The 115,343-nt window shown below is 67.7% G+C and carries 81 protein-coding genes, 1 tRNA gene and 2 pseudogenes (2 of these 84 cut by a window edge); 38 read left to right on the forward strand and 46 right to left on the reverse strand.

Translation table 11 applies throughout. The annotated features are described in order from the left end of the window. Positions 1-238, forward strand: partial view of an ABC transporter ATP-binding protein gene (locus AC1RR5_RS11150; protein WP_492921576.1) — the 3' end only. 1,346 nt of this gene lie to the left of the window's left edge; the window shows 238 of its 1,584 coding nt (coding positions 1,347-1,584); its start codon lies off the left edge, out of view; it ends in the stop codon at positions 236-238. Here the strand turns inward: AC1RR5_RS11150 and AC1RR5_RS11155 are convergent. Continuing rightward, positions 235-1,224 (reverse strand): P1 family peptidase, encoded by a 990-nt coding sequence (locus AC1RR5_RS11155; RefSeq protein ID WP_492921577.1) that lies wholly within the window; start codon positions 1,222-1,224, stop codon positions 235-237. The genes AC1RR5_RS11150 and AC1RR5_RS11155 overlap by 4 nt on opposite strands. 67 nt (positions 1,225-1,291) lie before the next feature. Here AC1RR5_RS11155 and AC1RR5_RS11160 point away from each other — a divergent pair, with 67 nt between their 5' ends. From AC1RR5_RS11160 to AC1RR5_RS11185, 6 genes are all read left to right on the forward strand, one after another. Beyond that, positions 1,292-2,695, forward strand: coding sequence for an amidase (locus AC1RR5_RS11160; protein ID WP_492921578.1), 1,404 nt, complete (start codon positions 1,292-1,294; stop codon positions 2,693-2,695). A gap of 33 nt (positions 2,696-2,728) precedes the next feature. Then, on the forward strand, positions 2,729-3,877 hold the full coding sequence (locus tag AC1RR5_RS11165) for a hypothetical protein (protein ID WP_492921579.1): 1,149 nt from the start codon (positions 2,729-2,731) through the stop codon (positions 3,875-3,877). A gap of 94 nt (positions 3,878-3,971) precedes the next feature. Then, the gene (locus AC1RR5_RS11170) at positions 3,972-4,574 is read left to right on the forward strand and encodes an RNA polymerase sigma factor (RefSeq protein WP_492921581.1); all 603 of its coding nucleotides are present in this window, start codon (positions 3,972-3,974) and stop codon (positions 4,572-4,574) included. Beyond that, positions 4,543-5,553, forward strand: coding sequence for a FecR family protein (locus AC1RR5_RS11175; RefSeq protein WP_492921582.1), 1,011 nt, complete (start codon positions 4,543-4,545; stop codon positions 5,551-5,553). The genes AC1RR5_RS11170 and AC1RR5_RS11175 overlap by 32 nt, the downstream gene beginning before the upstream one ends. 93 nt (positions 5,554-5,646) lie before the next feature. Next, entirely contained in the window at positions 5,647-8,874 is a 3,228-nt protein-coding gene (locus tag AC1RR5_RS11180) for a TonB-dependent receptor domain-containing protein (RefSeq protein WP_492921583.1), read from the forward strand. Between the two features lie 70 nt (positions 8,875-8,944). Then, on the forward strand, positions 8,945-10,570 hold the full coding sequence (locus AC1RR5_RS11185) for an alkaline phosphatase D family protein (RefSeq protein WP_492921584.1): 1,626 nt from the start codon (positions 8,945-8,947) through the stop codon (positions 10,568-10,570). On the opposite strand, the gene AC1RR5_RS11190 is transcribed toward AC1RR5_RS11185, so the two are convergent. Next, on the reverse strand, positions 10,560-13,736 hold the full coding sequence (locus AC1RR5_RS11190) for a glycosyl hydrolase (protein ID WP_492921585.1): 3,177 nt from the start codon (positions 13,734-13,736) through the stop codon (positions 10,560-10,562). The genes AC1RR5_RS11185 and AC1RR5_RS11190 overlap by 11 nt on opposite strands. 150 nt (positions 13,737-13,886) lie before the next feature. On the opposite strand from AC1RR5_RS11190, the gene AC1RR5_RS11195 reads away from it, so the two are divergent. From AC1RR5_RS11195 to AC1RR5_RS11205, 3 genes are all read left to right on the forward strand, one after another. After that, a complete protein-coding gene (locus AC1RR5_RS11195) occupies positions 13,887-15,263 on the forward strand; it encodes a DUF4861 family protein (RefSeq protein ID WP_492921587.1) in 1,377 nt (458 codons plus the stop codon). Positions 15,264-15,334: 71 nt separating this feature from the next. After that, on the forward strand, positions 15,335-16,195 hold the full coding sequence (locus AC1RR5_RS11200) for an AraC family transcriptional regulator (protein ID WP_492921589.1): 861 nt from the start codon (positions 15,335-15,337) through the stop codon (positions 16,193-16,195). Between the two features lie 103 nt (positions 16,196-16,298). Further along, complete coding sequence (locus AC1RR5_RS11205) at positions 16,299-17,390, forward strand: hypothetical protein (protein WP_492921591.1); 1,092 nt, start codon at positions 16,299-16,301, stop codon at positions 17,388-17,390. 28 nt (positions 17,391-17,418) lie between these two features. On the opposite strand, the gene AC1RR5_RS11210 is transcribed toward AC1RR5_RS11205, so the two are convergent. The 7 genes from AC1RR5_RS11210 to AC1RR5_RS11240 are packed head-to-tail and all read right to left on the reverse strand — an operon-like array spanning position 17,419 to position 24,319. Continuing rightward, on the reverse strand, positions 17,419-18,276 hold the full coding sequence (locus AC1RR5_RS11210; protein WP_492921593.1) for a GntR family transcriptional regulator: 858 nt from the start codon (positions 18,274-18,276) through the stop codon (positions 17,419-17,421). Between the two features lies 1 nt (position 18,277). Beyond that, the gene (locus tag AC1RR5_RS11215; protein ID WP_492921594.1) at positions 18,278-19,258 is read right to left on the reverse strand and encodes a sugar phosphate isomerase/epimerase family protein; all 981 of its coding nucleotides are present in this window, start codon (positions 19,256-19,258) and stop codon (positions 18,278-18,280) included. 18 nt (positions 19,259-19,276) lie between these two features. Next, positions 19,277-20,227 (reverse strand): D-ribose ABC transporter substrate-binding protein, encoded by a 951-nt coding sequence (locus AC1RR5_RS11220; RefSeq protein ID WP_492921595.1) that lies wholly within the window; start codon positions 20,225-20,227, stop codon positions 19,277-19,279. 8 nt (positions 20,228-20,235) lie between these two features. Continuing rightward, the gene (locus AC1RR5_RS11225; protein WP_492921597.1) at positions 20,236-21,093 is read right to left on the reverse strand and encodes a DeoR/GlpR family DNA-binding transcription regulator; all 858 of its coding nucleotides are present in this window, start codon (positions 21,091-21,093) and stop codon (positions 20,236-20,238) included. 41 nt (positions 21,094-21,134) lie between these two features. Beyond that, positions 21,135-22,175: an ABC transporter permease gene (locus AC1RR5_RS11230; RefSeq protein WP_492921598.1), complete on the reverse strand. Its 1,041-nt coding sequence runs from the start codon at positions 22,173-22,175 to the stop codon at positions 21,135-21,137. Further along, on the reverse strand, positions 22,175-23,686 hold the full coding sequence (locus AC1RR5_RS11235; protein ID WP_492921599.1) for a sugar ABC transporter ATP-binding protein: 1,512 nt from the start codon (positions 23,684-23,686) through the stop codon (positions 22,175-22,177). The genes AC1RR5_RS11230 and AC1RR5_RS11235 overlap by 1 nt, the downstream gene beginning before the upstream one ends. 3 nt (positions 23,687-23,689) lie before the next feature. Further along, positions 23,690-24,319: a DUF2291 family protein gene (locus tag AC1RR5_RS11240; protein ID WP_492921600.1), complete on the reverse strand. Its 630-nt coding sequence runs from the start codon at positions 24,317-24,319 to the stop codon at positions 23,690-23,692. A 435-nt stretch (positions 24,320-24,754) separates the two neighbouring features. Between AC1RR5_RS11240 and AC1RR5_RS11245 the strand changes: the two genes are divergently transcribed. From AC1RR5_RS11245 to AC1RR5_RS11255, 3 genes are read left to right on the forward strand one after another with little or no spacing between them, the layout of a single operon-like run. Next, a complete protein-coding gene (locus AC1RR5_RS11245; RefSeq protein WP_492921601.1) occupies positions 24,755-25,597 on the forward strand; it encodes a transketolase in 843 nt (280 codons plus the stop codon). Beyond that, a complete protein-coding gene (locus AC1RR5_RS11250; RefSeq protein WP_492921603.1) occupies positions 25,594-26,544 on the forward strand; it encodes a transketolase family protein in 951 nt (316 codons plus the stop codon). The genes AC1RR5_RS11245 and AC1RR5_RS11250 overlap by 4 nt, the downstream gene beginning before the upstream one ends. Next, positions 26,541-27,989, forward strand: coding sequence for an FGGY family carbohydrate kinase (locus tag AC1RR5_RS11255; RefSeq protein WP_492921604.1), 1,449 nt, complete (start codon positions 26,541-26,543; stop codon positions 27,987-27,989). Before AC1RR5_RS11250 ends, AC1RR5_RS11255 begins: the two co-directional genes overlap by 4 nt. Here AC1RR5_RS11255 and AC1RR5_RS11260 read toward each other — a convergent pair. Next, on the reverse strand, positions 27,986-30,343 hold the full coding sequence (locus AC1RR5_RS11260) for a glycoside hydrolase family 31 protein (protein WP_492922091.1): 2,358 nt from the start codon (positions 30,341-30,343) through the stop codon (positions 27,986-27,988). The two genes, AC1RR5_RS11255 and AC1RR5_RS11260, sit on opposite strands and share 4 nt — an antisense overlap. A 118-nt stretch (positions 30,344-30,461) precedes the next feature. Then, complete coding sequence (locus tag AC1RR5_RS11265) at positions 30,462-33,395, reverse strand: TonB-dependent receptor (RefSeq protein WP_492921606.1); 2,934 nt, start codon at positions 33,393-33,395, stop codon at positions 30,462-30,464. A 556-nt stretch (positions 33,396-33,951) separates the two neighbouring features. Here AC1RR5_RS11265 and AC1RR5_RS11270 point away from each other — a divergent pair. Further along, a complete protein-coding gene (locus tag AC1RR5_RS11270) occupies positions 33,952-35,430 on the forward strand; it encodes a nucleoside hydrolase-like domain-containing protein (protein WP_492921607.1) in 1,479 nt (492 codons plus the stop codon). Here the strand turns inward: AC1RR5_RS11270 and AC1RR5_RS11275 are convergent. The 4 genes from AC1RR5_RS11275 to AC1RR5_RS11290 all read right to left on the reverse strand — a co-directional run bounded on the left by AC1RR5_RS11275 (position 35,414) and on the right by AC1RR5_RS11290 (position 42,364). Beyond that, on the reverse strand, positions 35,414-36,772 hold the full coding sequence (locus tag AC1RR5_RS11275; RefSeq protein WP_492921608.1) for a pectinesterase family protein: 1,359 nt from the start codon (positions 36,770-36,772) through the stop codon (positions 35,414-35,416). The genes AC1RR5_RS11270 and AC1RR5_RS11275 overlap by 17 nt on opposite strands. After that, the gene (locus tag AC1RR5_RS11280; RefSeq protein ID WP_492921609.1) at positions 36,769-38,364 is read right to left on the reverse strand and encodes a pectate lyase; all 1,596 of its coding nucleotides are present in this window, start codon (positions 38,362-38,364) and stop codon (positions 36,769-36,771) included. Before AC1RR5_RS11280 ends, AC1RR5_RS11275 begins: the two co-directional genes overlap by 4 nt. Positions 38,365-38,468: 104 nt before the next feature. Further along, entirely contained in the window at positions 38,469-41,933 is a 3,465-nt protein-coding gene (locus AC1RR5_RS11285; RefSeq protein WP_492921610.1) for a TonB-dependent receptor domain-containing protein, read from the reverse strand. Positions 41,934-42,061: 128 nt separating this feature from the next. Then, positions 42,062-42,364, reverse strand: coding sequence for an HU family DNA-binding protein (locus AC1RR5_RS11290; RefSeq protein ID WP_492921611.1), 303 nt, complete (start codon positions 42,362-42,364; stop codon positions 42,062-42,064). A gap of 363 nt (positions 42,365-42,727) precedes the next feature. On the opposite strand from AC1RR5_RS11290, the gene AC1RR5_RS11295 reads away from it, so the two are divergent. Both AC1RR5_RS11295 and AC1RR5_RS11300 read left to right on the forward strand, forming a co-directional pair. Beyond that, on the forward strand, positions 42,728-43,321 hold the full coding sequence (locus tag AC1RR5_RS11295; protein ID WP_492921612.1) for an RNA polymerase sigma factor: 594 nt from the start codon (positions 42,728-42,730) through the stop codon (positions 43,319-43,321). Next, positions 43,299-44,246 carry a FecR family protein gene (locus tag AC1RR5_RS11300; protein WP_492921613.1) on the forward strand — a complete coding sequence of 316 codons (948 nt, stop codon included), beginning with the start codon at positions 43,299-43,301 and terminating at the stop codon, positions 44,244-44,246. Before AC1RR5_RS11295 ends, AC1RR5_RS11300 begins: the two co-directional genes overlap by 23 nt. 96 nt (positions 44,247-44,342) lie before the next feature. Here AC1RR5_RS11300 and AC1RR5_RS11305 read toward each other — a convergent pair whose 3' ends face one another. The 6 genes from AC1RR5_RS11305 to kduI all read right to left on the reverse strand — a co-directional run bounded on the left by AC1RR5_RS11305 (position 44,343) and on the right by kduI (position 53,118). Continuing rightward, the gene (locus AC1RR5_RS11305; RefSeq protein ID WP_492921615.1) at positions 44,343-47,192 is read right to left on the reverse strand and encodes a TonB-dependent receptor; all 2,850 of its coding nucleotides are present in this window, start codon (positions 47,190-47,192) and stop codon (positions 44,343-44,345) included. A 378-nt stretch (positions 47,193-47,570) separates the two neighbouring features. Continuing rightward, the gene (locus AC1RR5_RS11310) at positions 47,571-48,362 is read right to left on the reverse strand and encodes an IclR family transcriptional regulator (protein WP_492921616.1); all 792 of its coding nucleotides are present in this window, start codon (positions 48,360-48,362) and stop codon (positions 47,571-47,573) included. Positions 48,363-48,472: 110 nt separating this feature from the next. Continuing rightward, entirely contained in the window at positions 48,473-49,723 is a 1,251-nt protein-coding gene (locus AC1RR5_RS11315; RefSeq protein ID WP_492921617.1) for a DUF2264 domain-containing protein, read from the reverse strand. Between the two features lie 9 nt (positions 49,724-49,732). Next, the gene (locus AC1RR5_RS11320) at positions 49,733-50,956 is read right to left on the reverse strand and encodes a glycoside hydrolase family 88/105 protein (RefSeq protein WP_492921618.1); all 1,224 of its coding nucleotides are present in this window, start codon (positions 50,954-50,956) and stop codon (positions 49,733-49,735) included. After that, positions 50,953-52,257, reverse strand: a complete 1,305-nt coding sequence (locus AC1RR5_RS11325) for an MFS transporter (RefSeq protein WP_492921620.1) — start codon at positions 52,255-52,257, stop codon at positions 50,953-50,955. Before AC1RR5_RS11325 ends, AC1RR5_RS11320 begins: the two co-directional genes overlap by 4 nt. Before the next feature lie 12 nt (positions 52,258-52,269). Next, entirely contained in the window at positions 52,270-53,118 is an 849-nt protein-coding gene (gene kduI / locus AC1RR5_RS11330; RefSeq protein WP_492922092.1) for a 5-dehydro-4-deoxy-D-glucuronate isomerase, read from the reverse strand. Between the two features lie 327 nt (positions 53,119-53,445). Between kduI and AC1RR5_RS11335 the strand changes: the two genes are divergently transcribed. Beyond that, a complete protein-coding gene (locus tag AC1RR5_RS11335) occupies positions 53,446-54,417 on the forward strand; it encodes an alpha/beta fold hydrolase (RefSeq protein WP_492921621.1) in 972 nt (323 codons plus the stop codon). 33 nt (positions 54,418-54,450) lie between these two features. Continuing rightward, the gene (locus AC1RR5_RS11340) at positions 54,451-55,347 is read left to right on the forward strand and encodes a LysR family transcriptional regulator (RefSeq protein ID WP_492921622.1); all 897 of its coding nucleotides are present in this window, start codon (positions 54,451-54,453) and stop codon (positions 55,345-55,347) included. A 4-nt stretch (positions 55,348-55,351) separates the two neighbouring features. Here the strand turns inward: AC1RR5_RS11340 and AC1RR5_RS11345 are convergent, their stop codons facing one another. Further along, on the reverse strand, positions 55,352-55,639 hold the full coding sequence (locus AC1RR5_RS11345; RefSeq protein ID WP_492921623.1) for a hypothetical protein: 288 nt from the start codon (positions 55,637-55,639) through the stop codon (positions 55,352-55,354). Positions 55,640-55,883: 244 nt separating this feature from the next. Here AC1RR5_RS11345 and AC1RR5_RS11350 point away from each other — a divergent pair, with 244 nt between their 5' ends. Together AC1RR5_RS11350 and AC1RR5_RS11355 are read left to right on the forward strand one after the other, a co-directional pair. Next, a complete protein-coding gene (locus AC1RR5_RS11350; RefSeq protein WP_492921625.1) occupies positions 55,884-56,495 on the forward strand; it encodes a glutathione S-transferase family protein in 612 nt (203 codons plus the stop codon). Between the two features lie 27 nt (positions 56,496-56,522). Further along, positions 56,523-58,571 (forward strand): 2Fe-2S iron-sulfur cluster-binding protein, encoded by a 2,049-nt coding sequence (locus AC1RR5_RS11355; protein ID WP_492921627.1) that lies wholly within the window; start codon positions 56,523-56,525, stop codon positions 58,569-58,571. 16 nt (positions 58,572-58,587) lie between these two features. Here AC1RR5_RS11355 and AC1RR5_RS11360 read toward each other — a convergent pair whose 3' ends face one another. Beyond that, positions 58,588-59,169: a peptidoglycan recognition protein family protein gene (locus AC1RR5_RS11360; RefSeq protein ID WP_492921629.1), complete on the reverse strand. Its 582-nt coding sequence runs from the start codon at positions 59,167-59,169 to the stop codon at positions 58,588-58,590. A gap of 363 nt (positions 59,170-59,532) precedes the next feature. Between AC1RR5_RS11360 and AC1RR5_RS11365 the strand changes: the two are divergent. The 5 genes and pseudogenes from AC1RR5_RS11365 to AC1RR5_RS11385 form a co-directional block, all read left to right on the forward strand. Next, positions 59,533-59,628 (forward strand): annotated as a pseudogene (locus tag AC1RR5_RS11365) (SMR family transporter); the annotation flags it as partial. Between the two features lie 253 nt (positions 59,629-59,881). Next, a complete protein-coding gene (locus AC1RR5_RS11370) occupies positions 59,882-60,733 on the forward strand; it encodes an amidohydrolase family protein (RefSeq protein ID WP_492921631.1) in 852 nt (283 codons plus the stop codon). After that, the gene (locus AC1RR5_RS11375; protein WP_492922093.1) at positions 60,655-60,903 is read left to right on the forward strand and encodes an amidohydrolase family protein; all 249 of its coding nucleotides are present in this window, start codon (positions 60,655-60,657) and stop codon (positions 60,901-60,903) included. The genes AC1RR5_RS11370 and AC1RR5_RS11375 overlap by 79 nt, the downstream gene beginning before the upstream one ends. 325 nt (positions 60,904-61,228) lie before the next feature. After that, positions 61,229-62,896 carry a serine hydrolase domain-containing protein gene (locus tag AC1RR5_RS11380; protein WP_492921633.1) on the forward strand — a complete coding sequence of 556 codons (1,668 nt, stop codon included), beginning with the start codon at positions 61,229-61,231 and terminating at the stop codon, positions 62,894-62,896. A gap of 258 nt (positions 62,897-63,154) precedes the next feature. After that, positions 63,155-64,633 carry a glycosyl hydrolase family 28 protein gene (locus tag AC1RR5_RS11385; protein WP_492921635.1) on the forward strand — a complete coding sequence of 493 codons (1,479 nt, stop codon included), beginning with the start codon at positions 63,155-63,157 and terminating at the stop codon, positions 64,631-64,633. Positions 64,634-64,707: 74 nt separating this feature from the next. On the opposite strand, the gene AC1RR5_RS11390 is transcribed toward AC1RR5_RS11385, so the two are convergent. From AC1RR5_RS11390 to AC1RR5_RS11420, 7 genes are all read right to left on the reverse strand, one after another. After that, entirely contained in the window at positions 64,708-67,611 is a 2,904-nt protein-coding gene (locus AC1RR5_RS11390; RefSeq protein ID WP_492921636.1) for a TonB-dependent receptor, read from the reverse strand. Between the two features lie 220 nt (positions 67,612-67,831). Beyond that, entirely contained in the window at positions 67,832-70,132 is a 2,301-nt protein-coding gene (locus AC1RR5_RS11395) for a heparinase II/III domain-containing protein (protein ID WP_492921638.1), read from the reverse strand. 11 nt (positions 70,133-70,143) lie between these two features. Continuing rightward, the gene (locus tag AC1RR5_RS11400; RefSeq protein ID WP_492921640.1) at positions 70,144-72,099 is read right to left on the reverse strand and encodes a glycoside hydrolase family 97 protein; all 1,956 of its coding nucleotides are present in this window, start codon (positions 72,097-72,099) and stop codon (positions 70,144-70,146) included. 115 nt (positions 72,100-72,214) lie between these two features. After that, positions 72,215-72,877, reverse strand: a complete 663-nt coding sequence (locus AC1RR5_RS11405) for a putative 2OG-Fe(II) oxygenase (RefSeq protein ID WP_492921642.1) — start codon at positions 72,875-72,877, stop codon at positions 72,215-72,217. 62 nt (positions 72,878-72,939) lie between these two features. Then, the gene (locus AC1RR5_RS11410; RefSeq protein WP_492921644.1) at positions 72,940-75,774 is read right to left on the reverse strand and encodes a TonB-dependent receptor plug domain-containing protein; all 2,835 of its coding nucleotides are present in this window, start codon (positions 75,772-75,774) and stop codon (positions 72,940-72,942) included. A 191-nt stretch (positions 75,775-75,965) separates the two neighbouring features. Further along, entirely contained in the window at positions 75,966-76,295 is a 330-nt protein-coding gene (locus AC1RR5_RS11415; protein WP_492921645.1) for a GntR family transcriptional regulator, read from the reverse strand. Between the two features lie 6 nt (positions 76,296-76,301). After that, the gene (locus tag AC1RR5_RS11420; RefSeq protein ID WP_492921646.1) at positions 76,302-77,717 is read right to left on the reverse strand and encodes a glycosyl hydrolase family 28 protein; all 1,416 of its coding nucleotides are present in this window, start codon (positions 77,715-77,717) and stop codon (positions 76,302-76,304) included. A gap of 318 nt (positions 77,718-78,035) precedes the next feature. Here AC1RR5_RS11420 and AC1RR5_RS11425 point away from each other — a divergent pair, with 318 nt between their 5' ends. From AC1RR5_RS11425 to AC1RR5_RS11435, 3 genes are read left to right on the forward strand one after another with little or no spacing between them, the layout of a single operon-like run. After that, positions 78,036-79,298, forward strand: coding sequence for an oligosaccharide MFS transporter (locus AC1RR5_RS11425; RefSeq protein WP_492921647.1), 1,263 nt, complete (start codon positions 78,036-78,038; stop codon positions 79,296-79,298). A gap of 2 nt (positions 79,299-79,300) precedes the next feature. Next, positions 79,301-80,491 carry a glycoside hydrolase family 88 protein gene (locus AC1RR5_RS11430; protein WP_492921648.1) on the forward strand — a complete coding sequence of 397 codons (1,191 nt, stop codon included), beginning with the start codon at positions 79,301-79,303 and terminating at the stop codon, positions 80,489-80,491. Next, the gene (locus AC1RR5_RS11435; protein ID WP_492921649.1) at positions 80,488-81,420 is read left to right on the forward strand and encodes an ROK family protein; all 933 of its coding nucleotides are present in this window, start codon (positions 80,488-80,490) and stop codon (positions 81,418-81,420) included. Before AC1RR5_RS11430 ends, AC1RR5_RS11435 begins: the two co-directional genes overlap by 4 nt. On the opposite strand, the gene AC1RR5_RS11440 is transcribed toward AC1RR5_RS11435, so the two are convergent. Further along, entirely contained in the window at positions 81,417-82,508 is a 1,092-nt protein-coding gene (locus tag AC1RR5_RS11440) for a LacI family DNA-binding transcriptional regulator (protein ID WP_492921650.1), read from the reverse strand. The genes AC1RR5_RS11435 and AC1RR5_RS11440 overlap by 4 nt on opposite strands. Positions 82,509-82,648: 140 nt before the next feature. Here AC1RR5_RS11440 and AC1RR5_RS11445 point away from each other — a divergent pair, with 140 nt between their 5' ends. Both AC1RR5_RS11445 and AC1RR5_RS11450 read left to right on the forward strand, forming a co-directional pair. Beyond that, positions 82,649-83,689, forward strand: coding sequence for a LacI family DNA-binding transcriptional regulator (locus AC1RR5_RS11445; RefSeq protein ID WP_492921651.1), 1,041 nt, complete (start codon positions 82,649-82,651; stop codon positions 83,687-83,689). A 66-nt stretch (positions 83,690-83,755) separates the two neighbouring features. Further along, positions 83,756-85,489, forward strand: coding sequence for a glycoside hydrolase family 43 protein (locus AC1RR5_RS11450; protein ID WP_492921653.1), 1,734 nt, complete (start codon positions 83,756-83,758; stop codon positions 85,487-85,489). Between the two features lie 97 nt (positions 85,490-85,586). Here AC1RR5_RS11450 and AC1RR5_RS11455 read toward each other — a convergent pair whose 3' ends face one another. From AC1RR5_RS11455 to AC1RR5_RS11470, 4 genes are all read right to left on the reverse strand, one after another. Then, the gene (locus AC1RR5_RS11455; protein ID WP_492921654.1) at positions 85,587-87,065 is read right to left on the reverse strand and encodes a pectinesterase family protein; all 1,479 of its coding nucleotides are present in this window, start codon (positions 87,063-87,065) and stop codon (positions 85,587-85,589) included. A gap of 11 nt (positions 87,066-87,076) precedes the next feature. After that, on the reverse strand, positions 87,077-90,469 hold the full coding sequence (locus tag AC1RR5_RS11460) for a TonB-dependent receptor (protein ID WP_492921655.1): 3,393 nt from the start codon (positions 90,467-90,469) through the stop codon (positions 87,077-87,079). An 83-nt stretch (positions 90,470-90,552) separates the two neighbouring features. Then, positions 90,553-92,865 (reverse strand): pectate lyase, encoded by a 2,313-nt coding sequence (gene pelA / locus AC1RR5_RS11465; RefSeq protein WP_492921657.1) that lies wholly within the window; start codon positions 92,863-92,865, stop codon positions 90,553-90,555. 2 nt (positions 92,866-92,867) lie between these two features. Further along, a complete protein-coding gene (locus AC1RR5_RS11470) occupies positions 92,868-94,460 on the reverse strand; it encodes a carboxylesterase/lipase family protein (RefSeq protein ID WP_492921659.1) in 1,593 nt (530 codons plus the stop codon). 467 nt (positions 94,461-94,927) lie between these two features. Here AC1RR5_RS11470 and AC1RR5_RS11475 point away from each other — a divergent pair, with 467 nt between their 5' ends. After that, positions 94,928-95,542, forward strand: a complete 615-nt coding sequence (locus AC1RR5_RS11475; protein ID WP_492921661.1) for a TetR/AcrR family transcriptional regulator — start codon at positions 94,928-94,930, stop codon at positions 95,540-95,542. A 237-nt stretch (positions 95,543-95,779) separates the two neighbouring features. On the opposite strand, the pseudogene AC1RR5_RS11480 reads toward AC1RR5_RS11475, so the two are convergent. After that, positions 95,780-95,974, reverse strand: a pseudogene (locus tag AC1RR5_RS11480) (hypothetical protein); the annotation flags it as partial. A 112-nt stretch (positions 95,975-96,086) separates the two neighbouring features. On the opposite strand from AC1RR5_RS11480, the gene AC1RR5_RS11485 reads away from it, so the two are divergent. After that, entirely contained in the window at positions 96,087-97,265 is a 1,179-nt protein-coding gene (locus AC1RR5_RS11485; protein WP_492921662.1) for an amidohydrolase family protein, read from the forward strand. Positions 97,266-97,318: 53 nt separating this feature from the next. Further along, positions 97,319-98,188, forward strand: coding sequence for a TetR/AcrR family transcriptional regulator (locus AC1RR5_RS11490; RefSeq protein WP_492921664.1), 870 nt, complete (start codon positions 97,319-97,321; stop codon positions 98,186-98,188). On the opposite strand, the gene AC1RR5_RS11495 is transcribed toward AC1RR5_RS11490, so the two are convergent. Next, a complete protein-coding gene (locus AC1RR5_RS11495) occupies positions 98,185-98,841 on the reverse strand; it encodes a TetR/AcrR family transcriptional regulator (protein WP_492921665.1) in 657 nt (218 codons plus the stop codon). The genes AC1RR5_RS11490 and AC1RR5_RS11495 overlap by 4 nt on opposite strands. A 145-nt stretch (positions 98,842-98,986) precedes the next feature. On the opposite strand from AC1RR5_RS11495, the gene AC1RR5_RS11500 reads away from it, so the two are divergent. Next, entirely contained in the window at positions 98,987-101,599 is a 2,613-nt protein-coding gene (locus tag AC1RR5_RS11500) for a TonB-dependent receptor (protein WP_492921666.1), read from the forward strand. A gap of 69 nt (positions 101,600-101,668) precedes the next feature. Here AC1RR5_RS11500 and AC1RR5_RS11505 read toward each other — a convergent pair whose 3' ends face one another. From AC1RR5_RS11505 to AC1RR5_RS11515, 3 genes are all read right to left on the reverse strand, one after another. Further along, on the reverse strand, positions 101,669-102,049 hold the full coding sequence (locus tag AC1RR5_RS11505; protein ID WP_492921668.1) for a VOC family protein: 381 nt from the start codon (positions 102,047-102,049) through the stop codon (positions 101,669-101,671). Then, a complete protein-coding gene (locus AC1RR5_RS11510) occupies positions 102,046-103,500 on the reverse strand; it encodes an MFS transporter (protein WP_492921670.1) in 1,455 nt (484 codons plus the stop codon). Before AC1RR5_RS11510 ends, AC1RR5_RS11505 begins: the two co-directional genes overlap by 4 nt. A gap of 365 nt (positions 103,501-103,865) precedes the next feature. Continuing rightward, positions 103,866-103,942 (reverse strand) — tRNA-Arg (locus AC1RR5_RS11515). A gap of 100 nt (positions 103,943-104,042) precedes the next feature. Between AC1RR5_RS11515 and AC1RR5_RS11520 the strand changes: the two genes are divergently transcribed. From AC1RR5_RS11520 to AC1RR5_RS11530, 3 genes are all read left to right on the forward strand, one after another. After that, positions 104,043-105,311: a dicarboxylate/amino acid:cation symporter gene (locus tag AC1RR5_RS11520; RefSeq protein ID WP_492922094.1), complete on the forward strand. Its 1,269-nt coding sequence runs from the start codon at positions 104,043-104,045 to the stop codon at positions 105,309-105,311. Positions 105,312-105,586: 275 nt separating this feature from the next. Next, complete coding sequence (locus tag AC1RR5_RS11525; protein ID WP_492921672.1) at positions 105,587-106,681, forward strand: sensor histidine kinase; 1,095 nt, start codon at positions 105,587-105,589, stop codon at positions 106,679-106,681. Continuing rightward, positions 106,678-107,034, forward strand: a complete 357-nt coding sequence (locus tag AC1RR5_RS11530; RefSeq protein ID WP_492921674.1) for a response regulator — start codon at positions 106,678-106,680, stop codon at positions 107,032-107,034. Before AC1RR5_RS11525 ends, AC1RR5_RS11530 begins: the two co-directional genes overlap by 4 nt. Before the next feature lie 6 nt (positions 107,035-107,040). On the opposite strand, the gene AC1RR5_RS11535 is transcribed toward AC1RR5_RS11530, so the two are convergent. After that, positions 107,041-107,931 (reverse strand): LysR family transcriptional regulator, encoded by an 891-nt coding sequence (locus AC1RR5_RS11535; protein ID WP_492921676.1) that lies wholly within the window; start codon positions 107,929-107,931, stop codon positions 107,041-107,043. 121 nt (positions 107,932-108,052) lie between these two features. Between AC1RR5_RS11535 and AC1RR5_RS11540 the strand changes: the two genes are divergently transcribed. Further along, positions 108,053-108,898 carry an oxidoreductase gene (locus AC1RR5_RS11540; RefSeq protein WP_492921678.1) on the forward strand — a complete coding sequence of 282 codons (846 nt, stop codon included), beginning with the start codon at positions 108,053-108,055 and terminating at the stop codon, positions 108,896-108,898. On the opposite strand, the gene AC1RR5_RS11545 is transcribed toward AC1RR5_RS11540, so the two are convergent. The 5 genes in view from AC1RR5_RS11545 to AC1RR5_RS11565 are tightly spaced (at most 17 nt apart) and all read right to left on the reverse strand, a layout consistent with a single transcriptional unit that may run on beyond the window. Then, a complete protein-coding gene (locus AC1RR5_RS11545; RefSeq protein ID WP_492921680.1) occupies positions 108,895-109,974 on the reverse strand; it encodes an esterase-like activity of phytase family protein in 1,080 nt (359 codons plus the stop codon). The genes AC1RR5_RS11540 and AC1RR5_RS11545 overlap by 4 nt on opposite strands. After that, the gene (locus tag AC1RR5_RS11550; RefSeq protein ID WP_492921682.1) at positions 109,971-111,149 is read right to left on the reverse strand and encodes a glycosyltransferase family 61 protein; all 1,179 of its coding nucleotides are present in this window, start codon (positions 111,147-111,149) and stop codon (positions 109,971-109,973) included. The genes AC1RR5_RS11545 and AC1RR5_RS11550 overlap by 4 nt, the downstream gene beginning before the upstream one ends. 4 nt (positions 111,150-111,153) lie before the next feature. Next, positions 111,154-112,407 carry a glycosyltransferase family 61 protein gene (locus tag AC1RR5_RS11555; protein ID WP_492921684.1) on the reverse strand — a complete coding sequence of 418 codons (1,254 nt, stop codon included), beginning with the start codon at positions 112,405-112,407 and terminating at the stop codon, positions 111,154-111,156. Continuing rightward, entirely contained in the window at positions 112,404-114,854 is a 2,451-nt protein-coding gene (locus AC1RR5_RS11560) for a glycoside hydrolase family 99-like domain-containing protein (protein ID WP_492921686.1), read from the reverse strand. The genes AC1RR5_RS11555 and AC1RR5_RS11560 overlap by 4 nt, the downstream gene beginning before the upstream one ends. A gap of 17 nt (positions 114,855-114,871) precedes the next feature. Next, on the reverse strand, positions 114,872-115,343 hold the 3' portion of the coding sequence (locus AC1RR5_RS11565; protein ID WP_492921688.1) for a class I SAM-dependent methyltransferase. The gene runs 449 nt beyond the window's last position; the window shows 472 of its 921 coding nt (coding positions 450-921); its start codon lies off the right edge, out of view; its stop codon occupies positions 114,872-114,874.

A 115,343-nucleotide genomic window follows, 5' to 3' on the forward strand; every position in this document is an offset into this window, starting at 1 on the left:
CGAGGTGCTGGACCTTTTGGCCAAGCTCTCCGACGAGCTGGGCGTCGCCTACCTGTTCGTGACCCACGACATGAGCGTGGTGCGGGGCCTGACCGACCGTGTTCTGGTCATGCGGAAGGGCGAAATCGTCGAGGCCGGCCCGACCGCCGAGGTCTTCGCCAATCCAAAACATCCGTATACGGCTCAATTGATCGCCGCGACGCCGAACCTGGCCCGTGCGCTGGCCGCTCGGGCCTAGCTGCGAGCTTCGTAGACCCCGCGCGCGATCGCCCGCGCCAGGCAATCGCCGGCCGCCGAGCCCAGTCGCGCCAGGCGCTGTTGGCGGCCCTCGGTTCCTAGAGCCACTGCGCCCGAGGCGGCGGCGAACACCACGTCGCCGTCGAACGGGGTGTGGGCCGGGCGGATGGCGCGCGACAGGCCGTCCTGGGCCATGATCGCCAGCCGCAGGCACTCACCGGGGGTCAGGTCGGCATTGACCGCGACCACGGCCAGGGTGGTGTTGGCGCCGGGGGTCAGGCGGCCCAGGCCCGCGAGGCGGGAGTCGTCCGGCATCGGCTCGACCGCGCCCGCCGGTCCCGTGGGCGTGCGACCGCCGAACTCGCCATCGATCTCGAACGGCCAGGCCCAGAAGGTCTCGCCGTCGGGCATGAACACCGAGCCGACCGGATTGACGGCGGCCAGGGCCCCGACGACCAGGCCGTCGCCGAGGTCCAGCGAGGCCGAGCCCAGGCCGCCCTGGGTCACGCCGGCCTTGGCCCCGCGCCCGGCGCCGACCGCACCCAGGGCGAAGGTCTCGGCGGTCGCCTCGAAGGCTTCCCGGCCCAGGCGCTGATAGGGCGGATCCAGCCCCCAGGCCTTGTCCCCGCCATTGGCCAGGTCGTAGAGCACCGCTCCCGCCACGATCGGCACGCGCGGCGTCTCGGGCCGCACCAGGAAGCCCTCGCCAGCCTGCGACAGGGCCGAGGTTACCGCGTCAGCGGCGCCCAGGCCGAACACCGAGCCGCCGCTGAAGGTCAGGGCGTGCAGCTGGGCATAGCCGTTCTCGGGAGACAAGGCCGCGGTCTCGCGTACGCCCGGACCGCCGCCGCGCACGTCCACCGCCGCCGTCCAGCCGCCGGGGAAGCGCACCACGGTGACGCCGGTCTTGCCCGCCGCGTCCGTGGCGTTGCCGACCGTCAGGCCGGGCACGTCGGTGAGCAGATTGCGCGGACCAGGTCGAAGCAAGGCGATGTCCTTCTCGGATTCGCCCGCACTCTAGCGAAGCCGCTCTCAGGCGTCCTAGTCTCGATCCATGAGCCAGCTTCCCGACCTGACGGCGACCGAACTCTCCCAGCGTTATGCGGCGGAAAGCTTGTCGCCAGTCGAGGTCACCCAGGCCGTGCTGGCGAGGATCGAGGCCTGGGAGCCGGACCTGGCCGCCACCTGGGCCTTGGACGCGCAGGCGGCGCTGGACGCGGCCCGCGCCTCTGAAGCGCGCTGGCGAAACGGCGAGGCGCTGGGTCCGCTGGACGGCGTCCCGGTCACCATCAAGGAGTTAATTGCTACGCGGGGCGTGCCCAAGCCGATCGGCTCGGCCGCCTCGGCGCTGGTCCCCGAACCCGTCGACGCCCCGCCGGCCGCGCGGCTGCGCGAAGCCGGGGCGGTGATCCTGGCCAAGACCACCAATCCCGACTTCGGCATGCTGTCGTCGGGGCTGTCGAGCTTCCACGCTCTGTCGCGCAATCCGTGGGACCTGGCCAAGACGCCCGGCGGGTCCAGCGCCGGCGCAGGGTCGGCAGCAGCGGTCGGCTATGGCCCGCTGCACATCGGCACCGACATCGGCGGCTCGATCCGCCTGCCGGCTGGCTGGTGCGGGATCTATGGCCTCAAGCCCAGCAATGGCCGCATCCCGATCGACCCGCCCTATATCGGCCGCTGCGCCGGACCGATGACCCGCAACGTCGAGGACGCGGCCCTGGCCATGACCGTTCTCAGCGCCCCCGACTGGCGGGACTATATGAGCCTGCCACCCGAGCGCCTGGCCTGGGACGACCTCGACATCGACCTCAAGGACCTACGCATCGGCCTGATGCTGGACGCCGGCGTCGGCCTGCCCGTCGAGCCCGAAATCGCCGAGGCTGTCACCGCCGCCGCCCGGGCCTTCGAGGCCGCCGGCGCCATCGTCGAGCCGTTCTCCCCATTCCTGACCCGCGAGATGCTGGACGGCCTGGACCTCTTCTGGCGCACCCGATCCTTGAACGATCTCAACGCCCTGCCGTCCGGACAGGCCGAGCGCGCCCTGCCCTATATTCTCGAATGGGCGCGGGCGGCTGAAGGCGCGGACGGCCTGTCGGTCTATCGCGGTTTCAACCAGATCCAGCGCATCCGCGAGTTCGGGGCAAAGGCCTTCCAGCCGTTCGACTTCGTGCTGTCGCCCACCGCGCCGATGCCGGCCTTCGACGCCCATCTGCCGTCGCCGACCAACGATCCCGCCCGGCCGTTCGAGCACATCGGCTTCACCGTCGCCTTCAACATGACCGAGCAGCCGGCGGCCTCGATCAACGCCGGCTACACGGCCGCAGGATTGCCGATCGGTCTGCAGATCGTAGGCCGGCGGTTCGACGATCTGGGCGTGTTGCGCCTGTCCCGCGCCTGGGAGCGTCTGCGGCCCGAACAACACCCCTGGCCAACCGCGCCGTTCCAGGACAGTCGTTAAACCGTCACGCAACGGGGATAGTCGCCGCTTCCCATGAAGACGCGCCTATCGCTCCTCCTGGCCTGCGCCGTTCTGGCGATCGCGCCGCCCGCCGTCTCGGCGCCCCTGGCGGACCTGCCGCTGACGCAGAACGGCGGGGCCTGGGCGTCCGGCCACGTGCAAGGCGTCGCGGTCGATGTGCAGGGCGGCTACGTCTATTACTCGTTCACCAACCTGCTGGCGAAGTACGACCTGAACGGCAACCTGGTCGGGACGCTGGTCGGCTGGACCGGACACCTGGGCGACCTCGACTTCAACCCTGCCGACGGCAAGGTCTACGGCTCGCTGGAGTACAAGAAGGACAAGGCCTTCTACATCGCGGTGATCGACGTGGCCCGCCTGGACAAGGTGGGCGTCGAGGCCAGCGCCAGCGAAATCTTCCGCACCGTCTACCTGCCCGAGGTGACCAAGGACTACGCCGCCGACATGAACGGCGACGGCCAGTTCGACGGCGATGTCGGCAAGACCGCCGACCACCGCTACGGGTGCTCCGGCATCGACGGCGTCTCGTTCGGTCCGGCGTTCGGCCGCGCCGACGGCCCGCGCTACCTGACGGTGGCCTACGGGATCTATGGCAATACCGAGCGGACCGACAACGACCACCAGGTGCTGCTGCAGTACGACGTCGCCGACTGGGCGAAGTACGCCAGCCCGCTGACCGAGACCGCGCCGCACCACAACGGTCCCGCCGCGCCCAGCGCCAAGGTGTTCGTGCGCACCGGCAACACCAGCTACGGCGTCCAGAACCTGGCCTATGACGACGCCCAGAAGCGCTGGCTGATGGGCGTCTATCTGGGCAAGAAGACCAGCTTCCCCAACTACGGCCTGTTCGCGGTCGAGGCTCAGCAGAAGCCCGTGACCGCCGACCTCGTGGGCGTGGCCGGCCCCGGCGGCTGGGAGAAGGGTCAGTTGCTCGCCCTCGCCGACGACGGCCTCAAAGACCCCGCCACCGGCGTGCGCGGCTGGAACCAGAAGGCCGATGTCGGCCTGCAGCCGGTCGGCGTCGGCCTGGCCTATCTGGCGGTCAACACCAAGGTCGACGGCAAGCAGACCGCCGACCTGACGCTGATGCGCTGGACCGGCGACGCGGCGACGCCATACGTGCCGGCGACCGCCGAAGACCTCACCAAGGTTGCGCGCTGACCGCCGCTAAATCCTCCGCGTGCGTCCCGTTCAGGGTGTCACAAATGGCCGCTAGGCAGGCGGCCTTGCGCAATGTGCAGCCAGCGAGTCCGAGATGAGCGGCGCCGATCGGGAAAGAACACGGTGGTTCTTGCGGAACATCCTTCCGCACGAGTCCGCGCTGAAAGGCTGGCTGTCGCGCGCCGCGCCGACGGGCGTGGATCCCGACGACATCATCCAGGAGGCCTATACGATCCTGGCCGAGCTGGAGAGCGTCGACGAGATCCGCCATCCGCGCGCCTACCTGTTCCAAGTGGCCCGCTCGGTGATCACCCGCCACGTGCGTCGGGCGCGGATCGTGGCCATCCACGCGGTCGACGACCTGGAGCGCCTGGAGCATCCCGACGACGCGGCCTCGCCCGAGCGGCGGACCATCGATCGCGACGAGCTGAGGCAGCTGGCCAAGGCGATCGCGGCCATGCCGCTGAAGACCCGCGAGGCCTTTGTGTTGAGAAGGGTCAGGGGCCTGTCCCAGCGCGAAATCGCCGCCCGCATGCGGATCTCGGAAAATACGGTGGAGACTCACATCTCCCGAGGCATTCTCTTCCTCATTGATTGGTTCGGTCGTAGCGGAAACACCCCACCCCAAACCTCTAAGAATGCGGAAGCAGAGAACACCCCGATAAATGGCCGAACGAGACACCAGTCGCGACATTGACCAGGCGGCGTCCGAATGGACGGCGCGGCTGGATCGTGGGCCGCTGTCGCCGGAGCTGGACGCGGCCTACCAGGCCTGGCTGAACGGGGATCCGCGCGCCAAGGGCGCCCTGCTGCGCGCCCAGGCCCTGTCGATGATGAGCGAGTCGGCCCAGGCCCTGGGTCCCGAGTTCGATCCGGCGGTGTTCACCGAACCGCGCCGCCCGCGCGTCTCGCGCCGCCAGACCCTGGCCTGGACAGGCGCGGTGGCGGCGGCCGCCTCGCTGGCCGCTCTGGGCGTGACCTCGGCCGCGGCCGGGATTGTGATCGCCACCGAGCGCGGCGAGATCCGCCTGACCCCGCTGAAGGACGGCTCGACCGTCCTGCTCAATACCGACAGCCGTATTCGGGTCCGCTACGAGAAGGACCAGCGCGTCGTCGTGCTGCTCAAGGGCGAGGCCTATTTCTCGGTGGCGCGCGACGAGCAGCGGCCCTTCGTGGTCGAGGTGAACGGCCGGCGGCTGCGCACGACCCAGGCCGGCTTCCGCGTGCGCAAGCTGGACGAGGCGCCGGTCGACCTGCTGGTGAACCTGGGCCACGTCGAGGTCTCGGCCGCCCCTCTGATCGGCTCGGCCAAGATCATCGCCGTGACCTCCAACATGCGCCTGGCGTTGTCGGATCCCGCCCACATCTCGGCCGAGCGCCCGTCGCCAATCCCGCCGCAGATCGTCACCCGCGAGCTGGCCTGGCGCGAGGGCAAGCTGGCCTTCGAAGGCCAGACCCTGGGCGAGGCGGCGGCCGAGTTCGCCCGCTACAGCGACACCCGCATCCAGGTGCGTGACGCCGAACTGGCCCGCGAGCGGGTAACCGGCCTGTTCGCCGCCAACGACCCGGTGGGCTTCAGCCGAGCCATCGCCCGGGTGTTCGACGCCCGCCTGGAACAGGACACCGACAAGGTGATCCTGACGCGCGCGAACGCGGCCCAAGCCGCCGCGCAATAAGAAGTTTTTGCAACATATAGCGGAAGGCCCCTGGCCAACGGCTCTCAACCGGCAACGTCGCAAACGAAGCGACCATCGGGGGCCGTACAGCCAATGACTTCTCGCTATTCCCGCCTCGCCTACGGGGCGTCCGTCGTCGCCATGGCGATCGCCGCGCCGGCCTTCGCCCAGGAGCGCGTGTTCGACATCCCGGCCCAGCCGGCCGTCCGCGCCATCCCCGAACTGGCCCGCCAGGGTCAGGTGCAGATCGTGGCTCCGGCCCGTCAGCTGGACGGCATCAACACCCCGGCCGTGAAGGGCGCCATGGACGTGCGCACCGCCCTGCGCCGCCTGATCGCCGGCACGCCGCTGACGATCGACAGCGACGACGGCCAGGTCATCACCCTGCGCGCCGCCAGCGCGAGCGCGCCGCGCCCCCAGGCCGGCGTCGGTAGCGGGATCGTTCGGGGCCGCGTCCTCAACACCGCCACCGGCGAATATGTCCGCAACGCCGAGATCCGCGTCGAAGGCACCTCGATCGTCGCCTTCTCGGAAGACGACGGCGACTTCCGCCTGACCGGCGTGCCCAGCGGCGACGTCAGCGTCCTGGTCAAGTATGCGGGCCTGCAGGAGTCGCGCACGGTCATCACCGTCACCCCCGGCCAGCCCTCCATCATCGAGGTCGCGCTGAACCCCGGCAGCCACACCGCCGCCGCCGGCGAGGTCGAGGCCGTGACCATCACCGCCGCCCGCGAAGGCCAGGCCGCCGCCATCATGGAGCGCCGCGCCTCGACCAACGCCAAGAACGTCGTGGCCGCCGACAACTTCGGCGCCCTGACCATGGGCGACGTGGGCGAGTTCATGAAGAACATGCCCGGCATCTCGCTGGACTACACCGAGGTCGACGCCACGGCCGTTCGCATCGGCGGCCTGGACCCGAAGTACTCGACCTTCACCACCGACGGCGCGCGGATGGCCACCGCCACCTCGAACAACAACGCCGGCCGCCAGAACTCCTTCGAGCAGATGTCGATCACCGGCATCGACTCGATCGAGCTGAACAACACCCTGCAGGCAAACATGGACGCCGACAGCCCCGGCGGCGCCATCAACCTGCGCAGCAAATACGCCTTCCAGCGCACCAGCCGCCTGCTGCGCTTCCAGGTCGGCGGCGTCGGCACGTCCGACAGCACGCTGTCGCGCCAGTACCTGCCCGACGACAAGAAGCACTCGACGATCTTCCCGTCGGCCCAGGTCGGCTATGCGGATGTGTTCCTGGACGGACGTCTAGGCGTGGCGTTCAACGCCAACTTCGTCCAGCAGGACCGCATCCAGACCGACTGGTCCTACCTCGCCAATGGCCGGGTCATTCCCTATCAGCTGATGTATCGCCCGGGTCCGAAACTGACCCACCGCAAGGCCGCCAATCTCAGCCTCGACTACAAGATCACCGACCAGTTGGCCGTCAGCTTGCGCAGCAGCTACTCGTTCTATGACGTCGAGTACTTCAACCAGTACACTTACCTGATCTTCGGCACGACGACGGCGACCCAGGCCACCGCGGACTCGACCGGGACCCACATCGTGGTCAATCCGAACGGGACCAACACCCGCCTGCACACCCAGTACTCGCACCGCTACGCCGGCACCCCGGCCTGGGTGTTCGCGCCCAAGCTGGAATATCGCGGCGACACGTTCGAGGCCCTGCTACGGGCGAACTATTCCAGCTCGGAATTCAATTTCGAGGACAACGACCGCGGCTTCTTCGCCCGCACCGACAGCTACCTGACCCGCATCGGCTTCACGCTGGACCGCGCCTCGGAAGATTCCAACGCCTGGACCCTGAAGCAGACGTCCGGCCGCCCCTGGGGTGACCCGACCAGCTTCAACCGCGACGACGACATCGGCAACAACATCCGCACGTCGCAGTCCAACGCCAACAACCAGATGTACGGCGTCAATCTGGACCTGAAGAAGAAGCTGGCCTTCGGCGATGTGCAGATGAAGGTCCTGGGCGGCGCGGCCTTCCGCACCAACGCCTGGAAGACAGTCGAGGGCTCGTTCAAGCAGTTCCAGTACGTCGGCCCGACCAACGATCTGACCCAGAAGGCGCCGGAAGCGGTCATCCCCTGGACCCAGAACTACGACTTCAAGATCCACGGCTTCGACGCCGGCAACATCAACGACCAGAACTGGCGCGCCGACAGCAACTACGGCACGTACGACATCTACGCCCAGCACCCCGAGTACTTCGTGCCCGACACGGTCGGCAACCTGAAGCGCCAGCTGGATAACAACCGCAAGATCGGCGAGGAGGTCACCGCCGCCTATGCCGAGGTGCAGCCGCGCATCGGCAAGGCCTCGTTCGACCTGGGCCTGCGCTACGAGAAGACCAAGACCGAGGCGCGCGTCGCCGATATCCGTCCGGCCAAGGAAGTCACGGCCGCCGGCCTGTCGACCAGCACCGTCGCCGGCCTGATGTACCAGTACCGCAACGGCGCCTACACGACGCGCGAGGGCTCGTACGACGACTGGTTCTGGAGCGGCGGCGTCAAGTACGACTTCAACAAGAAGCTGGTCGGCCAGCTGGCCTTCAGCCAGTCGATCCTGCGTCCCGACTACGGCAACCTGGGCGGCGTGGTGGCCGTCGACGACAACAACCTGATCGTCACGGTGCCCAACCCGCTGCTCAAGCCCGAGCACTCGACCAAGTACTTCGCCAGCCTGCAGTACTATCTGGAGCCGTCGGGCGTGATCGGCATCTCGGCCTATCAGCTGGACGTCCAGGACATGCAGGTCACCGGCCTGACCGTGAACCCCGAGGACGTCGGCTACAACCCGGCCGACTACGCCGGCTACACCTTCCGCAGCGCCCAGAACCTGCCAGGCACCAGCCGCAACAAGGGCGTCACGCTGGAGTATGACCAGCAGCTGACCTTCCTGCCGGGCGCGCTGCGCGGCCTTGGCCTGCGCGGTTCGATCACCAAGGTCGATCCCGACGGCGAGCGCGTGAACCTGCCCAAGACCTCGGCCAACTGGGGTCTGCGCTACAACTACGGCAAGTTCGACGTCCAGCTGACCGGCAACTACCAGTCGTCGGCCCGCACCAGCGCGCTGGGCAACACCCCGACCACCGCCAACAACGGCATCCTGTACCGCGCCGCCCGCGAGCTGTGGAACGTCAGCGCCAGCTACAAGATCAACAAGCAGTTCGAGGTCATGCTGGCCGGGCGCAACATCTTCAACGAACCGGACGTCGTCTATTCGAACGTCCGCACCCGGGTGCAGCAGTACAGCATCTATGGCTCGATGTGGAACATCGGGATCAAAGGCACCTTCTAGTTTTCCCCTGAGCAACTTCACCTCCCGCGGCCCTCAAGCCGCGGGAGTTTTCTTTTTACGGAGACCTCGCATGGTTCTGAGGATCGATCGTCGCCGCCTGGTTCTGGGGGGCCTTGGCCTCTCCGGCCTGATGCTGCCCGCCGGCCAGGCCCTGGCCCGGCAGATGGCCACGGCCACCGGCTTCACCCACAATGTCGCCAGCGGCGAGCCCGGCCCGGACTCGATGCTGCTGTGGACGCGCTACGTGCCGATGAGCGACGGCGTCGTGCGGCTGGAGGCCGAGGTGGCCCTGGATCCGGACTTCGCCAAGGTGGTCTCCGGCGGCGTCGTGCGCACCGGCGCCTATCGCGACTGGACCGCCAAGATCACCGTCGATGGGCTGAAGCCCGGGACCGTCTACTGGTACCGCTTCATCGCTCCGAACGGCGAGCGCTCGCCCGTCGGCCGCACCAAGACCCTCCCGCAAGGGCCGGTGAACCGCTTCAACCTGGCGGTCTTCTCGTGCTCGAACCTGCCCCAGGGCCTGTTCAACGCTTACGCCCATGCCGCCGCGCGCAAGGACGTGGATCTGTGGCTGCACACCGGCGACTACATCTACGAATACGGCGTCGCCTCGACCCGCGAGGGCGATTGGGCGGAAGGCCGCAAGGCGCAGCTGCTGCCGGTCACCGAGATCCTGGCCATCGCCGACTATCGCCTGCGTTACGCCAGCTATCGCGCCGATCCGGACCTGCAACGCCTGCACCAGCTGGCCCCGATGGTGGCGCTGTGGGACGACCACGAGTCGTCCAACGACAGCTACGAGGCCGGCGCCCAGAACCACCAGCCCGACAAGGAAGGCGACTGGAACCTCCGCCGCGCGGCGGCCATGCAGGTCTATCGCGAGTGGATGCCGGTCTCGGACGAGCCGTGGAAGGCCTATCCGATCGGGACCCTGGCCACCCTGTACCGCACGGAGTCGCGCCTCTTGGCCCGCACCAAACCGGCCGACATCGGCGCGACCTTCAAGGCGGCCGATCCCGACGCGGCGATGAAGGCGTTCCGCGACGGCGCTTGGAAGGATCCGTCGGCGACCATGATGGGCTCCACGCAAGAGAGCTGGCTGGCCCACCAGATGAAGGCTACGAACGGCGGCTGGCAGCTGGTCGGCATGGGCACCATCCTGGGACGGACGGTCATGCCCAAGGAGGCCGTCGACTGGCTGCGCCCCGAGGTCAGCGAGAAGAAGGTCGCCGGCTATCGCAACAACATCCGCGCCGCGCAAGCGGGCCTGCCGATGTGGATGGACCGCTGGGACGGCTACCCCGCCGCCCGCTCGCGCCTCCTGAAATCCGCCCAGACCGCCGACGCCGACCTCGTCATGCTGTCGGGCGACAGCCACAACGCCTGGGCCTATGGCCTGGTCGAGGACGGCCGCCCCACCGGCGTCGAGTTCGCCGGCCAGGCGGTGACCTCCAACGGCATGGAAGGCGACATGGGCGCGGATCCCAAGCTGGTGGCGCGCGGCTTCATGGCCGCCAACCCCGAGCTGAAATGGGCCGACACCAGCCAGCGCGGCTACATGATGATCGAGGTCACGCCCCAGCGCGTCACCGGCGAGTGGCTGTTCCTGCAGACCATCAAGGCCCGCTCGACCGCCCTGTCCGGCTCGCACCGGATGTCGGTGGAGCGCGGACGCCGGGTGTTCACGGGCTGACCTTCAGCGTCACCGGCCCCAGCAGGCCCGACGGCGACAAGGCGTCGTCGGGCTTGAACGGCTGGATGGGGGCGAAGGTGTAGCGCTTGGCCCCCGGCTGCAGGTCGCCGATCATCCGGTTGGCCCAGAAATTCACGACCCGGATGCTCAGGGTGTTGCGGCCGGGCTTGAGAGCGTCGGTGACGTCGACGGCGTAGGGCGGCTTCCACTGGGTGGGCAGGGCCTTGCCGTTCAGGGTGACGGTGGCGAACTCGCGCACCTCGCCGAGATCCAGCTGGACGCGGCCTTTCAGCCAGGCGCGGGGGACCTCGAGCGTCTTCTCGTAGGTCGCCGCGCCGGAATAGTAGCGGACGCCCGGATCGGTGTCGTCGGTCCACGAGGCCAGTTTCGGCAGGGCCACGCTCTCAGGCGCGCCCCAGCCGGGCTCGAACTTCACGGTCCAGGGGCCGTCGACAGGCTTCGAGATCGGCGGGGGTCTTGTCAGCTCCGTGCGCGCCAGGTCGGTGGTCGGCGTGCGGAAGACCACGAACACCGCGTCGTATGGCGCCAGCTCCAGCGGGATTTCCGTACGACCATCGTGCTGGAAGAAGGGCGCAGGCTCGCCCTTCCCCGTATCGGCGCGCCAGAGTTCGGGAGCCTTGCCCGCGATGCGGAAGGACGGCGCGACCTTCAGCGGGCGGTCGCTGGTGTTGGCCAGGAAATAGACCTCGCCGTCGTCGAGCACGCGGCGGGTCCAGACGAGGTCCTGGCCTTGGCCGGTGATCGCCGGCGAGCCCAACGCGGCCTCGACCGCCCCCCTGCGAACCAGACCGCTCCACAGCTTGTCGACCAGCGCCTTCCACTCGACGTCCGCCGCCGCGCCGCCCGACAGGGTCGGCGAGCCCTTGGGGCGTTCGCCGATGACCACGCCACCGGCCGCGATCAGCGCCTCGAACTTGCGCAGCGCCGACAGGCTGATCCGTTCGACCCGCGCCGGGATGACCAGGGCGGCGTAGCTGACGCCCGACGGCAGGACCAGGCGGCCGTCCTGCACGCTCATCCGCTCGACCAGGCTTTCGGCGTCCAGATAGTCAAAGTCCCAGCCCGCCGGCAGGTTCGGCTTGCCGCCCTCGACGTAAGGCAAGGCCGTCGCCGCGTCCTCGCCCTGGAAGTAGGCGATGTCCGCCGCTGGCTTGCCCTGGCGCAGCATCCAGCCGCTGCGGGCCAGATAGTCGGTCCAGGCCCGCATCTCGCCCTCGGCCCAGGTCTCGTTGCGTGACAGGTGCTGGCCGTACTGGCGCAGGGTCATGCCCGGCTTGCGGTCGGTGAACGGCTGATGGGCCGAGGTGTGCAGGACGAAGTGGTTGATGCCCTCGGCCATGTAGCGGTCGACGATGCGTTTGTGCTGCCACGGGCCGGTGCGCCACGGGTCCTCGCCCATGGTCGTCAGGGCCTCGGCGCCGACCAGCGGCTTGCCATAGACGTGGGCGGCCGAGGCGGCCTCGCGGACGTCGGCCATGTGCGCGGGCGGCGGCGGCTTGCCCTCCGGATAGACCCAGAACTCGCCCATCGGGATGTCGGCCCGGCCCTTGGCCTGCAGGCCGTCGGCGATGGTGGGCAGGTCGACGCCCGGCGCCTCGGCGTCGTAGCGCATGCCTTCTGCGTGCAGGATCTTCGTGATCTCGGCGAAGTGGCGCTCGGTCAGCAGGTCGGCGATCGTGCGGCGATAGTCGGCCAGGAAGCGGTCGGAGGCCTCGGCGCTCTGCACCACGCGGCCGGCCAGCACCGGCAACCAGGGCGTCAGGGCGTAGCCGCGCCGCGCAGCGAACTCGGTGGCCATGGCCTCGGTCCAGTTCTGCTGCCCGACCTCCCAGCTGTCGGTGATGACGAAGCCCAGGCCGTCCTTGCCGTAGAGGTCGCCGAGTTCGGCTTTCAGCGGTTCCAGCAGGCCACGCATGTGGGCGCGGACGTGGTCGGCGTTCAGCTTGTCGACCTCCAGGCCCAGGCTCTCGGCGGCGGCCGGGGTGTCACGGCGGCCGGTCAGGGACCAGCCGTAGCGCAGCACCCGCCAGCGGCCTGCGGACGGCGGGGTCCAGTCCAGGCTTCCGTCGGCCTTGAGGCGGTTGGTCAGGTCGAGCACGCCGGCCGGCGCGATGGCCGCATCGGTCGCCGGCGTCGCCGAGGCCCAGTTGTCGGTCAGCACGCCCCAGCCGGCCTTCTCCTGGAAGCGGTCGATGCGTGGGTCCGTGTGGATGGCGAACTCGGTCACCGCCGTCGGCTTGGTGTCGGCCGCGAGGCGCAAACGGAAGACCCGGGCGTTCGTCTTGGCGAAGGCGAAGGTGCGGACCGGCAGGCCCTGGCGGACTTCACCAGGCAAAGTCGTCAGCAGCCGGAATGTTTGACCATCATCACTGGCCTCGACCACGCCGTTCGGCATCGCGCCGTCGACAGCCACCGTCACGGCGCGGGCCTCGATCGGCGCGGCGTAGCGCAGCAGCACCCAGCCGTCGCCGGCCACCTTTTCGACCGCCGGCGCGGCATAGGCGCCGTCGGCCAGCTTGGCAGCCACGACCTGTCCGGCGCTGGAAGTCGCTTCCGGAGCCACCGGCGCCGCGTCTTGCCGCCAGGCGATCACAGCCACATCGCGATAGAGTTTCGGCTCGGCGAAGCGGGCGGTGATCGGCAGGTCCTGGAACGGTCCGCTGACGCCGGGCGGCGGGGCCAGGACGATCGGGCCCTTGCCGGAGACGACGGTCTCGCTCCAGACCAGCTTCTTCATCGCCTCTTGCGGCTTCACCCAAGGCCCGCCGGTCTCGCTCCAGCCACCGCCGGCCTGCATGCCGAACTGCAGGCCCAGCCGCCTGGACTCGGCCGCCGCGTAACGCACCGCCGCCTTCCATTCGGGCGAGCCGTAACCGACGCGCTTTTCCACGTACTGCGGGATCGGCGGCGAGCCGAAGCCGATGTCGAACAGGATCGAGCCGCCGATCCCGGCGCGCTGCATCCATTCCAGGTCGAGATGGATGCCCTCCTGGGTGACATTGCCATTGATCCACTGCCAGAAGACCTGCGGCCGGGCCTCGGCCGGCGGGGTCGCAAAGCCGTCGCGCAGGGCGTCGGCCGCTAGCGCGACGTGGCTGACGCTGAGCGCCAGGATCAGACCCAACGCGACCGGGCGTTTGTTCACGCCGCTTCTCCTGAACTGCTGGCGCTTCGAAGCGGCCGCCCGCACAATAGCGTCCAAGCCCCGAAACGGAAGCTGGTATGATGAGTATATCAGCTTGCCTTCCCCTGACGCGTCGCCTTTGATGGCGCGCAGGTCCCAGGGAGGCTCCGCATGCTTATCGACCGACTTTTCGCGACCTCGACCCTGCTCCTGACCCTGGCCAGCGCGGCCCACGCCGCCGACCGCCCCTGGTATACGCAAGGCGCCTTCGCCCCGACCGAACGCATCGCCATCCAGGTCACCAACGACCTCGACGAAGATCGGGTGAACAGCCCGGTGACCCTGACGCCCGCGCAGCTGCCGATGCTGCGCGGCGCCCAGGCCCTGACCGTGACCCTGGTCGATCCCGACGGAAAGCCCCGCCCCGCGCCCGACCACGAACGCCAAGCCATGGAAGGTCCTCACGGCCATCTGGTCGAGGCCAATGGCCGGGCGGTCGACTACCAGCTGGACGATCTGGACGCCGACGGCCTGTGGGACGAGCTGTTCCTGCAGGTCGACCTCAAAGCCCGCGAGACCAAGACGCTCTACATCTATCGCGGCTTCCAGCAGCGCGGCTGGAACCCGCACCGCACCCATGCCGGCATCGGCAGCTACATGCGCCACACCGTGCCCTTCTGGGAGTCGGAGGCGGTCGGCTGGAAGCTGTGGTTCCCGACCGACGCCGACGTCTACGGCAAGCGCGCGCCGATGCTGATGTCGCCGCGGCTCTATGGCGAGAACCTGGACGGCTACGCGGTGTCGCGGATCGATCCCAAGCTGGGCTCGGACATCATGTCTGTAGACGACAGCTTCGGCGGCGGCGGCATCGGGGTATTCGACGATCCCACGAAGCCCGACGCTGTCTCGCGCCCGCGCTTCACGCCCAAGTCTGACCAGGCCAACCGCTTCAACGGCAACGGCCTGACCGACACCCGCTACGCCTTCGAGGTCGTGACCAACGGTCCGCTGCGCAGCATGATCCGCGTCAAGACGATGAACTGGGACAGCGGCCGTGGCCGCTACGCGGTCGAGCAGCTCTACACGGCCTATGCCGGCCAGAACTATTCGACGGCCCGCGTGACCTTCAAGACCTTCGCCCCGAGGGCCAAGGGCTCGGCCTGGGCGGCGGGCATCCGCAAGCATGCCCCGGAAGAGATCCTCTACCAGCAGGGCGGCGTGGCGATCACCGGCGGCAGTGAGCTGGTGCGCAATCCCGACGACAAGGAGGCGGTGCAGAACGGCTTCCGCATCGACTATGCCGGCTCGGCCCTGGTCGTGCGCGACGCCTACAAGCCGACCTATGTCTCCAGCGCCGACCGCCAGGGCAACCACGTCTTCAAGGTCGCCCCGACCAAGGACCACGGCTTCGAATACATGATCGCCGCCGCCTGGAGCGAAGGCCCGACGCTGAAGACCGCCGACGCCTTCAAGGCCTACGTGATCAAGTCGGCGCGCGAGTACAATTCGCCGGTGCGGGTGAGTGGGGTGGTGGCGGAGAAGCGATAGGGCTGCTTCCCACGGCGCGCGATGTCTGAACACATCGTCCCTGGCAGAGTCGCGGCCAGGCCGGAGTGCGCATGAAGACCCCCTCTGTACGCTTTCTGCTGCCCGCCCCGTCGCTTCGCCGCTTCATCACTGCTTACTACTGGGTCGACATCCCCGCGCCGTGCGGCCCGGTCGAGGACCTGTTGCATCCCGAGTGGGCCAATATCCGCTTCACCCTGGCCGGCGACTGGTCGACGCGGATCGGCGGCGTCGAGTACGACCCCGCCCCGGCGGCGGCCCTGTTCGGCCCGACCAGCAAGGCCGGGATCGTACGCGGCTACGCCGGGACCGTGCTGGGTGTCGGCCTGCTGCCCCTGGGTTGGGCGCGGTTCGTGGGCCTGGCCGCCAACACTCTCGCTGACAAGGTCATGCCGCTGGAGGCCGTGCTGGGCGAGCGCGCCGGCCAGACCCTCGACCTCTTGCGCCGAGCGCCGGACGATCGCGCCCAAGCCGACGTGCTGGACACGCTGTTCACCGCCCTCGACGCTAGCGGGCCGGCGCTGGAGCCTCTGCTGCTAAAGGCCCATGAGCGGCTGCTGGACCCAGCGCTCGACACCGTAGAGGCCATGGCGGCCGGCCTGGAGGTCTCCCCGCGCCACGTCACGCGACTGTCCCTGCGGATGTTCGGCTTCACGCCCAAGCTGCTGATCCGCCGCCAGCGTTTCCTGCGCACCCTGCAAGCCCTGCGCGAGCGTCCCGACACGCCGCTGGGTGAGTTGATCGACGACGGTTATTTCGACCAGTCGCACTTCGTCCGCGACTTCAAGCAGTTCATGGGCATTTCGCCGTCGCGCTACTTCGCCCTGCCCCACGCCATGCTGGGTCCGGCCGCGCGCGAACGGCTGGCGGCGCTGGGCGCGGCGTACCAGGGCCTGCACGCCAAGCTCCGATAAGGGCTTGGCCCGGACACGATGTCCGATTTTTCCAATGGGAACCCGGCGACCGCCGATATCCCGCCCGAACCGCGCCCATGCGCTGGAGAGGGACAAGACCATCATGACGTCGTCGCACGCCGGCAAATTCGCCCGCCCCATCCTGATCGGGGCCTTGATCGGTTCATTGGGCCTGGCCGCCGCGCCGGCTGCGTATGCCGCCAAGCCCTTGATCAATCTTGGCCCCAAGACGGCGGCGGCGGCCGACCCGATCGAGTTCGCGGCGGGCGATGATCTCTCCAAGGCTGGCCCCGGCCTGATCTGGCAGAACGAGAAAGCCGGCGTCAAAGGCGTCAAGCAGGTGGTCATCGCCTCGTTCCAGGTCGAGTTCGTGATGAACTCGTCGGCGGCCTCGACCGGCTCGAGCTTCCAGCAGTCGAAGGTCAGCTACACGCTGTCGGGTCCCAGCCCGCAGGACATGCAAGCGATCACCGACGCCTACTACGCCAAGTTCGTCGAGGAACTGGCAGCCACCGGCGTCACCATCATCCCGCTGCAGGACGCCCTGGCCCGCAGCCCCGGCCTGCAACGGCTGATGAACATGTCCAAGCCCGCGCCCTACATTCGGGGCGGCGGGAATCGAAGCGCCTTCTATTCGCCCCCGGGCTACAAATTCTACTTCACGCCGCTGGACGGCCGCGCCAAGGCGTTCGGCGACACCATGACCACCACCGGCTCGTTCGTGCCCGAGGAGATGGCCATGAAGGAGTTGGACGCCGGCGTGATGGGCGTCCGCATGGTCGTCGATTTCGCCGAGATCGAGGCGCGCGGCCGGGGCGTGCTGGGCATGCGCCCGCCGACCGCCCGGGTGAAGAGCAAGGCCAATGTCGCCCTGCTGCCGGTCGATACCCAGCTTTGGGTGCTGACGCCCCAGGCCAAATCAACGGTAATGGATCAGGGCCACCGGGCGCGCTACGCCCTGACCAGCCCGATCGTCATGCCTGACTCGATCGTCTCGGCCGACGACACCACCACGCGCGGCAGCAAGGTTAGCGACGGCGTGGCCAGCGCCATCGGCGTCCTGGCGGGGGTTGGTGGTCAGAAGACGCGAACCTACCAGGTCAGCGTGGATCCTGTGGCGTGGAGCAAGGACGTCTCGGCGGCCATGGACGAGGTCGGCAAGGTGATGATCGCGCGGTTCAACGCGGATCGGTAGCCTCGCCTGACAGGGCGGAGGACGGATCCTATCCGTTTTCCGCCAGGTCCAGCGACCGCAGCAGGGCGGCCTCGGCGCCGTCGGGATCGCGGGCCTTCAGGCGCTCGACGATCCGAGCGTATTCGGCGGCCAGCTCGCGACGGGCCGCTTCATCCAGCTCCAGGTGCAGCCAGCCCAGCATCGCTTCCGCCACCGCGTCGAAGATGGCGTTCTTCGAGATGGCGGCCAGCTTGCCGTGGAACTGGCGGTCCAGGGCGACGAAGGCTTCGGCGTCGTCCAGCGCGGCCTGCTGCTGGGCGACCAGACGCTCCAGCTGCTCCAGGTCGGCGGCCCCAGCCTTCACCGCCGCCTCGCGGACCATGCCGCGTTCGAAGAAGCGGCGGGCTTCCTTCAGGTTCTCGACCATATTCGGCGAGGCCGACAGCATCAGCTGGGCCACCAGGTCCAGCTGGCCGACGGCGGCCTTGGCCGTCAGCGGCCGCACGCGGGCGCGCTCGCCGTGCTTGATGGTGATCAGGCCCTGGTTGGCCAGGGCCTGCATGGCCTCGCGGATCGCGGGACGGCCCACGCCGTAACGGACCATCAGCTCGCGCTCGGACGGCAGGGCCTCGCCCGGCGCGTACTCGCCCGAGGTGATCATCGCCTTGAGGCGGTCGAGGACATGGTCGGAGAGCTTGCGCTTGGCGATGGGCGTCTCGACCAGCCCTCCGTCTGCATTCCGGAGCGCCATGCCCGGAAACTGTAGCAACGCCGGTTCGAAGTCCAGCCAGTGGATCTCGACCCAGCCCCGCGCCCGGTGGAATGCCGGGCGGCGGATCGCCCCCGCCTGCGCGGGACGCCGTTCGACGCCCCGGGGCTTGAGGCGCTGGAGCGACCGCCGCGCCATGTCAGTACGACGAGAACAGCGCCGCGCGGGCCAGGCGCTGGGCCTCCAGGGCGTCCTGGCGATCCTGGGCGGCCTGCATGGCGTCGAAGTCCAGCTTGTCCAGCGCCCGGTCGATGACCTTCAGGAAGTCGATGGCCAGCTTGGCGGCCGTGACGCTATCCTCGCGGAACGGGAACTGGTCCAGCTGCCAGACGCCGTCCCAGTTGTTCTTGCGCAGGACGTAGAAGAACTCGAACAGCTCGATCGGGTGGACCGAGCCGGCGACCATGTCGTCGTCCCAGCTGCGCAGGTTGTCGTTGACGTCCATGCCGAACAGGCGGCCGTGGTCGATGGCCAACTGGGCCGCGTCGGCCGGCGACTCGCCGCCGTACAGCGAGTGGCCGAAGTCCAGCAGGATGCCGATATTGGGCAGGCCGATCTTCTCGATGCCCAACAGGGTGCGGGCCACCGAGTCGAAGCTCATGTGGTTGCGCGGCTCGCGCGGCTTGTACTCGATGACGAACTTCAGGTCGGGGTTCTGGCTGGCCAGCTCGCCGACTCCGTCCATCGACATCTGCCACAGCTTCTTGTGGTCGACCTGGAACGGATAGTCCCAGCCGTCCTGGCCCGGCCACAGCTTGACGTAGTCGGCGCCGAAGCGGCGCACCACATTGGCCGCGTCGTTGCACATCGCGTTGGCCAGGCGGCGGATGCCCGGATCGGGATTGGTGAAGGCGCCCTTGGAGAACTGGCGGGTATAGATCTCGGGCGTGATGCCGATGACCCCGAGGTTGTTGCGCTTCAGCGCGACCTCGACCTCGTCCAGCGAGAGGTTCGGATCGACGAACGGATAGTTCAGGTCGACCACCGACAGGTCGCCGACCTGGCCGGCCTTGTCGATGGCCTCGATCAGGCTGACGGGCGGGCCGTAACCGTCGGTGGCGTAGCGGTCGACATAGGTGGCGAAGTGCCAGATGCCGGCTCCGAACTTCAGCTTGCTCATGAGCGCGTACTCCAGAAACTAACGACGGGTGAGGTTGAAATTGTCGAGGTCGCGGGCATTGGCCGACGTGACCAGGAAGCAGTCCATCAACTGCTTTTCCGGCTGACCGGTCTTGCCGGTCTTCAGGAAGCGGTCGGCCAGTTCGACGGCGTACTGCGCCTGGCGGAAGGCCGGCTGCAGCACGGTGGCCTTGAGTTTGCCGGCCAGGATCGCGTCGCGGGCGTCGTTGCTGCCGTCGAAGCCGACCACCACCACGTCGCCGCGCCCGGCGCTCTCCAGGGCCGCCACCGCGCCCATGGCCATGGTGTCGTTGCCGGCGATGATGCCCTTCACGTCGGGATGGGCCTGCAGGATCGACTGGGTCTTGGCGAAGGCTTCCGACTGGCTCCAGTTGGCCGACTGGCGGCCGATCATCTTCAGGTCCGGATACTGGTCGATCACCTCGTGGAAGCCGCGCGAGCGGATGGCGGCGTTGGTGTCGCTCTCCTTGCCGACCAGTTCGACGTAAGCGCCCTTTTCGCCCATCGCCTGGACGAAGGCCTCGGCGCCCAGGGCCGCGCCCTGGAAGTTGTTGGAGACGATCTGGGCGGTGGCCAGGCCGCGCACATTGATCTCGCGGTCGATCAGGAACACCGGCACGCCGGCGGCCTTGGCCTTGCCGATCGCCGCGGCGCTGGCGTCGGCCCCGGCATTGTCGAGGATGATCGCGGCGGCGTTGCGGGCGATCGCCGTATCGATCAGCTGGCTCTGCTTGTAGGCGTCGTCGTCGTGCGAGAACTTCAGGGTCTCATAGCCCAGCGCTTTCGCGCGGGCCTCGGCCCCCGCCGCCTCCTGGCCGAAGAACGGATTGTCCATCGACGGCGTGATGATGACGATCAGGTTCGAGCGCCCCTTCGGCGCCAGCCACGCGATCCCCAGAACGACCGCGGCAAGGGCGGCGATCGCGATGATCATGTGGCTGCGTTTCATGGCGCTCCTTAGGCGGTCAGCACGCGGATGCCGCGCGCCTCGAAGGCCTTGCGGTCTTCGTCGCGGATACCGTCGTCGGTAATCAGGGTCTGGATGACCTCCACCCCGCCGCCCAGCGACGAGAACGAGGTGCGGCCGATCTTGGTGGAGTCCGCCACCAGGCAGACATGCGACGCCGCCACGATCATGGCCTTCTTGATCGGCAGGTCGGCCAGGGACGGATAGGTCAGGCCGGCCTCGAGCGAGATCGCCGCCGTCGCCAGGAAACAGGTCTCGGCGTACAGCCCCTCGAAATAGGCCGCCGAGCGCTCGCCGCTCAGCGACAGGGTCGGGGCCTTGAACTGGCCGCCCGGCATGTGGACCGTGCACGAGGGCAGCGCCCCCAGGGTCAGGGCGATGTTCAGGGCGTTGGTGACGACGTTGAGGTTCTGCCGCTCCAGCAGGTTCAGGGCCACCTCCGTGGTGGTCGAGCCGGAGTCGAGGATCAGGGTCTGGCCGTCGGTGACCAGCGAGGCGGCCAGGCGGCCGATCCGGCGCTTGGCCTCCATGTTGACCCGATGCTGCAGGGCCATGTCGCGCACCTGCTGGGGCACCGAGCGCAGGAAGGCGCCGCCGTGCTCGCGCACGATGTGGCCCTCGACCTCCAGCTTCTCCAGGTCCTGGCGGATGGTCGGCTCGGAGACGCCGAAGGCTTCGGACAGCTCGCGCACGCGGGCGCTGCCCTCTTCCTGCAGCCACTCCAGGATCTTCATGCGCCGGGGCTCGGCCAGCAGGCCCGAACCCGCCGTGGCGATGGCGCGCTGGCGGGCCGAACCCTTGGCGACGGTTTCAGACGCCGCGGCGCCCTTCTGACCGGACTTGGCCATGGCTCTCTTGCTCCTCTGCGTGACGGCGCCCTTGGTCACGGTCAGGCCTTGCCTGCCGCCGTGAGGCGTCCTTGCAGTTGGTCGAGCACGACAGCGGCGATGATCACAAGTCCTTTGATGACCATCTGCCAAAACTCACTGACGCCCATCATCACCAGGCCATCGCCCAGCACGCCGATCACGCAGGCGCCGATCAATGCGCCGCCGACCGTGCCGCGCCCGCCCGAGAGGGACGCCCCGCCCAGCACGACGGCCGCGATGGCCGATAGTTCGAAGGTCTCGCCGCTGGCCGGATGGGCCGCCACCAGCTCGGACGAGACGATCAGGCCGACCAGGGCCGCGCAGACGCCGGAGATCACATAGACGGCGACCTTGACCCGCTCGACCCGCACGCCCGACAGCAGCGCCGCGCGCTCGTTGCCGCCGATGGCGTAGACCCAGCGGCCGAACGGGGTGTCCTTGGCGACGAAGGCGGCGACCAGGGCGATGATCGCCAGCAGGATCACCGTCACCGGCAGGCCCAGCACCGAGGCCGAGCCCAGCAGCGGGAAGCCCTCATTGCCCAGATCCGGGCGGCCGACCAGGTTGGGGAAGGTCGCGCCGTTCGACAGCAGCATGGCCGCGCCGCGCGCCACGTACAGCACGCCCAGGGTGGCGATGAACGGCGCGATGCGGAAACGCGTGACCAGGACGCCGTTGAACAGGCCCGCGATCCCGCCCAGCACCAGCACGATGGCGATGACCACCGGCACGCTGGGATAGACCACCAGGCCCAAGGGCTGCAGCGTCACGCCGTTCAGGATCAGGGCGCCTGCGACCATGCCGGCCAGGCCCGCGATCGAGCCGACCGACAGGTCGATGCCGCCGGTCAGGATGACATAGGTCATGCCGATCGCCAGGATCGCCGTGATCGCCACGTGCTTGAACATGATCAGGAAGTTCGACGCCGACAGGAAGTTCGGGGCCATCACCGAGAAGAAGGCGACGACGACCGCCAAGGCGATCAGGGCGCGCAGCTTCAGCAGCACGGCCAGGAGGCCGACACCCTGAGACGACGATGCGGCGGTAGCTTCGGTCGCCATTACGCGGCGGTCTCCATGGGCTGGACGGCGTTCGAGGCGGCCACCAGAGCGGCTTCGGTGGCGTCCTCAACGGTCAGGTCGGCGGTCAGGCGGCCGGCGGCCAAAACGAGCACGCGGTCGGCGACGGCTTGGGCTTCCAGCAGGTCGGAGGTGGCGAAGACGACGGCCAGGCCCTGGTCGGCCAGCGCGCGCATGGTGTCGAACACCTCGCCCCGCGCGCCGATGTCGACGCCCCGGCTGGGCTCGTCCAGCAGCATGACCAGCGGCCCGGTCATCAGGCCGCGCCCGATCACCACCTTCTGCTGGTTGCCGCCCGACAGCGAGCCGATCGCCGCCTCGGCCCCCGCCGCCTTGACGCCCAGGCGGGCCATCATGTCGGCGATGGTCGAGCGCTCCTTGCCGTCGCTGATCCGGCCGCCGCTCAGGAAGCCGAGCAGGCTGGACAGGCCAAGGTTTCCGCCGACCGACAGATTGTGGAACAGGCCGTCGCGCTGACGATCCTCAGGGACGAAGCGCAGGCGCTTGCGGCAGCGGTCGGCGACGCTCAAGGCCGAGACGTCCTCACCGTTCAGGATCACCGTCCCGGCCGCCTTGCGGGCGCCGCAGAGGGTTTCGAGAAGCTCGGTGCGGCCCGAGCCCAGCAGGCCGTAGATCGCGGTGACCTCGCCGGCCCGGAAGTCGGCGCTGACGCCGTCCAGCAGCCGGCCGCCGCCGGGACGCGGCAGGGAGATGTCCTTGGCCGACAGCACGACCTCACCGGCCTTGCGCGTCCCGCCGCGCGGCCGCTGGCGAGCCTTGTCGCCCAGCATCTTCTCGATGATCCAGGCGACCGAAACCTTGGAGGCGGGTTCGGAGGCCACCAGCCGGCCATCGCGCAGCACGGTGACGAAGTCACCGATGCGCATCAGCTCTTCCAGCCGGTGGGAGATGTAGATCACCGCCACCCCGGCCCGCTTCAGCTCGCCGATCACGCCGAACAGCACCTCGACCTCGGCGGCGCTGAGGGCGGAGGTCGGCTCGTCCAGGATCAGGACGCGGGCGTCCTCGACCAAAGCCTTGGCGATCTCGACGATCTGCTGCTCGCCGACCCGCAGGTCGCCGACGGGGGCGTCCGGGTCGATGCCGTGGGCCAGACGGGCCAGCACCTGACGAGCGCGGGTGTTCTCGGCCGTGTGGTCGGTCGCCCCGGCTTTGGTCAGCTCACGGCCCAGGAAGATGTTCTGGGTGACCGTCAGGTTCGGGCAGAGGTTCAGTTCCTGGAAGACGATACCGACGCCGGCCTTGGCGGCCTCGCGCACGGAGGCGAAGCGCACCGGTTCGCCGTCCAGCAGCAGGCGGCCGGCGGTCGGTTGCTCGACCCCGGCCAGGATCTTCATCAGCGTCGACTTGCCCGCGCCGTTCTCGCCGATCAGCACGTTGACGGACCCGGCGTGGACATCGAAGTCGACGCCGTCCAGCGCCGTGACGCCGCCGTAGGTCTTGTCGATCCGCTTCGCCCGCAGCACGGCCATGGATCAGGCTCCGACCCGCTCGAGGCGGACGGGTGTCACGACCACGGGATCGCCGGCCTTGCCCAGCTGGAACACGCCCTGGAACCGCACGCGGTCGCCGGGCTTGAGGCCATCTGCGGCCGGCCGCGCCTGGCGCAGCGCCCGCTTGGTCAGGGCCCCGCCAACCTCGGCGAAGGCGATCTGGTTGGAGAAGTCGTTGAAGGTCACGAACGGCAGGCTGTCGCGCATGGCCGAGCCCGAGACGACCGGCCCGACCAGGACGTCGACCGGCTTGCCGCCGACCTCGACCGTGACGGCGCCGGCGCGAGCCTGGGTCTTCAAGGCCACGACCTTACCCTCGCCTTGCGTGACGAAGGTCCAGGGCGAGCCGTCGCCGGCCTGGCGACCCTCAGCGGCCCCGGCGGCGTCCAGATCCTGGTCGATTTGAGCGGACAGCTGGTCCAGCGGCTTGGCCTGCTTGTTCCAGTAGGGCGCGGCCTGGGCGTCCCAGACGGCGTCGACATAACGCGTGGCGTCGAAGCTGCCGGCCTGGCGCTCGCGGGCGGCGCGATCGGCGGCGATGGGGATGACCTTGCAGGCGCTGACCATGGGCAGCAGGGCGACCACGACGAGCATCAGGCCCGTCCGTCGCATGCTATCGCCGCGATCTCGCTCGCCCGCCTGCCGCAACGTCAGCCTCTCCCCGGATCATGCGCCATTTTCGGCGCTACTTTCGAATGATTTCGAATTCGAGCGAAACGTGTCATGGCGGATTGGGGCTGTCAATCAGGCCTTGCCGCAAAGGGGCTACCGACGCCAGCGAGCGCGATTTCCTCTGCCTGCATATGGACTTAGTTCGCACAGACAGCCCTCCCGACGCCCTCATTGAGCTTTCCCGCGCCGACCAAAACGAAGAAAATCGAAAACAAACGACGCATTTCGTCGTTGCACTCGCAAACCGCCCCGCCTAGTTTGCGCGTCGAGGGAGGCCTGGAACCAGGCGGAATCGAGCGCGGCCGAAAAACGCGCCTCTTCCGTGGTCGCACGCACCCTCGACCCATGCCGCGACGACCAGCGAGAACGTCGAAGATGAACCAAGTTCACCGCCAGGGCGCGGACGACCTCCAAAGCCGCGCCGCCCATGTGGCGCAGCGCGCCAACTGGATCCGTCGCAGCGCGCTGAAGATGATCTTCGAGGCCAAGCAGGGCCACCCCGGCGGCGACCTGTCGGCGGCCGACATCCTGGCGGCCCTCTATTTCGACGTGATGCGCTATGACGCGACCCAACCCAACGACCTGGGCCGCGACCGCTTCATCATGAGCAAGGGCCATTGCACGGGCGCCTTCTATTCGGTGCTGGCCGGGGCGGGCTTCTTCCCCGAGGAAGAACTCTCCACCTACCTCCAGCCGCTGTCGCGCCTGAACGGCCACCCCAGCCGCACCTATCTGCCGGGCGTCGAGACCAATACCGGCCCGCTGGGCCACGGCCTGCCCGTCGCAGTCGGCGCGGCCATCGCCGGCCAGATCGACAAGGCCGACTTCCGCGTCTTCGTGCTGACCGGCGACGGCGAACTGCAGGAAGGCAGCTGCTGGGAAGCGGCCATGACCGCCGGCCACCGCAAGCTGTCCAACCTGACCCTGATCGTCGACCGCAACCGCCTGCAACAGGGCGCGCCGACCGAAGAGACCGTCAGCCTCGAGCCCCTGGGCGACAAATGGCGCGCCTTCGGCTGGGACGTCCTCGAGATCGACGGCCACGATCCCGCCGCCCTGATCACCGCCCTCGAAACCAGGGGCGACAAGCCACTCTGCGTCATCGCCTCGACCATCAAGGGCAAGGGCGTCTCGTACATGGAAAACCAGGCCGGCTGGCACCATGGCTGCCCGAACCCCGAACAGTACGCTCAAGCCCTGCGGGAGCTGGCTCAGTGAACGATCCCGAAAAGGGCGAAGGCCTGTTCGACTGCCGCGAGGCCTATGTCGCCGCGCTGGAAGCCCTGGCGGAAACCGACAGCCGGATCGTCGCCGTGGTCAATGACAGCGTCGGCTCCAGCAAGCTGGGCGGTTTCCGCAAGAAATTCCCCGAGCGGCTCATCAACGTCGGCATCGCCGAGCAGAACATGATCGGCGTCGGCGCCGGCCTGGCCAATGGCGGCAAGATCCCGTTCGTCAGCGGCGCCGCTTGTTTCCTCACGGGGCGGGCCCTGGAGCAGATCAAGGCCGACATCGCCTACTCCCAGGCCAATGTGAAGCTGTGCGGCATCTCCAGCGGCATCGCTTACGGGGAGCTCGGCCCCACCCACCACTCGATCGAGGACCTGGCCTGGCTGCGGCCTATGGCGCCGCACCTGACCGTCATCGTGCCGTCCGACCCGTGGGAGACCGGCGAGGCGATCAAAGCCGCCGCCGCCCTGGACGGGCCGGTGTTCGTCCGCATCAGCCGCATGCCGGTGCCGGCGCTCAAGCACACCGCCAAGACCTTCCAGATCGGCAAGGCCGAGACCCTGCGCGAGGGCGGCGACGTCGCCATCATCGCCAACGGGACCATGGTTTGTCGCGCCCTGGCCGCCGCCCGGCTCTTGGCGGCCGAGGGCGTCGAGGCCAAGGTGATCAACATGGCCACCCTGACCCCACTCGACGAAGCCGCCATCCTGGACGCCGCCAAGACCGGCGCGGTGATCACGGTCGAGGAACACTCGGTGCGCGGCGGCCTGGGCGGCGCGGTGGCCGAGGTGCTGGCCACCCAATTCCCCTGCCGCATGCGGATCCTGGGCTTTCCCGGCTTCCTGCCCACCGGCTCGGCCGAGTTCCTGATGGAGCGCTACGGCCTGACCGCCGACGGCATCGCCGGCGCGGCGCGCGGCCTGCTAGCCAAATGAACATCTTGGCGATCGACCAGGGCACCACCAACACCAAGGCGGTGCTGGTCGGCCCCGAGGCCGAGATCCTGGCCCAGGCCTCGCGGCCTACGGCGGTCAGTTATCCGCAACCCGGGTGGGCGGAGTCCTCGGCCGACGACATCTGGGCCAGCGTCGCCGGCGTGATCGACGAGATCGTCGCCATGGGACTGCCGGTCGACGCGATCGGCCTCTCCAACCAGCGCGAGTCCGTCGTGCTGTGGGACGCCACCACCGGCCGCCCGGTCGGTCCTTGCGTGATCTGGCAATGCGGCCGCTCGGCCCCGCGCTGCGAAGCGCTGAAGGCGGAAGGCTACGAGCCCGACGCCATCGCCCGCACGGGCCTGACGCTCAACCCGATGTTCTCGGCCGGCAAGCTGGCCTGGCTGCTGGACCACGCGCCGGACGGCCGCGCCCGCGCCGCGCGGGGTCAGCTGAAGGCCGGCACGGTCGACGCCTGGCTGCTGTGGAACCTGACCGGCGGCGTCCAGCACGCCACCGACCACAGCAACGCCTCGCGCACCCAGCTGATGAACCTCTCCAGCCTGGCCTGGGACCCGGAGATGGCGCGGCTGTTCGACATCCCGCTTGAGGTCTTGCCGCAGATCCTGCCGTCCGACAGCCTGTTCGGCGAGACCGTGAAGGGCGCGACCGCCCTGCCCGCCGGCGTCCCGATCCACGCGGCCATGGGCGACTCCCACGCCGCCCTCTACGGTCACGGCCTGGATGGTCCGCGCCGGATCAAAGCCACCTGCGGCACCGGCTCGTCGCTGATGACGGTGACCAAAGAGCGGATCTGGTCGGCCCATGGCCTGTCCAGCACCATCGCTTGGAGCCGGGCCGGCGGGGCGCTGCACGCGCTGGAAGGCAATATCTCGGTCTCGGGCCACACGGTGGCGTTCGTGACCAAGCTGCTGGGCCTGCGGGACGAGCACGCGCTCACCGACCTGGCCCTCACCGTCCCTGACAGCGGCGGCGTCGCCCTGGTGCCGGCCCTGGCTGGCCTGGGCGCTCCCCACTGGCGCGACGAGGCCCGGGGCCTGGTCAGCGGCATGAACCTGGGCACGACCCCCGCGCATCTGGCCCGCGCGGCGCTGGAGGCGGTGGCCCTGCAGATCCACGACGTCTTCATGGCCATGCAGGCCGACCTGCACGGCGACCTGCCTGCCCTGAACGTCGACGGCGGCGCCTCGCGCAACGACGTGCTGATGCAGCTGCTGGCCGACCTGATCGACCGGCCGGTGATCCGCGCGGATGCGGCCGAACTCAGCGCCCTGGGCGCGGCGCGGCTGGCGGCCGAGGGCATGGGCATAAAGGCGCCACCGGCGCGGCCTGCGGAGCGGACGTTCGAGCCGGCCATGACCGCCGAGGCGCGCGGCGAGACCGTCGCGCGCTGGCAAGACGCGCTGCGCAGGGCGATGCTCTAGAACGCCACCTCGAGCGGCCCGCCGGTGTACCGCACGGTCTTCACCCGCTCGCGCCCGCCGTCGATCAGCACCACCTTGAACATCCGCTCTCGGACCATTCCCGGAAAGCGCCCCATCCGCGCGCCGATCGTCAGCTTGCGGCCGCCATCGCTCCAGGCCAGCGGTGTCACCGCCCGCTCGCCACGCTCGTAGGCGTAGCTGTCGCCGGCGTCGTCATAGAGCTCGAACTTCCCGTCCGCGCCCGTATAGACGCGCAGCTCCAGCGGCCCTTGCGGGTCCTGATCGGCATAGTTCACCGGCCCGCCCAACGGCAGGATCGCCCCGGCCTTCGCGTACAGCGGGATCTTCTCCAGCGGCGCGGCGGCGTCGATCCACTGCCCGCCCGCCAGCTTCTTGCCGGTCCAGAAGTCGTACCAGGGCGCCGCGCCCGGCAGGAACACCTGCCGCGAGCGCTGGCCGGCATTGGTCACCGGCGCGACCATCAGGGAGGGCCCAAACAGGAACTGGTCGCCGATGTTCCAGGTCCGCTCGTCGGTCCGCCAGTCCATGACCAGCGGCCGCATGATGGTGTCGGCCCTGTCGGTCACGCGCCAGGCCAGGCCGTAGATGTATGGCATCAGCCGGTAGCGCAGCCGGTCATAGTCCAGCAGGATCGGTTGCTTGTCGCCGTAAGCGAACAGGTCGTTGCGGTTGTTCTCGCGCTTGCCGTGGGTGCGGAACAGCGGGTTGAAGACGCCGAATTGGTACCAGCGGACATACAGCTCTTGGAACGCCGGGTCGGTCGTCGCCGGCCCCTTCGGCGGGTTATCCAGCACGCCGCCGTAATAGCCGCCGATGTCGGTGGTCCAATACGGCATGCCCGACAGCGCGAAGTTCAGCCCACCTTGCATCTGGCGCTGGAACACCGGGAAGCCGTTGAGGATGTCGCCTGACCATGAGGCCGCGCCGTAGCGCTGGACGCCGGCGAACGACGAGCGCGACAGGATGAACACCCGCTTGTCGTCGCGCTGCTTGCGCCAACGATCCGACACCGCCGCCACATGGGCCAGCGGGAAGGCGTTGCCATAGAGCTCGCCCGGTCCGATCGCCAGCTGACGGCCGTTAAGGGTGCGATCGGTCTCGGCCATGGTCGGCAGGTGCAGCTCGGGCTCGGAGCCGTCCAGCCAGAACGCGTCCCAGCCTTGGTCCAGCAGCTTCGATCCCAGGTGCGACCAGTAGAGGTCGGCGGCCTCGGGGTTGGTCGGGTCGTACAGCGCCGTGCCGGGAATCATCCAGCCGCGCTCGGCCATCAGCTTGTAGAGCGCCGACGACTTGGACAGCAGCGGCCACATGCTGATCAGGGTGTGGACGTGGCGCTGGCGCAGGGTCTCCAGCAGGGCCGGCACGTCGGGATAGCCGTCGGGCCGGAACTCCGGATCGCCCATCCGGCTCCACCACCGCCAGTCTTGGACGATGACGTCGACCGGCGCGTCGCCATCGCGATAGCGCTTGGTGACGTCCAGCAATTCCTGGCCGCTGGCATAGCGGTCCATCGATTGGAACAGGCCATAGGCCCAGCGCGGGAACAGCGGCGCGGCGCCGGTCATGTCGCGGTACCTGGCGACGATCTGGTCGAACTCGGGCCCGTAGACGAAGACGTAGTCGATCGCCTGGCCGACATCGGCCTGCAGGGTCAGTTCGGTCGGGAAGCGGTTGTCCAGGGTCGAGGCCGAGGCGGTGTTCCAGAGCAGGCCAAAGCCCTCGGTCGACATCATCAGCGGATGGGCGATGTCGGTATTGGCCTGGGCCAGGCGCACCGTCGCGCCCTGGTAGTTGAACTGGCCGGACTGGTGCTGGCCCAGGCCGTAGAGCCCCTGGCGCAAGGCCGGATGGAAGCGCTCGGTGACCTTGTACGCCTTCGAGCCGTCCGACAGCGTCGCGGGCTCATAGATGCGCGGCCGCTCGCCCATCTCCTGCAGCAGGATGCGGTCGTCGGGCGCGAGGAAGGTCAAGGTCCCGTCCGACAGCGAGATTGAGACCCGCAGGTCGCCGGTCTTCAGCACCTTGGCGACGGCCTTGGCCGTGCCACCGCCGGCGGCGGTGTTGACGCCGGTGCCGGTCGCGGTGGCGTCGGTCAGGGTCACGGCCTGAGACGCGCAAGGCTTGGAGAACCACGGCTGCTTCGGCGACGAGCCCGCCGCCTGGCCGTTAGGGCTGGCGACGACTCGCACCACGCCGTCGGCGCAGACCGACAGCCGCATGACGTCGGCCCCGTTGCGGACTTCGACGACCTCGCCGACCCGGGAAACCTGGACCTCGGCCAGAGCGGCGGCCGGCACGGCCAACATCGCCAGAACCGCCAGTCGAAGCGCCATACGCACGGCCATGCTCTCAAACCTCGCCGGGAAACAAAGGCGGCGCCGGTCGGGGGACCGGCGCCGAAGTACGGCTTGCGCAGGAGGGCACACACCGTTGTTGATGACTAGCTAGGCGCTAGAAGGTGTAGCGAGCGCCCACATAGAACTGACGGCCGCCGACCCGGTAGTTCTCGAAACGCTGGGTCGTGGAGTCGATGTACGAGATGTCCTTCTCGTTGGTCAGGTTCAGCGCGTCGACGCTGACCGACAGCTGGTCGGTGACCTTGTACGAGGCCGAACCGTCGAAGAACGTGGTCGACAGGTTGCCCTGGACATCCTGGTTGTAGCGGCCCGGGACGGCGGTCAGGTACTTGTCGCGATAGTTCACCGAGACGCGGGCCTGCACCTTGCCGCGCTCGTAGTACAGCGTGGCGTTTGCGGCGTTCTTCGACAGGTTCAGCAGCGGCGCGTTGATCCTGGCGGCGCCGGCCGCCGTGGTGGCGAAATAGTCGATGCTGCTATCGACATAGGTGTAGTTGGCCAGCACGCCGAAGCCGCGGAACATCTCGGGCAGGAAGTCCAGTGGCTGCTGGTAGTTCAGCTCGAAGCCCTTCAGCGGACCGCCGGGGGTGTTGATGACGTTGGTGATGCTGAAGTCGTCATTGGCGTTGACGCCCGTGCCGTCCAGCAGCGCGATCGGCAGGCCCGTCGAGGAATAGGGAGCGACGGTCGTGATGGTCTGAACGTAGGTGCTGATCTTCTTGTAGAAGAAGCCCGCCGACAGGATCGTGCCCGACTTCGGATACCACTCGATCGAGAAGTCGGCCGACTTGGCGCGGTAGGGATCCAGGTTGGCGTTGCCGGTCGAGACCGAGCGCGAGCCACCGGCCACCGAGACGCTGGTGGCCGCCGCCAGGTTGCCCAGGGCCGGACGCGCCATGACCTTGGCCGCCGAGAAGCGGATCAGCAGCTTTTCGGTCGGCTCCAGCACCAGGTTCAGCGACGGCAGGGTGTCGGTGTACTTGCGTTTGACCGTGGTCATCACGAAGCCGGCGGCGTTCACCGTGGTGGGGACGTTGGTGTAGAAGTTCGAGGTCTGGTTGGTTTCGACATAACGCACGCCGACGTCGCCGCGCACGCGCCAGCTTCCGACCTCTTGGTCGAAATTGGCCATAACGTAGCCGGTCTTGTCTTCTTCCTGCACCGAGCGGTTCTCGCCGCGCACGCTGGCCACCGTCTGCGACAGGGCCGTGCGGCCGCTGTTGCTGTAGATGTTGTAGGCGGCCTGGAAGGCGTCGATGTTCGGCGTCGTCCAGCAGGTCGGCGTCGGGGAGGGAACCTTCAGATTGGCCAGGCCGCAGAACTGCTCGGTCAGGCTCTGGATGGTGTATCCCGACGGGATGGCCGGGAAGTTGGCCTCGCCCAGGGCGTAGCGATAGGACTGGGCGCTGAAGTCGTACTGCTTCCAGTTGGCGCCGGCGCGCAACGTGAGGCCGTCGTTGAAGGCGTACTTACCGTTGACCTGGACGGTCTTGTACTTGTTGTCGGTATAGTTCGGGCGCAGGCGGATTTCCGGACCCGTCGGGCCGGTGCCGCCCGGCTGGGTCACGGTCGGACCGAAGTACCACAGCGACGGGTTGGTGACGTCGAAGCCGTAGTTGATCGCCGGCAGGTACTGCCCCTTGGGACGGATGTCGATCGAGTAGCCGTCGACATTGAAGCGGTCGATCTGGGTCGAGATGTCGTTGAAGTTGTCGAAGTCCGAGTACGAATAGCCGACGACGCCGTCGACGATGAACTTGTCACTGAACTTGTGCTCTCCGGTCAGGGTCCATTGGCCGAAATCGGTCGAGAACTCGTCGCGGTTATGCTCCGAGCGCATGTCGACATTGTCGAACAGGCCGTAGAGCATGGTGTTCTTGCTATCCAGGATCATGTCCCGGACCAGCATCTCGGGCTTGCCGCCCTGCGAAGCGCCGCGGCTGAAGCCGATGGCCTCCAGCGGCCAGTCGTCCCGGCTGACCTTGTAGCGCGAGAACAGGCCGTCCAGCGTGACCTTGGTGTCGTCGCTCGGCGCCCATTGCAGCGAGCCGGTCAGGCCCAGGCGCTCGGTCTTACCCAGGCCCTGCACGTAGCGCATGAAGCGCGGGTAGTAGGTCGTGGGCGAGCTGGCCAGGGTGTAGATCTGGTTGGCCTTGGCGAAGTCGGCCGCCGGCACGTCGCAGATGCCGCCCGTGCCCGTGGTCGGACGGCACCAGCCGCCGTCGCCATTGCCCTGGTTCCACAGGCCCGAGCTGGACTGCTGGAAGTTCACGGCCGTCTCGGAATAGGCCACCGAGAATAGCGCGCCCAGTGTGTCGTCGGCGAAGGTGTTGGAGACCAGCAGCGCCATGCGCGGGCGGGTCTTTTCGGTCTGGGTGTTGTAGCCGGCCTGGGCCGAGGCGGCGAGCTTGAAGCCCTTGTAGTCGAACGGGTGGCCGGTCACGAGGTCGACCGTCGCGCCCAGCGAGCCTTCTTCCACGTCGGCCGACGGCGTCTTGCGCACGTCGATGCGGTTGAAGAGCTCCGAGGCGAAGACGTTGAAGTCGAAGCCGCGGCCGCGGTTGGCGCCGCTGTAGCCGTCGGTAGAAGCCTGGGCCTCCATGCCGTTGATGCGCACGCGGGTGAAGTCGGGACCCAGGCCCCGCACCGACAGCGCCCGGCCTTCGCCCTGGTCGCGGCTGATGGCGACGCCGGGGATCCGCTGGATGGATTCGGCCAGGTTGTTATCGGGGAACTTGGCGATGTCCTCGGCCAGGATCGAGTCGACCACGCCGGTGTTGGTGCGCTTCAGCTCCAGGGCCTTCTGCAGGCTGTTGCGGAAGCCGGTCACCACGACCTCGGTCACGGCGGTGTCGTCGGCCGGGGCCGCGGCGGCCTCTTGGAGCGCTGCGGCGCCCATGGCGGCGGGCGCAGCCGCACCGCCGGCGGTGGCGATTACGTCCTCGGCATGGGCGACGCCGCCCAGGGCCAGCACCAGGGCCAGGCCCGAAGCGCCGCCGGCCAGTCGTTTTTGAAACCTGTTGATCATTTCCGTTCCCCTTCGCCGCGCGCTGCTGGCGCGGTCGTTTGCGTTTCCTGGGGACGCTTCTGTCGAGCGCCTCGTCGTCTTGAAGTTCGACGCCCGGAAAACACGCCCCGGACGGAAAGGCGGCGGCGTCGGCAGGAGGATGCCGACGCCGCCTTAGACACGGCTCCAGCCCCGAGAGGAGGTCTGGGCGAGAGCCGTATTCACTGTTCGCTGAACAAAAGTGCTACCAAAGGACATCAATCGAAATCAATCGAAAACGTATAGATGACGAAAGATATGTCTGAGGAATGGATTTTGGAGGCTGAGCGGCGCTGTGCTACGCCACAGCCTGGGCCATTCCGGCGAGGAATTTCAAGGGCAAAGGCACATTCCCAGATGATGGGAGCAGTGACTTTCGTTTTCCTTTCTTTTCGCTTTAACCGCGCGGAATCCGCGTTGACCCCCACCTTGGCCATCGGTACCTGTTGCGATAGCCAAGGCGCATGAGCGCCAGAAGACGGACCGAGATCCCGGAACACCGGGGCCGCCAGGGTTCGAACGGGGAAAGGATCCGCGCATGACTGGATTTGCTTCGCTCGCCGCAGGACTGCGCACGGGCGCCAGCCTGGCGCTGATCGCGACCCTGACGGCCTCGCCGGTCATGGCCGCCCAGGCGCCGACCGCCGCGCCAACCTCCCAGTCACCGCTGAAGGCCGCCCACGAAAAGCCGCGCCTGTTCGTGCTGACCGACATCGGCGGCGACCCTGACGACCAGGAGTCGATGGTCCGCCTGATGACCTATGCCAACCAGGTCGACATCGAGGGCCTGGTCGCCACCACGGTGAAGGGCGAAGTCAATCCGCAGCTGATCACCGACATCGTCGGCACCTACGGCAAGGTGCGCGACAATCTCGAGCAGCACGAGAAGGGCTTCCCCACCGCCGACGCCTTGAAGGCGGTCGTCTCGCAAGCCCTGGTTCCGGACGGAAAGACCGCCATCGGCGCGGGCAAGGACTCGCCGGGCTCTGACCTGCTGATCAAGGCCGTCGACCGCGATGATCCGCGCCCGGTCTGGGTCACCGTCTGGGGCGGCCCCACCGTGCTGGGTCAGGCCCTGTGGAAGGTGCGCAACACGCGCTCCAAGGCGGCCCTGGCCAAGTTCGTGTCGAAGCTGCGCGTCTATGCGATCTCGGACCAGGACGACAGCGGCCCCTGGATCCGCCGCGAATTCCCGGACCTGCACTACATCGTCAGCCCCGGCGTCAGCTTCCACATGTCGACCTGGATCGGCATCGGCGGCGACAACTTCCACGGCCGCTTCGGCGGGGCGAACGAATATCTCGTCAGCAACGAGTGGCTGAACGCCAACATCCGCGCCAAGGGTCCGCTGGGCGCGGCCTATCCCAGCTGGAAGTTCCAGATGGAGGGCGACACCCCGTCGTTCCTGAACCTGATCGACAACGGCCTGTCGGATCCTGACCACCCCGAGTGGGGCGGCTGGGGCGGTCGCTACGAGCTCTACACCCCGCGCAAGGAGCGCTGGTTCCTGGAGCCCGAGACCCGGCCGATCTGGACCAATGTCATGGACGAGGTCCAGGGCCGCGACGGCGAGTGGCACACCACCAATCACGCCACGATCTGGCGCTGGCGCGAGGCGTTCCAGAACGACTTCGCCGCCCGCATGGACTGGACGATCAAGCCCTACAAGGACGCCAACCACCCGCCGGTCCCCAAGCTGGAGACCCCGGACTACATCGTCGCCAAGCCCGGCGACCGCATCGATCTCAGCGCTGTCGGCTCGACCGATCCGGACGGGGACGCCCTGTCCTACGAGTGGTTCTGCTACGAGGAGGCTGGCACGCGCGGCATGACCAGCTCGGCCTCGGGCGTGAAGCTGGACATCAACAACGCCGACCAGCCCAAGGCCTGGCTGACCGTCAAGACCAACCGCGTCGTGCCGCCCGGCACGGGGACCATGCACATCATCCTGGCCGTCACCGACCACGGCTCCCCGCGCCTGACCCGCTACAAGCGGGTGATCATCGACGTGAAGTAACCGGCAGCTGGGTCCGCGCGAAGGCCGTCTTCGCGACGGCCTCCGTGCCGATCACCGCGCCCTGGGCGAAGTCCAGGCGCGCGGCCTTGCCGGCGGTTTCGAAGACCAGGACGTTGGTCCCACTGCCCTCTACATACTTGCCTGCCTGACCGCTGGCCGAGACCAGCTGGGGCGCGCCCTTCACGGTGACCAGACGATCGAAGATCAGCTTCGTCTTGCCGCCCTCATCCTCGACGGCGGTCACGCGCGGGCCGTCGGCGCGTTCGGGGTTCCAGGTCCCGGCGAAGGTCCAGGCCGCGTCGATCTTGACGGCCTGAGCCTTGCCCAGATTGTCGGCCATCCAGGCGTAGTCGCCGCCAGCGCGGTGGCTGTTGCTGAAGTAGCGACGCTCACCCCATTGGGTCTCGGCGGCCGCGACCTTGTTGCGATCGATGTCGGCCGGGCTCGGGGCCCCGCCGTCCAGCGGATAGACCACCTGGTAGGTCGGCTTGTCGCGCATGCGTTCGGAAAAGACGCAGTCGATGAAATAGAACTGCGCGTCGCGGTGATGGCGGCCCAGATAGAAGTTCGGCGGGCCGTCGAACGCGCAGCCCTTCATGACGAACTTCTTGTCGGCGTTGCCCTTGCCCTCGTGCCAGACGGCGGCCTCGGCGCGGGGATAGATCTGGACGATCTCGGAATCGGCCATGAAGCACCAGCCGCGCGGGCAGACGAAGTCCACCGCCCCGGTGATCCGCAGGCCGGTGTGATAGTAGCGCCCGCCATCGGGGCTGAGCGGCGTGGCGCCCGGCGTTTCGGAGAGGCCCACCTCGGCCTTGGACTTGTCGGTCCGCCACAGGGCCAGGGTGTCGGCGCCCAGGCTCAAGAGATCGGCGTCCTGGATGATCGTGCGGTCGGCGCGGCCCAGCACCGCGAAGGCGTGGGGGCCGGCGACCGTGACGGTGTTGTGCACCGTCATGTGCTCGAGGACGAAGTCGTGGGCGGTGGCGGCGATATTGACCACGCCCTGGCCGATCTCGTCCTTGGTCTCGCTGGCAGGACGGTTGGCCTGCAACCGCACGCCCAGCCGGCTCTCGCCGCGCAGGGTCACGTACGGCGCGTCGACACGCACGGCCTCGTCATAGAAGCCGTTGCGGACCAGGATCACCTTGCGCTCGCGGTTGTCGGTCGGGATCGACTTCAACGCCGCCTGGACCGAGCTGAACTGACCCGAGCCGTCCTTGGCGACGACGATGTCGGGGACCAGGGCGTATGACGCCGCCGCCGGAACCGCCGCCCGCGCGGCCATGGGCAGCGCCGAGATGCCGGCCAGCGCCACGCGGCGCGTCATCGAGAAGGTCATGCTTTCTGGGTCCGCAGATAGGTGATCAGGCGCGCCATGTTGTTGATGTAGGCGCCGGTGGAAATGCCCATTGGGCCTCTGGGCAGGGTGAAGGGCGAGGTGTCCCAGGCGTCGCCGACCTGGCCGACATCCACGAAGCCGGCGGGCGGCTTGTCCGGGCCAGGCCCCTGGTAGGGATGGCTGGTCGTCCGGAGCTCGACGGGCCAGTAGCCCTCGACGTTCAGGCCTCCGACCAGCTCGGCCACCGCCGCCGCGCGCTTGCCGTCGGCGACCGTGACGTTCAGGTCCGAGCCGCCGACATGGCTGACGATGTAGGGCGGCAGCAGCGACGGCCCACGCCCCATCAGGGTCGAGTTCTTCGTCGCCTCCTCTGGCGACATCGCCGCGACGCGATCGTAGCGGGCGCGCAGAGCCGCGACGTTGATGTGCTTTTCCGCGTGCGCGCCTTCGGTGTTGAAGTCGGCCCAGAACCGCCCGTTCTGCGAGTTCGAACCACTGCGATGCCCGCCCAGCAGCTTGCCGGTCGTCGGGTCGTAGTTGCGGTAGAAGTTGCGCCCGTCGGGCCCGCGCTTGTCGGCCGGGATCTCGACGCTGGCGAGCCAGTCGAGCGCCTCGGGGACCCGGGCCAGGTACGTCCGCTCGCCGGTCTGCTGGTAGTAGTTCAGCAGCTGGACCACCGCCGCGGCCGTGCCGTGCGGGGTGATCGAAACGGGCTCATAGGTGCGGCCCGTCGCCGGCTTCAGGTCCAGCGAGTACTGCATCGCCCAACCCGGCGCGGGCTGCGGCTGCTGTAGGGCGATGATCAGCGCCATGCCGCGCTTGAGGGGCTCTCGCACCCGCTCGTCCTTCAGCTGCTGCAGGACCAGCAGCAGGAAGTCGATGTTCTCCTCGGCGACCTCGTCGTTCAGCGTGATGAAGCCGGTGTAGTCGGGCCGTCCCTGTTTGGAGAACTCGCCCATGCGCGGCCAGCGCTGGGGCCAGCCACCGTTGGAGTATTGGCTCTTCAGGACGAAATCGACCGCCTTGTCGACGGCGGCGCGGTACTTGGGATCGCCCTTCTCCAGGTGCAGGCGCAGCAGGAAGCGGCCGCACTCGACCGTCACGTGGTCGTCGAAGGTGGCGTTGCCGTAGTAGTGCTGGAATTCCTCCAGCCGCCAGCCGTTGGTCCCGATGGTCTCGTACCAGCGGCGCAGGCTGGCCTCGCCGGCGAAGTCGATGATGTAGTTCCAGCCGCCCGACGGATGCTGGCCCGCGATCAGGGCCGAGGCGGCCTGCTCGGCGGCCTGGTAATAGGCCTCGTCGCCGGTCGCGTGATAGGCGTCGAGGAAGATCTGGCCCATCTCGGGCGTGCCCGGCGCCTGGGTCCAGACCATGGACGGATAGGCCTCCATCTCGCCCCAACGGCGCGAGAAGTCCGCCAGGTAGGACCAGACATAGCCGCCATGGACTGCGACCTTGTCGGTCATGAAGCGCGTGGCCTTGGCCATGGTCGCCCTGACCTCGGCGGCGGACGGTCCGGTCGCGGCCTCAGCCGCCCCGCCCAGGAAAGGCAGGGCCGCCACGGAGCCCAGCAAGGTGCGTCGCGAGAACATTCCGCACTCCATCCAAAAAAGCTCGACGCCGGCGATGGGGATCGCCGGCGTCGCTCTGGAACCCGGACCGTTGGAGGCGGCCCGGGTCATGAGAGGAAGTCAGCCTAGAACTTGTATCGGACGCCCAGGCGATAGTTCGGACCGCTGGCGCCGTACGACTGGATCACCGGGTCGGTGTAGCTGTAGCGGGTCGCCTTTTCGTCGGTGATGTTCAGCGCCTCGAAGGTGATGCTGACCTTCTTGATCGGCGACCAGCGCACCGACATGTCGACATTGGTGGTCGCCGCCGACGAGCCGAACTCGTTGATCAGCGGGCTGTCGCACGCCGCGCCGTTCGACTGCAGACCGGGGTCACAGTTGCCGGCGGTCAGCGGGTAGGTCGTCTTGTAGGCGTCGCGCTTGGCCACCGAGACGCGGGCGTTGAACTTCTCGGTCTCGTAGTAGAGCGTGAAATTCAGGCCCTTGGGCGAGGCGCCCAGCCACGGACCCTTGCCGTAGGTCGGGGCCTTGGTGACCGTGCCGGCGCCGGCCACCACGGTGCCCGGATCCAGGATGTAGGTCAGCTGGGTGTCCAGCTTGGTCATGTTGAACTGGACGCCCAGGTTCTTGAAGTACCAGGGCAGGAAGGTCAGGTCCTGCTGGAAGTTGAACTCCCAGCCCTGCAGGTAGCCGCCGGGCGCGTCGCGGACCTGGCGCGCCAGGACCGGATTGTTGGCGTCGATATAGGCGCGACGCAGGACGTCGGCGCCGGTCTCGCCCGGGAACTGCAGCTTCAGGGCGGCGATCGCGTCGGCGTCCAGGAACTGCGACAGCGGCGCTTCGTAGAAGACCGTCTGCGGGAAGCTGGAGATGTCCTTGCGGAAGTAGCCCAGGCTGATCAGGCCGCCCTTGTTGAAGTACCACTCGGCGGCGATGTCGTAGGCCTCGCCGCGGAACGGCGAGAGCTTGGTGTTGCCGACCGTGATGGTGCCGCCGATGTTGGAGCCGTCGCCCGGGATGCTGATGCCGGTGATGGCCGGCGACAGGTTGCCCAGCAGCGGACGGGCCATGACCTTGGCCGCCGCGGCGCGGATGTAGAGGTTGTCGTAGGCCTCCCAGGTGATGTTCCCGGACGGCAGGGTGTCGGTGTAGTGGTTCTCGCCGGTGATGCGACGACCAGCGGTCGTCTCGCCGTAAGCGAGGACATCGGTTTCCGCCTGGCGGACGCCGACGTTACCGAACAGGCGACGGCCGCCCCAGACTTCGTAATCGAAGTTGAACTGCGCGTAGTACGACAGGTTCTTCTCGGTCACGCCGAAGGTGGCGGTGCGGTTGCGCTTCCGCGTGATCGTGAAGTCGCCGAACTTGTTGATGCAGTTGCAGTCGAAGCCGAAGACGTTGCTGAACGCCTCCATGTTGGGTGCGATGAAGCTGGTCGTCGAGCCGGCCGGCACGTCCAGGCCGTTACCGAAGTCGATCACCTGGCTCAGCGACGCCACCGTGACCTTGGCTTCCTTCTCGGTCGGGTTCAGCAGGTCGTTGTTGCGCTCGTACTGGTCGGTCGAGAACTTGAACTCACGCTTGGTGATCCCGGTCTTGATCGTCCAGTGATCGTCGAGCTCGTAGGTGACGTCGATCTTGCCGCCCGCATAGTCGTTGATCGTCGTGCGCCGATAGTGACGCATGCCCGAGAAGCCCTTGATGATGCCCCAGTTGTTCGGGTCGGCGGCGTTGAAGCCGACGTCGAACTTGGGCATGCCGGTCGCGCCGCGCTCGTCGAAGACGAACGGGCCCTTGACGTCCATGGCGTTGAACTCGACCAGGGTGCCGACGTTGACGTTCTCCGAGCGCGAGGCGCCCACCGACGCCGTGGCCTTCAGCTTGTCGCTGAACTCGTGGTCGACGGTGGCCGACACCTGGCGGAAGTCGGTGGTGTAGGCGCCACGGTCGGCGCCCGAGCGCCAGTCGACATTGCCCAGCTTGATGTACTCGGCGTTCTGGCCGACCACGTCGGCGTCCAGCACCTTGACCGACGGACGGCCGATCAACTGGTCGCGGAAGGGCAGGGTCGAGGCCAGGCCGGCATAACCGGGCGAGGCTGGGTTGGTGTAGTACTCGTAGGCGTCCAGGTTGTTGGGGTTGAAGCTGAAGGTGTAGCCCGGCAGCGGGTTGCTGCCGTTCAGCGACTGACCGCAGTCGGTGCCCGGCGACAGCTCGGTCTCGGCGGCGGCGGTGCAGGTGCCGGGGTACAGCGCGCGGCGCTGGGCGTCGGTGAACGGCGTGCTGGCGCGCGCCGTGGCCGTCGGAACGTTGGCGCCGTACGAGTAGCTGGCGTTGGTGTTGTTGCGGTTCAGGCCGACCGCGCCCAGCTGGTAGTTGGTGCTGACGCTGTCGAACTTCGAATACAGGGCGTCGACGGTCAGACGGGTGCGCTCGGCCAGCTGCAGCTGGAACGAGCCCGTCAGGCCCAGGCGCTCGGTCTCGACGTTGCGCTGGCCGATCGAGGCCAGGGCCGGGAAACGGACGAGCGAGTTGTTGCAGCCCGGCGTGGTCGGGGTCAGGCCCGCCACGGCCTGGGCCGCCACGGCCGCGCAGCCCGGATAGAGCTTGGCATAGGCCACCGGGTCCGAACCGGTCATCGCCGCATAGGCGGCCGGGTTGGCCATCGGGTTGTAGTAGTTGGCCGGATTGGCCTTGTAGGCGTCCAGGGCCGAGCCGGTCAGGGTGGTCGGGATCAGGGCGCTGAACACCGTGCCGGTCGGAGCCGCGAAGCCGGCGCGGCCGGGCAATTCGTCGCCGGTCCAGGTCGAACCGCGATAGACATAGTCCGACGAGCCGGTGCCGCGGGCGTAGCTATCGTCTTCCGAGCTGCGCTTGGCCCAGGCGGCCGAGACCAGCACGCCCAGCTTGCCGTCGAAGAAGCGGTCGGAGAACAGGCCGGTGATGCGCGGCGCGTGCTTCTTGCCGTTCTGGTAGTAGGAATCCTCGGCCGAGAAGGCCGCGGCGCTGCCCTTGTAGTCGAACGGACGGCCGGTGATCAGGTCGACCGTCGCGCCCAGCGAGCCTTCGTCGGCCTCGGCCGAGGAGGACTTGCGCACGCGCACCGAGCTGAACAGCTCCGAGGCGAAGGCGTTGAAGTCGAACGCGCGCGAGCGGTTGGGGCTGGAACCGGCGTCGTTGGCCGCGCCGGTCGACAGCGCTTCCATGTTGTTGATCCGTACACGGCTGAAGTCGCCCGACAGGCCGCGCACGCTGATGGTGCGGCCTTCGCCGTTGTCGCGGTCGATCGAGATGCCCGGCAGGCGCTGCAGCGACTCGGCCAGGTTGGAATCGGGGAAGTCGGCGATGTCCTCGGCGTTGATGGCGTCCATCATCACGTCCGAGTTCTTCTTCAGGTTCAGCGCGCTTTGCAGCGAGGCGCGATAGCCTGTGACGACGACCTCGGTGACGGTGTCGGCCGTGCTGGTCGGCGCGGCGGCGGCCGCGTCCTGAGCGAAGGCGAAGCCCGGCGCGGCGGCGACGACGGCGGCCGTGGAGATCCCGGCCAGCAGCCAGGCCCGCTTCTTGTGATGGTCTCGATGGTTGGTCATTAGGTTTCCTCCCCAATCTGTTGTCGGTGTGGGCGGCGGGCTTCTCTTGAGTCCGTCCCTCCGCCGGTGGCGGCCCCTAGTCGGCCGTGGCTTTGCGGCGCGCGATGACGCCCTGCGGTGCGTGGCGGTCAGGCGACATCGTCGTCGTTCCGGGCGGCGTTCAGTTCGCGCACCAGGGTCCTGTCCGGCCTGAAAAGGATGGTCCGCTCGCCGCCCAGTTCGCGGGTCTGGCCGCTGGTCGGATTGACAAGGGCGCGGGGGCGCGACTGGTGGATGGTCAGCTCGCCGATCGTCGGGACGTCCAGGCTGTGGCCGTCCAGCAGCGCCTGGCGCATGCGGTTCAGCAGCGCCTGAACGAGGACGTCGCTGACCTCGCGATCCATGCGCGAGAAATCCATGAAGGGCTGAACGAAGCCGCCATCAACGCGCATGGACGCCTCGTTCGTTCGAGGCGATCGGCGCAGGGCGATCAATATGGCTCAGGGCTCGCAAAGCGCCCGCCTCCCCTTCCCTAACCGGCGAAAACGCCGCTTTCCCGGTTGGACACCGGTGTCACTTGTTTCGACATAAACATGCCGATTTTAAATTCCAAAGAGAAAAGCTACCGGTCACATGCGATTTATAAGGCAAATAGTTGCGCAAAATCGCCACCGAACAACATTCAACGAATGAGCAGATCCGATCCGCACAACAAAACCGTCCGACCGGCGATTTTTTTGTCAGCGCATTGAACCAGCGGCCGCAAACCCGCATCGTCAGCGGAATAACCGGCGCGCAAGAAGACGGGAGGGGCCGTGGCGAAACCGCAGCGGCCAAGCGCCGACAACGACGTGCGAACGTGGAGCAGCCAGTCGGCCTTCCGCGAAAGCTACTGCGACGACTGGGAGGACCTGCGCCGTTTTCTTCGCGCGCGGTTCGGCCCCGGACCTCCCGAGCCCGAGGACCTGGCGCAACAGGCCTTCGTCAAGCTGGGCGAGCGACCGGCGGACCAGGCGCACGAAAGCCCCCGGGCCTTCGTGTTTCGCGTGGCCATCAATCTCGCGCGCGACGCCCTGCGACGTCAGAAGCTGGCTTCTCGCCTGGTGTCGGCCTCCGCGCCGGCGCTCGAGGCGGACGCCGAACCCGACGCCGAGCGGACCATCATCGCCAAGCAGGAGCTGGGCGTGTTGAGCCGTGTTGTCGAAGGCCTGCCCCCGCGTCACCGCCGCTTCCTGGCGGCCAACCGCGTGGCCGGCCAAAGCTTTGCCGAGATCGCCCGCCAGAACGGCGTCTCCGAGGCGCTGGTGCGCAAGACGGTCGGTGAGGCCGTCGCCGCCTGCCAGCGCGCGATCGCCGGCGGACAGATAGACTTTCGAGGATTGTCTCGTGAACGCAACCGCCGCGCCTGACGGCGACATCGCCGAAGAGGCCCGCGACTGGGCCCTGTCCGTGTTCGGCGAGCGCCTGTCGCCCGAACGCGCCGACGCCCTGCGCGACTGGCTGGCCGCCGATCCGCGCCATGCGCAGGCCTATGACGAGGCCGAGCAACTGATGCTGGCCCTGAGCGACGTCGACGTCCTGGCCCAGGCGCAGCGCCAGACGCGGGCGCCGGCTTGGCGCTGGATGGCCGCCGCCGCCCTGCCCCTGGCCGCCTGCCTGGCGATCGGCGTGACCCTGGCCACGCGCCCGCCCGAGATCCTGGAAAGCGGCCGCGTGGTGCGCACCGCCACGCTGAGCGACGGCAGCGTCGCGACCCTGGCTCCCGAGACGCGCCTGCGGAAAGCCGGCTTGCTCGGCGGCCGTCACTATGTGCTCGAGCGCGGCGAGGCGCTGTTCGACGTTCGCCACGCGCAGGGTCGCCGGTTCAAGGTCGAGGCCGGCCAGACGGAAGTCACGGTGCTGGGCACCCGCTTCGAGGTCCGCCGCGCCCCCAGCGGCGAGATCGGCGTGGCGGTCGAGCGCGGCCGCGTCGCCGTGCACCGCGACGAGGGCGGCCCGGCCTTCGACGCCGTGCTGGCCCGTGGCGACAGCGTCACCCTGGATGCGGCCGGCGCGCACCGGGCCAGGCTGGCCGACCCCGCAGCCATCGCCGGCTGGCGTCACGGCCGCCTGAGCTATGTCTCGGCCCGCCTGACCGATGTGACCGCCGACATCGGCCGCTTCTCGACGGTCCGCGTGGTCGCCGATCCGGCCGTGGCGAACCTGCGCCTGACCGCCAGCTTCCGCGCCGACCAATCCCGCACCTTCGTCTCCAGCCTGCCGACCGCCCTGCCGGTCGACGTGCGTCCGCGCGCCGACGGCGTGCTGGTCGTCACGCCCCACGCGCGCAACTAGGCGCGAAAAGAAAGCCGGTGAGGTTCGACCTCACCGGCTTCAGTCGTGCCTGTGTGCGGGGGAGTGCTCACAAACATCAGGGGATGTTGAAGAGGTCTAGAACTTGCCGCGCACGCCGAACTTGATGGTCCGACCGTTGTACTTGGCGTAGTCCATGCGGGTCTTGCGACCATTGCCGTAGCGGCCGCTGACGTCGTCGAAGTAGTCGTACTGCAGGGCATTGGCCAGGTTCAGCGCGTCGAGGCGCACCTCGATGCTGTCATTGACCTTGTAGGTCACGTTGCCATCCAGGAAGCCGGCGCCCGAGTGCCAGCGCTGCAGGTCCGAGCCGTTGTTGGACGTCTCGATGATGTTCTTGGCTTTGTAGTTGTACGACAGGCGCACCCCGAACGGACCCTTCTCGTAGTAGCCCGTCAGGCTGTACGAGTACTTCGGCACCGTGTTGACGTTGAGGATCTTGCCGCCCGTCGTCGTGTAGTCGAAGCCCGTCGTGTTGACGTGGGTGAAGCTGGCCAGGGCGCCCAGGCCGCTCCAGAAGCCGGGCAGGAAGTCGAACGACTGCTGGTAGGCCAGCTCGTAGCCGTCCAGCTTGATCGTGCCCTGGTTATAGTAGGTGGCCAGGGTGATGTTCAGGTTCGGGTCGATCTTGCCGGTCGCCGGGTTCTGGAAGATCGGGGCCAGGGCCGCGTCGGGCAGGCCCAGCGACGAGAACGGCACGTTGGTCGTGGTCGAGACCGTGGTGTCCTTCAGCTCCTTCCAGAAGAAGCCCGCGCTCAGGATGCCTCCGCGGCCGAAGTACCACTCCACGCCGGTGTCGTAGTTGGTCGCGGTCTGCGGCAGCAGGTCGGGGTTACCCGAGGTCGCGCGGGTCTCGTAGATGTTGGGGATCACCGTGTTGGCCGCGATGATCGACAGCGACGCGCGGGTGATCGTCTTGCCCCACGACCCGCGCCAGATCAGCTTGTCGGTCAGGTCGTAGGCGAAGCTGGCCGAGGGCAGGGTGTTCTTGTACGAGCCGTCGGCCACGTTGGGCTGATAGGTCGTCACGCCGTTGTTGGTCTGGCGCAGATAGTTGTCGATGTGGGTGTTGGTCTCGGAGTAGCGCACCCCGGCATTGACGCGCAGATCGCGATCGAAGACCTGGCCGCGCAGGTCGGTCTGCACGAAGGCGGTCTTGATCTCTTCCTCGGCCCCGAACGAGGCGTTGAAGTCGAGCGGCGTGGCCTTGGCCGTGCCGATCGGATCGAAAGTGCTCATCACGTAGTCGCGGCCGAACACCGCCCACTGCTGCGGATAGCCCGAGCCGATCACCAGGTTGTCGATCGGCACCTCGCGCAGCATGGCGCCGCGCAGAGTGGCCGCGCCCAGCGCCGCGATCTTGGCGGTGCCGGCGGCGGTGGCGTTGCGTTTGGTGGTGGTCTTCCTGGTCGAGACGTACGAGAAGCCGCCCTTCAGGTGACCCTCGACGCCGAACAGGCCGTAGTCCCAGTCGGCGAACAGCTTGGCCGTCTTTTCCTTGTCGATCTCGCGCCGCCAGTCGAAGCCGACGCCGAAGTCCTGGAAGTTGGCCGGGTTGGTGAAGTCGACGCCCGGGGCCGACAGGGCCGGATAGACGTGGTCGTCGGTATACTTGATCGTCGTCGTCACGCCATAGACGTTCGAGATCAGGCGGTTGCCGGTGAAGAAGGCGTCGCTCTGGCTGAGGCTGCCCTGGGCCGTGACCTTCAGCTTGTCCGTGACCTGATAGTTGGCGTTGAACGACGCCATTTTGAACTCGGTCTGGGAGTCGTAATAGTAGCTCTCGCCCAGGTACGAGGTGTTGCCGAACGTGCCTTCCAGCAGGTTCGACGTCGGATCCAGCGTCACGTTGATCGGCACGAAGCCGTTGTGACCCGGCGCGCCCGGCTGGGCGGCGACGTTGGTGGTCCGCGAGTTCCGGATCGGCAGGCCAAAGGTGTATTCGTCCAGCGAGTCCTGCAGCTTGGAATACAGGCCGTCGACGCTGATGTTCAGCTTCTCGTTCTGGAACTGCAGCGAGCCGACCGCCCCGGTGCGCTCGCGCGTGTTTTCACCGCCGTAGTAGCGATAGAAGCGCGGGAGGTAGCCGTTCTCGATCTGCGCCTGGGTCAGCGAGCCGCGGTTGTAGCGCGGGTCGGCGAAGTCGAAGGCGAAGGCGAACTGGCCCTTGTTCGGGGTCTGGCTGGCCAGGGCGTGGCTGTTGTAGCCGCCGGTGGCCTCGAAGCCCGAGCGGTTGTTGACGCTCTTGGAATGGGCCACGGCGAACAGGGCGCCGAAATTGCCCCAGGTCTCGGAGAACAGCGCGAAACCGGCCGGGTCCAGGTGCTTGGACTTGTCGTTGTACGAGCCGACGACCTGGTAGCGGATGTTGCGCCCGGGGCTGTCGAACGGACGCGGCGTCTGCAGGTCGACGACGCCGCCGATCCCGCCTTCTTCCAGCTCGGCCAGGGGCGTCTTGTAGAAGTCGACGCGGCCGAACAGCTCGGAGGCGAAGACGTCGTAGTTGAAGTCGCGCGACGAGCCGCCGACATTGCCCGACGAGGTCGTGCGGACCGGGGCGCCGTTGATGGTGGTGACGTTGTAGTCCGAGCCCAGGCCGCGGATCGAGATGCGCTGGCCCTCGTTCGACGCGCCGTCACGGCTCAGATAGACGCCTGGAATGCGTTGCAGGGCTTCGGCCACGTTGGCCTCGGGGAACTTGCCGATGTCCTCGGCGACGATCGAGTCGCGGACGACGATCGCCTCCTTCTTCAGGCCCAGGGACTTTTGCAGCGAAGACCGGAAGCCGGTGACGATCACCTCCTCCACGGTGTCCTGGCCGGCCGCCGCCGGCGCCGCCGTTTGAGCCCCAGTCTGGGCCCACACGTTAGTGGCGACGCCGCCCAGGCCAGCGGCCAGAATCGTCGTCAGCAGAAGTTGCTTCTTCATGTTCCCTCCCCGTCGCGGTCATTCGCCGCGCAGTTTTCCCCTCCCCGCCCAGGCCTGCCCGAGGGGGTCGCCCGCCGCTTGGCGGGGCATGTCAAAAATCGAACTGGAGACGCGTTATGCGTGATGGCGCGGCCTAACCGCGCCGTAGAGCCCTAGACATGTTTCCTCGCATCGAGCTTTTCGCTTCTGATGATAGGCGTAACACATATCGAAGAGACTCGACACATATCGGAACGCAATTATCCGACTTTTTCGCCACGGAAACGTTTCGACGCCCGATGTTGCGCACCGGCAACATCAGACCTCAGAGCATTTGACATACGAAAACACGCGCGCGGTCGCCCGCGCGCGTGCTGGTAGGTCGAAACAGGCCGGAGGTCAGCGGTAGCCGAACTCGGCGCTGATCTTCTGGGTGGTTTCCTTGACGTAGTCCGCGACCGTTTCGATGCGGGCGTCGTCCATGTACTGGGCGATCGACGAAACCGAGACGGCGGCGATGATCTTGCCGCCCATGTCGCGGATCGGCGCGGCCACGCAGCGGATGTGGTCCTCGTTCTCGTCCAGATCCAGCGCGTAGCCCAGGCTGCGATAGCGCGCCATGATGTCCAGCCACTGGCGCAGGTCGTAGCGATAGCGCGGGAAGGTCGCAGCCTCGCGCAGGAACACCTCGCGCAGGACCTCTTCGCTCTCGTCCATCAGCAGGGCCTTGCCCAGGCCGGTGTGACGCAGAGGCTGACGCTCGCCGATCACGCAGCGCACCTCGATGCGGCGGGTGCCAGGGATCTTGTCGATATAGTGGACCTGGTCGCGCTCCAGCACGCCCAGGTTCACGGTGTCGCCGGTGTCGACCGACAGCTGCCGCAGGTGATCGTGACTGACGCGGGTCAGGGTGATCTGCTGCGACGCCGCGTAGCCCAGTTCGAGCAGCTTGGTGCCCAGGGCGTAGCCCTCGCGGCTCGAGAACGACAGGAAGCCGGCCTCGACCAGGGTCGAGGCCAGGCGGTGCACCGTCGTCTTGTTGAGGTCCAGCGACTTGGCCATCTTGCCCAGCGTGGTGTCGCCCTTGGCCACCCGGCTGAGAACCTCGAGTCCCTTGAAGAGGGTCTGGGCGCCGGCATTGGCCCGCGCCGAGGCGACCTCTTCCATATCCGTCGCCGCGGTGTCCTTCATATCGCTCGTTCACGCAGGGCCGGTGGCGACATTGCCTCCAGCCGTACCGAATAGTGATACGCCTCCTGAAAGGCAATACAAGCCTGACACCGGTGTCGGAAGCCTTTTCCTCAGTAGTCGACCGCGTAGTCTTTCTGGAACGGCTGTCCCGCGAACGCGAGCTTCTGGGTCCAGGGCTGGGCCGGGGCGGTCCAGAAGCTGTCGGTCGCCGGCAGGCCCAGCGCCAGGAAACCCTCGCTCGTGATGTACATGCTGCCGTTGTTTGAATACCAGTCGCCCAGGGCCGGATTGGCGCCGACGAAGCCGATCGTCAGGAAGCCGTCCTTGGTGAAGTTGCTGTCCCGGCTGAACACCGCCTTGTGCACGGCGGTCAGGGCGGCCCGCACCTGGCCTTCCGAGAGCTTCGACGACAGCTGCTTGCGCTTGGCCATGAAGGCCAGCGGCTGGAACGCGGCGGTGCGATAGGTCAGCGACCGGCCGAACGGCGGGAAGGTCCCCTCGGGCGAGACCAGGCGCTCCAGATGTTCGCAATAGCGTTGGGCGCGCCTGACGGCCAGCTCGCGCCACTTGGTCAGGTCGTCCTTCCAGAACGGGGCCTTGTTGGCCTCCATGATCTCCAGCACCTGGATCATCATCGGGTGCATGACGAACGAGTTGTAGTAGTCGAAGTGGAAGTGCTCGCCGTCCTTGATCCAGCCGTCGCCGACGTACCAGTCGTTGATCGCGCGCACGGCCAGGCTCATGCGCATCGGGTCATATTCCTCGCCGATCTGCATCAGGAAGGCTTCGTTCATGGCCGCGAACAGCAGCCAGTTCGTGATCGGAGGATTGGCCCGGCGCAGGCCCTTGATCTCGGCGACGATGCGTTTCTTGGTCGTGGCGTCCAGCGGGTCCCACAGGGTCTTGGGCGCGCGCAGCAGGGCCTGGGTGTAGTAGGACGAGTCGACCAGGGCCTGGCCCGTGCCGCCCCAGGCCAGATAGTCGGGGCTCTTGGAATCCACCGAGTGGACGTAGGCTTGCACCGCCTGGTCGGCGAGGCGCTTGCGCACCTTGCCCTCGGCGGTGTCGTCCTGCGGCAAGGCCAGCCACGGCGACACGCCCGAGATCAGGCGGCCGAAGCACTCCAGATAGGCGACGTTGCGGTCGCGGCCGTCCCAGGTGGGGCTGACCTCCAGCGGAAAGACCTTCTTCAGCTCGCCCTTCGACATCGCCGAGAGGACCGGGCTGGCGATCTTCTCCAGCAGGCCGGCCATGTAGGCGCGGTCGTCGAGAGCCGCCGCCGGCTTGGCGGCGTTGGCCGCGCCGGCGCTTAGGGTTGCGGCGCCAACCAGGGCCGCCTTCATGAAATCGCGCTTGTGCATGACTGCCCCCTATCGAGCTTGCTTGGACGCTGCGGGCGCCTTGAGGTCGAGATCCGCCATCGCCGTCGCGGCCAGCAGGAAGGCCCCGACGCCGTAGAACTGGGTGTCTTCGTAGCTGACGCTTTCGGGCCGATCGCCGATCGGCTGCACCCAGCCGAACTTGCCGTCCGGATGCACCGCGCGGGTCAGGGCGCCCCAGCCCTTGCGGACCGTCGGCTCGTAGGTCGCGCGGTCCAGCAGGCCGGTCTTCACGCCCCAGGCCAGGCCGTAGGTGAAGAAGGCCGTGCCGCTCGACTCCGGCAGCGATTTCGCCGGGTTGGCCAGCAGCGAGGGCGACCAGTAGCCGTCGGGCTTCTGGATGGTCTTCAGCTTGGCGGCCATCTCCTTGAAGACGGTCTCCATGCGCACGCGGCCGGGATCGCCCGGCGGCAGCATCGGGATGACGCGAGCGAGGCCGGCCACGACCCAGCCGTCGCCCCGGCTCCAGAACACCTTCTCGCCGTCCGGGCCACGGCGGGTGAAGAACCGCGAGTCCCGATAATAGAGGTGCTCGTCCTTGTCGTAGAGGAAGTCGGTGGTGGCCGCGAACTCCTTGCGGGCATAGGCGGCGTACTTGGGATCGCCGGTCACGGCCGAAAGCTCGAACCACGCGGCCGGGGCCATGAACAGGGCGTCGCTCCAGCACCAGCGCTGGTCGCAGTCGACGCCGCGCGGGTCGGTATATTCGGCGTGCTCCAGGCCGACCTTGGGCGGATAGGCCAGGATGGCGTCGAAGCGCTGGCGCAGCGGGCCGATCGCCGCGTCGCCGGCCCCGTGCTTGGCGGCCCACAGATAGGACTGGCCGATCACGTGCTCGTCGGCGTGATAGAAGCGCCGGCCGAGCGCCCACTTGTTGGCCGCGCCCCGCGCCAGGATCGCCTGGCGATAGGCCGGATTGTCCGAGCGGTCGGCCAGGTCGCGCAGGCCGACGAACAGCGCGCCCTGCACCCAGCCGGCCGGGTCGGCGGTGTCGCGTGAGGCTTCCGGCGGGATGTAGCCGGCGGCCATGGTGGCCAGCTGGTAGTCGGCGACCGTCTCGGCCAAGCGCATGACGTCGGCGCGGCGCCAGGGCGTCTCGACGCCTTGCTTGGAGGTGGCGGGCGCGACCTGAGCCGCAGGCGCCTGGGCCGAGGCGGCCATGGGCAGGGCGCTCAGGGCGGCCAGGCCCAGCGTGAGTCCAGCGATGACCTTCATCGGGCGGTTTCCTCTCCGGTTCGTGTTGTCAGGTCCTCGGCCCATACCGGACGGAGCCTCGGCGTCAGCAGGTGGATCAGCAGCAGGGCGACCAGATAGGCCCCGCCGGCGACCATGAAGATCGGCTGGTACGAGCCCAGCGCCTCGAGCACCCGGCCGTTGAAGGTGGTCATCAGCATGCCGCCGATCGCGCCGGCCGCGCCGCCCAGGCCGATCACCGAGGCGACGGTCTGGCGGGGGAAGAGGTCCGACGGCAGGGTCATCAGATTGGCCGACCACGCCTGGTGCGCGGCCGCCGCCAGGGCGATGATCGCCACCGCGCCCCACAGGTTGTCGACAAACTGCACCGAGACGATCGGCGTGACGGCCAGCGCGCAGCCCAGCAGGGTCCACTTGCGCGCCGCATTGGCCGAGCGCCCCGCCTTCATCTGCCGCGACGACAGCCAGCCGCCCAGGATCGAGCCGGCGTCGGCGACCAGGTAGATGGCGATCAGCGGGGGGCCAAACGACTTCAAGTCCAGGCCATGCCGCTTGTGCAGGAAGTCGGGCAGCCAGAAGAGATAGAGCCACCAGACCGGATCGGTCAGGAACTTGCCGACGGCATAGGCCCAGGCCTCGCGCCGTTGCAGCAGGCGCCGCCAGGGCGTGCGGTCGGCGGCCGGCTCGTCCACGCGGCCGTCCTGGATATAGGCCAGCTCACTGGCCGAGACCTTGGGATGGCGTTCGGGCGAGCGATAGAGCAGCAGCCAGGCCACCAGCCACAGCAGGGTGATCAGGCCGGTGGCGATGAACGCCGCGCGCCAGCCGAACGCCAGGGTCACGGCCGGCACCAGCAGCGGGGTGACGATAGGGCCCAGCGCCGTGCCGGCGTTGAACAGGCCAACCGCCTGGGCGCGCTCCTTCTGCGGGAACCACTCCGAGACCGCCTTCAGGCTGGCGGGGAAGGCGCCGGACTCGCCCAGGCCCAGCGTGAAGCGAGCGACGGCGAACTGGGTGACCGTATGGGCAAAGCCGTGGGCGATGCTGGCCACGGTCCAGACCACGAAGGCCACCGCATAGCCGATGCGCACGCCCAGCAGGTCGATCGCCCGTCCGAAGGTGACGAAGCCGATGGCGTAGGCCAGCTGGAACCAGAAGACGATGTTGGCGTACGAGACCTCGGTCCAGCCCAGGTCATGCTGCAGGGTCGGCTTGAGGATGCCGATCATCTGCCGGTCGATGTAGTTGATGCCGATGGCCAGGAACAGCAGCGCGCAGATCAGCCAGCGATAGCGGGAACCCAGCTTTTCCGAAGAGCTCATCGATCTGACTCCCTATCGCAGCTGACAGAGGTCGATGGGCGTCATGTCCTCGTAGTCGAGGTTCTCGCCGCCCATCGCCCAGATGAAGGCGTAGGCATGGGCGCCGACCCCCATGTGCACCGACCAGGGCGGGCAGATCACCGCCTCCTCATTGGCCACGACCAGGGTGCGCAGCTCGTCGGCCTGGCCCATGAAGTGCAGCACCCGCTCGCTCTCCGGCAGGCGGAAGTAGAAATAGGCCTCCGAGCGGCGGTCGTGCACGTGCGGCGGCATGGTGTTCCAGACGCTGCCCGAGCGCAGGATGGTCAGGCCCATCAGCAGCTGAGCCGAGGCGCAGACCCCCGGAATGACCATCTGGTAGATGATGCGGTGATTGGCCGTGTCTTGCGTGCCGCGCTCCAGCGGGATGGCGGCGGCGGTCGACAAGGCCTTGGTCTCGAAGGCGGCATGGGCCGGGGTCGAGGCCAGGTAGAAGCGAGCGGGGCTTTCCGGATCATCGCTCTCGAAGCGCACCTCGACGGCGCCGCGTGTGATGTAGAGCGCGTCCAGCGGCGCCAGCGGGAACACCTGGCCATCCACGACGATGCGGCCAGCGCCCTCCCCGACATTGACGACGCCCATCTCGCGCGCCGCCAGGAACGGCGTGCCGGCGTGCGACGGCGGCTCGGTCTGGATAGGCAGGTCCAGCGGCTGGTCCAGCGGCGCCGCGCCGCCGATCACCAGACGCTCCTGGTGCAGATAGTTCAGGGTCAGCGCGCCGGGAGCGAACAGCTTGTCGATCAGGTACCGCTCGCGCAGATCCTGATTGCTGGCCCCCGCCATCATGTCCGGATGGGTGGCGTAGAAGACTTTGTCGTAGATCAAACCCAAGCCCCACCCCAACATGCCGCGGCGTGGTCGCCGCGGCGGGGCGGCGTACAAAAGTCCGCCCGATAATTTCATCTGACAAAACTATATTCGGAACGCAAGTCCACAAATCGGAACGGACGCGATCCAAGCGCCAGAAAGTGCGATTTCCGTCACGGACTTTCACACTTTGACACACAAAAGCGGAACGGACGTGGCGTTGCACAAATCGGAATAATCCCTTCCACTCAGCGCCGATTAAATAAATCGGACGTAGCAATATCTTCCTCGTCATGAGGCGACCACGCGTGACGGGCCGGCCTCGCTCAGAGGAGATCCGACATGAAGCGCCTGCTCGTTCCGTTGCTGCTGGCCACCGCCAGCCTGACCCCGCTGGCTCCCGCGATCGCCGCGCCCAAAGCGCCGGGCGCCGTTGAGCGCCTGGCCCCGCCGGTGGTCCACTACCGCTCCGCCACCATCGACGGCGTGAAGATGTTCTACCGCGAGGCCGGCCCCGCCAACGCGCCGGTGGTCGTGCTGCTGCACGGCTTCCCGACCTCGTCGCACATGTTCCGCAACCTGATCCCGCTGCTGGCCGACCGCTATCATGTGATCGCGCCGGACTATCCGGGCTTTGGCCAGAGCGACGCACCGGACCATGCGAAGTTCGAATACAGCTTCGGCCATTTCGCCGACATGACCGACACGCTGCTGACCCAGCTGAAGGCCGAGCGCTACGCCCTCTACGTGATGGATTACGGCGCCCCGGTCGGCTACCGCCTGGCCATCAAGCACCCCGAGCGGGTCAGCGGCCTGATCGTCCAGAACGGCAACGCCTATGAAGAAGGCCTGCGCGAGTTCTGGAACCCCATCAAGGCGTACTGGGCCGACGGCTCGGCCGCCCATCGCGCGGCGCTCGCGGGCGTCCTGACCCTGGACACCACCAAGTTCCAGTACACGGACGGCGTGAAGGACGTCAGCCGGATCAGTCCCGACAACTGGACCCACGACCAGGCCCTGCTGGACCGCCCCGGCAACAGGGACATCCAGCTGGACCTCTTCTACGACTACCGCACCAACGTGCCGCTTTACCCGCAATTCCAGGCGTTCTTCCGCGAGCGCAAGCCGCCGACCCTGGTGGTGTGGGGCAAGAACGACCAGATCTTCCCCGCCGAAGGCGCCCTGCCCTACAAGCGCGATCTGCCCGACGCCGAGATCCACCTGCTCGACACCGGCCACTTCGCCCTGGAGGACAAGCTGGACGAGATCGCGCCGCTGATCCGCGACTTCCTGGATCGCAAGGTCGCCCGCTGACTATAAGGGAGACTGCACAAGGGGGCGGGCGTCATGGATCGCTGGCAGGCGATGAGAGTGTTTGTGAAGGTGGCCGAGACCAAGGGTTTCGCCGAAGCCGCGCGACACCTCCACATGAGCCCGCCGGCAGTCACCCGAGCGGTGGCGGCGCTGGAGGAGACCATCGGCGCGCGCCTCCTGATCCGCACCACCCGCTCGGTCACTCTGACCGAGGCCGGAGCGCGGTTCTTCGAGGACTGCACGCGGATCCTGGCCGACCTGGCCGAGGCCGAGGCCAGCGCCGCCGGCAGCTTCGCCCGCCCCAGCGGCGTGCTGACGATCACCGCCCCGGTGATCTTCGGCCACCGCTATATCCTGCCGATCATCATGGACTATCTGGCTGAGCACCCGCAGGTCAGCGTCCGCACTCTGTTCGTCGATCGCATGGTCAATATCGTCGACGAGGGCGTCGACGTGGCGGTGCGCATCGGCAACCTGTCCAATTCCGGCTTCAGCGCCCTGCGGGTCGGCTCGGTGCGCCGGGTCGTCTGTGGCGCCCCTGCCTATTTCGAGAAGCACGGCGCCCCGGCCACGCCAGCCGACCTGGCCAACCACGCGGTGATCTCGACGACCAGCGCCTGGGCCTCGACGGAATGGCGCTTCGGCCAGGACCAGAAGACCATCGTCCACGTCTATCCGCGCCTGTTCTGCAACACCAACGACGCGGCCCTGCAGGCGGCGGCGGCCGGGTTCGGGCTGACGCGGGTGCTGTCGTACCAGGTCGCCCCGGCCCTGGTGTCGGGCGAGCTGCAGACCGTGCTGTCGGCCTATGAAGAGCACTCATTGCCGATCCACATCGTCCACCCCGAGGGGCGGCAGGCGCCGGCCAAGGTCCGCACCTTCATCGACTTCGCCGCCGCCCGGCTGCGGGCCGACCGCCTGATCAACTGACGGCTCAGCCCTCCCGCGCCAGGGCGGCGACGGCCGCCAGGTCACTGATGCACAGCCCGAACCGCTCGGCCTGACGGCGCGCGGCGTCCGTCGCGCCACCGGCCCTGATCGTCAGGGCCAGCGCGATCGCCGCCTGGGCCTGGACGTCGAAGCAGCGCCCTTCGCGGACGGCGTCGATCTCGGCCCCGGTCAGGCCGGCGCGCGAGGCTTCGCGGGCGACCTCCGGGTCCGTCGGGAACAGGGCCAGCCGGACCTGCAAGGCCAGTCTCGGGTTCAAAGCGGTGGGGGTCATCATCCTCTCCGGCGGGGTTGGCCGATGGGATGGGTATGGGCCTCACGCGGGATCGTCAGAACGCGGATCCGGCGGAATGGATTGTTCCGCCAATCGCAACTCGACTGCGCGAGACCGCCGACCATTTCACTGCGCGGAACAGTGCCTTTACCCCATCGCGGCTTCAGCGAGACCGGGCAGCCGGTAGATTTCGGACATCGGATGGACGCCGTGTCCAGCCGCCGACTCCCAAAAGGACACGACGATGCGTCTCCACTATCACCCGCTGTCGGGCCACGCGCACCGCGCCCAGCTGTTCCTGTCGCTGATCGGCGCCGACGTCGAACTGGTCGAGGTCGACCTGGCCTCGGGCGCGCATAAGTCGCCGGCCTTCCTGAAACTGAATCCGTTCGGCCAGGTGCCGGTGCTCGAGGACGGTGACGTGGTCATCTCGGACTCGAACGGCATCATGGTCTATCTGGCCCGGAAGTACGGCAAGACCGACTGGCTGCCGGAAGACGTCGTCCACGCCGCCCAGGTGCAACGCTGGCTGTCGGTCGCCGCCGGCCAGTTGGCCTACGGCTCGGCCGCCGCCCGCCTGGTCACCGTGTTTGGCGCCAAGTTCAACACCGAGGAAGTCATCGGCCGGGGCGACGCCCTGCTGAAGCTCCTGGAAGACCTGCTGACCCAGCAGGACTGGCTGGTCGCCGGCCGCCCGACCATCGCCGACGTCGCCCTCTACAGCTATACGGCCCGCGCGCCCGAGGGAAATGTCGACCTCGCGCCCTATCCGGCCGTCCGCCAATGGCTGGCTCGCGTCGAGGCCCTGCCCGGCTTCGTCCCCTTCGCCCGCACGCCGGTCGGCTTGGCCGCGTAACGCCGCCGCATCGCCAGGGAGAGCGCCATGACTACGATCGAAAAGCCCTCTCCCTGGCATCGCGGCGAGGTCGAGATGCAACGCGCTGTCGGCGTCGACGCCAAGATGGACGGCATCGGCCGGCGCGTGATCCGAGACTTCCTGCTGGGCCAGCATCGGGAGTTCTTCCCGCAGCTGCCGTTCCTGGTCGTCGGCAGCGTCGATCCGGCCGGCGCGCCTTGGGCCACGATCGTCGCCGGCCAGCCGGGCTTCATCTCTTCGCCCGACATCCACACCCTGGCGATCCAGGCCGTGCGCCAGCCCAGCGATCCCGCCGATGCGGGCATGGAGGACGGCGCCCCCGTCGGCCTGCTGGGCATCGAGCTCCACACCCGTCGCCGCAACCGCATGAACGGGACCGTGCGCCGCACCGCCAGCGGCTTCGACGTGGTCGTCGGCCAGAGCTTCGGCAACTGCCCGCAATATATCCAGCTGCGCGACTTCGCCGTCGTCGCCGACCCGGCCGCGCCCTATGCCGGCGCGGTCGAGACCTTCGACGTCCTGGACGCCGATGCTCGCCGGCTGATCGGCGCGGCCGACGCCTTCTTCGTGGCCTCCTACAGCGACGAGAACGGCCGACAGGTCGACGTCTCGCACCGGGGCGGCAAGCCCGGCTTCGTGCGGATCGGCGAGGACGGCGTCCTGACCATCCCCGACTTCGCCGGCAACCTGTTCTTCAACACGCTGGGCAACATCCGCCTGAACGGCAAGGCGGGCCTGGTGTACGTCGACTTCGCCACCGGCGACCTGCTGCAGCTGACCGGCGCGGCCGAGGTCGTGCTGGACTCGCCCGAAATCGCCGCCTTCCAGGGGGCCGAGCGGCTGTGGCGCGTGCGTCCGACCCGCATAGTTCGCCGGCGCGGCGCCCTGCCCGTCCGCTGGATCGACCGCGCGAACGGCGCCTCGCCCAACGCCCTGATCACCGGCGACTGGAACGAGACGGCGGCCCGCCTGAAGGCCGCCGAACTGGCCAACCAGTGGCGACCGTTCCGGGTTCGGAACATCACCGACGAGAGCACGACGATCCGCTCGTTCGAACTGGAGCCCGCCGATGGCGTCGCAGCCATCCCGCACCTGGCCGGCCAGCACCTGCTGATCCGCGTCCAGCTACCCGGCGCCGAGCGGCCCGCGATCCGCACCTACACCCTGTCGGTCGCGCCGTCGGATCCGTTCTACCGGATCACCGTGAGGCGCGACGGCGCGATCTCGCAATACCTGCACGACCATGTCCGCGAGGGCGACCTGATCGAGGCCCGCGCCCCGGCCGGCGACTTCACGATCGACGCCAAGCAGAAGCGCCCCGCCGTACTGCTCGCGGCCGGCGTCGGTATCACGCCGATGATCGCCATGGTCCGACATCTGCTATTCGAAGGCTTCCGCACGCGCGGCATCCGCCCGACCTGGATCTTCCAGGCTGCCCGAACCCGAGCCGAGCGGGCCTTCGACAAAGAGCTCTCAGCCCTGGTCGAGGCCAGCCAGGGCGCGTTCCACCTGCGACGGATCCTCAGCGACACCGACGGCGCGGATCCGGACGACTACGACCTGCTGGGCCGCCTCGACATGGACGCCCTGCGCGCCGAGCTGCCGTTCGACGACTACGACTTCTACCTGTGCGGCCCGCCGGCCTTCATGCAGGCGGTCTATGACGGCCTGCGCGGCCTGAACATCGCCGACCAGCGCATCCACGCCGAGACTTTCGGTCCAGCCTCCCTGGACCGAAAGCCCGACGTCGGCGCCGTCCCGGTGAAGGCCGGACCACCGCCGGCGACGACCTCGAAGCCGGTCTTCTTCATGGAGTCCGCCAAGGAGGCCCGTTGGGAGCCCGGCTCGGGCAGCTTGCTCGACCTGGCCGAGGCGCGCGGCCTGCAACCCGCGTTCACCTGCCGGTCTGGGACCTGCGGCTCATGCAGGACCAAGGTCCTGCAAGGCGCAGTCTCGTACCTGAAACCACCCACCGCCACGGTCGAGGACGACGAAGCCCTGATCTGCTGCGCCATCCCCGCCGCAGACGGCGAAGCGCTGCAGCTGTCGCTCTGACTCCCTGGCAGATCTGTCAGGCGTGGTGATGGTCGTCGTGGTCCGCCGGGAAGCTGATCAAGGCGGCCTCCACCTCGGTCAGCGCATCGTACTTGGCCTTGACCAGGGTCAGAAAATTGCTCCAGCCATTAGCCTGGGAGCGCAAGATGACCGGACAGTTCTTCCCCGACCAATGGTTGTGCTGGAAGATGCCGGCCGGCACCTGGATGCCCGTGCGTCGCGCGATCACCGCCGTCAGCAAGGCTGCGCGATCATAGGTCCGCGGAACATCCAGTTCCGGGTTCATGCAGATCTCGATGGCGATGCTGGTGTTGTTTCCCGCGGGTGTGCCCGAATGCCAGGAGTTCTCATTGGTTGGTAGGCTCTGGTACACGAAGGCGTCGTCGACCGTGTAGTGCCAGGACACCTTGCGGCTCTGAGCGTCGGCGCCCTTCATGTAGCGCGCGTGCGCCGCAGCGTCGGCGCCCGGCGAGGTGTTGTCGGTGTTGTGGATCGTGATCGAGGCCGCGGTCATCGCCTTGGCCGGACGATTGCTGGCCCCCACGGGCACGAAATCCTGAATGATCTTCAGTTCCAAATAAGCTTCGTTGATCTGCATGATGGTCCCCACGATCTGATGCTGCCGGAAAACGGCGCCGCCAATCGTCGGCCAAGCCCACCGCGCCCCTGACGCGTCCTCAAGTCCTACGAGCAGGACATCAGGCGGCTTCGCCGATCGTTGCGACGACCGCGACAAGTCCAAACGCTTGACTGGATAAGCACGCCTACTCACGGCCTCGGGGAGCGATTCACGGCAACGCCGCGAGCTCCCTGCGCCATAGCTAAACTATGCCTTAGCGCTCAGGCAAGCTCACGGTTGTTTGCAGCCGAAAGATAACGACAGGTTGTTGCTCCATGACCTGCCGCGCGATCAGGTAGGTAGCTTTCCACTTCCCACTGGGTGTAGAAGCCACGTCGCCCCTTCTATTTCGTCTCGTTGACGCTGCGCACCATCTCGACTGGCGTGGCTTATGCGATCTGGTCTGGCGCGGGTGTTGTCCTGATCGCGGCCATCGCCGACGATGCGGGCGTTTGTTTTCCACCCCCGCCTGGCACTTGATGGTGTCCGCTGACCGAGCCGCCGCGGCCCGCCGGGTGCGAACCACACAACGACGGGGCCGATCATCCGTTCAAACGGGACGCAATGCGCCATAAGCAGGTTCTCGAACGGCTGCAGAAGCGGGACCTTCAGTTTAAGGCTCCGCCAACGATCAACGACACATTGCGGACACCGCCGGAACTGGGCCTAGATGTGGGGACAGGAGAAGCCGATGAGGTCCGCGCTCGCCATAGCCATCGTCGCGGCGATTCTGCCCGGTGTCGCGCGAGCCGAGCCAGAGCCAATCATCGATATGCATCTCCATGCCCGGCGGGCGGCCTACGCCGGCGCCGATCCGCCGCCGATGTGCGCGCCCTTCCCCATCATGCCGCGCTGGGACAACGGAAAGCCCGGCTTCGAGGGGATGACCTTCAACCGCTTGCCGCCTTGCCCGCATCCTATTGCGGCCGAGACCACGGACGATCGCGTGATGCGCGCAACGCTCGAGGTCATGGCGCGCCGCAACATCATTGGAATGGTCAGCGGCGAACCTGACCTAATGCGTACCTGGGTCGCCGCGGCGCCGGACCGCATCATCTCTGGAATAGATCTGCGGTTGTCGGGGACGCCGGGCCTGGATCACGTCGCCGCGCGAACGCCCGCGGAGTTGCGCGCCCTGCATGCCCGTGGAGAACTGCGCGTCCTGGGCGAGGTGATGGCGCAGTACGAGGGCGTCGCCCCGAACGATCTGCGACTGGAGCCGTATTGGGCGCTGGCGGAAGAGCTCGATATTCCGGTCGGCATCCATATGGGCCCCGGCGAGCCGGCGCAGCCTTACGCGGCCGGCGCCTATCGCGTGGCCAATGGCAATCCCCTGCTGCTGGAGGACGTGCTGCTGAAGCACCCGAAGCTGCGCGTCTATGTCATGCACGCCGGCTATCCGATGATCGACGCGCTGCGCGGGCTGCTGTTCTCGTATCCGCAGTCTATGTCGATATCGGCAGCATCGTCTACACGGAGCCGACTCCGGCCTTCTATGCCTTCCTCAAGCAGATCGTGGACGCCGGATACGCTGATCGCGTGATGTTCGGCTCCGATCAGATGATCTGGCCCGGCGTCATCGAACCTGCCATCGACACCATCGAGCGAGCGCCGTTTCTGACGCGAAACCAGAAGCGCGATATTCTCTACAACAACGCCGCGCGCTTCCTTCGACTGACGCCGGCCGAGATCGCCCGCCATCACGGCCACTGACTTGCATCGATGTTGGCGCCGGACCAACTGGCGGTCCCTCCCCGACTAGTCCTTAAATTGCCTCGCTCGCTGGCTTGGCCGCGCCAGGAGCAGGACTTGGGATCGCTCCAGACTCCAGACATCCAGCCCCAGGCGCCGAAGGCAACGAGCGACCTGTCGCGGATGTCTGGAGGGATATGGGCCGCTCACCGCCCGCAGCGCTACGCCGTGATCGGCTCTGAACGCCCGTGACCGCCATTCACCGTTGGTCGACGACGGTTCGCCGATCAACCATTGGCCCTCGTATGGCGCAGCCTTAGGGGGTGGGGCGTCTATCGAGGATCTCATGCGTCCAGTCATCACCGCCGCCGCGCTCTCCTACGTGCTCACCAGCCTTGGCTCTCCCGCGTCCGCCCAGTCGTCAGCCAAGCTCGACCTTGACTCTGCTCTGGCCTCGATCGCGCCGAGCGGCCCAGGGTGTGTTGCTGGCGTGACCTTGCCCGGCGAGCCGCCGGTGATCGTCGCGCGCGGCCAGGCCGACCTCGAGCACACAGCGCCCCTGACGTCGGCGACGATCATCGAGACCGGGTCCCTGGCCAAGCAGTTCACCGCAGCGGCCGTCGTGCTGCTTGTCCAGGACGGCAAGCTCAGCCTGGACGACGACATCCGGCGCTTCCTGCCCGAGATGCCGAACTACGGCGCGCCGATCACGATCCGGCATCTGTTGACCCACACCAGCGGCCTGCGCGAGCAGTGGAGCCTGATGGCGCTGACCGGCAACGGTCCCGGCGCCCAGGTCCACACCAACGCCATGATCCTGGACCTGGCCTCGCGCCAGAAAGGCCTCAACTTCACGCCGGGCGCGGAGTTCCTCTACACCAACACCAACTACGCCTTGGCGGCGATGATCGTCGAGCGGGTCAGCGGCGCCAGCCTAGAGGCCTTCACCCGCCAACGCCTGTTCCTCCCGCTGGGCATGGAACATACGCAGTGGCGCGAGGACTTCCGCACCGTGACGCCCGGCCGGGCCACCGCCTATGCGCCGACCGATGCGGGCTTCGTCGCCAACATGCCGTTTACCAATGTCTACGGAAATGGCGGGCTGCTGACCACGGTCGGCGACCTGCTGCGGTGGAACGCCTTCCTGGAAAAGCCTTCGGCCCTGCCCGGCGGCCCGGCCCTGGCGGCGGCGTTGCAGACCCCCGGCCACTTAAGCAACGGCGCGACGCTGGACTATGGCCTGGGCCTGGAGATCACCCGCGACCACGGCCGCAGGCTGGTGTCGCACAGTGGTTCGACGGCCGGGTATAAGACCTGGCTGGGCCGCTATCCCGACGAGGGTGTCTCCATCGCGTTGATGTGCAATCATGGTGGCGTCGACCCCGTGGCGTTGGGCGAGCGGATCGCCGCGCAGGCCCTGTCAGCCTCCGGTCACGCCCAGGCGCAGGCCGTCGTCTCTGCGCCCAAGAGCGTGGCGGCGGCGCAGGCTCCGAAGGATCTCACGCCCTATCAAGGACTGTTCCGCGATCCGGTCCGCGGCGACCTGATCCGGTTGACAGCGGTCGGCGGGCAGCTGACCCTCACGCGTGGCGGTTCGCAGGGTCTAACGCCACTGGGCGATAACCGCTTTCAGGCCGGCGACGGTAGCGTCATCGCCTTCCCGCGCAAGGAAGCCGGTGCGGCCGGGCTCAGCCTGACGAGGGCTGGCGTCACCCAGGCCTTCATCGCCGTGCGCCCCGCCGCTGCCGACGCGGCCGCTCTGGCCGACTATGTCGGGACCTACTACAGCGCCGAACTCGACACCCAAATCACTGTGACCCGGCAGGGTGACGCCCTGGTCATGCGCCAGAGGTTCGCGGTCGAGTGGCCGCTGGCGCCCAGCTTCGCCGACGCCTTCACCACCCGTTTGCGGGGCGTCACCACCTTCGTCTTCGCCCGCGACGCCGAGGGCAAGGTCGCAGGCTTCGCGGCCTGGGCTGGCGGGGCGCGAAACGTCGTTTTCGTCAGGCGATGAAACGTCGGTAGTTTACCCTTACCTGCGGATCCGCATGTCCAATTCGCCGGGCGGCTGCACGCCAAAGGCGGACTCTCGTCACGCTCCAGAAACACGACGTTCGAGGCCGACGGTGGCAACGCGGACCTTGCAGCGAGTGTAACGGGGCGCCCTCATAGCTCTGCCTTGCGCCGCCATGGATTGCGACCTCATGGCACTTAATGATATCGATACCATAGTAAACGGGCTAAACGGCCTGACGAACTATGGGAGGGTCGAATGGCCAAGGACACACGACGAGGGCCTTTCGCCGGCGCGGCGATGGCCGCAACCATGGTTCTGGCGACGCCGCAGGCCCATGCGGCCGACACGCTGCGGACCTACCCCGTACCGCAGGGCCTGCTCTATTCAGCCTTCAATGACGATTACACCGTTCGCGTACGCACGCCGGGCGGCGATTGGCGTAGCCTGTACGAGTACCGGGTGCAGGTCGACACCGACACCAAGCAAAATGCTTCGATGGTCTATTTCGACTTCGAAGGCGCGGTCGAGATCGAGGTGATGAAGAATAACGGCAAGTTCGACCAAGTGTCGGTCGCGCCGCTTTCCAGCCCCATCAAGCCGCAACGACGGGGCGCGATCGTGCGCATGACGCTGACCAAGCCCGAGCGCTTTTCCCTGCAGTTCGACGATGATCGCCTGCACAATCTCCACATCGTGGCCGGCAAGCTCCCGCCCCCACGGCCACCGGGAGATGACGTCGTCTATTTTGCTCCAGGCCTCCACACACCGCCGTCCGGCCTCGACTATTTCCCCGTCAAGTCTGGCCAACGGGTCTATCTCGACGGCGGCGCCGTGCTGAAAGGCGGGTTCGACCTAAATGGCGTGACCGACGTGAAGATTTCTGGTCGTGGCCTGCTTTGGGATCCGGGACGGGCGATCGACCTCGAGAAAGCTTCCAATGTCGAGGTTTCGGACCTGATCCTGGTCAACAGCGATCGCAAGGAAGCCGCGCGGGTCATGAACATCCGCAACTCCAGCAACGTCACGGTCCAGGGCGTCACGGGCTTCACGTCCGGCAAGTGGTCGGACGGGATCAACATCTCCACCTCCCAGCACGTGAAGGTGCGCGATGGATACCTTCGGGTCTCCGACGATGCGGTCGTCGTCTATGCGGTCGCCGACTGCCCCATCTGTCGCCGCAAGGCCGCCCAGACGGGAATCCCGGATCCCAATCCGCCCGGAGACACCTTCGATATCGACGTGCGCGACATGCGCATCTGGTCGGACGTCGCCCACGCCCTCTACATCGGGCACTTCGGCGACAACGCCGACCCGCGTACCATTCACGACGTCACGTTCGACAATATCGATGTCGCCAACCTGGACGAGGACGATCCCGACTGGGACGGCGTCATGGCCGCCTATTCCGGCGACAGCACGCTGATCCGCGACATCACGTTCAGCAACATCCGTGTCGACCGGATCGAGGAAGGCAAGCTGATCAGCATCGTGGCCGACCGCAACCCTCGCTACAACAAGGCGGCGGGACGCGGCGTGGACGGCGTCACCCTGCGCGACATCACCTTCACCGGCGAGGGTCTGCCCGGCGCGTCGATTATCAAAGGCGCCGCGCCCCAGACCGCAGTCAGGAACGTCAGGATCGAGAACCTTCGCATCGGCGGCAAGGCGATCAGCACCCCCAAGGACGGGGACATCGCCGTCAGCGGCGACGTCACTGGCCTCACGGTCCGCTAGCGCTCCTTCGTCCCAAAAAAAGAAGGCGCCGTCCTGCGACGGCGCCCCAGGGGGGACTGGAAGTTCCGCGGCGATCAGCCGCCGAACTTGTAGCGAAGGCTCACGCCGTAGACCCGGCCGTTCATGAAGTACTGGCGCAGGATGTCGGTGTCGTAGCCATTGTCCGGCTCGCCGACGTAGCGGATCGGAGCCTTGTTGGTCAGGTTCGAGGCCGTCAGCGACAGGGTCAGGTCGTCGCGCAGATTGACGTTCACGGAGGCGTCCAGCAGGCCGTAGCCCTTCAGGTACCGCCCGTCGATCGGGTTGGGCGAGACATTGAACAGCACGTAGTCGGAGCGATAGGTGTAGACGAGCCGAGCCGAGACACGCTTGTTCTCATACAGACCCGCGAGGCTCCAGTTGCGGTCCGACTGGAAGGGCTGGCGCACCTTGACCTTCGCGCCGTTGATCAGGATCGGCAGCTCGGTCTTGACCCAGGTGTATGAACCCTGGACCCCGAAATTGTGCAGGAAGCCCGGCACGAAGTCGTAGTCGAAGAAGGTCTGGGCGGCCAGTTCGACGCCCTTGGCAAAGCCCGGGTCGGCGTTCTGAGTCTGGGTGATCCGGAACTGGCCGGTCGGGCAGTTGTTGGGCGTCACGCCGGTATAGGGCTGAGAAGTCGCCACCGTCTGGCAGCTCTCGACGCCGATCGGGAAGCCGTCGACTTTCTTGTAGAACACCGCCGCCGAGGCGTAGGCGGTCGCGCCGAAATACTTCTCCAGAGACAGGTCGTAGCTGTAGGCCCGCAGCGGCTGCAGGTTGGCGTTGCCCTGCTGGCCCGTGCCGCTGGTCAGGTTGACCGCGACCGTTGGGTTGATGTCGCCGACGCTGGGTCGGGTCAGGCCCTTGCCGAAGCCGAAGCGCAGCAACAGGTCATCCTGGATGTAGCCGGTGACGTTCAGGGTCGGCAGGACGTCGGTGTAGCTGTTGCTCTTGCTGTTGGGGGTGACGATCGGCGTCGGGCCGCTGGCGTCAGTGATGCGCGCCTCGGCGTCGAGGTTGGTATGCACCACCCGCACGCCGGCGTTGCCGCGGATACGGTCGTTCAGGATAGCGAAGTCGACCACGCCGTAGCCGGCCAGCGTCTCCTCGGTCGCCTTGCGACGCGACAGCAGCGTCTCGGGCAGCGAGTCTTCCGACGGGATACCGGCCAGGGCGAAGCGGTTCCTGACATTGTCGCCCAACAGGGCGTCCGGCGAGAAGGTCAGGAAGCCGCCCGAATAGCCGGCCTCGCCGTCGAACCAGTTAGTGTGCGAAGCCTCGACCAGGTCCTGCATCGTCGAGGCCAGGACACCATTCGACTGGTTGGCGGTCAGCGCCAGGCCATCGGTCGTCAGGTTCTTGCCGCTGAACGAGTAGTTGTAGAACTTCGACGTCTTCCGGTAGTAGCGCCCGCCGAACTTCACGGCCCGGATGAAGCTGTCGTGCACGCGCAGCTTGCCGTCCAACTGGGCCGCGAAGCCGACGTCGTCATAGACGTTGTTGACGCCGTTGCCGTAGTTCAGCAGCACCCAGTTGGCGGGGCTGGACAGGCTGGGACCGCTGATGGCGACGGACTGCGGCCCGCCGATCTTGCGGGTCACGTCCCAGGTGACGCCCGCGCGCGGGTTCATCGTCACCGAGCGGTTGTCCTGGTGCTGGTCGGCCTTCACGTAGGAGACGTCGGCTTTCAGATCGAGATCGTCGGTCGGCGACCATTTGGCGCCGCCGGCCAGAATCCAGGTCTTGTAGATCCGGTGCTCGTCACCGCCGACCGACGAGAAGCTGGAGCCCAGGAACGTGCCGCTGCCGAAGCGCTGGCCAGCCAGCAGGGCGTCCTCGCCGCCATTGGCGTTGCGGTTGGCCAGGCCCTCCGTCGTGCTGAACGCCGAGGTGGTCAGGCCCTGGACATAGCGGCTGTCGTTGCCGTTCAGGAACCGGTAGCCCTGGTGGTAGAGATACGAGTTGTAGTTGCCGTCCAGATAGACCTCGAGGCCCGGACGCAGCTTCCACTGGAAGGCGCCGGCGAAGCCCTTGCGGGTGCGCTGGATGTCCTCCTCGTTCACATTGATCTGCACCCCGGCCAGGTTGACCAGGTTGGACCGCTCAGCGGCCGTCAGGGCCAGTGGGTTGGCGACGTCGGCCAGAAACGCCACGTCGCCGCGTCCGGCATAGGCCTGGTTGTAGGCGGCGTTGCCGACATACTCGGTGCTGTCGGCGCGCACGACACGGCGCAGGTTCGTCCCGCCCGGCCCTGGCGCGTTGTCCGACCGGTTCCAGCTCTTCTGATAGTTGGCCGCCAGCAGCAGGCCCATCTCGCCGTCGCCGACATCCCACCTGTGCGAGACCAGGCCGAAATATTCCGGCTGCCATTCCTTGACCATGTCGTTGTAGCGGCCGGAGATCGCGGCGCTGCCGGACAGCTTGGGCAGGTCCAGCGGTCGTCGGGTCTTGATGTCGATCAGGCCGCCAATGCCGCCTTCGATGTGCTCGGCCGACGGGTTCTTGTAGACGTCCAGACCGGCGATCATCCCGGGAATGGCGCCCTCGATGTTGAACTCGCTGCCGCCAGCGGTGAAGTACGAGCGACCATCGACCTGCGAAGCCGTCTGGCCCGACAGGCCGCGGATCGTCAGGCCCGAGCCGACGCCGACCGGCGAAGCGCCCTCGCCGCCATAGCGGTAACCCTGGACCCCTGGAATGCGCGTCAGCGTCTCGGCGACGTTCGGATCGGGCAACTTGCCGATGTCCTCGGCGCGAATGGAGTCGACCACCTCCATGGTGTTCTTCTTGACCTGGACGGCCGACTGCAGGCTCTGGCGGATGCCGGTGACCACCACCGCCTCGACGGTGTCCTTGCTGGCCTGGACCTCTTGAGCGTTGGCCACGCCTAGGCCGCCCAGCATCACCGCTGCGCCCGACACGCTCAGCAGCAGTCGCGATTGAAACTTGGTTCTCATGGTTCCCTCCCTCGGCGACAACGCCTTGTACGCGGCGTGTTCCGTCGGACCCGCCTGTCGCGGGTTTTCCTTTTGGAGGCGCGTGACGCGCGCCGCGTTTCACTCCCAGCCGACGCGCCGCCTTGAAGCGATCTTGTCCGGCCATCCGTATTGATATCGATATCAATACGGATGGCAAGTGCTTATTGTAGGACAAATGAAATAGACAGAACCTCTGCGCCTAGCGCGGCGGAAGCGACCGTCGAACGAGGGCCACATCGCGCTCGCAAGCCTTGGCCGCACCCTCGATCTTGATCGATCGCGCGCCGTCGCAGGCCAGGCGGACCGCATAGGTCGGCTGCCCCTCGATGCTGGCCTCGGCGCCCTGCCCGGTCCGGGTCTTGACCACGAAGGCCTTGGACAGCGAGTCCAGCTCCACCTTGCCGTCGCGGCGCAGATAGCTGCCGTCAGCGACAAACCAGCGCTTCGGATTCTGTGGCCCGCCGCCCTCCGGGTAGGTCAGGGTCAGGATGTAGGCGTCCGTCTCCCAGCCGCCCAGGGTGGCGTTGGCGTTGCGGTGACGGATGCGTCCGTCGGCCAGCAGATTGAAATAGACCTCGGTGACCTCGCCCTTCTGGTGGACCTTCACCAGCAGGTAGTCCCTGGTCTCGATCCGCTCGATCCTGGGCGCGGGCGATGCGCCGTTCGGCGTCAAGGCGACGACGAACTTGGTGCGATCCGTCACGCCCGGCGCCTGCAGCCGCAGATAAGGCTGGGCCTCGTCGGGGGCATGATCCTTCAGGCCCTTGCCCTCGGCCGTGCGCAGCAACTCCGGATAGTCGGTGAAGAGGCCACCGTCCGGCAGGGTCTCGGGGAACAGCGGCCGCACCGCGACCTCAGCCTCGCCGTTCTTAACAGTGATGACCTGGCCCTGGCGCTTGGCTTCGCCCTCATAGTGCAGCAGCCATTCGAACTGGCCCGGCGCCCAGCCCTTCAGGTCGTCGATGACCAGGATGGTGTCGCCCACCCACAGGAAGCTGCGATACTTGCGCTCGAAGGTCGCCGCATTCGGCCCCGTCGCGTCGGCCCAGACGAACCGCAGGTCGCCGGCGTCGACCAGGTGGTCCACCCGCCCCATGAAGTGCGAGCCATTATAGGTGTTGCTCGAGGGCTCGGCCTTGCCGTCCAGGGTCACCACGTTGTGGGCCACGCTCTGGCGGTAGTAGCCGTCGTATTCGGGGCGGGCGTAGTTGCTGTTGCCGGAGTCGATCAGCAGCTGCTTGCCCTTGTGCCACAGGATGAAGCTGCCCGCGTCGGCGTGGTTGTGGTTCCAGGTGAAGCCCGAGCGCAGGGCCAGGAACGTCGCGTTCGGCGCCCAGGACGAGCGCAGTGTCGCCGCCCCCAGGTCCCGGTCGATCCAGCTGGTGGGCAGGCCAGGGTCGGCCCCCGCGCTGGCCTGCGCCCTGGCCGAAGGCCATTGGATGATGTTCTCCGGCTCGGCGAAGACGTCCTGGTTCGGATTGGGCCGGACGGTGTTGAGGTACCACAGATAGCGCGACGGCTGCTCGCCCATGGCCCACAGGTTGGCGATGGCGCTGGCGCCGCTGACGGTCGGATTGCCGTCACCGAAATTGGTCGACAGCGCGCCGGCGCTGGTCGGGTAGACGTTCTGGATGAAGTAGTCGGCCAGGCCCGCCAGGCGCGGCGTCGCCGCGGGCTTTTCCTTGAAGGCGTCCAGCCAGGCGCGCCGGAAGCGCAGGTAACCTTCGGCAGCGAAGTCGGCGTAGTTGATGCTCTCGACGAAGGCGCCGTTGGCGGCGAAGTGCTGCGGCTTGGTCTCGATGGCGCTGCCGTCGTAGTTGGCCCATTCCTCGGCGGCCTCGTCGATCCGGCGGATCCAGTCCTGGGCCTGCGGCTCCTCGGTCTTGACCGCGATGGCCGCCACGCCCGCCCCGAACACGATGTGGCTGAACCAGTTGTGGCCCATGGTGTCCAGGCTGTGGATCCGCTCGGCGCCGTCGATCCAGTCGTTCAGGGTCGGCTTGATCGCGCCCTGGACCAACGCCTTGGCCAAGCGCTCGCGCTCGGCCGGCGACAGCGTGTCGTAGATCGCGTCGAAGGTCAGACCGAAGACATAGGCGCTGGTCCCCATGCCCAGATCGGAGTGCCACACCGGCGAGCGGGCCAGCAGCGGCTTGTCCGTCACCCAGTTGGCGCGGCCGGCATAGACCTCGAGCAGCGCCTTGGCCCGGTCGGCGTACTTGCGCTCGCCGGTCATGCGATAGGTCAGGGACAGGCCCATCAGGGCCGCGTTCAGCTCGCGGTCGTTGGCGGGCTTCTTGGCCAAGACCGCGTCAGCGTCGGCGCGGGCGTGAGCCCAGGCGTCCCTGGCCTTGGGATCCTCGGCCACGCGCTGCTTGAACTGGGCGACGTGCCTGTCGCTGAAGGTCAGGTAGGGATGGCCCGAGCGCAGGGTCTGGGCATGGGTCGACGTACTCAGCAGGCAGGCCGCCAGGGCCAGGCCGGAAACAAGGCTCTTCACGCGCCCACTCCCTACTTCGACACGGCTTCGAACAGGACCGCCTGGCCGCCGCCAGGCTTGAGGTCCAGGGTGAGGGTCGCCGAGCCGTCCAGGACGTCCTCGCGGACGACCACGGGCGTCTTCATCGGCTTCTCGGCCGCATCTCCGTCGGCGAAGATACCGACCTTGCGCTTACCCGCGCCCAGGAAATCCAGCGAGACCTTCAGCACCCGCGCGCGCTCGTTGGTCATCGCGCCCAGGAACCATCGCTGGCCATGACGGCGGGCGACCACGACATATTCGCCGATCTTGCCGGCCAGCACCCGGGTCTCGTCCCAGGTGGTCGGGCACTCGTCGAACCACCGCAGTTCCGGCCACGGCTTTCCCGCATACTTCTCGGGCGTGTCGTACCAATACAGGAAGGTCAGCGGGTTGTAGTAGACCGCCGCCATGGCCAGCTGGTGGGCGTTGGTGGTCTGGTTCTTCGGATTGGCGTAGCAGATCGTGTAGTCGATCGGCCCGGCCACGGCCCGCGTGAACGGCAGGGTCACGTTGTGGGCAGCGGTCGGGAACTGCTCGTTGCCGCGCACGCCTTCCAGCGCCACGTAGTTCGGCAAGGTCCGCTCCAGCCCGGCGGGCCGCAGGTTGTCGTGCAGATTGACCAGCAGCCTGTGCTCGCCGCACGCCTTGACCAGATCGTAGATGAAGTCGCTGTCGCTCTGGCGGCCTTCCCAGACGAAGCCGAACTTGCAGCCCGCCACGCCCCACGCGCGATAGGCCTTCAGGATCTGGTCTCGCTGGCGCATCACCGGCACACGGTCGACATAGAGGATGACGCCGATCCCCTTGGCCTTGGCCGCCGCGATCACCGCCTGCATGTCCAGCCCCGCAACCGCATAGGAGGCGTCGCTGGGATCGGTGCCGTCGCCATACCAGTGAGCGTCGAACTCGACATATTCCAGCTTCCGCTCGGCGGCGAAGTCGATGACTTTCAGCGACCGTTCGGTGGAGTAGGGTTTGGTGATCCGGACCGCCCTGCCCGGCCGCACCCAGCTGACATCGCCCAGGCGATTGGGCGTGGCCAGGGTCGGGATGAGGTCGGCGCGCTCCAGCAGCGCGCCCGCGTCCGGCCCGACGATCAGGACCCGCCATGGCGTCGCCTGTCCCGGCGCCAGTTCGAAGGTCGGCTCGGCTGGCGTGTCGCCCGGACCGGAATAGCCGGTGGCGCGGGCCGGATAGTGCATCAGATGGACAGCCAGCCCGTCGGCCGATCCCGGCGCCAAGCGCAGCATGGCGCGCGGATAATGCAGACGGTCGGACTCGGCGATCAGCACGGCGGCGTGACCCAGCATGGCGGTCAGCGGCAGGTCGGCGAACGGCCCCTTGTCGGAGCTGCCGGTCAGGTCCGGGTGCGGCGGCGGGTTAAGCTCCGAAGCGGTCGTGATCTGATACTCGCCCTCGTCGCGGCTGGCATAGAGCTTGGCGCCTTTGGGCAGCTCGAAGCGCGTGGCCTCGCCCGCCAGGGTCAGACGTCCGGCCTTGCCCGCGTCGTTCAGGACGTAGCGCAGGGCGCAGCCGTGGTCATAGGCGCGAGCCAGCACGCTGAACGTCGCGCCGGTCGCCGGATCGACCAGATCAAGGCGCGCCTCGCGGCAGGCCTGGTCATAGCGGGCGCGAATGCCGAACGGCGGCGTCCAGGTCCCCGTGATCGTGCGCGCGGACGTCTTCACCAGCCGCGATCCGGCGCCCAGGACGCGACCGTCCGCCAGGATCAGGCCCAGGGCGCTGGGCGCCAGGATGGTCTGGTTACGCCAGAGCACGCTCCAGGTCGGCCCCTCGGCGCCCATCGCCAGGCGGACCCGCAGCGCGCCGTCGGGTGAGACGGCTTCGATGCTCTTGGCCTGCGGCTTGGCCAACGCGGGCGCCGGCGCCAGCGCTACGCCGCCAGCCAGCAGCACCCTTCGACGATCCAGCGGACGGTTGGACATGAACTGAAGATCTCCCGGACAGCGGAGGGGCGCCTATGCGTCCGTACTTCCGCTTTCGATTCCACCCTTATGGTATCGATATCAAATATCGTATGCGCCGCCCTGGCAAGCACCTTTAGGCCAAGGCCAGGTTGATCGCGATCGACCGCCGCACGCCCGGACTCTTGAACGGGTACACGCAGTGCAGCATCCACGAGGGCCACAGGTAGAAGTCGCCGACCACCGGCTTGACGGTGAAGAGGTTCTTCAGGCCCACGGCGCTGCGACTGTCGATGAACTGCAGGCAGCCGGACGTGTTCTGCCGCGCCTTGTCGGCGTTGAACTCGTCCTCGTACCCCGGCGGCATGCGCAGGAAGCCGACACTGCTGAACAGGCAACCCTGGTGGAAATGGGCCGGGTTGTAGTCCCCGGGGACCATGTCGTTGACCCAGCCTTCTTTGATCTCGATTGTCAGCTTCCGGTCTTCCAGCTCCTCGGTCTGACCGTAGTCGCTGAAGTGCATCAGGGCGTTCTCGCAGCGATACGCATAGGTGCGCGCCACGTCGTAGAGGAAGTCGGTGAAGTCGGGCATCACCCGGATGATGTCGGTGAAGCGGACCTCGGTGCTGACCGCGCCGGCGAGATGCCTGGACCAGTCGCGGGCGGCGGTTTCGTCCTTCGACGCCACGATCTCGTCGGCGCGGGCATTCAGGCGCTGGACGACGCCTTCTGGCATACGCGCCTTGATGATCGTCGGGCTGAACGGCGCCACCAGCCTGAGATCGTAGTCGTTGGCCATCGCCACCCCGCGAGACGACGCGAGGGACCGGGTGACCGATCCCTCGCCTCTCCGTTCTCGATCTAGAATTCCTTCCGGACGGTCAGCCAGATCGACCGCGGGGCGTTGCGCTTGAGCAGGAAGCCCGACTCCGGAAGCTGTTGGACCACGTCATAGACCTGGACGTTGGCCGGCAGGTTGGAGCTGATCATCGGGTCGTAGGCCGAGATGTAGTCCTTGTTCAGCAGGTTGCGGACGTCGAGAGTGATCAGCGTCTTCGTCATGCCGCTGTACTGGACCGAGGCGTCGATATTGTCCTGCTTGGGCAGGAAGCGCTTATCCAGCGCATTATTGTTCAGCTTGCGCACGTCCATCCAGCGGTGGCGGACGTTGAAGCGGAAGTCGTTCCAGCGGTACGAGACCACGTTGCTGAGGGTCCACTTGGGCGACCGGGCCAGGATGCCGGCGTCAATGCGCAGCACGTCATCGGCAGCGCCCTGGCTATTGGCCCCAGTGTTGAGCCAGGTATAGGCCTCGGTGGTCTTGCCGTTGAGGTAGGTGACCGACGGGTTCCATTCGAGGTTCCGCGTCACCCGCCACTTGGCCCAGGCCTCGACGCCACGCGTGAAGTACTTGTTGAAATTCTCCGGCAGCAGGTAGGTCGAGACGTTGTCGGTGTCGACGCCCGTCGGATAATCGTTCACCGCGAAGTTCTGGTAGAAGTAGGTGATCTGGCCGTTGAACTTGCGATCGCCGAACGTGTAGGCGAACTCGTGACCCTTGATGAAGGCCGTCGGCCCCAGCGGACGCACCAGGGTCGCCGCCGTCGAGTAGCGGTTGATGACGCCGGCCGCCGGTTGCTTGGCGTCGGTCCAGCGGTAGTAGATCTTGTGCTTGTCGCTGAAATTATAGCCCAGCGCGACGCTGTAGTCCCAGACCGCAACGCTCTTGTCGGCGGTGATCACCTTGGCCGCCGTCTTGGTCATGTAGACGTTGTCGTAGACCGTCAGCGGATTGCCATCCAGGCCGCCATTACTCAGCGACGACGCGCCGGAATTGCGGGTGTCCCAGGTCTCCGAATAGGTCTTGGCGTCGAAGCGCTGGTACTTGACGCTGCCGTTGAAGTCCCACTTTCCGGGCGACCAGGCCGCGCCGAAATAGGGTGAGATCTCGCGGATCTTGGCGCGTTGCGAAACGGTCGTGAACAGGCCCGAACCGTAGCTGCCCCAGCCGCCGGCGTCGGTCAGCTGATAGGTCGTGCCCGTGGCTGTGACGTACTTGGCGCTCAGGTTCTGGACCTGGCCGTCGGCCCAGGCCGACACGCCCAGGCCGTTGGCCCAGTTGTCGTTCTTCTGCTCCGAACGCGAGACGTAGAGGCCGGCATAGGCGTTCCAGTTTTCGCCCCGATACGACGCCGTGAAGTTGCCGAGATAGTCCATCGACTCCCGGTAATTGTCCTCGGCGCGGGTCAGCAGCACCAGGTCCTTCGACGCTGCGTCGACGGGCACCACGCCAGAATTGAACACGCCGCCAGCCGTCGGAATGGTCGCCGTGACCAGGCCGCCGCGCATGTCGATGTCGCGATTGGGCAGGCTGTTGCCCACGATGCACAGGCCGGCGGCCTGGAAGGTGGCCTGCGTGACCCGCGGACAGGCCGCGCCCGTGCGGTAGTTCACGCCGTTCTGCGAGCCGTTGACGTTGTTGGCCACGCGGGCCACCAGCGCGCCGGCGCCGTTGTAGAACTCGTAGTAGCCCGGCTGGGTGTCCAGGTTGTTGATGTTCAGGCCGTAGCGCTCGCGCGTCGCGGCGGCCGAGCCCAGCGAGGCCAGTTGTTGCGGCTTGTAGGACTGGCCACGATAGGTGTTCTTGGCGATCCGCGCCGAGCCCTTGAAGCTCCACGGTCCGTTGGTGTCGTGGTTCCAGCTGAAGATCAGGGCGTCGGTCTTGTAGCGATAGCCGTCCGACGGATCGAGCTCGTGCGTGCCGCCCTTGAAGTAGTTTGGCACCGTCTGCTTGCCGCCGTTCATGAACAGGTTCACGTCGCGACCAAAGCCCGGGATCTCCTGCGGGTTCTGGTAGCCGTAGGTCGGCTGCTGGAACGTCGTCAGCTCCGCGTTGGTGTCATCCATGTGCTTTAGGATGACGTTGAACGAGCCCGAGCCGTTCGCGGAGCTGTAGTCCTTGTAGACGTTCAGCTTGATCTGGCCGCCATGGTTCAGGTTCCAGCCCGGGTTCACCTGGCCGTTGGACGTGCGGTAGAAGCCGCTGACGCCGACACCCATGTCGCCGGCCTTGTTGACCCAGCCATACGCGCCGTCGATCTGCTTCCACGACAGGTGCAGGTCTTCACCTTCGAAGCCGATACGGGTCTGGATGACGCCGCCCGGCTTCACCGGTCCGGTGATGTAGTTGAAGGTGGCGCCCACCGAGGTGGTCACGCCCGTCGCCGACGAACCGCCGCGAACCGACTCCACGCGGCTGGTCGACAGGTCGTTGCGGAAGAAATAGCCGTCCTGGAAGCCGCTGAACTTGAACGGCACGACCGGCAGGCCGTCTTCCAGGATCGTCGACCAGAAGTAGCCCGAGGTGTTGGCCCCGGTGCCGATGGTCATGCCGCGCGTGAAGACCTCGTTGCGGGCCACGCCGTCGTTGCTCTCGACGACGACGCCGGGCATGTCGCGCAGCATGTCGTCGGCGCTGATCGGCGTGAACTTGGACATGTCGTCCTCGTTGATCACCGAGAACGAGACGTTGGCCTTCTTGGCCTGGGTGCCGACCATGACGCCGGTGACGATGACGGTGTCGACCGCGCTGGTGTCGGCTTCGGATTGCGCGGGCTTGGGCGCGGGTGCCGCCGACTGGGCGTGCGCGACGCCAACCGACAGCGCGCTCGCGCCGGCGGCCAGGGCCAGAACCATGTGAGAAACTTGCAGAGCGCAGCCGCGCTGAGGGTTGTGACGACCCATTATTACCTCCCCTTCGGACTTAAGCCCGGATTCGCCTGTCGTCGGGCAGAGCCCAACGCGTCGACCGCCTTGCGATTTTGGGGACGCCAGCCAGCATCCCGATCGGCCTACTTGTTATCGATACCAGTCACTTTCAAAACCTGTCAACGGGAATCCCGCGTTCCGACCTTAGCCGCCACCATGTGCTTAGGATCGTTGGTTTTTCCGAACTCGAAGTCGGTTCGAACCACCGTCCCGCGCCGCCTCAGGCGCGTGATTTCCCCATTGGCCGCCAGCAGATCCAAGGCGGCGCGGACGGTGACCCGTGCGACGGCAAAACGCAGCGACAGGTCCCGCTCGGTTGGCAGACGCATCTCCCCCGCCAGGATCACAAGCCGCAAGCGCTCCGCGATCTGGCGGTAGAGCGCGCTCGCGCCGCTACGCTCCAGCGGCCCCCAGGGATCCTCGCCCTCGGGGCGGCGCAAGGCGACCATCGCGTTCTACTTGAAGTTCACGCCATCGACATTCGGCCCGATCTCGAGGACGGCCGGATCGGCCCTCCTCAACGGCCGGCCGGCGATCGTCACGTTCTCGAACGTGATGTTGCGCACCGGCCGATCGGGCGCGAACCCGGAGATCGTCGAGGGGCTGGGCCAACCCGCCCCCGTGAACGCGATGTTGCGAAAGTGGACGCCATCGACCAGCAGGCCGGGGCTGGTCCCGTATTTGGCGTTGAACACCGTGCGGACATTGAAGAGCTTGCCCTCCTCGATCTGCTCGACGCGGATATCGTCGAACGTCACGTCGCGGACGGTGTTGGTGTCGCCGGCGCTGATCGCCAGCGCGCCCTGGTACTCGGGATCGTCCTCGTCCAGCCCCAGGATGTCGATGTCCTGGAAGCGGATGTGCTCAAGGACATTGGGGGTCTTGCTGTCGCCGTGCAGGCCGATGAACACGGCGTGGGCGACATCGGGCCAGAACGCCGAGCGGCTGACCTGGATGTTCCGCGTGTCGCCGGTCCCCGACTTGCGGGTGGCGTAGATCGCCACGCTGTCGTCCGAGGTGCGGATGAAGGCGCGCTCGACGGTCATGTCGCTGCAGGCGAAGACATTGATCCCGTCCGACCACGAGCCGTTGCTCAGGGTCTTGATGTCCTTGAAGGCCACCTGGCTGGACCCGGCGCAGGCGATCGTGCCGTGCTTGGGCGTCAGGAAGGTCAGGCCCTCGACCGTGACGTTCCTGGAGTCCTGGACCACCAGCTGATCGGCGGGTCGATCGATCATGCCCCGACCGATGATCCGGACGTTGTCGACCTTCTCGGGCTTGAAGACGCCCTGCAGGATCGCGCCCGGGGCCAACCAGATGGTCTGTCCCGACTGCACCGGAAAGGTCTGACCGCCGCTTGGCGGCGTGTGCAGGCCCGCCTCGTAGACGACCACATTCGGCCCCGGCGCGGGTCGCGCGATCGGCGCGCCCGCGAAGACATGGAGGTTGTGCAGCCGGTCGCCGTCGAACTCGACGGACAGGTTCTGCGGCTTGTCGATCGTGAAGGTGACGATGCCGTCGCGGACCGTCGGCTTGATCGCGTTGCGCGCGGGCCGGACCTCGACGCGCTTGAAGTCGCCGTTGTTCTTGCGCACGCCGATCTCGACCGGCCCCTCGAAGTCGAACTGCACGACCGAGGCGTCGCTGGGACCGTCGGAGTCGATCTTGACGTTGTACTCGTAGAGGTCGCGCCACGGCCCGCCAGGCTGGCGCACCCGCACCGTGAAGGTGTCGTTGTGCATGCTGTAGAGCAAGCCGCCGGGCGGGAGCGGATAGACGATGAGCGCTCCGCCCTGCTCCGCCGCCTGCGCGCCGCTTGCGAGAACAAGGGCTGCGGCCAGACCCGACCATGGCGCTTTGCGAAAACCCATCGAAACCTCCCTGCCCGGCGCTCTGAACGGCGCCCTTCAAGCCTGGAGCCCGCCCCGTAGCGATCACCGGCATCGTCAAAAAAGGCGCGGGACGTCGGCTCGGCCGAACGCCCCGCCGACGGATAGCGTCGATACATCACGGGGAGAGCCCGAAGGCGGATTATTGATATCGATATCACAACGATCGCGCAAGCCCTGAGCGCGGCATGACAAGCCGCGCCAAAAACTCTTGGTATCGTTATCAGTTTGATCTATGACCAAGAGAGTCGGACCGACCACGCCATGCAGCGCGGACGGCGCGGTCAGGGAGGTTGTCGCATGGGTGTCAGTAAGAACTACGCGCCGCTGAGCGGCTTCCTCTTCTTCTACTTCTTCGCCCAGGCCATGAGCATTTCGCTGCTGGCGCTATGGCTCAAGAGCACCCTGGGCCTGACCGGCGCCCAGACCGGCGTGGTGTTCGCCGCCAACTCCTTCTTCGCCATGGTCTCGCAGCCGATCTACGGGTTTGTCTCGGACAAGGTGGGGCTGCGCAAGACGATCCTCCTGACCGTCGCGGTCCTGGTCCTGCTGTCGGGAGCCTTCTTCGCCTTCGTCTACGGACCGCTCCTCAAGGCCAATCTGCTGGCCGGCGCCATGATCGGCGGCGTCTATCTTGGCGTGACCTTCTCGGCCGGCAGCTTCGCCATCGAGTCCTATGTCGACCGCGTAGGTCGCAAGTACGGTTTCGAATACAGCCGGGCCCGCCTCTGGGGCTCGCTGGGTTTCGCGTTCGCGGCGTTCTTTTCGGGCCGGCTGTTCAACCTGGACCCGCTGATCAATTTCACCCTGGCCTCCGTGGCCGGCCTTCTGCTGTTGCCCATCCTGGCCTTCACCAAGATCGAGGCCAGCGACGACGAGCGCCGCAGCTCCAATAGCCTCAAGCCCACGGACGCCCTGGCCATCCTCAAGCTGCCCAAGTTCTGGGGCTTCATGGTCCTGATCCTGGGCGTGACCAACCTGTACCTCGTCTATGATCAGCAGTTCCCGGCCTACTACGCCTCGCAGTTCGCGAACCCCAAGCAGGGCGCGGCGATGTTCGGCTATCTCAACTCGGCGCAGATCTTCGTCGAGGCGGGGATGCTGTTCGTGGCCCCCTTCATCGTGAACCGGCTCGGCGCCAAGAAAGGCCTGCTGCTAGCGGCGGCGATCATGATCATCCGGATCACCGGCTCGGGCCTGGTCACCGGCCCCTGGGCGATCTCGGCCATGAAGATGCTGCACGCGATCGAGCTGCCGATCCTGGCCGTGTCGATCTTCCGCTACATCGCCTATCACTTCGAAGCGCGCCTGGCCTCGACCCTCTATCTGGTGGGCGTCAGCTTTGGCCACTCGCTGGGCCTGACGATCCTGTCGCCGATCGTGGGCAAGAGCTACGACCTGATCGGCTTCCCCCACACCTATCTGCTGATCGCCCTGTTCGCCGCCGCCTTCTGGCTGGCCTCGGTGTTCAGCCTCTCGCCCACGCCGCTGGCGAGCCCATCCCCAGGCGATGACGAGCGCGACGCGGCGCTGGCGCAAGCCGACATCGCCAAGGTCAGCTGAAGATGCCTCAGTCCCCGACAACCGCGCGCGAGCCCCTGCGCCGCGCCGACGAGATCCTCGCGCGACCGCGCGCCGACCGAGCCCAGTTGGACGCGATCCTGGCGGCCGTGCTTGCCCGGATCGACCGCAGCCTGGATCTCTTCACCGACCAGTTCCCCAAGCCCTCGAGCCAAGACGGCGTCTATGCGCCGATGGACAACAGCGAGTGGACCAACGGCTTCTGGACCGGGATGCTGTGGCTGGCCTTCGAGGCCAGCGGCGAGCCGCGCTACCGCGACGTCGCGCGGCGCCAGGTGCGAAGCTTCAAGCAGCGCATCGACGCGCGGATCAATGTCGAGCACCACGATCTCGGTTTCCTCTACTCGCTGTCATGCGTCGCCGCCTGGAAGGTCGATGGCGACACCTGCGCGCGGGATGCGGCGATCCAGGCCGCCGACACGCTGCTGGAGCGCTATCTTCCGGCCGCCGGCATCATCCAGGCCTGGGGCGATCTGAGCGATCCCGAGCAGGCCGGGCGCATGATCATCGACTGTAACCTGAACCTCCCCCTGCTCTACTGGGCGACGGAGGTCACGGGCGATCTGGAATATGCGCGGGCCGCCGACCGGCACATCGCCCAGGCCGCGCGCTACATCGTGCGTCCCGACGCCTCGACCTTCCACACCTTCTACATGGATCCGATGACCGGCCAGCCGGTCGGCGGCAAGACCCATCAAGGCTTCAACGACCAGTCCTGCTGGGCGCGAGGCCAGGCCTGGGGGATCTCGGGCTTCCCGCTGGTGCATCGCTACAAGGCCGATCCGGACCTGATCCACCTGTCCGCGCGCCTGGCGAACTATTTCCTCAATCGCTTGCCCGAAGACCTCGTCTGCTGCTGGGACCTGATCTTCACGGACGCCGAGCGCGACAGCTCGGCCGCCGCCATCGCCGCCTGCGGCCTGCTGGAGCTGGCTAGCGCCCTGCCGCTGACAGACCCGGACCGCGAGACCTACGAGGCCGCCGCCCTGGCGATGGTCCAGGCCCTGGGCGAGCGCTACCTGCTGCCGCTGGGCGAGCCTGGCGCGGGCGTCCTGGCGCACGGCGTCTATCACATGCCCAACCGCGTCGGCGTCGATGAGGCCTGCATCTGGGGCGACTACTTCTTCCTCGAGGCGCTGGTCCGCCTCACGCGGGTTTGGGAGCCCTACTGGTGATTCAGATCGGCGTGGATTTTGGCGGCACCAAGGTCGAGGCCGCCGCCCTGGACGCGAGCGGCAAGGTATTGGCCAAGGCCCGCGTTCCCAATCCGGGCGACTACGACAAGGCCCTTAGCGTGGTGCGTGACCTGGTCGGCGGCCTGGAACAGAAGCTGGATGCGCGCGGCACAGTGGGCGTCGGCGCCCCGGGATCGATCTCGCCGACCACCGGCGTGATGCGCAACGCCAACTCCCTCTATCTGAATGGCCGCCGCTTTCGGGAGGATCTCTCCCAAGCGCTAGCCCGTCCCGTGCGCCTCGCCAATGACGCTAACTGCCTGGCCCTGTCCGAAGCTGTCGATGGCGCGGGCGCGGGCGCCAAGGTGGTGTTCGCGATCATCCTCGGCACCGGCTGCGGCGGCGGCCTGGCGATCGACGGCCGACTGGTCGAGGGCGGCAATGGCATCGCCGGCGAGTGGGGGCATATCCCCCTGCCCTGGCCGGAGGCCGACGAACGCGAGGGGCCGACCTGCTGGTGCGGCCAGCGCGGCTGCCTGGAGATGTGGGTCTCCGGCACCGGTCTGCAGCGCGACTACCAGGCCAGGTCCGGCGTCGCGGCGAGCGGCGAGGAAATCATCGCCCTATGGCGGCAGGGTGACCCGCAGGGCAAGGCCGCTTTCGAGCGCCTCCTGGACCGGCTGGGGCGCGCTGTCGCGGTGTTGTGCAACATCGTCGATCCCGACGCCATCGTGCTGGGCGGCGGCCTCTCGAACGTGCCAGAAGTGTGCCAACTCCTGCCCGACCTTGTCGCGCCGCGCGTGTTCTCCGATCGCTGGAGCGCCCGGATCAAGCCGGCTCTATGGGGCGACGCCTCGGGTGTCCGTGGCGCGGCGCGCCTGTGGTCCCTGGACGAAGCCCGCCAGCTTGCCGCCGAGCTCGCCGACTAGGGTGGAGCCGCCCCCGAGGAGCCCCGCTCCATCAGCGTGAAGGGCATCAGTTGGTGGACGGGCGCGGGATCCGCGCCCAGCTTGCGCGCGCGGATCTGCTCGACGATCAGGCTGACGGCGGCCCGCCCCATTTCGGCGATCGGCTGGTGGATCGTCGTCAACTCGGGCCAGACCGTGGTGGCCACGGCCGTGTCGTCGAAGCCGCAGACGGTCAAATCACGCGGCACGGCGATCTGACGGCCATGCGCGACGGCCAGGGCCGCGGCGGCCATGTCGTCGTTGCTGGCGAAGATGGCGCTGGGCCGTAGCCGCGCCTCGAACAGCTTCTCCGCCGCCGTCAGGCCCGACCGATAGGTGAACAGGCCCTGGGCCACCCATTCGGGCCGCACAGCCAGGCCCGCTTCGGCCATGCCGGCGAGGAAGCCCTCGTAACGCAGCTCGGTCGGGGTGTGCTGCGGGTCGCCCTTGATGAAGGCGATGTCGCGATGGCCCAGGGCGACCAGGTGACGGGTCATGGCCAGAGCGCCCTCGAAGTCGTCGATCCGCACGCTGGAGACGTCGACCATCGGCCGAGCCGTCGCCAGGGCCAGCACGGTGACCCCTTCCGCGCGCAGCATGTTGATCGTCTGGCGGGAGTCGCACAGCGGCGGCGGCAGGATCACCCCGTCGACCCCAGCCGCCAGCAGCCGCTTCACGGCCTGCTTCTGCCCCTCCAGCCCCTCGCAGCGCTCCAGGATCAGGTGACTGGCCAGCCTGGAGCTTTGCTCCAGCCCGCCCATCATGATGTCGCTGAGGTAAGAGGCGCTGGGGTTGCTGTAGAGGATCCCGACCCGCGCGGCGGTCGCTCGCGAGCGCGTCGCCCGGGCCGCGACATTGACCTGGTAGTTCAGCTCACGGACCGACGCCTCGACCCGCTCGCGCATCGCCGGACTGACATTGACCGTGCCCCGGATCACCCGCGAGACCGTCATCGACCCGACACCAGCATGACGCGCCACGTCGTGGATCGTGATCGCCCGCGCGGCGCCACGCTCGGAAGGCGACGGCGCCGCCTTGGCTTTGCCAGGAGTCTTCACGAAGGCGGGCACCATTGTTTACGATAACAATACATCCTAACGGGGCTTCTCGCCTCGGCGCCAGAGCAAAATCAGCGAGACCCTCGCGCGGTCTGACTTGGACTTGGCATGCGTGAGTTCGCTAGACTGCGTCGCGACCGGCAAAGAGTCGCATGAGAGGCGAGGAATCCTTGAGCACGCAGAGGCGACAGGCGCCGACCATCCACGACGTGGCTCAGCACGCCGGCGTGTCCTCCATGACCGCCTCCCGCGTCGTCAACGGCTACGCCCACGTGCGTCCCGCGGTCCGGGCCAAGGTCGAGGAAGCGATCAAGACCCTGGGCTACCGGCCCAATTCCCTGGCCCGCGCCACCCGCACCGGCATCGCCCAGATCGGCATGCTGTATTCCAACGCCAGTTCGTCGAACCTCAGCAGCTATCTGATGGGCGCCTTCCGCCAGGCCAGCATCAGCGGCTGCCAGTTGCTGATCGAGCCCAGCCAAGTTCATCCCACCCCGGCCGAGGCCGTCGCCAAGCTGGTCGACGCCGGCGTCGGCGCGGTGATCCTGCCGCCGCCGCTCTGCGATGATCCGGCGATCCTGGAAGCGCTTGAGAAAGCCGGAGTCGGGGCTGTCAGCTTCGCGACCGCACGACCGCGCCAAGGTGTCCCCGCCGTCTTCATCGACGATTTCGAAGGCGCGCGGATGATGACCCAGCACCTGCTGGACCTGGGCCATGTCGACATCGCCTTCGTGCGCGGCGACCCGGCCCACTCCACGGCGCAGCGGCGAGAACAGGGTTTCCGCGAGACCATGGCGGCGGCCGGCGTCGCGGTACGCGACGACTACGTGGCCGACGGCGGCTTCAGCTATCGCGGCGGCCTGGAAGCGGCCCGTCAGCTGCTGGGCCTGCGTCGTCGCCCCTCCGCGATCTTCTCGGCCAATGACGACATGGCGGCGGCCGTCAGCGCCGTCGCGCATGGCCTGGGCCTGTCGCTCCCGAACGACCTCAGCATCGCCGGCTTCGATGACACGCCGGTCGCGACCACGGTCTGGCCCGAGTTGACCACCATCCGCCAACCCATCGCCGACATGGCCGCGTCGGCCGTCCTCCTGGCCATGGACCTGACGCGACCGGGCGCAGAGCCTGCTGGCGATGTCCAGGCCACGCTGCAACTGATCGAGCGCGGCTCGACGGCCGCGCCGCCGGTCTAAGCCCGCCGGCTTGCCAAAGGGCTTCGCCGCATTGATAACGATACCAAAATCACTGGCGAGGAAGACATGCGCGAGGCGACACACGGGAAGATTCTGGTCTTCGGTCTGATCGCGATCGCTGTGACGGCGGCCTTGCCCGCCTGGACGGCCGAACCGACCAAGGCGTGGTTGCCCGACCGCGGCGACGGGACCTATCAGAACCCCGTTCTGGCCGGCGACTATTCCGACCCCGACGCCATCCGCGTAGGCGAGACCTACTACCTGGTCTCATCCTCGTTCACCAACGCGCCGGGCCTGCCGATCCTGAAGTCGACCGATCTGGTCAACTGGACGATCATTGGCCATGCCCTGCCGACGATCCCGCCGCAGGCCCATCACGCCACGCCCCGTCGTGGCGGCGGCGTCTGGGCGCCGGCGATCCGCCACCGGAACGGCCGGTTCATGATCTACTATCCGGACCCGGACTTCGGCGTCTTCCTGGTGACCGCCAAGGATCCCGCTGGCCCATGGTCCAAGCCTGTGCTGATCGATGACCGACGCGGCATAATCGATCCCGCGCCCTTCTGGGACGACGATGGCCAGGGCTGGCTGGTCAATGGCTGGGCCAAGAGCCGCGCGGGCTATGCCAATGTCATCACCGCCAGACGCCTGAACAAGGCCGGCGACAGGACGGTGGGCGAGCCCGTCATCCTGATCGATGGCGAGCGACTGCCCCAGGTCGCGACCTCACGCGGTCCCTTCCCGTGGATGACCACCGAAGGCCCCAAGCTCTACAAGCGCGACGGCTGGTACTATGTCTTCGCCCCGGCCGGCAGCGTGAAGGGCGGCTGGCAAGGCGTCTTCCGCGCCCGAAGCCTGCTGGGTCCTTATGAGGGCCGCAACGTCCTCGACCAGGGCCGCACCGAGATCAACGGCCCCCACCAGGGCGCTTGGGTGACCACGCCATCGGGCGAGGATTGGTTCCTGCATTTCCAGGACGCCGATTCCTACGGTCGACGGGTCTGGCTGGAGCCCATGGTCTGTAAGGATGGCTGGCCCATCATCGGCCAAGACCCTGACGGAGACGGCATCGGCGAGCCCGTGCTAGCCTACCGCAAACCCGCGGCCAAGACGCCCTCCCCGCGCCTGGCCCCGCAGGATAGCGACGACTTCGACGGCGTCCTGTCGCCGGCTTGGCAATGGAACGCCAATCCGCAGGCCGATTGGGCCGACCTGAAGGCCGCGCCGGGACGGCTGCGCTTGAAGTCGATCTCCTCGTCCGAGAATCTCTGGGAGGCCGGAGCCCTGCTGACCCAGAAGTTGCCGGCCGAGCGCTTCACGATCACCACCAGCCTGACCTTCCAGCCCAAGGCGGTCGGCGAGCGCGCGGGCCTGCTGGTGTTCGGCTCGGACTATGCCTGGATCGGACTACGGAATGGTCCGACCGGCCCTCAGCTCGTGCGAGTCGATCGTCAAGGCGCCGACAAGTTTCGGCCGGAACGCCTTGAGATCGTCGAGGACAAGGCGCCAGCCACCGTCTGGCTGCGCGTGAGCGCGGAACCGATCGTGGTCGCCGACCCGCCACCGGACTTCTCGCCCTATTGGCCCTCGATGTTGCGCTCCAGGCATGCGCGCGTGACGTTCAGCTACAGCGTTGATGGCAAGGCCTTCACGACAGTGGGCGCACCCTTCGTCAGCCGACCGGGACGCTGGGTGGGGGCGCAGGTCGGCATCTTTGCCCAAGCGCCAAGTGGAACGCCGTCGAACACCTCCACGCGCATAGGCTGGACAGATGTCGAAGGGTTTTGGGTATCGCCCTAGGGCTGTCGCGGAAATGCCCCAGCGTGACAGTTCTGCGCCAGAAGCGGACATAGGCCGACCGTCTGCAACGAGACGTTCGGTCAATCAGAGTGATCGCCTAGGGACGGACCAAAGGCGTCCATCCGCCAAGCACGAATTCGGGCCTGCGATAGTCGGCGATCAATGCCGCGTCGACCCTGGCGTCGAGCGCCCGCATGGCAGGATGACGCTTTGAGAGATCGATCGGGTGACCTTGCAGGTCCATGGTGTTGAACTCCATGAGCCGCAGGTTCGACCAGTCGAAGGTCGCCTTGTCCTCGACCGCACCCCAGCCTTCCGGCGGCACGCCGTCGGTTTTGGTGTCGATCAACACCATCTCCGCATAGGGGAAGTTGGCGTATGCTGCTCCCGCCGCGCCGTTGCGGGGCAGCCGTCCCAGGACGCCGGGCGTCTTACGGCCCTCGGGATTGGCCGGAGTGATCGACCAGGGCAGCGGCCGATCCTCGTAGATCAGGCGCGAGTCGATGAAGACGTTGCCATGACTGCCCTTGGGCGTGCGCGTCCAGGTGAAGGGGCCCACCGACCGGATTTCGCAGCGCAGGCAATAGAGCGCCGCATAGGCAAGGATGGTGTCGCCATCGCCGGTCAGGGTGCTGTCGACCATGTAGATCGAACCGTAGGTGGTAAAGGCGTCGCCTGAGCCGTCGAGCGTCATCCGATCGACGATGTTGCGGTCGCCGCGCAGCAGCAGGGCCTCGGCCTGGCCAATGAAGTCGTTCCGGATCGTGAAGGTCGACAGCTGGATGTCATTGGCCTCGGTCACCGTGAAAGCCGGCCGGATGCGGTTGAAGGCGCTGTTGTTGGGGTAGTGCACGACCACGCCCTCGCGGCTCTCGCCGCGCAGGGTCAGGTTCGACTTGCCCTTCAGATAGACGATCTCCTGGTAGTCGCCGTTCTTGATGAAGATGGTCAGCGGCTTGGCCGAGGCCTGAGGCGCGAAGTCGATCGCGCCTTGGACCGTGCTGAAGTCGCCCTTGCCATCGGCGGAGACCACGACCCGGTCGACGCCGGCCTTGGGCGGCGCGGTCTTGGTCGTGAAGGTCCAGGTCTTGGCGGTGTCCAGCGGCTTGCCTTCCGTCGTGGTCAGGACTTCCGGATCCAGCTTCACAACATAGGACCGGCCATATTTCAGCGCGCCGTTGTGCGGATGGATCGTCGCGCTGTTCCCCTTGGTCGTGACCGGGAAGAAGTGGAACCACGCCCCGCCTGCCTGGACCGCCTGGAAATCCGGATTGTCCGGCCCGGCGGGCTTGGGCGGCGCGGGCGACTTGGTCTCGCCGGTCGCGCTCTTGGGCCGGCCGTCCGGGACCGGCGAGACGGGGATGGCCAGGTCCAGGGTGTCGACCACGCTGTTGTCGGCAGCGTCCAGGATCTGGATCTTGCCCGAGGTCCCGATCTTGGGCGGGGCGTCGAACGTCAGGACCAGCTGGGTGTCCGGATTGACGTTCCTGGCCCCGGCGATCGGAAAGAGTTTGGGCGCGGCCAGGCAGGGCGTCGCGAAGAGGACGGCGGCCGAAGCGATGAGGGTCGTGCGCATGAGCTGTCCCATCAGAAGGTCATCCGGACGCCGAAGTTTAACTGCCGCCCGGTCGAGGCGTACTGCGTCACCACCGGATTGCCGTCATAGGCGAAGCGGTTCGAAGTCTGGTTGGTCAGGTTCAGAGCCTCGACCACCAGCGACGCGCCCTTGAACAGCTCGTAGCTGAACGAGCCATCGACATTGGTCGTCGACTGGCTGCCGGCGAAGTCGTTGATCAGCGGCGTCAGGCACATGCCCGGCTGACAGCTGCCGCTCTGCAGCGGATAGGTCGAGTAGTATTTCGAGCGGTAGGCGACCGAGACGCGGGCCGTCCACTTGGGGGTTTCGTAGTAGAGCGTGCCGTTGACCGAGTCCGGCGAGGCGCCGAGGAACGGGGCCTTGCCGATCTGCTGGGGCCGCACCGGCGCGGTCACCGAACCGGTGTCGATGATGTACTTCAGCTCGCTTTCGATGTGGGTGTAGTTCACCTGGGCGCCGAAGTTCTTCAGGAAGCCCGGCAGGAAGGTGAAGTTCTGCTGGTAGTTGATCTCGACGCCGCGGATGTAGCCGCCCGGTGCGTCCAGCGGCAGGCTGAAGGCGAAGTCGTTGTTCCCGTCGAGATAGGCCCGCTGGGCGTCGCCGGCCGCCGTCGAGGCCGTGATGCTGGCGCGCAGCTGAGCCACCACGGACGGGTCCAGATAGTCACCCAGCTTGCCCTGGGCCAGGACGGTCTGCGGGAACGACTTTACGTCCTTGTTGAACACCGCGACGCTGATCAGGGCGCCTGGGGCGAAGTACCACTCGTAGCTCAGGTCGAGATTGTTGGCGCGGAACGGCGAGAGCTTGGTGTTGCCGCTGGTCACCGCGCCGCCGGTGATAGCGCCGGCCGTGGATGGCACGGTGAAGGTGGTGATGCCGGGGGCCAGTTGGGCCAGCGACGGACGCGACATCACCTTGGCCGCGCCGAAGCGCACCAGCATGGTGGGGGTGAGCTCGAACACCGCATTCAGCGACGGCAGCCAGTCGTTGTACTCGTTGGTGTTGGTGATGCTGGCCAGGGTCGGCGTCAGGCCGTTGGCCGTCACCTTGGTGTTGGCGTAGCGGACGCCGACATTGCCGCGCACGTCCATGCCCAATAGTCGGCGGCTGTAGTCGTACTGAACGTAGCCGCCGGCGTCCTTCTCGGTGATCTGGTAGTTCAGCCCCGGGCTGCCGCCGTACGACAGGCGGAAGTCGCCGTACTTGTTGACGCAGTTGCAGTCGAAGCCGAACACGCCGGCCATCTTGCGATTGCTGGGCGCCCAGAAGGCGGTGGTGGTCCCGGCCGGGACGTTCAGCCCTTGCCCCCATTGGATCACCTGGCCCGTCGCGGCCACCGTACTGCCAGCCTCCAGCAGGGTCGGCGAGACCGCCTCGTTCGAGGCCCGGCGCAGCTCGCTGGTGTCGAAGCCGAACTCGCGGAACGAGCCGCCCACCTTGATGTGGTCCTCGTCGAAGACGCGCCAATCGAGATCGCCGCGCACGTTCTTGAAGGTGTTCTTGGTGTGTCGGGCCTGGATGCGCAGGACCGACAGGCCCTTGATCGTGTCCCAATTAGCCGGGTTGGCCGCGTCGAAACCGAAGTCGATGACCGGCATCGAGCCGCCGCCCCGCGCGTCATAGACGAACTGGCTGCTGTCCAGACGGCTGAGGTCGGACAGCAGGCCCAGGCTGTCGTTGGTCGACTCCGAGTAACCGCCGACCACGCTAAGCTTCAGGTCATCGGTGATCTCTTGGTCCAGGGCCGCCGAGACCTGTTTGAAGGTGGTCGTGTAGGCGTTGCCGTCGTTGGCCGAGCGGTAGTCGATATTGCCCAGCTTCATGTAGTCGGCGACGGGCGTCTTGGGGTTCGAATTGTCGACGTGGGCGGCCAGGATCCGCGTCGTCGGCTTGCCGATCAGGGCGTCGAACAGCGCCAGGCCGTTGGTCGTGGGGATGTAACCCTTGGATAGCGGGTTGTTGTAGTAGTCGTAGGCGTTGAGGTTGTTGGGATTGGTGCTGTTGGCGAAACCGGGCAGCACCGCGCCGGCGCCGCCGGTCCCCTCGCAGGCGATCGGGAAGACCAGACCCGCGGTCGAGCACGACGAATAGAGCGCCGCCGAGCCCGCCGTGGCGGTGTTGTAGCCGGTGACCGTGTTGCCGAAACGGTTCAAGCCGATGGTCGAGATCTGGTAGAAGTCCGAGGTCTGCTTCAGGCGCGAATAGACACCGTCGACGCTGATCAGCGTGCGGTTGGTCGGCTTCCATTGGGCGGAGGCCGTGAACCCGGTGCGCTCGGTTTCGATCTCCTGGTGATTCAGGGTCGGCAGGGTCGGGACGATCACGGTCGAGCCGGCCGTGGTCTGGGTCGCCACGCCGTTGACGAACTGCCGGATCGCGCCGCCGTTCGGATAGATCAAGGCGTAGGCGGCCGGATCCGACCCGCGCTGGGCATTGCAGGCGTCCAGGCGCGTGATGTTGATCCCGGGGATCACGCCGTTGAGATTGGGCGCCGTGGCCGAGCCGCCGTCGCAGACAGCCGTCGAGGGGGCCGCGAAGCCCTCGCGCTGGGGGATGCCCGCCGTCGGCGAACCGGCGGTCAGGGTCGGCGTCGCGAACGGGCGGGAATAGGCGTAATCGTACGAGGCCGGCCCCCGGCTGTAGCTGTCGGCCGACCGCCGGGCCTTGTTGTAGACCCCTGAGACGCTGACGCCGAAGCGGCCAATGTTGGTGTCCCACTGGTCGGCGACCAGACCGGCCAGGCGCGGATTGTGGTGCTTGCCGTTCTCGTAGTAGCCGTCCTGCACCGACAGGCTGAGCTTACGCCCCTTGTAGTCTAGCGGACGCCCAGTGGAGAGATCCACGGTGGCGCCCAGCGAGCCTTCGTCGACCTCGGCCGAGGCGGTCTTGCGCACCGTCAGCTGGCTGAAGAGCTCCGAGGCGAAGGCGTTGAAGTCAAAGCCTCGCGAGCGGTTGGGCGCGCTGCCGGAATCGTTGCCGCCCGAGGTCGACAGCGCTTCCAGCCCGTTCAGACGGACGCGCGAGAAGTCCGGACCCAGCCCTCGGATCGAAATCCGTCGCCCTTCGCCGTTGTCGCGGTCGATCGAGACGCCCGGCAGGCGCTGGAGGGATTCCGCCAGGTTGGCGTCGGGGAACTTGCCGATGTCCTCGGCCTTGATGGTGTCCTGCATGTCGTTGGCGCGGCGCTTGGTCTCCAGCGCGCTGGCCACCGAAGCGCGGTAGCCGGTGACGACCACTTCGGTGACCGTGTCGGCGTCCGCCGGCGTCGGCGTGGTCTGCGCCAGGGCCGGCGCGGCGACGGCTAGGCCGCCGGCCGTGACCAGGGCGACGATCGAGACGCGGCCCATCAGGCTCCTGGTCTTCCCGAACTGTTGGATGTGCATGGAACTCCCCTTCCCTTTTTCTGTGGCGTTTCCTCGCCGGGCCTTGCGCCGGCCCGGTCGGTGTTTGGTGGTGATGGTGACAGTCAGGCGCCGTGGGCCTTGGCCCATGCGGCGTAGCGGGTCAGGACGGCCGAACCCCAGTCGCCGTACCAGCCGTAGCCGCCGCGCCGTTCCTTCTCGACCTCGGCCAGGCGGTAGCGGATGACGCCGTCGCGACCGGCGAAGATCGGCCGGTTGGTCCCGATCTCGTAGAACCGCGCCCAGATCGGCGGCGCGGTCGGATCCTCGTGGACGATGCGATCGCCGCCCACGTACTCCACGCGCACGCCGTTGATCTGAACGCCGCGGTACCAGGCCGCGCCGGCCCGGATCGCGGCCTTCACGGCGGGGGTGGGCTTATCGATGCTCATCAACAGCAGCAGGACGCTGGCGCTCTCGCCGCCGCTGATCGAAACCGGCTCGAACTTGCGGGCCGGCCGCGGTTCGTACGTGACCTCGTCATGCTGGGCGCACCAGGCGGTCAGGACGCCATCCACGCGGATCTGGGTCTTCAGGATGAACGCGACGCCCCGGTCGAACGCCGCCTTCGCCGCCGCGCGGCGCTCGGCCGGCAGCACCTTGAAGTCCGGCGCGGTCGCGACCTCGCGCAGCAAGGTCATCAGGTCGACCATCTCGTTGTCGTTGAAAGTCGCCTGGTGGTCGTAGGCGTTGGCGAACACCGGCCACGAGTGGGGCCAGCCGCCGGTCGGGTATTGCGCCGCCAGGATGTAACCCAGGCCGCGATCAATAGCCTGGAGGTTGCGCGAGTCGGGTGCGACCTTCTGCAGGCGGGCCAGGAACCGCATCTCGTTGACCGTGGCGCCGATCAGGGCCGAGCGGCGTCCCCAGGGTCCTACCGAGGCGGGGTCGCCGATATTGGGCTCGCCGACCGTATTCATCAGCGGCCAGCCGCCGCTGATCGGATCCTGCCAGGAGAGCAGGTTGTCGGCCATGACCTTCGCCTCCAGACCGGCGAACCAGGCGTCGGGCTTGTCCTTGACCGTCCGCCACCAGCCGTTTGGCATGTTGCGATTGGCCTTGCGGGCGGCGTTGGCGGCGGCGACCGGATCGACACCGGCGGGCGGCGGCGGGTCGGCAAATTCGCGCGCCATGAACCCGGCCATCACCACCAGATCGCCCGGCAGCAGGGCGTGCCCGCCCTTGTGCATGTAGAAGGCCAGATCGCTGGCCACGGGCGTCTCGGCGGCCGGCTGCTGGGCGCCGACGCCGGTCTTGCCGTAAAGGGCGTAGACGGGGGCGACGGCCTGGGCGGCCAGGAACTCGCCGCGCGGGTCCGACCATGTGTCGGCATCCCCGGTGACCAGCAGCATCGGTCGAGGCGCGATCAGCGACAGCAGCATGTGGCTGTCCACCGGCAGGTCGGCGACGTGGTCGGCGAAGGTGCGGTAGCGTGGCGCGAACCAGTAATGATAGCGGCTCGGATCGGTGATCGCCGCGATGGTCTCGCCATAGTCGCGCCGGCTCAGCGCCGCGCCGCCCTCGCCAGAGATCACCGGCATGACCAGCGCGATGCGCGGCTCCTGGGCGGCGGCCCAGAGCGTGGCCTTGCCCAGCCGCGAGGCGCCCGACAGCGCGATCTTGCGGGGGTCGATCGCCGGGTCACCCGAGAGGTAGTCGACGACGCGCGACAGCCCCCAGCCCCAGGCGCCGATCGCGCCCCAGTCGTCCGGCTGGCGCGGACCGCCCTGGGGCCCGAACAGCGACCGTACGCCGAAGGCCGCGCCGCCGTCGAAATCCGGCTCGATGTCGCCATAGTAGACGTGGGCGACAGCCAGGCCCCGCTCCAGGAACGGCTTGGGATCGAAGCCCGCCAGCAGCGTCGCCTGGCGGCCAGGGACCCGCTTCTTCTCGCGACCATTCCAGCCGAAGCCCTCCTCGATGCCCGGGTCGTCAAACACCAGGACGTTTGGCGAGAAGCCGATTTGCAGCAGGACAGGGACCGGGCCCTTGGCCGCCGCCGGCGTGTAGAGCACGACGCGGATCGTCGGACCGTCGGGATGACCGGGGAACGTCAGCCGGGTCTGCGTCCGCCGGGCCATGCCGCCGAAACTGGCGATGCTCGCCTCCCAGGTGTCGGTCTTCATCGGGACGTAGCGCGCCGGCGTGCGTCCGAACTGGTTGGCGCGGAAGAGCTCCAGAACCTCGCCACGCCGCTGCCTGGCCCAAGTCGCGGCGTCGGTCACGGGCGCGCCGCTCTGGAGCTTCAGGGGATCGGGCAGGACATAGGTCCCGACCTTGCTCTCGTCGGTGTTGCCCTTGGCCTGGGCCAGGGCCGTCGGGGCGACGCCTAGACAGAGGGCCAGCGCCAAGGCGCCGGCCAGAGGAAAGCGGGCCATGGTCAGGTCCCCGGCTGACGGTAAGGGATGGTTCCGACGAACCGGCGCTCCTCGCCGCGCGGATCGCTGGCGATGGCGGCGGGCGCGTCGAACAGCATCGTCGCGCGGCGCTCAAGGTCGTAGGTCGGCCAAGCTGGCAGCGATGGCGTGTTTGGATTTCCGGTCCGGGCGAAGGCCAGGAAGCTGTCGCTGACCTTGTCGGCCAGTCCCTGCGCGTCCGCGCCGCCGCCGGTCATGCTGGCGGCCAGCTGGACGTTGTCGAACACAAACGGGATGTCCAGTGTGTGGGGGGCTTTCCACTTGCCGCCGGACACCGGGCTGGGCCAGTCCCACTGGTAGACCCAGGTCCCGGCCGCCCCCTTCGGCTGGACGGCTCGCCGGTCGGCCTCGACGATCTGGGCGCGCCACGAGCGCAGGGCCGTGCTGGCGGCGAAGAACACCGCGCTGGCGTCGTGGGCCGGATAGAGCCGGCGATAGAGGGCGATGACCTCATCCGGCGTCTTCTGGCCCATGTACGATCCGACGTACTTGGTCAGCTTGGCCGGCAGCTGGTCCCAGGTCAGTGCGAACAGCTCAGGGTCTCGCGCCCCGATCAGCAAGGTGGTCTCCTCGCGGGTATTGCCCATGACCATCGGGATGTCGCGCGACAGCGGCGGGGCGTCGGGCTCGAACGGGTCGCGCGGCAAGCCGCGGCCATCGACGACCGGGCCGTAGTAGGGCGAGCCGGACGCGGCCTTGATCAGGTCCGCCATCGGCAGGGCCTTCAGCCCCGCGACGTCGCCGACCATAAGTCCCGCCCGCTTGAAGACGCCCTCGGCGTTGCGTGTCGCCATGGCGAGCGGCGTGCCGGTCACCTGCTGGCCGCTCATGGTCCAGACCTTGTGGAACAGGCCCCGCGCTCGCGGCATGGCCATCAGCACGGCGCTCTTGGCCCCGCCGCCCGACTGGCCGAAGATCGTCACGTTATCCGGGTCGCCGCCGAACGCAGCGATGTTGTCGCGCACCCATTCCAGGGCCAGCACCAGGTCGAGCATGCCGACATTGCCGCTGTCGGCGTAGGCTGGGTCGAAGCCGCCCAGATACAGGAACCCGAACAGGTTCAGCCGGTGGTTCATGGAGACCACCACCGCGTCGCCCTTCCGGGCCAGCCGCGCGCCGTCGTACATGTCGCTGTTGGCGGAATAGTTGATGTAGCCGCCGCCGTGGATCCAGACGAGGACCGGACGCTTGCGGCCGTCGGCCAGGGCCGGGGTCCAGACGTTCAGCTTCAGGCAGTCCTCGCTGAACGACTCCTCCTTGCGGCTCGGCGCGAAGCCCGAGCCGACGCCGATCTCGGGCTGCGGCGCGCGCGGACCAAATCCGACGGTATCGAGCACGCCGTCCCAGGCCTTGGGCGGACGTGGCGGCTGGAAGCGGAAGTCCGCCGTGTCGCCGCCGTAAGGCACGCCCTTGAACACCTTGATGTCGCCGTCGAGGAAACCCCGAACCCGCCCGTGCCGCGTCCGGCCCTCCGGCGACCTCGAGGCGCTCAGCGCGGGCGTCGCCAGCGCCGCCACGGCGGCCATGGCGCCGCGTCTCGTCCAGCTCTTCGTCATCAGCGTGACGCCCCCAAAGAGCGAGGACCGGCCGAAAGGAGACCGGTCCTCAGTCCGAGGAGGAAAAACGACGGGGCGGCGGCGCGAGGTCCACGGCCAATTACAGTCGACGCTGACGCCAGAAGCAGGAACGCAGGCGTTCGCGTCGCTTCGATCGTGGTCCCCATGGGCCGCCTCCCCGTTCGTTGTCGCGAGGCCAGGCAAGCCTAACCACGCCTATTCGCCGCCCTTTTCAGGCGACACCGGTGTCATCACGCCGAAAGAACGTGCCGAACAACCGTTTGAGGTAGACAATCACGAACACCATTTGCCGTCAACTATGACGGCTAATGTCCCAAAATGGCTGGCACAACTGGACAGCGGCAGCGAATTGACTTCATTTGCCGTTCGAGATGACCGCAAAAGTCGACACAACCTCCGATGGCAACGGGAAGATCCGGGGTCCACACGCCGAGCGCAGCGCGGCCATGCGCCAGCGCCTGGTCGAGGCCGCTATCGCGTGCCTGCACCGCGTCGGCTACGCCGCCACGACCACCCAGCTGGTCATGGAGGAAGCCGGGGTCAGCCGAGGGGCGATGCTGCACCACTTCCCTACGAAGGTGGACCTGATCATCGCCGTTGCAGAGGCCGCGGCGGCCCACCAGAACCACCATGTGCGCCGCCGCCTGGGCGCAGTCGCGCCTGGCATGGATCGCTACCTGGCCATCACCGAGGCGACCTGGGAGGTGATGCGCGAACCGCCGGCCATCGCGCTGATCGAGATCATCGTCGCCTCGCGCAGCGACCCGGCCTTGGGCGAGCGCTTCCCGGCCATTGCCGCCGAGTTCGAGGCCAGCCAACGTGAAGGGGTCTGGGCCCTGGCCGAAGAGCTGGGCGTCCACGACCGAGACGCCATCGACCGCATGGTGCGCCTCCATCGCGCGGCCATGCGGGGCCTGGCGATCGAGATGCTGTTCACCGGCGACCGCGCGGCCGCCGAGGACGGCATGGCTCTGCTGGAGCACTACAAGCGCTACCTGACGGGAGACCTGCTCACGCGGGGCGAGACCCCGTTGTTCCCCGGCGCCGATCCCAAAGCCTGAGCGGCCCGACCGCCAGGCGCCTGCGGCCTCAAGGCGCCATACTGGCCACCGAAGAAGATCAAGGGCGCGGCGGCGCGCTCCTCGCGCCGCTCGACCTCGCCGATGACCGGCGTGAATAAATTCTAGAGACTGAAAACAAGCCTCTCTCCCGTTGGATGGCGTCGACGCCCTGGCCATCGCGACATGGTCCAGCACCCGCGCACGCTTGCGTCTCGACACCAGCACCAATGGCGGATCCAGCGACACCGACAGGAAGGCGTTCGCCGTCATCCCTGCGGGACCGTCCGGCGTAGCATAGGTCACGACAGTGACGCCGGTCGTGAAACGGCCCATGACCCGCTGAAAATGCCCAGGCGCAATCCCTGCCCCCTCCGGGCTTTTTGACCTCACGCCTCGACATTTGGCTGTTCCACGTTGCCGGAAATCAGACATCAAGCCTCTTCATCAAGCCACAAATAAATTGACTCACGCACCATAAGAGGTGAGCGTGAGGAAGAAGTAGAGACCGCTCCACGGGCGGCCGGGTCAAAGCAGGGAGAAAACGATGACCTATTCGAAGGGGCGCGTGATCCACGACGCCGACAGCCACACCATGGAAACGGCAGACTGGCTGGAGCCTTATCTGGAAGGCGCGCATCGCGAAAAGCTGGGCTCACTCTATTCGGAGCGCGAGACCGGTCGCCGGATCGTCAAGCTGATCGACCAGGCCAAGGCCCGCAAGGGCGACCCGGAAGCCGAGGCCGCCGCCGCCGAGAACCCGATCGCCGGCGCCAAGGGCTGGCTGGGCTACGGCGCCTTCGATACCGACGAGCGTATCAAGGCCCTCGACTGGCTGGGCTTCGGCAGCCAGTTGGTCTTCCCGACCTTCGGCCTGGGCGCCGTCACCAAGGCCGAGGACGAAGAGACCATGTACGTCGCGGCCCAGGCGTTGAATCGCGCGCAATGCGCCTTCTGCGCGGTCGACCCGCGCCTGGTGGCCGTCGCCTTCGTGCCGCTGGACAACCCGTTGCGCGCTATCGCCGAGCTGGACGCGGCCCTGCACATGGGCGCGGGCGCGGTGATGTTCTCAGCCTCGCCGGCTGGCGACCGCTCGCCGGGCCATCCGGACCTCGACCCGTTCTGGCGTCGCCTGGAGACGGCCAATGTGCCGTTCATGCTGCACATCGGCCCGGGCACCCGCACACAGCCCAAGCCCTTCCACAACAACGGCCGCGAACGCGCGCCCGACCTGCACGGCGGCGGCGAGAACCTGCGCTTCGCCGACTATATGTGCCTGTGGTACGCGCCGCAGGAGTTCCTGACGGCGATGATCTATGACGGCGTCTTCAATCGCTTCCCGGCGCTGCGCGGCGGGGTGATCGAGTCGGGCGCCGGCTGGGTGCCGGACTTCCTGCGCCAGCTCGACTATTCCTACGCCTCGTTCAAGAAGACCGACCCCTACCTGCAGGAACTAGACCTGAAGCCGTCGGAATATCTGCGCCGCGCGGTGAAGTTCACGCCCTTCCCCAGCGAGGACGTCGGCCGGATGATCCGCGACGCCGGCGCCGACCTGTTCCTGTTCTCCAGCGACTATCCGCACCCGGAAGGCACGCCCGATCCGATCGGTCGCTTCGAGCGCTCGCTGGGCGGACTGGAGGAGGCAGAACTCGACGCCTTCTACCGCCGCAACTACGAACAGATGATGGGCATGCAGGACAGCGCGGCCAGCATCGCCGCCGAATAGCGTACCGGAGTCGCGGGATTGCAATTGGCGGTCCCGCGGCCCAACCTTGGCCCATGCGCGAAAAGACCTCGGCCAAGTATTCCCGCCAGCAGCTCTACGACCTCGTCTGGTCCAAGCCGCTGGCCGGCGCGGCTGCCGAGGTGGGCTTGAGCGCCAACGGCCTGGCCAAGCTGTGCGACCGCCTGCTGATCCCCCGCCCCGCCCGCACCCATTGGACGCGGCAAGGGGCGGCCGCCGCGCCCGCGCGACCCGCGCTGCCGCCGGCGCCATCCAGGACCGCGCCGGAGATCATCGTCGGCGCCGAGCAGTTCACCGCCCGCCGCGCCCGCACGCGCCTGTCGCCCGGGGACCGGCGCGACCAGCTGATGGACACCGCCGTCGGCATCATCCTGGCCGAGGGCTTGACCGAGGTGACCCTGAAGCGCGTGGCCCGCGACGCCGGGATCAGCGAAGCCCAGGCCCACAACTGCTTCGCCGGCCGCGCCGACCTGCTGGCCTCGCTGGCCCGGCGCGAGCTGCAGGCCCTGGAGCGGCGCCGCCAGCTGCAGATCGCCCGGGGCGAGGACAACCTGACCCGCATCATCCTGTCGACCCTCGGCTATTTCCACGAGGCCATCGCGCGCGGCCCGACCCTGCAGATCCTGATGCGCGACGCCGAGGTGCGCGAAAGCCTGCAGGACGAACGCCAGAAGGCCGCCGAGATCGCCGTCGAGCCGATCGTCGAGTCGCTGGGAGCCCGCTATGGCATGAGCCGGTCCGTGGCCTATGGCTCGACGGCGGTCCTGACCGCTGTGACGCGCCGCGCCGGCGGCATGCTGGCCTCGGGCCGCACGACCCTGGAGGTCGCCGAACGCCTGTGCCTGCCGGTGATCATCGCCGGCGCCAACAGCAACGCGGCGGCCGCGCGCCAGGAAGCGCCCTAGGCGGTCCGCGCCCCGCGCGGGCGAACCGAATCGATCCCGTTGGACATCAGGCGCGCGCACAGCGCCTGGGCCTCGCCAAGGTCGAGCGCCCCCTCGAACACCAGTCGCCCAGCCTCCTCGGGAATGGCGACCAGCAACTCGATCAGCACCAGGGCCTCATGCGCCGAAAGCCGCAGGTCGCGCCGCGCCGCGCGCGCCAACCGGGCGATCGCGGCCACGTGCCCCCGCGCCTTGCCGCCGCGCGCCCGGGCCTTGGGAAGGTCGCGGACGGCGACATGCACAACCGGACCATGGCGTGCGACGTGATCCAGATAGACCCGCGCGGCGGCCATGGCGCGCACCCCGAACTCGCCCGACTCCAGCGCCGTGGCGAGGCCAGCCTCGCCCAGCCACTGCATGCGCCGCTCCAGCACGGCCTCGGCCAACTGATCGGCGTCGGGGAAATAGGCATAGACCAGCGCCCGGCTGGCGCCCATGGCGTCGCCGACCCGCTTCATCGAGATCGGCAGACCTCCGGTCTCGATCACCAGCCCATCGGCGATATCGAGGATCTGCGCGATGCGCGCGGGCGCGCTCTTGCGGCTGCGAAGGTCTTCCTGGAGGTCCATGGACCCGATGTTGGCCACCGCCGCGCGATTGTCAAACCCCGCCACGCGCGCCCTCAGCCCCTGATACCGTGCGCACGAAACGCACCACTATTGGTTTGCATGTAAACTCTCTTGACGAAAACCTCTTCCGTACCTTCTATTCGAAATCAAGGCCGCGCACATCGCGCAAGAAGGCCACGGGGAGGATCATATGACCTTGTCTTCGCGCGCCCGCCTGTGCTCTGGCGCGGCATTATTAGCGTTTGCGTCATTTTCAACGGCGCATGCCCAATCCAGCAACGCCCGCCCAGCCTCGCCCGAGCAGGTCGCGCAGGTGGACGAGATCATCGTCACCGCCACGCGCCGCGAACAGGCGCTGTCCGACGTGCCGCTGGCCATCTCGGCGGTGGGCGCGCAGGCGCTGCGTAACTCCGGCGCCACCGACGTGCGGGCGCTGAACCAGCTGAACCCGTCGCTGCTGGTCTCCTCGACCGGCTCGGAATCCAACACCTCGGCCCGCATCCGCGGCATTGGCACGGTCGGCGACAACGCCGGCCTCGAAAGCTCGGTGGCCATCTTCATCGACGGCGTCTACCGCTCGCGCACCGGCGTGGGCCTGAACGAGCTGGGCGAGATCGAGCGCGTCGAGGTGCTGCGCGGCCCACAGGGCACGCTGTTCGGCCGCAACGCCTCGGCTGGCCTGCTGCACATCATCACCCGCAAGCCGCAGTTCGAGACCGAAGGCTACGCCTTCGCCAGCGTCGGCGACTTCCGCTATCGCCGCATCGAGGGCGGCGTCACCGGACCGATCACCCCCACCCTGGCCGGCAAGATCGAAGGCGTCTGGGAAAAGCGCGGCGGCTTCTACCAGGACGTCAACACCGGCGCCGAGATCAACACCCGCGACCGCTACTTCCTGCGCGGCCAGCTGCTGTGGGAGCCCACCGACCGCTTCTCGGCGCGGCTGATCGCCGACTATTCCAAGCGCAACGAGTCGTGCTGCGGGGCTGTGTTCGCCACCGACAAGATCGCGCCCGGCAACTCCGCCCTGCTCGACCCCAACGTCAACGCCGCCGTGCGCGTGCTGACCCTGGTCGCGCCCGCTACGGTCGACCAGCTCTATCCCTCGCGCAACGATCCCTATGACCGCAAGGTCGCCTTCTCGCCGGGCACGACCTTCGCCGGCACGACCAAGGATCGCGGCGCGTCGCTGGAGATGAGCTGGAAGCTGGCGGGCGCCGAGGCGACCTCGATCACCGCCTATCGCAACTACAACGGCGCCCAGGGCGCGGACGCCGAGTACAACCTCGTCGACATCCTGCACATCGACCGCGAGGGCTCGGGCCGCAGCTTCAAGACCTTCTCGCAGGAGCTGCGTCTGCAGGGCGACGCCTTCAACGACCGCCTCGACTGGCTGGTTGGCGGCTTCTATTCGCACGAGAAACTGGAGGTCGGCAGCACGCTGAAGTTCGGCTCCGAATACGGTCCGTTCTCCTCGTGCCTGATCGTCAACGGCATCAACCGCGCACTGGTCGACGCCAACGCCGCCGGCTGCCTGACCCCGACCGGCCGCGCGGCGCTGGGCGGCGCGGCCTCGCCGACGGTCCAGGCGCTGGACCTGCTCTATTCGATCTCGAACATGGGCGACGACCGCACGCGCTACGGCCAGACCAGCAAGAGCGCGGCGATCTTCACGCACAACATCTTCCACGTGACGCCGACGGTCGATCTGACCCTGGGCGCCCGCTACACGCACGAGAACAAGGACTTCTCGGCGGCGTTCCGCAACACCAACACCGTCTGCCCGCGGGTGCGCGCATTGCCGGGCGTCAGCGCCGGCATCGTCGGCCTGGCCTGCCAGGGCAACTCGACCTCGGAGCTGAACGCCCTGAACCTGGCCGACAGCCACAAGGAGAGCGAGGTCACCGGCACGGCCGTGCTGTCGTGGAAGCCGTCCGAACCCTTGATGGTCTATGGCAGCTATTCGAAGGGCTACAAGGCCGGCGGCTTCAACCTGGACCGCTCGGCCCTGGGCCCGGCCACCACGGTGCTGACCAACGCCTCGGTCACCAAGCTGCGCTTCGATCCGGAGAAGGTCGACGCCTTCGAGCTGGGCGCGAAGTACAGCGCTGGCGGCCTGTCGCTGACGGCCTCGGCCTTCTACCAGCGGTTCGACAACTTCCAGCTCAATACGTTCGACGGCACGGTCTACATCGTGGCCACCATCAATGGCTGCGGCACGAACCTGAACGGCGGCGATCGCGATGCGAGCGCCACGACCGGGGCTTGCGCGCCGGGCGACGTGAAAGCCGGCGTCATCGCCAAAGGCGTGGAGTTGGAAGCCGCCTGGCGGCCGATGCGGCATCTGAGCCTGACCTCGGCGGCCACCTATGCCGACACCAGCTATGCCGACCAGCTGGTCGGTGACGCGCTCGGCGCGCCGCTCAGCCCGTCGCTGTCGCGCCTGCCCGGCCAGCAGATGTCGAACGCCCCGCGCACGGTCTTCACCAACGCCGTGACGTGGACGCCGCCGATCGGGTCGTCGGGCTGGACGGGCCTGGCCTATGTCAACGCCCGCACCAGCAGCCGCTACAACACCGGCTCGAACCTGGCGCCGAACAAGGTGCAGAAGGGCTTCACGGTGGTGAATGCGCGCCTGGGCCTGCGCGCGCCGGACGAGAAGCTGGCCATCGAGCTGTGGGCGCAGAACCTGCTGAACCAGGACTATGCCCAAGTGATCTTCGACAGCGCCTTCCAGGGTTCGTACTCGGCCTATCTCGGCGATCCGCGCACCTGGGGCATGACGGTCCGGGCGCGCTTCTAAAGACCCCTCGAAACCCTTGCCTCGGGGATACTCAAGGCCTCGGCGTTCGCGCCGAGGCCTCTTTCGTTGTCAGGCGCCGAGGTTCAGCACTTCCAGTTCGTGGCCGTCCAGATCGGCGACGAAGGCCAGGCGCGCCGCGCCCAGACTGCGCGGGGCCAGGCGACTCGTTCCACCCGCCGCCACGATACGATCATGAACGGCGTCGACATCGGTGACGCTGAAGCCGATCGGTCCGTTGGCGTTTCCCCTTTCCAGCGCACGGCCGTCGCGCCAGCGGCACAGCACGATGCTGCCGCCGGACTGCCCCTCCGGCGCGCGCAGGATCAGTTCGTCGAACCCAGGGGCGGCCATCCGCCCACCCGGCGCCATACCGAAGGCGGCGGCATAGAACGCCGCCGACCGGTCGAGATCGGCGACGAAGATCTTCAGGAAGCTTTGGGTCGCGCTCACGCCCGCACCGCCGACACCATGGCCTCACGCTCGGCCAGCAGGCGCACGTTCTCGTCGTGACGCTCGCGGGTGATACGATAGCCCAAGAGGCAGGCCATGCCGACGCCGTACAGCAGCACCAGGGTCGGGGCGTAGACGAAGACCAGGCGCGTGATGATCTGCGGATCCAGGGTCGCGGGATCGGCGCCTTTGGGGAAATTCACGGCGCTGAGCAGCAGGCCGGAGACGAACACGCCCAGGCCCGAGACACACTTCTGGACGATGCTGTTGGCGGCGAAGAACAGGCCCTCGGCCCGCCGGCCCGTGCGGACCGCGCTGTCGTCGATCACGTCCGACAGCATGGCGGTGATCATGATCACCGACACCACGCCGCAGGTCCAGTACAGTGTCTGGATGGCCAGCAGCGCGGGGACCAGCGCCTTGGAGCCCTCGGCCGGGAACCATCCGGCCAGCCGCAGGCCGAAGGGCAAGAGGCCCAGCGCCACCGTCACCGCCAGCAGGATGATCGCCGCGCGCTTCTTGCCCAGCAGGCGCGACAGGCGCGGGGCCAGAGGCAAGGCCAGCAGCGATCCGATCAGCGCATCCAGCGCCAGGAAGGCGATTTGGCCCGAACTGAGCTTCCACCAGTAGGTGGCGAAATAGAGCGCCAGGGCGCTGACCACGCCGGTGCCGGTGAACTTGATGACGCCATAGCCCATCAGCGCCAGGAACGAGCCGTGCCCCAGGCTCTGGCGCATTTCGCCCAGCACCGCCGGCAGCGAGCGGCGCGGCTGGACCGGTGGCTTACGGAAGCTGGCGATCCGTCCGTGGGTGCCGGCGGCCGAAACCAGGATCGACAGGGCCATGACAATGGCCGCGGTGACGGCGTAGCGCCACCAGCCGTCCGGATTGAGCAGGCCGACGGGGTGGGCGGTGTCGGGTTTCAGGAACACCCGCAGGGTGACGATATAGAGCAGCGCCCCGCCGACGATCGCGAACATGTAGCGATAGGCCATGATCGCGGTGCGCTCGTCATAGTCGGCGCTAAGCTCCGGACCGAGGGCCGAGCTTGGGATTTCGTAGAGCGCAATGAAGGTGCGCACCAGGATCGAGGTCGCGACGATGTAGCCGAACAGGGCGCCTTGCGACCAGTCGGCGGGCGGCATGAACAGCAGCAGGAAGCTCCCCGCCGTCGGCAGGGCCGAGGCATACATGAACGGATGCCGCCGACCCCAGCGCGAACGTAGCCCGTCGGACAGCTGGCCGATCAGCGGATCAAGCAGGGAGTCCGCGACCAGGGCCAGCAGGATCGCGCTGGCCACCAGCCCGGCAGGCAACCCGACCACCTGGTTGTAGTAGATCAGCAGGAACGACTTGAAGGCGCCGTCCTTGACCCCGTAGGCGACCGACCCGAAGTCGTACAGCAGCTTCGTCCTCACAGGCAGGCGCACGCCCTTTGCCTCACGTCTCATCGCAACCTCCCTGGCCCTGCATGTCGAGGCCTTGGCGGGACGATGGCATTTATGGTGCGTGAGTCAAATACCTTATCCCCACACCAAAAAGGAATTCCCCTCACCCAAGGCAACGCCACACCTGCCTACTACAGGCCTTGACAGCAATGACACGACCATAGTTCCCGGGCCGAAACGATGAGCGCCAATGCGGTGAAGATCGAATGGCCTCGGAGCCAATCAACACAGCCCAGGTGCGACGCCGCGCGGCCCCCTCCCGCTGCGAGCGAGGGATCACGATGGCGATGCCCACTAGGCGCTCAAGGGTTGGACCTGTGCGGATGTGTTCAAGGCCGCCCCCACCGGACGGGTCGCGACAAAGCCGCTGGCGGCCCAGGAGGGACTCGAACCCCCGACCTTCGCTTTAGGAAAGCGCTGCTCTATCCTGCTGAGCTACTGGGCCTCGCTTCGCGCGGGCCAGGGTCAATAGCGCAAGATGGCGGGCGTGCGAACCCCGTCCAAAACGCCTTCGGGCGCAGGTGGGGGCGAACTTGGTGCGGCATCTGAAATCGATCTATGTGCAGGTCCTGATCGCCATCGCGCTGGGCATATTGGTCGGGGCGCTGTGGCCCAAGATCGGGGTGGCGGTCAAACCGCTGGGCGACGCCTTCATCAAGCTGATCAAGCTGGTCATCGCGCCGGTGATCTTCTGCACCGTGGCCGGCGGCATCGCGCGGATGGGCGACATCAAGGCGTTCGGCCGGGTGGGCGTCAAGGCGCTGCTCTATTTCGAAGTCGTCTCGACCTTCGCGCTGATCCTGGGCCTGATCGTCGGGCGCACCCTGCGCCCCGGCGACGGCTTCAACATCGATCCGGCCACGCTCGATCCGTCGATCGCCGCCGGCTATGTCGAGAAGGCCAAGCACGGCGAGGGGCTGATCCCCTACCTGCTGCACCTGATCCCCGACACCTTCTTCAGCGCCTTCGCCGAGGGCAACCTCTTGCAGGTGCTGCTGATCGCCATCCTGACGGGGTTTGCCTGCACCCGGCTGGGCGACTTCGGCGACAAGGTCGCCAATATTCTGGAAGACGCGGCCAAGCTGTTCTTCGGCGTCATCCACGTGGTGATCCGCCTGGCGCCGCTGGGCGCGTTCGGGGCCATGGGCTTCACGATCGGCAAGTACGGCATCGGCGCCCTGATGCAGCTGGGCGCGCTGGTGGCGACCTTCTACATCACCTCGCTGCTGTTCGTGCTGGTGGTGCTGGGGGCGATCGCCTGGGCCAGCGGCTTCTCGATCCTGCGGTTCCTGGCCTACATCCGCGAGGAGCTGCTGATCGTGCTGGGCACCAGCTCGTCGGAGAGCGTGCTACCGCAGATGATGGAGAAGCTGGAGAACGCCGGCGCGCGGCGCTCGGTGGTCGGGCTGGTCATTCCCACCGGCTACAGCTTCAACCTGGACGGCACCAACATCTACATGACCCTGGCCACCCTGTTCCTGGCTCAGGCGACCAACACCCACATCTCGCTGGGCCAAGAGCTGGCCTTGCTGGGCGTGGCCATGCTGACCTCGAAGGGCGCCTCAGGCGTCACCGGGGCGGGCTTCATCACCCTGGCCGCGACCCTGGCGGTCGTGCCCGACATCCCGATCGCGGCCTTGGCCGTGCTGGTCGGCGTCGACCGGTTCATGAGCGAGTGTCGGGCCCTGACCAATCTGGTCGGCAATGGCGTGGCCACCCTGGTCGTCGCCCGCTGGGAAGGCGCCTTGGACCGCGACAGGTTGTCGCGCGTCCTGCGCGGCGAAACCGGCCCCGCCGAGCCCTCCGCCGCCTAGGCACGGCCCGCGAGCGTTGGCGCGAAATCTCGCCAGAACGTTGATCTAACAGTGTTCTTGCACGGCGCGCGCCATATTCGTCGGCTACCCGACCCTGGAGCCCAGGCAAGCTCAACCTTTGCGCATGTGCAGACGCGCGCACCTGGCATATGCGGCCCAGCTTGTTCGGCGCCGTCTGCATGTTAGGGTTTCAAACACAACCGACGTGCGATCCTCGAACAATGCTGGACCTAGCCTCTAGAGACGAGATCACGAGCCCCGATACCGGGGACTTGGTGACCCTCATCGAGACCATCGAGGCCCTGTCGGCGACCCGCACCATCAGCGAAGTGGCCGAGGTCGTGCGCAAGGCCGCGCGGAAGGTTTCCGGGGCCGACGGCATCGCCTTCGTGCTGCGCGACAATAACCAGTGCTGGTATTTCGACGAGGATGCGATCGGCCCGCTTTGGAAGGGCAAGCGCTTCCCGCTGACCGCCTGCATCTCCGGCTGGGCGATGCTGAACCGCCAGACGGTGGTGATCCCCGACATCTATCTGGACGATCGCATCCCGCACGACGCCTACCGGCCGACCTTCGTCAAAAGCCTGGTGATGACGCCGGTGCGGTTGGAAGACCCGGTCGCGGCCATCGGCGCCTATTGGGCGCAAGAGCACGTCCCCGCGCCCGAGATCATCAAGAAGCTGCAGGTGATCGCTCGCGCCACCGCCTCGGCCCTGGAGAGCGGCCGCCTGCACGACAACCTCGTGGATTCCAAGCAGCACGGCGCCTTCCTGCTGCAGGAGCTGGACCACCGGGTGAAGAACACCCTGGCCATCGTCCAGTCGATCTCGCGCCAGACCCTGCGCTCGACGCCGACGCCCGAGGCCTTCGCCGAGACCTTCGAGAACCGCATCCTGGCCCTGTCGCAGGCGCACGAGTTGCTGACGCGCCGCGCCTGGGGCCGCGCCGAGCTGCACGAGATCCTGGACAAGGCCCTGGCCCCGTTCAGCCCCGAACTGGCCGAGCGCTTCGACATCATCGGCCCGGCCCTGACCTTCAGCGCCGAGACCTCGGTGTCGGTGCACATGACCCTGCACGAGCTGGCGGTGAACGCCGCCAAGCACGGCGCTCTGTCAAACCCGGAAGGCCGCGTGGTGATCCGCTGGACGGTCGACGAGGCCGCCACACCGCCGATGCTGACCCTGACCTGGCGTGAGGTCGATGGCCCGACCGTCGACGACCGGCCGCGCCATCGCGGCTTCGGCAGCCAGATGATCGAACGCGGCCTGGCCCGCGACCTGGGGGGCAAGGCCAGTCTCGACTTCACGCCGCAGGGCGTGGTCTACACCCTGCGCGCCCCGCTATCGCAGAGGATGAGTCTCGCCGCATGAAGTCCAGCAAGGTGATGATCGTCGAGGACGAAGCCCTGGTGGCCATGATGGTCGAGGACATGCTCGGAGACCTGGGCTGCGAGATCGCCGGCTCGTTCGGGGCGGTCAATGACGCCCTGGCATGGCTGGGCAGCGGCGAGCCTTCGCCCGACGGCGCGGTGCTGGACGTCAATATCGGCGGCGAGATGGTCTTCCCGGTCGCCGAGCAGCTGCGCGAGCGCGGCGTGCCGTTCGTGTTCGCCACCGGCTATGGCGACCTGCCGCGCAAGGGCTTCGAAAGCATCGAGGTGCTGGCCAAGCCGATCAATGCCGGGGCGCTGCGCCGAGCGGTCGACAAGTTCCAGCCGGAATAGCGCCGCTCACCCGCCCTCGCGGATGAAGTCGATGAAGGCCCGCAGCGGCGCGGGCGCGCGGCGACGGCTGGGATAATAGAGGTAGAAGCCGCTGTAATAGGGGCACCAGTCCTCCAGCACCCGCACCAGCTTGCCGGCCGCGATCAGGTCGGCCACCTGCTCCTCGAAGGCGAAGGTCACGCCCAGCCCGTCCAGGGCCGCGCGGATCGTCAGGTCGTGGTCGTTCAGGGTCAGCGGGCCGTCGACCTCGATGTTCAGCTCGACCCCGCCGCGTTCGAACTCCCAGTGATAGAGACGGCCGCTGGCGAAGCGGAAGCGGATGCAGGGGATCTCCTTCAGCTGCTCCGGCGTCGTCGGCTTGGGATGCGTCTCGAAGAAGGCCGGCGAGGCGACGATGGCGGTGCGCTGGCGGCCACCCAGCGGCACGGCGACCATGTCCTGGGCGATGGTCTCGCCGAACCGGACGCCGGCGTCGCAGCCCTCGGCCACCATGTCGACCAGGGCGGAGTCGGCGACGATCTCGACCTTCACGCCGGGCTGCTGGGCCATGAAGCGAGTCACGGCCGGCAGCAGGACCAGTTCGACCGCGCCGCGCGGGGCGTTGAAGCGCAGCGTGCCCATCGGCTGGCCCCGGAAGTTGTTGAGGTCGTCCAGGGCGTCGTCGATGTCGCGGAAGGCCGGCGACACCCGCGCGAACAATCGCTCGCCGGCCTCGGTCAGGGCGACGCTGCGGGTGGTGCGGTTGACCAGGCGCAGGTCCAGCCGCTCCTCGATGCCGCGCAGGGCGTGGCTCAGGGCCGACGGCGTGCAGCCCAGCTCGTCGGCGGCGCGGCGGAAGCTCTTGTGGCGGGCGATGGCCAGGAAGCTGGCCAGGTCGGCGGGCGCGACAGGACGCATTGCTGAATTTCACTCACTGACTTGGCGATAAATGCCATGATTATCTCATCGAAGGCCGAGGTCTAGATATTCCTCCGTCGCCGCGACGCTCCCCGCCACGGCCCAACGGAAGGAACAAGATATGCGTACCTGGTTCATCACCGGCGCCTCGCGCGGCTTTGGCGCCCTGATCGCTCAAAAGGCCCTGGCCGCCGGCGACGCCGTCGTCGCCACCGCCCGCAACCCCGCCTCGGTCAGCGAGCGCCTGGGCCAGCATCCCAACCTGCTGGCCGTGGCCCTGGACGTCACCGACGAAGCCCAGGCCCACGCCGCCGCCAAGGCCGCCGTCGAGCGCTTCGGCCGCATCGACATTCTCGTGAACAACGCCGGCTACGGCCTGCTGGGCGCGGTCGAGGAAGCCACCGGCGCGGAGGTCGAGGCCCTGTACCGCACCAACGTCTTCGGCCTGCTGGCCGTGACCCGGGCCGTGCTGCCGCATATGCGCCGCCAGCGTTCGGGCCGGATCCTGAACCTGTCGTCGGTGGGCGGCCTGCGCTCGGGCGCCGGCTTTGGCGTCTACTGCTCAACCAAGTTCGCGGTCGAGGGGCTGACCGAGGGTCTCGCCGCCGAGCTGGCCCCACTGGGCATCTTCGTCACCGCCGTCGAGCCGGGCTATTTCCGCACCGACTTCCTAGACGCGACCTCGCTGAGCGTCAGCCCGGCCAGCATCGCCGACTACAACGAGACGGCCGGGGCCGTGCGCGCCCATGCGGCCGTGGTCAGCCACAACCAGCCCGGCGATCCGCAACGCCTGGCCCAGGTGCTGATCGACTTCGTCGACGCCCCCAACCCGCCCGTCCGCCTGCCGCTGGGCAGCGACACGGCCGCGGCGACTGAAGCCGTGGCAGCCGCGCATCTGGCGCTGCTGAAGGACTGGCGTGACGTAGCGGTCTCGACGGACTTCCCGGTCGAGGAAGCGGCCGCCTAAGGGGCGATCCGCAAGACCAGGATCTGGTTGATCTGGTTGGCGTCGTAATTGTCGTCCGAAGCCAGCACGAGCGTGCGGGCCCCGTCCTTGAGGCGCGGGCCCCACGCCATGGCTTCCAGATTGTCGATCCGGATCCCCAGGCTGTCGAAGTTCAACAGCAGGCGCTTTTCCGCCGCCCGGACCGGCGTCGCCGACAGGCTCTCGATCTTCGAGACATCCTGGGCCTTGGCCAGGTCGGCCACATAGAGGCGGATGTGGTAGCTGTAGCGCCCGTCCGCGCCCTTGATCCCCGAGCGCTCGAGCACCAGCAGGCGGTGATCGTCCAGGGTGAGGATCTCGCTAATGCCGTTGTCGCCGACACCCAACGGCGAGGCGACCTGCACCGGGTCGACACGATAGGCATACTGGGCCAGCACCTTGCCCGCGCGATCCAGCTTGGTCAGACGCGCAAGGCCGCCCTCGGCCACCGAGGGGATTGGGCCGTCCTGGGCCAGGGGCCACTCCATCGACAGCCACAAAGACCGTCCGTCGACGGACCAGCTCATGCCTTCGGTGGTGGCGTTCTTGCGCGCGCCGGTCTCGCCGCCGTCGTGAAAGGTCAAGGCCTCGGGAACGACCAGCCGCGCGACCGGTGTCCCGTCGGCCCTCATGCGCCGCACCGACGGCGGATAGCCGTGGTCGAAGTCGCCCTCGGTGGACCAGAAAAGATCAGCGTTCAACGGATCGAAGCGGATGGACTCGCCGTCGGCGGCCTCGGTTCCCGCCTTGCGGTCGGGGAAGGTCGAACCGTCCTCGCGACGCAGCGGGATCATCGTCTCCAGCGCCAGGTCGCAGCGCCCGTCCTTCAAATCAAGCTTGCCGAGGAAGGCGTGCGAGGGTCCGTGCTCGGACTTGTCGTCGCTGATGAAGGCCCACTGGCCCAAGCGCTGGTCGAAGTCGATGCCCGAGATGCCGCCATAGCCGCCGCCCTGGAACTCGATGCCCTTGGGGACCTCGCAGGTCTTGAACAGGGAGACGCGCGGCTCGGCGATGGCTGGACCGGCCAGCAGCAGGGCCGCCAGGACCAGCGCCTTCACAGCCGCAGCTCCGGCATGGCGACCGGGCCGTCGTCCCAGCCGGCCATGGCCGCCTTGGCGTCGGCGCGTTCGACGGCGATCGCCAGCTTGGCCCGGAACTCGGCGGGATCGATCATGAAGGGCTGGTTCTCCTGCGGCCCGGTCGTATGCAGGCGGGCCCGCCCGTCGGCCGGCAGGATATAGCCGACGTCCTGACGGCGGAAGTTGGCGATCCGCGACTGCACGTCGACCAGCCAGTTCAGCGACACCACTTGGCAGCCCGCCGGCGACAGCAGGGCGTTGTGCAGGCCCGAGCCGAACTCACCGGCCACCACGCGGGCGCCGGAGAAGATCCTGGCCTGCTCGGCCCAGGGCAGCGCCTCGGGCCGCACCAGGGTCAGGCCCAGTTCCTCGGCGACGCCCTCGACCTCGGCTTCGTTGGTCAGTTCGCGGAAGGCCTGGGCCGTGCGCACGCCGCTGCGGCTGACGAACACCTTGTCGGGCGCGCCGCCACGCGGCCAGGCCAGGGCCTCGCGCTCCAGGCTCCAGCGCAGGAAGTCGTGGAAGTGATACGCCTGGTGCAGCATGTGCGGCAGCAGGACGGTCCCGATCTCCACGGCCTCGTCGCGCGGATAGTAGGTGATGATCTCCAGGCCCGGGACCAAATCCCGCGCGATCGTGGTCATGTAGCCCGGCGCGGTGACCGGCAGCAGCAGCGGCGCGACGATCCCCGCCTCCGCCAGCGCCCGGATCAGGAAGAGCTTGGGGTACATCTCGGTCAGCCAGTGACCCCAGACGTAGTTGAAGTGGGTGATCACGAAGGCGCGGTCCAGGCGCTTGCGGACCGGTGCGTCGAAGCGCCAGCCGTCGGCCTGGATGTCGTGCTCGTAGCGGTAGCGGATATAGCTGGGATAGGCCTCGTCGGCGTGCAGATAGGCGCCGTCCAGCTTCAGCTGCGCGCCCGGTCCGCCCGCCACCGCCCGGTGGACGACGACCAGGTCGATGTCCGGCGCGACCGCGTTTTCCAGGTCGTGCATGCCGTTCAGCAGGTCGCCGGCGCACGGCCACGACATTGGACGCGGCGGGATCGGCCCGCTGGACCCCATCAGCTTCACCCGCGCCACGCGTTGGCCGCCGCCCAGCGCCTGGGTCATCGAAAGCCGCTCGGCGCCGGTGATGTCGACGTGGGCGACCACGGCCCTAGAGCGCTTCGTCCAGGAAGGTCAGGAACCCCGGAAGGTCCAGCCGCCAGCGGAACTCGGACGCCGGCCGCGGCTGGCCCTCCATCAGGATCTCGGTCTCGCTCAGCGGTGACGGCGCGAAGAAGGCCCGCCAGTCCACCCCGACCAGCAGGGCGACATTGCGCACCCATACGCCGATGAAGTTGCTGGGCTGGATCTCGAAGACCTTGGTCCCCGGCTTGCAGAACAGGACGTTGGCCAGGGCCGCGCCCGCAGGCGCGACCACGATCTCGGCGCGATGGAACAGGGCGATCTGCTCGCGGACCGGCAGGACCTCGGGCCGGACGACCGTGAAGCCGCGCGCTTCCAGGGCGGCCTCCAGCTCGGCCTCGTTGACCAGGACGCGTTTTAGCGAGCCCAGGCGGCTGACATAGATGCGCTTGGGCGCAGCCGGGTCGTCCGGGATCGCGGCGTTGGCCAGGATGCGATCGCGCACCGCGTCCAGAGGCGGGCCCGGCGCGTGCAGGAAGTGATCCATCGGCGTGGCGAACACCACCTCGTCGATGCGGACGATCGGGGCCTCGACGATGCGCGGCTTAGGCGCATCGCCCATGGCCAGCGCCAGCAGGTCCGCCTGCCAGGGCAGCAGCGGCGGCGTTATCGGCGGATAGGCCTCCAGCGCGCCGGCCTGCTGGGCCGCGACCAGGGCCGAGAGGCAGTCGATCAGGAAGTGGCCGTAGTTGTGCACCCCGCCCCAGGCCACGAACACCGTGGCGCGCGGAAAGGTCGGCGCGTCGGCGGGCAAGGCGAACAGCGTCTGGTCGCCCTCACGCCTCGCGTTCGGCAGGGCCGCCAGGGTCGGGGTCAGGTAGATCGCCTCATGGACGGAGGTCTTGAAGGTCCGCCCCGCGTCGTCGAACACCGCGCCGAACGCCGGCGCATGCCAGACGTCGCGCACCCGAACCAGGTCGACGGCCGAGCGCAGCACGCCGTTCTCGCCGTGCGCCCAGCCGGGGGTATCGACGCCGCCGCTCTTCTGGCCCAGGGCCGCGCGGGTCTCGGCCTCACCCAGGATCGCCGCCGGGATGACCGAACCGATCACGCCGGGCCCGTCCAGCGGTTCGGCCAGGGCGTCGGCGACGCGCGGCAGGACCTCGGCGTCCTCGACCAGCGTCAGGGTGATGGTCGGCGGCGGAGGCGGCGGTGGCGGCTTGGGCAGCAGGCCCTTCAGCTTGCGCACCGTCCGCCGGGCCAGGCTCTTGACCTCTCTCACAGCTCGAAGCTCGCCCGGTAGCCGGCGCGGGCGACGATGGCGGCGGTCAGGCGCTCGATCGCGTGGGCCGTGGCGCCGTCGACACGGCCGAGTTCCGGCTCGAAGCCGATCTCGACGTCCGACAGGTCCGACAGCGGCGCGAAGGCTTCGGTCCGTCCCCAGAACATCGAGCCGGCCGCGAACGGCGTCTCGGGCGCGGGCTTCAGACCCATGCGGGCCGACAGGCGCTCGACGGCGGCGGCGTTGTTGGCCATCACGTCCGGGTCACCGATCCGCATGCGGGCCTCCGACGAGGCCAGCAGACCCAGCTTGGGATCCTGGGCGAAGGCGCGCAGGGCCAGGCTGGCCGCCTCGCCGCCCAGCAGGCCGTCGAACAGCTCGGCCCGCCATTCATCGCCCTTGGCGCGGTGCGGCGAGCGCTTGGAGTGCAGCTTGCAGAAGGTCGAATAGCCCAGGGCCTTGGCCCGGCGCAGGGTCTCGACGAACGGCCGGATGTCGCGGCCACGGTTCTCGGCGATGGCCAGATGTGCGCTCGGGAAGGCGGCGCGGACGCGGGCCAGGTCGGCCTCGTTCCAGCTCTCGGGCACGGTGATCATCACATCCAGGCCGCTGGCCGTCGCCGCCAGGCGCTGGGCGAACCAGTCGATCAGTTCGGGATAGAAGAGGTGCAGCAGCACGACGGCGTCGGCGCGCTTCTCGAACGTGCCTTGCGCCTGCGCCACCAGCGGATGGGCGTCGGTCAGGCGCGGGACATAGGCGCCCAGGGCCGTGCGGGTGGCGTGCAGATAGCCATGGCCGAACCAGCGGTCGGGCTCCAGATAGGCCCCCTCGCCCCACTCGTTCCAGGCATTGACGAAGACCATGGCCTGGCCTTGCGGATGCTTGGCCTGCGCGTGTTTCAGCGCGCCCGACAGCCAGGTCAGGTAGCTTTCCGGATCGGCGTTGTGGAAGGCGTGGCCGGCCCAGGGCTTGCGGGCCTGGTTGTCCCAGCCCGGCATCACCCCCGGCACGAAGGCGGCGGGCGCGGCTTCCAGCTCGTCCAGCTTGGACTGCACGACCACCGGATAGTCGTAGACCTTGCCAGTGAAGTTCGCATGCAGCGGCGTCACCGCCTTGGTGATCTCGCCCTCGACGATGGCGTGCGGCGGGAAGTCGATGATCCCGTCGAAACCGTGCGACGCGTAGTCCTGGAAGCCGAAGGCCGTGGTGCACAGCAGGTGCAGTTCGCCCAGGCCCATGGCTTTGGCCTGCTCCCGCCAGCGGTCGGTGGTGGCCTTGGAGTCCGGCAGGATCTCGGGCCGATAGAGCACCAGCACCGGCTTGCCGCCGACCTTCAGGTAGCGCGGGTCACGGATGTAGCGGGCCATGTCCTCGAACGCGGCGCGGTCGTCCTCGGGCGAGTGCTCCTGGCCCATCAGGACGTTGCTCTCGTCGCCGTCCCAGCGCCGGGTCCAGTTCTCGTTGGCCCAGCAGAGGGCGAACGGGAAATCCAGGGTCGGATCGGCCAACACCAGTTCGATCGGCCGCTCCAGCAGGCGCTTTCCGGCGAACCAATAGTAGTGGAAGCAGAAGGCCGAGACGCCCGCGTCCTTGGCCAGGTCGATCTGCTGGGCGATCACCTCGCGCTGGCGCAGGTCGTAGAAGCCGAGGTCGGCCGGCAGGCGCGGCTGGTAGTGGCCCAGGAACTGCGGCTGGGCCTTGGAGACGTTGGTCCACTCGGTGAAGCCCTTGCCCCACCAGAGGTCATTCTCCGGGAACGGATGGAACTGCGGCAGGTAGAAGGCCACGACCTTGGGGGCGTCGGCTGGCAAGACGATCGGCGTCGCGATCGGGGCGGCGAAGTGCGGGCTACGCAGGTTCTTCGAGACCGCGATCGCATGCTGGTAAGTCGCGCGGACCGGACCAGCGTCGCCGGCGACCGCGCGGGTCCCGCGCGAGCGCTGCAGCATCGCCCGGCCACGCCGCCAGGCCGCGCCGACCGGCTGGCGCAACGGTCCCAGGGCCGGCTTCAGCGCCTGGATCACCGCGCCCCGCAAGCCGCGCGGATCCTTGCCGAGGTCGCCGATGCGCGTGACCTTGAAATCGCTGACCGTGAACGTGCATTCGCCCTCTGACGGATCCAGGCGCACGCCGGTCAGCTGCCAGCTGCGCGCCGGCAGCGAGGCGAACCAGCCGTCCGGGCCGGCCTTCAGGCGCGTGTAGGAGTCCTCGGAAAAGCCGTCACCCCAGTCGGCATAAAGGGCCGGGCCGACCAGCTGGCCCTCGACCGCTTCCAGCTTCAGGTCGATGCGCACGGCCTTGGCCGCCTTCAGCCCGGCTCGCTCGGCGCGGGTCGGGCTCCAGAGCATCTGCGGGTCGCCGCCGGCCGCCGCCAGGATCGTCCGGCCCCGGGCGTCGACGCCCTGGACCGTGACATCCCTGCCGGGCTTCAAACCGCCCAACGTCATTTTGGGCGACCCGCTGCTCATGCCTTGCCCGAAAGGCGGGCCAGGAGGCGCGCGAAGAAGCTCGGCTGCTGGTTCGGGTCACGCTTGCGGATGACCACCGCCGCCTGGAAGAACCGCGACGGATCGTCGATGTAGCGCACCACCTCGCCGCCGTGCGGTGCGGCTTCCTTGGCCACGAACTTGGCGGTCACGGCCGTGTCGCCATAGACGTCGGACTCGCGATAGGCGCCGCCGCCCGAGGGCAGATAGGCCACGCCGTCCTGGGCCAGCTCGGCGCGCATGCGCGGCAGCTGGTCCTTGTAGGCCGAGAGGGCCACGTGCCAGGCGTTGTCGGAATTGGGATCGGCCGCGTCCATGAAGTCCAGGAAGCGCGGCGGCTCGACCGTGAACACCAGCAGGCCGCCGGGGGCCAGCACGCGCAGCAGCTCGGCCAGCCAGGCGCGGAACAGGTGCGGCGGCAGGTGGGTGAACACCGAATAGGCCGTCACC

The organism is Caulobacter sp. GW821-FHT11E11 (assembly GCF_058808315.1).

Excerpts from the sequence above, each read along its gene's own strand:
- AC1RR5_RS11205 (WP_492921591.1), top strand. The coding sequence starts at position 16,299 with ATGACGTCGTCGCACGCCGGCAAATTCGCCCGCCCCATCCTGATCGGG.
- AC1RR5_RS11455 (WP_492921654.1), bottom strand. The coding sequence starts at position 87,065 with ATGCGCACGACCCTCATCGCTTCGGCCGCCGTCCTCTTCGCGACGCCC.
- AC1RR5_RS11540 (WP_492921678.1), top strand. The coding sequence starts at position 108,053 with ATGCGTACCTGGTTCATCACCGGCGCCTCGCGCGGCTTTGGCGCCCTG.
- AC1RR5_RS11290 (WP_492921611.1), bottom strand. The coding sequence starts at position 42,364 with ATGCGCGTTGATGGCGGCTTCGTTCAGCCCTTCATGGATTTCTCGCGC.
- AC1RR5_RS11315 (WP_492921617.1), bottom strand. The coding sequence starts at position 49,723 with ATGCACAAGCGCGATTTCATGAAGGCGGCCCTGGTTGGCGCCGCAACC.
- AC1RR5_RS11225 (WP_492921597.1), bottom strand. The coding sequence starts at position 21,093 with ATGGCCAAGTCCGGTCAGAAGGGCGCCGCGGCGTCTGAAACCGTCGCC.
- AC1RR5_RS11210 (WP_492921593.1), bottom strand. The coding sequence starts at position 18,276 with ATGGCGCGGCGGTCGCTCCAGCGCCTCAAGCCCCGGGGCGTCGAACGG.
- AC1RR5_RS11325 (WP_492921620.1), bottom strand. The coding sequence starts at position 52,257 with ATGAGCTCTTCGGAAAAGCTGGGTTCCCGCTATCGCTGGCTGATCTGC.
- AC1RR5_RS11390 (WP_492921636.1), bottom strand. The coding sequence starts at position 67,611 with ATGAGAACCAAGTTTCAATCGCGACTGCTGCTGAGCGTGTCGGGCGCA.
- AC1RR5_RS11230 (WP_492921598.1), bottom strand. The coding sequence starts at position 22,175 with ATGGCGACCGAAGCTACCGCCGCATCGTCGTCTCAGGGTGTCGGCCTC.
- AC1RR5_RS11370 (WP_492921631.1), top strand. The coding sequence starts at position 59,882 with ATGAGGTCCGCGCTCGCCATAGCCATCGTCGCGGCGATTCTGCCCGGT.
- AC1RR5_RS11385 (WP_492921635.1), top strand. The coding sequence starts at position 63,155 with ATGGCCAAGGACACACGACGAGGGCCTTTCGCCGGCGCGGCGATGGCC.
- AC1RR5_RS11500 (WP_492921666.1), top strand. The coding sequence starts at position 98,987 with ATGACCTTGTCTTCGCGCGCCCGCCTGTGCTCTGGCGCGGCATTATTA.
- pelA (WP_492921657.1), bottom strand. The coding sequence starts at position 92,865 with ATGGCCCGCTTTCCTCTGGCCGGCGCCTTGGCGCTGGCCCTCTGTCTA.
- AC1RR5_RS11275 (WP_492921608.1), bottom strand. The coding sequence starts at position 36,772 with ATGACCTTCTCGATGACGCGCCGCGTGGCGCTGGCCGGCATCTCGGCG.
- AC1RR5_RS11265 (WP_492921606.1), bottom strand. The coding sequence starts at position 33,395 with ATGATCAACAGGTTTCAAAAACGACTGGCCGGCGGCGCTTCGGGCCTG.
- AC1RR5_RS11355 (WP_492921627.1), top strand. The coding sequence starts at position 56,523 with ATGACTACGATCGAAAAGCCCTCTCCCTGGCATCGCGGCGAGGTCGAG.
- AC1RR5_RS11530 (WP_492921674.1), top strand. The coding sequence starts at position 106,678 with ATGAAGTCCAGCAAGGTGATGATCGTCGAGGACGAAGCCCTGGTGGCC.
- AC1RR5_RS11350 (WP_492921625.1), top strand. The coding sequence starts at position 55,884 with ATGCGTCTCCACTATCACCCGCTGTCGGGCCACGCGCACCGCGCCCAG.
- AC1RR5_RS11215 (WP_492921594.1), bottom strand. The coding sequence starts at position 19,258 with ATGAGCAAGCTGAAGTTCGGAGCCGGCATCTGGCACTTCGCCACCTAT.
- AC1RR5_RS11245 (WP_492921601.1), top strand. The coding sequence starts at position 24,755 with ATGAACCAAGTTCACCGCCAGGGCGCGGACGACCTCCAAAGCCGCGCC.
- AC1RR5_RS11285 (WP_492921610.1), bottom strand. The coding sequence starts at position 41,933 with ATGACCAACCATCGAGACCATCACAAGAAGCGGGCCTGGCTGCTGGCC.
- AC1RR5_RS11485 (WP_492921662.1), top strand. The coding sequence starts at position 96,087 with ATGACCTATTCGAAGGGGCGCGTGATCCACGACGCCGACAGCCACACC.
- AC1RR5_RS11185 (WP_492921584.1), top strand. The coding sequence starts at position 8,945 with ATGGTTCTGAGGATCGATCGTCGCCGCCTGGTTCTGGGGGGCCTTGGC.
- AC1RR5_RS11255 (WP_492921604.1), top strand. The coding sequence starts at position 26,541 with ATGAACATCTTGGCGATCGACCAGGGCACCACCAACACCAAGGCGGTG.
- AC1RR5_RS11170 (WP_492921581.1), top strand. The coding sequence starts at position 3,972 with ATGAGCGGCGCCGATCGGGAAAGAACACGGTGGTTCTTGCGGAACATC.
- AC1RR5_RS11475 (WP_492921661.1), top strand. The coding sequence starts at position 94,928 with ATGCGCCAGCGCCTGGTCGAGGCCGCTATCGCGTGCCTGCACCGCGTC.
- AC1RR5_RS11335 (WP_492921621.1), top strand. The coding sequence starts at position 53,446 with ATGAAGCGCCTGCTCGTTCCGTTGCTGCTGGCCACCGCCAGCCTGACC.
- AC1RR5_RS11470 (WP_492921659.1), bottom strand. The coding sequence starts at position 94,460 with ATGACGAAGAGCTGGACGAGACGCGGCGCCATGGCCGCCGTGGCGGCG.
- AC1RR5_RS11235 (WP_492921599.1), bottom strand. The coding sequence starts at position 23,686 with ATGGCCGTGCTGCGGGCGAAGCGGATCGACAAGACCTACGGCGGCGTC.
- AC1RR5_RS11260 (WP_492922091.1), bottom strand. The coding sequence starts at position 30,343 with ATGGCGCTTCGACTGGCGGTTCTGGCGATGTTGGCCGTGCCGGCCGCC.
- AC1RR5_RS11270 (WP_492921607.1), top strand. The coding sequence starts at position 33,952 with ATGACTGGATTTGCTTCGCTCGCCGCAGGACTGCGCACGGGCGCCAGC.
- AC1RR5_RS11490 (WP_492921664.1), top strand. The coding sequence starts at position 97,319 with ATGCGCGAAAAGACCTCGGCCAAGTATTCCCGCCAGCAGCTCTACGAC.
- AC1RR5_RS11425 (WP_492921647.1), top strand. The coding sequence starts at position 78,036 with ATGGGTGTCAGTAAGAACTACGCGCCGCTGAGCGGCTTCCTCTTCTTC.
- AC1RR5_RS11445 (WP_492921651.1), top strand. The coding sequence starts at position 82,649 with ATGAGAGGCGAGGAATCCTTGAGCACGCAGAGGCGACAGGCGCCGACC.
- AC1RR5_RS11320 (WP_492921618.1), bottom strand. The coding sequence starts at position 50,956 with ATGAAGGTCATCGCTGGACTCACGCTGGGCCTGGCCGCCCTGAGCGCC.
- AC1RR5_RS11340 (WP_492921622.1), top strand. The coding sequence starts at position 54,451 with ATGGATCGCTGGCAGGCGATGAGAGTGTTTGTGAAGGTGGCCGAGACC.
- AC1RR5_RS11305 (WP_492921615.1), bottom strand. The coding sequence starts at position 47,192 with ATGAAGAAGCAACTTCTGCTGACGACGATTCTGGCCGCTGGCCTGGGC.
- AC1RR5_RS11380 (WP_492921633.1), top strand. The coding sequence starts at position 61,229 with ATGCGTCCAGTCATCACCGCCGCCGCGCTCTCCTACGTGCTCACCAGC.
- AC1RR5_RS11415 (WP_492921645.1), bottom strand. The coding sequence starts at position 76,295 with ATGGTCGCCTTGCGCCGCCCCGAGGGCGAGGATCCCTGGGGGCCGCTG.
- AC1RR5_RS11410 (WP_492921644.1), bottom strand. The coding sequence starts at position 75,774 with ATGGTTCTGGCCCTGGCCGCCGGCGCGAGCGCGCTGTCGGTTGGCGTC.
- AC1RR5_RS11560 (WP_492921686.1), bottom strand. The coding sequence starts at position 114,854 with ATGACGTTGGGCGGTTTGAAGCCCGGCAGGGATGTCACGGTCCAGGGC.
- AC1RR5_RS11360 (WP_492921629.1), bottom strand. The coding sequence starts at position 59,169 with ATGCAGATCAACGAAGCTTATTTGGAACTGAAGATCATTCAGGATTTC.
- AC1RR5_RS11200 (WP_492921589.1), top strand. The coding sequence starts at position 15,335 with ATGAAGACCCCCTCTGTACGCTTTCTGCTGCCCGCCCCGTCGCTTCGC.
- AC1RR5_RS11460 (WP_492921655.1), bottom strand. The coding sequence starts at position 90,469 with ATGCACATCCAACAGTTCGGGAAGACCAGGAGCCTGATGGGCCGCGTC.
- AC1RR5_RS11310 (WP_492921616.1), bottom strand. The coding sequence starts at position 48,362 with ATGAAGGACACCGCGGCGACGGATATGGAAGAGGTCGCCTCGGCGCGG.
- AC1RR5_RS11175 (WP_492921582.1), top strand. The coding sequence starts at position 4,543 with ATGGCCGAACGAGACACCAGTCGCGACATTGACCAGGCGGCGTCCGAA.
- AC1RR5_RS11345 (WP_492921623.1), bottom strand. The coding sequence starts at position 55,639 with ATGACCCCCACCGCTTTGAACCCGAGACTGGCCTTGCAGGTCCGGCTG.
- AC1RR5_RS11510 (WP_492921670.1), bottom strand. The coding sequence starts at position 103,500 with ATGAGACGTGAGGCAAAGGGCGTGCGCCTGCCTGTGAGGACGAAGCTG.
- AC1RR5_RS11240 (WP_492921600.1), bottom strand. The coding sequence starts at position 24,319 with ATGCGACGGACGGGCCTGATGCTCGTCGTGGTCGCCCTGCTGCCCATG.
- AC1RR5_RS11450 (WP_492921653.1), top strand. The coding sequence starts at position 83,756 with ATGCGCGAGGCGACACACGGGAAGATTCTGGTCTTCGGTCTGATCGCG.
- AC1RR5_RS11160 (WP_492921578.1), top strand. The coding sequence starts at position 1,292 with ATGAGCCAGCTTCCCGACCTGACGGCGACCGAACTCTCCCAGCGTTAT.
- AC1RR5_RS11405 (WP_492921642.1), bottom strand. The coding sequence starts at position 72,877 with ATGGCCAACGACTACGATCTCAGGCTGGTGGCGCCGTTCAGCCCGACG.
- AC1RR5_RS11280 (WP_492921609.1), bottom strand. The coding sequence starts at position 38,364 with ATGTTCTCGCGACGCACCTTGCTGGGCTCCGTGGCGGCCCTGCCTTTC.
- AC1RR5_RS11220 (WP_492921595.1), bottom strand. The coding sequence starts at position 20,227 with ATGAAACGCAGCCACATGATCATCGCGATCGCCGCCCTTGCCGCGGTC.
- AC1RR5_RS11195 (WP_492921587.1), top strand. The coding sequence starts at position 13,887 with ATGCTTATCGACCGACTTTTCGCGACCTCGACCCTGCTCCTGACCCTG.
- AC1RR5_RS11400 (WP_492921640.1), bottom strand. The coding sequence starts at position 72,099 with ATGTCCAACCGTCCGCTGGATCGTCGAAGGGTGCTGCTGGCTGGCGGC.
- AC1RR5_RS11165 (WP_492921579.1), top strand. The coding sequence starts at position 2,729 with ATGAAGACGCGCCTATCGCTCCTCCTGGCCTGCGCCGTTCTGGCGATC.
- AC1RR5_RS11180 (WP_492921583.1), top strand. The coding sequence starts at position 5,647 with ATGACTTCTCGCTATTCCCGCCTCGCCTACGGGGCGTCCGTCGTCGCC.
- AC1RR5_RS11420 (WP_492921646.1), bottom strand. The coding sequence starts at position 77,717 with ATGGGTTTTCGCAAAGCGCCATGGTCGGGTCTGGCCGCAGCCCTTGTT.
- AC1RR5_RS11535 (WP_492921676.1), bottom strand. The coding sequence starts at position 107,931 with ATGCGTCCTGTCGCGCCCGCCGACCTGGCCAGCTTCCTGGCCATCGCC.
- AC1RR5_RS11430 (WP_492921648.1), top strand. The coding sequence starts at position 79,301 with ATGCCTCAGTCCCCGACAACCGCGCGCGAGCCCCTGCGCCGCGCCGAC.